The sequence below is a fragment of the Microcoleus sp. T3_B1 genome, assembly GCF_036700445.1.
GTDB lineage: Bacteria > Cyanobacteriota > Cyanobacteriia > Cyanobacteriales > Microcoleaceae > Microcoleus.
The window spans coordinates 48,774-164,116 of the sequence record NZ_JAUBOX010000004.1 but is presented as its reverse complement, the minus strand read 5'-3'; the positions used below and the strand labels follow the sequence as shown (position 1 = coordinate 164,116).

Sequence of the window (115,343 nt, the reverse complement as noted above, 5' to 3'; positions counted from 1 at the left end):
CATCATAATAAGAGGTTTGTAGTGAGGAATGCAAGTCCTTATCAAAGTTTAAGGACTTGCATTCCTCACTGCAAACGAGATAATTACGCAGAAACCAGCTTGTTTCCCAAAAATCCCGTGGAACCGGAGGGATATGGATTTTAACACCTGGTTTATGAAAGTTTGTCTGCGTAATTCACGATTTAGGAGCGCAAAATTCATGTGTACTCAGTAAAATTTCGCCATAATCAGGAATCCAAGCTAGCCACTGTTCTTCCGAAGATTCACACAACAGCCACGCTTCGTCAAAGCTGAATGCGGTTGGCGGATTGAACAATTTAACCCACATAGAAGGAGCCAATTTTGGTGCAGGTACGGCGCAGCCAAATCTTTCCCAGTCGCTGACACTGGCGAAGCTTCCGGGTGTTGGTTGGGATTGCCAAGTACGAATATCTGTTTGCAGTTTCATCACAACTCCTTTTGGGCTAAGACTCTGAACCAGGGCGCGGTTGAAACAACCTAGAGCGAAGGCGCAGATAAATTTTGATTATGTAGTCTATGTTACGGAATTATCTAGGCGAATGTGTAAGGTTGTAGCAAAAATTTACAATCGAGAGGAAAAAACTGGCTCAAAGCTGAAAAGGTCGATCGGCTATTGTTCAGCTCGGCAACGATCGCCTACCATAACAAACAACACCTGATATCGTTTCCGGCGGCATCGGAATGATAAATTAGAGGGCAATTCATGAAGGATTGTTACAAGTCGCCACCTATCTCGGCGCAATTTTCAGTTGTTCGATTCACAGTCAACAGTCAACAGTCAACAGTCAACATCATTCCGGTGCAACCGGAATTGATATGATTTATTCCAAAAATTCCGACATGAACCAAACTGCAAAATCCCAGTGGAAAACTCTAGATCGCTTTGTAGAAATCAACTCTCATTGGGTAAAACTAATCGCGGAACATCTCGAAACAACCGAAGGAAAAACAGTAGAATATTGGCGAGTAGAAAGAGCAGATTCAGTTGTAATCTTGACCATTCAAGCTGACAAATTGCTGTTTCCCCCACCGATGTATCGCCCCGGCGTGGCAGAAGCAACCCTCGATTTTCCCGGCGGTCGCGTACCAGCAGAAGCCACGCCAGCAGAAGCCGTTCCAGCTATAATCAAGAAAGAATTAGGCGTGACAGAAAGTGCGATCGCCCGCATCGAACCGATCAACACCGTCGGCTGGGAAATAAACAGTTCCTTCTCCAATCAAAAACTCTACGGTTTTGTTGCAGAATTGCACCCGACAGCAACAGTAAACCCCGAACTTCTCGGTGCTGAATATCCTGTCACCCCAGACGGAATTCGCGACTTGCTCAAAAAATTAACTTGCCTCCAATGTCGAGCCTTACTGCTAGAATGGCAAAATCAAGTCGATTTTAGATTTTAGATTTTAGATTTTAGATTTTAGAATTGGCAATTGTCCCCCGATGCTCGCTGATTTTAATTTTAGGACTTACGCTCATAAACCCGGTTTCTCTGACAAATATTGGGTTAAGCAGCAAATTATCTAAGAAAAAAACCGGGTTTCTAGCCCCTTGTCTGTAAGTTCTAAAATTCCTGAAAACCCAAATCACCGGAAGTAATCATGCCTCTCAATAAAGAAGTTGCTGTCGAATGCCTCGACGTGACATATCGCCTCAACCGCAGGCATTTAGTAGAGAAACTCAATTTCAAAGTGCTGCAAGGAGAAGTTTTAGTATTGCTGGGACGCAGCGGAAGTGGCAAAACTACTACCATGAAATTGATTAACAATTTACTAACGCCCAGCAGCGGCGAAGTTCTTGTCATGGGAAAACCGACAACTCAGTGGAACCCAATTCAACTGCGCCGAAAAATTGGTTATGTGATTCAAGAAATTGGTTTGTTTCCGCATTTTACCGTCGAGCAAAACGTCGGTTTAGTGCCGAAATTAGAAGGTTGGGAGGGCGATCGTATTCAATCTCGCGTCCGGCAACTGTTAGAATTAGTCAACCTCGACCCCCAGCACTTCGCCAAACGCTATCCCCATCAGTTATCCGGGGGACAGCGGCAGCGGGTAGGCGTCGCTAGAGCACTGGCGGCTGACCCTCCGATATTGTTAATGGATGAACCGTTTGGTGCTTTAGACCCGATTACTCGTCTGGAATTACAGCGGGAATTCGGTCAATTGCAGCAGCAACTCGGCAAAACTGTGATTTTTGTGACTCACGGGATTCAAGAAGCTTTTTTGTTAGCTTCTAGAATTGGTTTGATGCAAGACGGACGGTTGGTTGAATTGGGATCGCCCGATGATTTTATGAAATCTCAGCATTCAGAAGCTCAGGCATTTCTTGAATGTTTGCAATTACCCGGGACGGGGTAATAATATGATGTGCGATCGCATCATTGGTTTATGGGTATGGGCGGGGCGGGTTTTTGAAGCTGATGGTTGGGAATTAAAGATATTGGTGAACCCGCCCCTACGAAATTTTTAATTATACCACAATTGCCAATTACCAAATGATAGAATTTTTAAATCGGTATGGTGCGGAGATAATTCGGCGCGCCAGTGAACACTTATATTTAGTAACTGTTGCAATTTTTATCGCTATTATTGTGGGGATTCCCCTGGGGATTTTAGCTACGAGAAAACCAAAATTGAAAAAGCCAATTTTGGGATTTGCTAATATTATGCAAACAATTCCCAGTTTAGCTTTGTTTGGCTTGCTAATCCCGGTGCCGGTATTGGGTGGAATAGGCGATCGCACGGCAATTATCGCCCTCACTCTGTATTCTTTACTGCCAATTATCCGCAATACTTATACTGGTATTGTCGGCGTCGATCCAGCGATTACGGAAGCGGGAAGAGGCATGGGAATGACTGATATGCAACTGTTATGGCAAGTGGAAATTCCCCTGGCGCTGGGCGTGATTCTGGCGGGCGTGCGAGTTGCTGCGGTAATTGCGATCGGACTCGCTACAATCGCCGCTGCAATTGGCGCGGGTGGCTTGGGGGTGTTTATTTTCCGGGGCGTTGCTACCGTTAACAATCAGCTACTTTTGGCTGGGGCAATTCCGGCCGCTTTAATGGCCTTAGCTGCGGATTTTGGGCTGGGTTTCGTAGAAGCGCGCCTCTCGAAAAGTACCTTAAAAACTATTAATGAGGACTAAAATCCTGACTACCTTCCGTCAGCGTTGTCACTCTCTGCGAACCAGAAGCATTCGCAGGATTTGCTATCAGATTGCGGATTTCATTTGAGCGTTCAATGTACTCTCGATCGCTCAAAACAGCTTGGCTTCCCTCCAGCGAAATAGCATCGGCCAAATCGATCCAAGAACGGCAACCGCCGTATTCAGGAATGTAGGGAATTTCGCGGATTTCTGCAAGGCGATAAGCCCGCAGCAATAAAATATAAATTGGCTGATTTTGTTTCCATTTCAGGCGATCGCTGACAAAATTTTCATTCCAAATATGGTACGGAAATAGCGCAGTAATTGCCGGTTCCCAAGCTACCAAAAAAACATCGGTAATCTCCGCCCAACTGCCAATTCTAACAACTTCAGGATGCCAACCAGATTCGACAGTATTGACTTGATGTGCAAACTCCGGCTTTAATAAATCCGGCTGTTGGTGTTCAAAAGTTGGATACAGCAAAACCTGTTTGTCAGTGACATTGAACTGTCCTGCTTGCTCGCGAATTCCCCCCTTCCGCAACAGCACAATCGTTTGACCTTGTTCCAAAGCATTAACTGCTACATTCCATTCTTTCAGCGCCCTAGTAGTTGATTTCATGGGAATTTAGTTGGGTTTTAACAATAGTAACAAAAATCGGTACTTTCAAGCAAGTACAGCCACTTTTTCCTGTTAAAATTGGCGTAGTCCTGACTATGCAGGACTACCCTTTATTGCTAAATTCTCACTGCAAAAGATGCTGCTAATTCGCGTTCTGGTTCCATACCAACTGTAGGCGGCATGGAACGATTTGCTACTTGCTCGATCAGTTGTAGATGTTGCGGCAGCATTTTAGCTAAACTGTAGCGTTCTAGGGCGGTTTGACGGGCTTTGATGCGAATGTCGGCCATGCGGGTAGGATGGTCTAAAACTTCATCAATGCGATCGGCTACTTGTTTTGGTGAGAAGTAATCGACTAGCAAACCGTTTTCTCCGTCGCGGATAACTTCTCTGACTGGCCCTGTGTCGGAACCGATTACTAAACATCCGGTTGATAGAGATTCAATCATCGACCAAGATAGTACAAAAGGTCTGGTCAAATAAACGTGTACGTCAGATGCTTGAATTACTTTTAGATACAGTCCGTAAGGTAGGGGCCCGACAAAGTGAACTCGCGACAAATCTAGGGGTACTTTTTTGAGCATATAGTCTTTGTAAGACTCGCCGTTGGGTAAAGAACGCCCATAACAAACTCTTTCTGAACCAACGATTACGACGTGACAGTTGGGGCGGCGTTCTTGTACATAGGCGATCGACTCAATGAATTCGGGAAAACCCCGGTAAGGTTCCATTCCCCGCGATACGTAGGTGACAATTTCATCAACGCCAGACAAGTCTAAGTTAGGCAAAATTAGTTTAGCACCGGGGTCGGGTTTGAAGTAATCGGTATCTACGCCGTCGTGGAGTGTGGATAATTTTTGTTGTAATTCGGGCGGAAATTGCGATCGCTGCCAATAAGTTGGTGATAAACCCCAATCGCAAGAGTATAAATCGATCAAAATCGGCGCATTTTTGATTCTAATTCTGGCCATATCGTCAACTGTTAAAGGTTCCGCTGGGTCGAAATCTGCGTCGGAACCAATAGCATGATAAAACCACTCGAAATAGCACAAAAGCGGTGTATTTGGAAAAGCTTCTTTGACAAATAATGTCGGCCCCCAACCGGAATGTCCGCAGATAATATCGGGTACGAAACCGTCTGCTTTGAGTTGTTCTGCCATTCTAAATACGGCTTGTCCGTAGATGACGGCACTTTCTAAAGGGCGGACGTATTGGTGAGTCTGCGCGTGGGGTTCCCGGCTGGGGGTAAATGCTGCTTTCCGCACGCCGGGAATGTTCCACTCTGGGCGCTCGTTTTTAGTGCCGAAAACAATTTGATTTTTGGGATCTGCGCCTAAAGCCGTGATAATGTGGCGGTATTGGGCGGGGAAGTTGGGATGGAGAAATAATGCTTTCATTGTCTGTTGACTGTTGACTGTTGACTGTTGACTGTTGACTGTTGACTGTTGTCTGTTGACTGATAACAATCTAAAATCTAAAATCGATTGACTGTTGACTGTTGACTGTTGACTGTTGACTGATAACAATCTAAAATCTAAAATCTAAAATCTAAAATCGATTGACTGTTGTCTGTTGTTAGTTGGAATAAAATATTTTGAGGCGGCTAAAAAGCTTTGGTTTTATTGATTGGGGGTTGGTGCTTTGCAGATCCAGACACAATCTCGCGGTACTGAAGATGTATTTTTCAGGATAATTTCATAGTTTAAATGATGGAGAAATTTTTCCATAATTGTATCAGTCATAACTGAAAATGCAGTGCCGTCTCTGCGTCCCAGCAGGTTTTTGTCCCACTCGCTGGCGAATTTTTGCCACCCTAATTCGCTGAGAATATTCCCGTGGTGAAAGACGCAAATTCGATCGCCCCGCAGCAGTTTGGGAATTCGAGTCAGGTAGTTGAATATATCTACTGGCTCTACGTGTACCATTGTATCGTAACAAAAGCAGACATCGGCTGAACCTGGAGCGATGCCGTCTAATGTTAAACCGTCGAGTTTGACGTAAGAAACGCGATCGTCTCCCAAGCGCGATCGGGCCGCTTGCAGCATTTGACTGGAAATGTCGGCACAAATTAGTCGATCGCAATATTTCAGCAACAGCGAACCTGTTTTTCCGCCACCGATACCAATTTCTAAAACCCTATGTTCTTTTTTGATGTACGGTGCAATAAATTGCTGTTCTATCAAGGATTCATATTCTGCTAGGGAGTTAGCGGCACCGGCCGCTTTCCCTATCCATTCGTCGCCAATATGGGCAAGTTCGGTATTACTTTTTTGCCACTGTTGGGCGTAACTGTCCCACGCCGTTTCATAATCTACTTTAGGCGGTATTATTTCCATTGTTTTTTTTTCTGTCTCAGAATACACAAACAAAAGTCGCTTGATAGTCCTCCCGGCTGATCCATTAAGATTTGTTCAATCTCCAGCAATAACCTGACGATCGTTTCACTCTTTGGTTCTCCGTCTGAAAGTCGAGCGTGATCTAAAAAAGGGTAAAGTTCGTGAAGTAACCCCCCACCGGCTAGATTCAAGACTTCCACATCAAAGTAGAATTCTAAAAACGGAAGTATCAGCTTTGACCGGACTGCTTCTGAAGGGTCTCTCGCCAATACTTTCTCAATACTTGGACTAGAAAATTTTTCAGTTGTTCCCGACCTTAGCGTGTCGGGAAAACATTTGTAAATGCGATTAATCACATCCACTTGAGCTTGATTATATATATTGTAGCAATCTCCTATGTATTCATTGACAATAAAATATCCATCGGGTTTTAAACATTTCTGAACAATTGATAGACATCGTTCTAGTTCTTTGACGTGATGCAGCGAACCAGAGCAAAAAACTACATCGTATTTTTTATTATCATCAACCGCAAACAAATTAAAGTCATCTTGATAAAAATTAATCTCTACTCCCGCTGCGGCGGCATCTTGTCTAGCAATTTCTAAAGAATTTTCGGAAAAGTCAAAGGCATCAATTTGAGTTGCTAATCCTAATTTAGCCATGAGAATCTCGTGATTTCCCACACCGCAACCAATCGACAAAAGACGATCGAACCGTCGATTTTTTAAATATTTTTTGACTAACCAGGTTAGCCAGTAACCTTGAGTATTACCACCTGACAGCCGATGGTTGATAGTTTTTTCGATAATCGGATTAGACAACCAGTAACCCTGCTTCCCAATTGCGGCTGTTGGGTTAGTCTCCCAGTAATTTTTAGCTGTTAATTCATTGGATGTGTTCTCTTCCGTGATGCTGGAAATTTGACGCCATACTTTTTTACCATTGAATCTTGAACGATTACTTTTTAATAGTAAAATAACCTTCTCTAAAAATTTGACCATAAGCTTGAGTCATTTCTGCAAAACTATTCAAAGACTCTAACACATATTTAGCATTTTCTGCTAACCGCTGGCGCAAAGATTTATCTTCCAATAAACTATGCAGTGAGGCCGCTAGTTCTTCTGGGCGATCGGGCGTGTAAAACAAACCATTAATTCCAGGTCGCACTTGTTCTTTAATCCCAAAAACTGGCGTTGTAATAATTGGCAAATCGCAGGCCATCGCCTCCAAAATCACTCTTGGAAAACTTTCGACGCGAGAAGTGCAAACAAAAATATCAGCGGCTTTGTAATATTTTCCCGTCTCCCCTGTTTCCGGGACTACTGTCACCCTTAGCCGCAACTCGGCTGGCAATTCCCCCACCAACTCGGCTAATTTATTGCTGTAAATACTCGGTCTATCGCCCACAATAAAACACCTAATTTTATTGTGCCATTTGTCAGGCAAAAGAGAAAGTGCCTTAACTAAATCCTGCTGTCCTTTGCGTTCGCATACCGTTCCCAGCAGCAGAATTACCACATCTTCCGCTGCAACACCTAAAGTTTTTCTAGCCAATTCAGAGTTCTCCGAATTTTCCAGTTTGCTCAAATCTAAGCCGTTGTGAATCACGGTAAAATTGTGGTGGCTGTTGAGAGGCAAATACCTGTCCCGCGTTGCATCTGCCACAAAAATCACTTTGTAAGGAAAGCGAAAACACTCTAAAGCTCTCGCCGCAATCTCCGAACCAAACCTGTTAAAATAAGTTTGCCAAGGTTCGCTTTCGTGCACGTTCCATACCACAGGAATTCCGATTTGCCACGCGGCATCCACTACAAAAAAGTTTTCTAAAGTATTGGCATAAATTGCATCTACTTTTAAACTTGCAATTTCTTGGCTAAAACTGCGGATGGCTTCATCATAAGCATCGCGCTGGTAGATGTGTTCGAGAGGATTGTCGCGCACAATTACTTCAATTCCCTGCTGTTCGTAAGCTTGACGCAGGGGCCCGTCTGTTACGCAAAGTACGATCGGCTTAATCACACCCTCAGCCGCTAATTTCACTGCAACTTCGTACTGATGCAGCGGCGCCCCCGTAAAATCCAGCGAATTGCTGCACATCAAAACTCTGATAGGATGAATCAAATTCTCTGCTTCTGCTACCAACAAACCAGAATCGGAAACTTCCAATGTATAACCTTCTTCCTTCTTCCCTCTTCCTTCTTCCTTCTTCCTTCTCTCTTCTTCCTTCATAAAAACCCGTCGAGGTTGAATATGAAAATACTCATCTTCTAAAGACAAGTGAGGACTGTAAAAACTGTCATTTTTGCCCGCATACTTGCGCCTAAAAGCTGCCACTTCTTGAGGATTGTCGGTAAAACCCCTAGAAGTTCCCTCTTTGTGCAACAACTCCGCATCGGGACAATATACGCACCGATAACCCCGTTCTAACAGTCGGTATCCGTAATCTGCATCATTGTAAGCAACAGCAAAATTCTCCTCATCAAAACCGCCCAATTCTAAGAACAATTGACGCGGAGTAATGGTGCAAGCGGCTGTTACCGCAGAGTAATTTCGCGTTACCATCGCTTGAGAAAGATAGCCTCGATTTTCACTGTTCATCAGCTTAAAAGCGTGACCCGCCAAACCGTGATGCAGCCCGTGAATTACGCCCGCGTGCTGAATTCTGCCGTCTGGATATAAAAGCCGCGCGCCGACTGCACCCACTGCGGGAATTTGAGCATATCCCACCATTTGACTCAGCCAGCGAGGGTTAATTACTTCAGTATCGTTGTTCAAAAACAACACATATTCGCTATCAACTTGTTCGACAGCGCGGTTGTTAATTGCTGCAAAACTAAACTTGCCCCCAGGATTTTTTATATGCAAAACTTGGCAATTTAATTGCTTTAGATATTCCAGAGTTTTAGGGTCGTCGCTTTCGTTATCGATGACGGCAACTTGATAATTTTTGTAGGTTGTAGTTTCTAGAGAATCCAGACAGGCTTTCAGCAATTTTAGCTGATTTTTAGTAGGAATAATTACCGTTACTGATGGGCCGTTATCCGGGAAATCCTGGGCAAATATGCCCAGATTTTCTTTAATCGCCCATGCGTGCTGAGCGACATTGCCGTTAATTTTTCGGCGGTTTAGTGCGTCTTGAATGGCTTTTTGACCTGCGGCAAAACTGGCGGGTTTTGCTGCCCCAGATATGGCTGTAGAACCGGGTGCGGTTCGCCAGTGATACAGCACTAGCGGCAGGTGCGCGACGTGGCGAGAAATTTCGGTTGCTCTCAAGGCAAAATCGTAATCTTGCGAGCCTTCAAAACCTATCCGTAAACCGCCTATTTGTTCAAAAATGTGTTTTCTTACGGCGCACAAATGACCGAGATACATATAGGAAAGCAGCAGTTCCGGCGACCATTCGGGTTTGAATTGCGGGGCAAATCGGCGACCTTTAGTGTCTATTTTGTCGTCGTCGGAATAGAGAAAATCGGTGGCTGGATGCGTGGCAAAATATAGGGCGACTTCGCCTAATGCGTCGGGGGTTAGTTCGTCGTCGTTGTCTAAAAACAGGATGATGTCGCCTGTTGCGAGGGCGGCGGCGCTGTTGGTTGCTGCGCTGATGTTGCCGTTTTCTGTACGAAATGTGATGCGGATACGATCGTCCTTTTGGGCCCAGCTTTTCAAATTTTCAGCAACAGTAAATTCGGTGCTGCAATCATCGGCAATGCAGAGTTCCCAGTTTGGATAAACTTGATTGATTACGCTGTCGATCGCACTTTCTAAAAAATCTATCTGCGGGTTGTAAACTGGCATTACTACCGAAATTTTTGGCAGGGGTTCCTGGCAGGATTTTAACCGAGAAATCAAGTAATCGCGCGCGCGATCGTTCCACTGATTCACCTCCAGCCAAGCGTCATACCTATCAATAGGTTGAGGCACCACAAAACCCGCAGGTGGCAGTAAATCTCCCGGCGCACTAAACTGTTTTTGCTGCCGATAAATCTTCCCCAACTGGCGGAGCACTTTCACAATTTCCCAGGGCAGAGGCAAAATTCTACCAAGACGCTGCTTTCTTTCCTTCGCCCGCTGCTGAATTGCGGCTGTAAACCTTGATAACTCCTCAAACTTATCTGCACTTCGCTGCCAGATATGGTAGCGCCGCACTGTCAATATTTTAGGCGCTTGAAAAGACAAGATTTCCCCGGTTTCTAACTCAGCTTGCAGAGAAACGTGCCATTCCCCAGGCGGCAAATCGACAAGGGCCTCAAAACCGCTTTCCGAACTGTTAACCCAATCGGGAAACACTTCGCCGACATCTTTTCGCCGTAAACCGTAGGCGCATTCTACAGAAGTATCGCCGCACCACAAGCTTAATTTAGCAATTTTGCGATCGTGGTGGCAGCACCAACCTGCAAACAAAATTTGACCCTGACGCTGTTCCCACACCACCGGTACATCTAACGATGCTTGAATCGTTGAAACTAACAACGGATAAGCGGCCAACAAATGCCATTTACCTCGCTCGTCTTGCGCTTCCAGTAGCACTTCGTGCCGTCCGGCAGGCGCTTCCAATTGAATTGTAAAACCTGATTTCTGCGCCGCCGGAATATTAGAGTGTGCTAGCGCTATATCACTTCTATCTATGCCGTAAACGCCTGGGAAACTCTGGTCTTTAATTCTGGCGCGGACTGCTGTAGTCTCTCTTTTTTGGTTAAAAACCCAGCCGACAATTAGCAGGTTGGAATCACAAACTTGCCAAGTAGTGGGTCGATCTAACGAAAAAATAAATTTCGGGAACCAGTCGCGGATTTTGCGCTGAACTTCCCACAACTTTTCTCTCAGTTGCCACCATATTGAATACTTGATTATAGCAAGTTCTGCCCGAAAATTTTCATTTTCCTGGCGGTACTGTTCTAATTTTTCCTGAGTTTCCTTTAATTTTTCCTGATTTTGACTTTGTGCTGTTTCTAACTGAAGTAACTCAGCTAACTTCTGCTGCAATATAAATTCAGTCTCTTCAAATTGTACCTGAGTTTGCCCTAATTCTGCTTCTAATTCTAATACTTTCGCTAACGCTGTTTGAAATTGCGTTTCTTTGCCTGCAAGCTGTACCTGAGTTTGTCCTAATTCTGTTTCTAATCCGAGGAGTTTCGCTAACGCTTCTTGAAATTGCGATTCTTTGCCTGCAAGCTGTACCTGAGTTTGCCCTAATTCTGCTTCTAATTTTAAGACTTTTGTTAAAGCTTCTTGAAAGTGCGATTCTTTGCCTGCAAGCTGTACCTGAGTTTGTCCTAATTCTGTTTCTAATCCGAGGAGTTTTGCTAAAGCTTCTTGAAAATTTGATTCTTTGCCTGCAAGCTGTACTTGAGTTGCTCCTAATTCTGTCTCTAATCCCAACACTTTCGCCTGGGCCTGGTGAAATTGTTCTTGCCACTGTTTGAGTTCGGAAGAGCTAGTTTTTTGCTGCTTTTCCAGCAAGCGGATTTTTAGCCAATCTTCAAATGGCCAGACTGGAGATGCTGGGAAATTAATAACTCGATCGATCGCACCTTTCGATTCGCTGCTCAGATTGCCAGCTTGAGTTTCCAAAAGTTCATAGAGTTCTAATGCTTCGGGAAAATATTTTTCTATTAAACTAGGTCTGTGACTTTTGACAATATCGTTGACTAATAAAGATTCTTCAAAATTGTCGCCCGGTATCGCACCTAAGTTAACATTAAATTTTTCGTTGACTTGATGGAGGAAAAGTTCAGGAGTGTTGCCGATGGGGTAAACGTTGGCTAGGAGACAGCGATGGGGGAAACGTTCGTAAAGTTCTAAAACTTTTTGATTGTAGTGAATCCACATTTTTACTGCCTTTTCGGGATTTTGCAGCAAGCTGACATCGGTTCCCCGGCGGTAAAGGGAATCGACTACTTCCCAGGGCGATCGATAAACACAGATAAAATTAGCTTCGGGGAGTAAAGTCAGCCAAAAATCCCAAAAAAGGGCTGTTCGCGGGTCTTTCCAACCCCAATGTTTGTGAGGAAGTTGATTTTGGTCGATCGCCCTTTTGGCGATTTCGACGTATTCTGGTGCTACCGGAATCGTTTTTTCCAACGTACATCCGAGTTCATCAATACCGTGCGATCGCAACACACTTTTGTGAAACTCCACAAAATCAACATTCTCGAAATGACCTTTCACATTTCCGTCAGCGGGGCCCACTAACTTTTTGCCAATATCAACCCCGACTTTCTGAAACAAAGAAGCTGTTAAAGACGTACCGGAACGGTGCATTCCGGTAACAATAAAAACCGACGGTTTGCTGTCATTTGTACTCACAATTTCTCTCCCTCGCCCTAATTCCCACACCCAATTTACTCGCTACTCTCCCGCTAAGCCCAGGGATCGCCTGACTTGAAACCACGCGCTTCTCAGCTTCCAAAACTTGCTGGTTTCCATTGCCAAAATCCGACACTTCGCTTGCTCTAGTTCTTGCTTGAGATTAATTAGCTGATTTTCTTTTTTCTCCAACTGTGTTTGCACAGATACTAACTGATTTTGAGTTTGCTCCAATTGCCTTTGAGCAGAAACTAATTTAGTTTGAGTGTCTTGCAACTCCGTTTGAGTAATCATTAACTTACTTTGACTTTGCTCCCCTTCTATCCTAGCCGACTCTAACTGAGTCTCAAGTAATTTGAGTTTAGTCTGACTAGAACCCAATAAAGACTGGGCTTGTTTTTGGTTAATCAGCGAGTTAACAGTGCAAGTTTCCAGAATCCATTCCCCACCGTAGTTATTGATTGCTTTGACGATTAACACATCCTGTGGCGTCACAGTATTTTTGGGTACATAACAGTTCCAACCCGATTGCAAAATCGCATCTTTTTGAAAATATGCAGCCACATCCGGGCGATCGTAAAAAGGCTCGCACCTCTGCACAACCTCACCGTTTACCAGCACTTGCACCTCCTCAATTCGCCCGTCGAGATTCACATCAGCCGCCCATCCTTCCAAATATAAACTACCTTTACTCGTAAAAGCAGCCACATCAATATATCCTCCCGGCTGGTGATTAAATTCCAACTCCGAAAAATCTCTCACTAGCTGATTTGTGACAACATACAAATCCTGAAACCTGCAGATGCCTTTTTTGAGGCGGTGAACAAAAGCTTTGCCTCCGCTAACTTCCTCAACAATTTCTCTCACAAACTTTTCTGTTACATAAGTTGTGCCGTATTCCTCCTTATCTAAAGACTGACTTTCGCTTTGGGGACTAAACAAAATACCGTTGGCAGGCATTTCTATGTGAGACGGCAGCAAACACTGATCGTGAACGCTGAACATTAAAATGCCGCTAGGAGTCAACAAATCATACAAATTTTGGAGCCAATTCGTAAAAGTTCTTTCCGGCATATGGCTGAAAAAAGAATTAGCCAGAATGCAGTCAAACTTTCGGTCAATTAAATAATTTTCTGGTTTTCCCGTCGAGACAATACCGCTGACGCCCAAATATTCACTTTGAAACTTGACCGCGTTAGCATAAATATCAGAAACCCAAATTTTTTCCGGCGGCATTTCCTGAATCAAATACCGCGTAAATCGACCGTAACCGCAGGCAAAATCTAGAAAAGACGGTACATTTTCAAAACTGCCAAAATGCCATTCCACAACTTGTTTAACCGTAGCCAGGACGCTGCGCCCGATCGCATAATAGCGCACCAAAGCCTGATCGAGATCGTCTTTGACGTTGTTCAAGCTGAACAAATACATTTCATCGTCTTCGCAGATATTCAGTTTAAAATTTTCGGGAAACTTAGCTTGATCTTGAATAAATGCTTTGATTACGGGATTTTCTACTAAATCTAAATTGATCTCGCTCATCAGAAATATGGGTTAGAAACCCCGTCCTTTTAGGACGGCTTTACATTGAGTTAAAACTTTTGTGGGGTGGAGGGGTATGGTTGCCCCAAGGCGTGAGGTATGGTTGCCTCAATCTCATGAAGGAGTAAAGTTAGCACGCGCCTTTGTTTAGTGAGCTTGTTAGGCCCAAAGCACTGTAAAGCGTGACCTTAGAACTGTTTAACCTTCAGCGACAGAGCAAGGAACTAGCTACGCATTCTCCCGGTGTCGTGACTCAAAAAACGTAGTCAGTTAAGACTTAGGCCCGTCAGAACGGCTTGTCAGATTTCTCTTTCAAGCCTCATGCCTTCAGGCTGAGGTTCCTGACTGTTTTTACAGAATTTTAGATAACCTCTGTTGACTGCTCTTTCACTAGAGTATCAGCATTAACAACAGTTAAACACGGTTCGATCAGCAAGTCAACGATGCCGTTACCGCAGGACTCAGTACAAGACTGAACCCTAAACATCGCCACATCCACGCAGCGATCCAGATAAGTTAAATCTCCATCTACCGTTCCCACAACCCCAGCATTCAGAAAATAAACACCGGGATTCAGCAAACATTTAAAATGAAACTTCACTACAATTGTCGTTCCCGCTTCCACATACCTAACTGACTGAGTAGAAGCCTTCAAAGAAGCACCCGCCAACTCAAAACCGCTAATTGTTTTAATCAACATTCCAAACCTAACTTTGGAAGTTGACCGCGAGAAAGTGACAGAGTAAGTATAAATATAATCTTGACGGCCGATCAAGTGATTTACCACCTTTCCCTTCAGCGTCTCGATGTGGGGGTTGATAATTTCCGCTCCGCGAGACGGATACCTTACCGTATTCGACGGTATCATCCCCGGATCGTAAAATTCATCGTAATATTCCTTGGGTTTAGAGAGATGTTGCTCCGGTTTAACTTCCCTCTTTGTGCTTTCTAAATTAGCATCCTGAAGCTGGTCTTGACTTTCCTGTTTTGTCAGTTGGTTCAGAGTGCGAATATCTGACTTCAACCCCAGAACCTGATCCGGATCGGCATAAATCAGCTTTTGATACTTAGAAATTACCACCTTCGGCGTGTGAGCGAGCAGCAATTCACCGCTATCCATTAAAATCGCCGACGTACAAAGTTGCACCACCGAAGTAGCAGCGTGAGAAACAAATAAAATTGTTCCGCCACCTTCCTGAATGCTTTGCAAGCGGGCAAAACACTTGCGTTGAAAAGCTTCGTCGCCCACCGAAAGCGCCTCGTCTACCACCAAAATATCTGGCTCGACGCTAGTCGCAACGGCAAAAGCTAGCCTGACAAACATACCGCTAGAATAAGTTTTGACGGGCTGTTCGATGAAATCGCCAATATCAGCAAAAGCAGCGATATCGTCAAACTTTTCTTCAGTTTCTTTTTGATTGAATCCCAGTAACTGAGCGTTAAAAAACACATTTTGTCGCCCGGTAAATTCCGGGTTAAACCCGCTTCCGAGTTCCAACAAAGCGGAGACTCGCCCTTTAACCTCGACGCTTCCTGTGGTAGGAGTCAGCGTACCCACAATTATTTGCAGGAGAGTGCTTTTTCCCGAACCGTTGCGACCGACGATTCCCAGAGTTTGTCCTTGAGGAATTTCCAGATTGATGTCGTGCAGGGCCCAAAATTCGTCAGCAAGTTTTTTGCTGGGGTAAATAATTTCCTTTAAGCGGTCTCCGGGACGATCGTACCGCTTAAAGCATTTGGAAACATTTTTTAGTGAAATTACATTTTCTGTCATCCGATTTTAGATTTTAGATTTTAGATTTTAGATTGATATTATGTCCGCTCGAACTAAAAATAGGTTTGTAGTGAGTACGACCGTCCTCGGATTTTTATGAGGACTTGCATTCCGATGCTGCAAACACCTTTATGGGGATTTTAGATTGAAGAATTGACTTTAGCTCTAAAACAAATTTACAGCACGTCAGCAAAAGCGGGACGCAAACGCCGGTAAACCGCCAAACCTCCACAAAATATAGCAGCAGAAATTAGCGTGGCAACACCCCATTCGCCCCAATGCTTAACTTCTCCAAGCAGTATGAGGTCTCGATAAACCTCCGAGATGGCGGCCATTGGATTGAGCCAAAATATCCACGCTCGCCACTCTTGGGGGATGATGGATGCTGGGTAGACGATCGGCGTCAAATAAAACCAAAAATTTAGAATAACACCTAATGTCTGAGGAATGTCTCGCAAAAATACAGTCAAGCCGGCTGTCAAATATCCCAAACCAGCAGTTATCAGCAACTGAGGTATCCACACCAGCGGCAGCAAGCATAAAGTAGCGTTGAGCTTTTGCGACGACACTGCTACTATCACAATCAAAGCTGCTAAACCCAGAGAACTTTCAAGAAAAGCTGTAAAAATCGGCACTAGGGGCAGCAAACCGAGAGGAAATACCACTTTTTTTACTAAATTCGGCTGCCCCACCACCGATACTGCCGACTTGATCAAACCGCTGGTGAAGGCAGTCCAAGGCAGCAAACCTGCAAACAACCAGACTCCAAATGTAATGTCGCTGTTTTCTGGGAAGCCTGCAAGGCTGAGCTTTACCTTGAGGACGATCGAAAATACGTATGTGTAAATCACCAATTGCGATAGCTGATTCAGCAGCGGCCACAAATTGCCCAGAATCGAGCCTTTGTATTGAGATTCCAAGTCCCGGCGCACCAAGGTTGCCAGCAGATTCAGCTTCGCCCACCGCCGGGGCGTACTTGTCGGCCGCCGGCCACCCAGCCTTCGGGCCTTTTGGGCAACTCCTTTCACAGTTCTCTGCAATTTTTTCGCCCTCGTTCACTAGCTTCACACCTAAATCAACTCAAGCTACAATTGTGCAGCTTTTGCTAAACCGCAATTATTCCACAGCCCCGCCGCTTTGATCAAGCATCTGCCACCCTGGCTTGGGCTTCTTCCTTCTTTCTTCTTTCCCCTTCCTTCGGAGGTTATTTTAGCCGATCGCACCCCGCACTGCCGAACCGATCGCCCGTTTTTGCTCGTCATCGTAGCCCCACCGCCGGAAAAATTTTTCATACTCGCCGTTGGCATTCTGCAAACTTTCTAGCATTTGCGACGCTATAGTTTGACAGGCTGGCATTTGCAGCATTTGAATTAAATTGCGCGATCGCTCCTGCACTCTAGCAGAATCGGCCGCCATTTCCTCCTTTTGCTGGCGCGAATGATGTACAACCATTGCCGCCGACATCGCCAAATTTTTCACCAGCAGTTCTGCTACGATCTCAGGAGCCGATCGCAGCGCCTCGACTACTCCGGGTGACGGGTGATCTGCCTCCGGTCCATCGTCCGTTAGATAGGTGACAAAAAACCCCCTAGCACCGTTCTGTGTTTTCACCAGAGATGTAACAGCTTGCTGGATGTCGGCTTGTAAAAGTCGATCGGCCTCCATGAACGACAGTAAAGATTGAGTCAGCTCGATCGCCCCCTCAAAAGTTATGCTTTCCGATGCTAATAAAGAAGATGGAATACTCATAACGAACTCAATAATTGTAAAGATTCTGCTAACAATTGTAAACACTTCCCGCTGCCCGAACGCAGATAAATATGGCTATTATATCCTCCAAACAACAGCCCCCCGACCCAAATCTACCCGAAGACATAGCCCCGGCCCGTCGCAAAAAAGCCGCCAAACCCCAGGCGGAATCATTGCTAGAATCGCAAGAACTACCCGACGAAATTAACAGCAAACAAGACGACAAAATCCGGCCCCAGCGGCTAGCTGAATACATCGGGCAAAAAGACTTAAGAGAAGTTTTGGCGATCGCAATTGCAGCAGCCAAATCTCGCGGCGAACCTATGGATCACCTGTTACTCTACGGGCCTCCAGGGTTGGGAAAAACCACAATGTCGCTAATTCTAGCAGCAGAAATGGAAGTTGAATGCAAAATCACCACCGCCCCAGCCTTAGAAAAACCGCGAGATATTGTCGGATTGCTGATCAACCTCAAAGCAGGCGACGTGCTGTTTATCGACGAAATTCACCGCTTATCTAAAGTTACAGAAGAAATCCTCTATCCGGCGATGGAAGACTGTCGGTTAGATATTACGATCGGGCAAGGCAAAAGCGCCAAAATCCGCAGCATTCCCCTCAAACCATTTACCTTAGTAGGAGCAACCACAAAAGTCGGGTCGCTGACATCTCCATTGCGCGATCGCTTCGGCTTGATCCAAAGATTGCGCTACTACGAAATAGACGAACTTAGTCTAATTGTCCAAAGAACCGCCCAAGTTCTCGACACTCAAATCACCCCAGAAGGAGCCACAGAAATTGCCCGCCGAGCTCGCGGAACCCCCCGGATCGCTAACCGCTTGCTGCGACGAGTTAGAGACTACAGCGAAGTCAAAAATTTAAAGCCAATTGATGCCGAAGTTGCCTCACTCGCCCTGGAATTATTCAACGTCGATCCGCTAGGTTTAGATTGGACTGATCGGCGGATTTTGACAGCAATGATTGAGAACTTTAACGGCGGCCCAGTGGGCTTAGAAACCCTCGCAGCTTCTACAGGAGAAGATACTCAAACCATTGAGGATGTATACGAACCGTACTTAATGCAAATCGGATTTTTGCAGCGGACAAATCGCGGGAGAATGGTAACTCTTGCTGCTAGAAAACACTTGGGTTTTATTGAATAAAAAATGGGGCATGAGGCATGGGGTATGGGGCATGGGGCATGGGCATTGGTTATTGGTCATTCATTATTGGAGCCACTCCTAAATAACTAATAACTAATGGCTGATAACTCTTCTTATAAATTAAGTAGGGTGGGCACGGCGCACCTTACCGCTATCGGTAGGTGAAACCACTTTTTGCATCCAGGAATGAACTAATAACCAATAACTAATGACTGCTAATATAAATTAGTTTTCCATCTTTTTGACATCCGTAAAATCAGCTTTTAAATCATGGGAAACCAGCGAGGAATTACGCAATACTTTTTCTCGATCGCTCGCAATTTTTAGAGCGGTTTCCCAAGTAAAAGTAAAAGAATGAAAAGAATCCGCATCAATTCTATCTTCATCCAAATCCGCCATAACTTGCTTAAAAATCTCAAATAACTCTTCTTGCAACCGATCTATTTCCTCAAAAGTTCCGGCTTGGCGGCTTCTTTGAATCAAATTTAGAATAATCAAATTAAACTTGTCAGCTCGATTTTTTTGTTTCAGCAAAAAGCGCGCTCGCAACTGCCAAAGCCAAGAAACAAAAAGAGTAACAAACGAAAAAGACAAGCCGATAACATCGGAATTTGCTGCAAAAAAATCCGGCTTTTCGCGATCGTAATAAGCCTGAGCGCCCTCATGTACGGGCAAAGCCAAACCGCCGCTTTCCGACGGCTGACTAATCATGGCCGCCAAAGAATTAGTAGCTACCAAATTGCGGCGGTACTCGAACAAAATCCGCGTAATTTCCTTAACTATTACCGGATCGACATCCTCGCGAACCAACAGAGTAGCCTGCACCTCAACGCTAGGCAAATCCACATCTGGTACTGCGGGAGCCGCCTTGTAAGTACCCTTAGGAATCAAGTGAGCTTCCAGATACGGCCACTTAATTTTCATCGCCGCCGCTTGGTCGATGGGCACCAATTTGCTCCGCGTATTTTGCAGCAAATCGCTCACCAAATCGCTCCCCAGAGGTTGCACCCGAAAGATAGCATCAACCTCGCCGCTAGCAAACAAGTTATTAGTCTCAGCCCAAGAGCCAGTAGTAAACTGAAAATCGCTTTGTTTCAAACCGTAATGTTTGCTGACCAACCAAAAAGAACTGTAAGAAGTGCTGCCTTGCTCCCTCAGCGCAATATGTTTTCCTTTTAAATCAGAAACGCTTTCAATCCCAGACTGTTCCGAAACAATTAAATGAAAAACTTCCTTAAACAAAGAAGCAATTACCCGCGCTTGGGGCACTGCCCCCGTAGTGTTCAGGGCAATAGCTAACTGAGCCTCATTTGCCTGAAGCCGGCGCATATTTTCGTCACCGCCTTGAGTCTCAACAACTTTAATCCGCAGGCGCGGATTTTGTTGCATAACTACCTCAGCAATTGCTTGTCCGAAAGGATAATAATAGCCTGTCTTGCTTCCCGTCAGTAGGGTTAATTCATGGACTCGCTGCTTGTCTTTGTACACCTCCCAGCCAAAAACTCCAATCAGGACAACGCTTAATAGAGCAACGGGAAGCAGAAATTTATTTTGCATAGAGGTTGAGACTCGATCGTTAGAATGGCAAAATCAAAAGTATTCTAGTTAAAACTGAAAATTGGAATCGGGAAATTAGACGCGCCCGATAGTGGAGGAGCCAATACCCAATTCCGTGTTTGGCCGATGCTTTTAGGCCCCATCCGAGGGGAGATTTCCCATAGGGGATTTTAGATTAAGATTACCACTCAATCTAAAATCTACAATCTAAAATCTAAAATTGTCCGATGCTTTTAGGGCCCCATGCCTAATTCCCAATTCCCAATTCCCAATTCCCAATTCCCCATGTTAATATCCCTCAGAATTGAAAACTTTGCTCTAATTGACTGCCTGGATCTAGAATTTGGCCCGAGTTTGAACGTATTTACGGGGGAAACCGGTGCCGGTAAATCGATTATCCTAGATGCGATCGATGCAGTGTTGGGCGGGAAAGTCGATCGCCGATCGATTCGCACCGGAGCAGCGCGGGCAATATTGGAAGCTACCTTTGAATTGGACAAAGCCGCAGCTTTGTGGCTGGGCGAGCAAGAAATCGAACCCATAGACGGAAATTTAGTCGTTTGCAGCCGGGAAATTAACGCATCGAGCGGTGCTCTGCGTAGCCGATCGCGCTTGAACGGAATTTTCGTCAACCGCCAGTTAATGGATCAACTGCGCGATCGGCTCGTCGAAATTACCGCCCAAGGCCAAACCGTCCACCTCGGACAAGAAAATCTCCAGCGAGAATGGCTCGATTTATACGGCGGCAAAAAGCTCACTGAAGCGCGATCGATCATCACCTCCGCGTGGCTGGGAGCCAACAGCGCCAAAACCGCCCTCAAACGCAGGCGTCAGTCGGAACAGCAGCGACTGCAAAGACTTGATTTGTTAGAATACCAAGTCCGAGAACTCGGCGAAGCCCACATCGAAGACGCCGACGAACTCGAACAGCTAGAACACGAATCAATCCGGCTAGGCCACGTCGTCGAATTGCAGCAGCAGAGTTACCAAGTCCACCAAGCCCTTTACCAAAACGAGGGCGACAGCGCATCAGCCGCCGACTTGTTGAGCAAAGCCGAAGTAATTTTAAGCGACATGGCAGTTTACGATGTGCAGTTGCAACCAATCCTAGAAATGGTCAGCGATGCTTTAGCCCAAGCCACAGAAGCCAGCCGGCAAATTAGCAGCTACGGCGAACAATTAGAAGCAGATCCCGAAAGACTCGAAGAAGTAGAAGATCGGATTCGCGAACTCAAACAAATTTGTCGCAAATACGGGCCGCTCAAAGAAGCGATCGCCTACTACCAAAGCATTCAAAACGAACTAAATGAACTTTTAGAAGGAGGCGAGTCAATGGAAGCCTTAGAACTCGCATATCAGACTGCTTTAGAGCAATTAAAAGACGCTTGCAGCCACCTCACCACCCTGCGACGCGAAGCCGCCCTCAAACTAGAAACGCACCTCGTAGGAGAACTTAAGCCCTTAGCAATGGAAAAAGTGCAATTTCAAGTCGAGATATCGCCTTGTACCCCAACCGCTACCGGTGCCGACCAAATCGCCTTTTGTTTCAGCCCCAACCCGGGCGAACCTTTGCAACCTCTGGGGGCGATCGCCTCCGGGGGAGAAATGAGCCGCTTTCTGCTGGCCATCAAAGCCTGTTTTTCCCAAATAGAAAGCGCCGGTACACTGATTTTTGACGAAATCGACGCCGGAGTCTCCGGGAGAGTCGCCGGGGCGATCGCCAAAAAACTCTACCAACTTTCCGACAAACACCAAGTTCTCTGCGTCACCCACCAGCCGCTGATCGCCGCGATGGCTGATTTTCATTTTCGCGTCAACAAACAGACGATCGAAGCAGAACCAAGTATCGGCGAACCTGCTGCCGACTCCGAACCAGTCGAACGCACAGTAGTCAGAGTTGCCGCTCTCAACAGTGACCAGCGGCGGGAAGAACTGGCCCAACTCGCCAGTGGCCGCTCAGCAACAGAAGCTATCGCCTTCGCGGAATCCCTGCTTGTCGAAGCCGCTGGATTGCGCCAAACTGAGTTGGCAAAACCCTGACGACACACTTGAGCCGATCGGGGGGCCAAAAGGCGGAGTTTTTTCCGAGTCGGAGGTTACACTAAAAATGTCAACCGCAAATTTTACAAAAAAAAGCTGAAAACCCCGTGAATTTAGTGGGCTGAAAGCTAAGAACAGCAAAATAGAGAGAAATTCTAGTTAAAAACCACAATTGTGTAGAGAAGGGCACACATCACTAGCAACAGGTAGTGTCACAATTGCGGCTAGTCCCACCAGGCCACCCCTCTTTCATCAGTCCTCCCGCCAGTACGCATTCATGTTACGGTGGGCGATCGGCTCAAAGATAGGTAGAACTTACTTAAACCAGGCACGCACAATGTCAAAATCAGTTAATAAACCATTTAAACAGGATTCGCATTCTTTCAAAAGAGTGCAGCAATGACACAGCAGCCTTACCGTCGCACCAGCAGTTCACCAGCAATCCCAACTGAATTGGCCTTGCCCTGTGGCCGGAGTTCTGTAAACTGGGAAATACTTTCACACATAATTGAGTTTTGTGCGACAGGTGACTCACTAATGAACTTGCCCGCTCTCCTAGCTTAGAGACTAACCCTTACGCTTAAGATTCTGTAAAGGTCTATGAAATCTGCATCTTCCACCAATTACTCTTCTCTAGACAACGTGATTGATGTCGCTGTTGTCGGCGGTGAAAATCATCATCAGGAACGCTACTCTCCCCCTCCCCCTCCCCCTCCCTCTAGCAGCATTGCAATTATCCCCTACGACGGAAACTTTTCCAGCATTCTGGCCCCGTTAAACCAGCAAAGTTTCACAGTAGTAGTTAAGGAAGTAGAAGAAAAACTTAAGGTTGTTAATGACACCCTCGGAATGCTCGATAACATCCTTGGGAGTGAGGGATTTGACGCTATCCTCAACGATATGTTGCAGTCGATTACCCTCAAAACAGGGGAATTGCTCAATGCCGATCGCACCACGATATTTTTATTAGACGACGAAAAGAATGAACTCTGGGCGATCGTCGCTAAAGACGAAAATGGCAAAAATCTAGAAATCAGAGTTCCTGCCCACATGGGTATTGCAGGAGAAGTAGCCACCGAGAAAAAAGTGGTTAACATCCCTTACGATTTTTACAAGGACCCGCGATCGGCTAACGCCAAAAAAATTGAGGAAAAAACGGGATACCGCACTTATACAATGCTGGCAATGCCCCTGGTAAAGGAAGAAACAAACGAGTTAGTAGCAGTTGTTCAACTGATTAATAAACTTAAACCGGATCACCACAATCACACTACTATTCACGAACAAATCGACAAGAGTGGATTCACGGAAGAAGACGAACGAGTTTTTAAAGAATTTGCTCCCTCGATACGCTTAATTCTCGAATCGTCCAAATCTTTCTTGGCAGCAACTCAGAGACAGCGGGCAGCCACGGCGCTAATGAATGCCGTCAACGCTCTTTCTCAGAGCAGTTTAGACTTAGAAGATACCCTCAAAAGGGTGATGGATCAGGCCCAAGAACTCATGAACGCCGATCGCAGCACCCTGTGGCTAATCGATGAAGATAAAGACGAACTCTGGACGAAAATCCTGATCACAACAGGTCAACTTCAAGAAATTCGCATGCCCAGAACAGCCGGTTTTGCAGGCATCGTCGCCCAATCCGGCGAACCGCTGTTGATTCCCTTTGACGTATACGACGACCCCCGCGCAGAAAATGCAAAAAAAATAGACAAACAAACTGGCTACCGCACTTGCAGTATGCTTTGTATGCCAGTGTTTAACTCAGACAAAAAATTGATTGGCGTCACCCAATTAGTTAATAAAAAACGACCACAAGAAGAATACCCCCCCTACAACCCGGAAGATTGGCCTCACGCCCCCGAACAGTGGAAAGCGAGTTTCAATCGCAACGACATGGAATTTATGAAGTCGTTTAACATCCAAGCCGGAGTGGCGCTGCAAAACGCCAAACTGTTTGCAGAAGTCAAACAGCAAGAACAAAGACAAAAAGATATGCTGCACGCCTTGACTAACGGCGTGATTTCTACAGATAAAAAAGGCAATATAGTAGCGACCAATCCCAGTGCCAAAAATTTGCTGGGTGTCAGCGATGCCGAATTAGCCGAAGGTCAATCTTTGCGCGAGTTAATTAAGTTAGAAAAAGGCGATTTTGCCAAATGGTTTGATGCGTCTTTGTCTCCCGAAGACGATAACGACCGCCAGCAGTATTACCCAGATCAAGTTTTACTCTCCTTGGAAGGAGAAGGGCAGAGTATCAATCTCTCGATTAATTCAATGACTGACGCTACCGACCCCAACAAGGTAAACGGCGCGTTAGTCGTCATGGAAGATATTAGCAGCGCCAAGCAAATCAAAAACTTGATGTACCGTTACATGACGCCAGAAGTAGCCGAAGCTTTGTTAGCTTCAGGGGATACTGGATTGGGCGGTAAGCGCAAAAACGTTTCGGTGCTGTTCTCAGACATTCGCAGCTATACCACACTTACGGAAAAATTGCAAGCCGAAGAAGTGGTAGTGATGCTGAATAAATATTTTGAAGTGATGGTAGATGTCGTATTCGAGTACGGAGGGACTCTCGACAAATACATCGGCGACGCTCTGATGGCAGTTTTTGGCTCTCCAGCGCCCCTAGAGGATCATGCTTGGTGCGCCATGCAAACGGCGGTGAAAATGCGGGAAAAACTGGCCCTGTTCAATCAAGAGCGTATGGCGAATGGGGAATTGCCGATCAGCATTGGTATGGGCGTGCATTCCGACGAAGTTGTCAGTGGCAACATCGGTAGTAGCAAACGCATGGAATTGACTTCGATCGGAGACGGTGTAAACCTTGCCTCTCGCTTAGAAGGCGCTAGCAAGCAGTACGGCACCGACTTAATCATCAGCGACAATACTTACAGAGATTATGCCGATCGGCTGTACGTGCGAGAACTCGACTTTATTACTGTCAAAGGCAAAAGCGAACCCGTAATCGTTTACGAACTCGTCGGCATCCGCGAGGGATACTCGCCAGTGGGCAAGTCACTAACCGAAACACAGCAACAAATTATAGAACATTACACGAAGGGGCGCGAACATTACAAAACTCCCGTTAGCCAAAGACTTTCAGAAAGTGAGGTGAAAAACATCTTAAAGGATGTCGCCGAAATGCCGGAGGCAGAGATTAAGAAACTCTCCTACAATTTAGAGCAACAGTTGGAACACGAACTCAGGAACCTGTTATATCAACTGAAAAAGCTGTCAGAGTACGACCCGAAAAACCTGTCCGAAGCAGACAAACTCATCGTACTGTTGCAGCCAGAAATCCAACTGCTGAAATTGGAAGGAATCAAAAACCTCTCGGAAGACGAAGCCAAAGTGCTGCTGCAAGCAAAAATCAAGCCCCTATCAGCAGACGATATTAAATACTTGCAAGAAGGCGAAGTCAAAAAGCTGTTGGAAGCAGACATCTTAGAACCATCAAATCCTCAAATCAAGCGGCTGAAACCAGGAGAGATCAGGCAGCTATTGCAGGCGAAAATTAAAAGTCGGGCCTGCGAGACAGTTGCAGAAATGTTAGATGAGGAATTTGAAAACCTGGGACTCGATCGGGTGAAAAAACTGCTGAGCGAGTTTAAGAAAGCCTTAGAACCAAAAGCCAAGCAAGCTTTTACAGACGCCAAACGCGAATTTAACGCCGTTCTGGAAGTTGACCCGAAAAACAAGGCAGCTAAATTGCACGTCGATCGCTGTATGTTATTTCAGCATAGTTTTTCAGACGTACTCAACTGGGATGGTGTGTGGAATCTCACAGAAAAATAGCAGTAGCCCACAGCAAATGCTGGCGGTGGCGTCAGGGTTCCGGGTGGGGGCGATCGCGATCGGGGGTGCGCCTCCCATCCCACCACCAATTAACCTGAATATCCTATTGAGGTAATTGTAAATAAGCTCCAACAGGTATTATGGTTATCAGGAAGATGGGTTTAAAACCCTGTCGTTTTAGGACGGCTTTGTATTAAAATGCTGAATACTCAAAGGATCTTTAGGCTCAAGACACGTTGAAACAGCTACGATGAGAGCAAACTTAAAGACAGCTAGAAGGGCAATGGTTGACTCTAACCCGTCCGGCAAGAGTAAAAGTCGCCATAGGGCATTGGGAGACTTTAAACGGACAGGGAGGGACTGTAAGACTACTCCGGTAGCAAGACCCGATGAACTGTCAAGAATCACCGCTGAAGAGAACGGGCGTGAGTATGTCAAATAACCGGATTTGAATTTGCAAGCGAGATGCCGGGGGTTTCGCCCTAGGTGTTTCGATCGCACTACCTACCGCAACAAACTTAGCACTTCTATTATTTGAAGCGCTTAAAAATAGTTATGACTGGCGGCAGCGTTACCCGGTTTCTGAGAAAAATCTTGGAGAAAGGTGACGAAACATCCGCTCAAAAACCGGGTTTCTCACCCCGCCTGCGTAAGTCTTAATAGCGTTAGCAGCTCGTAAAAAGAGCTTCGTTCGCAGATAGTCAATGTTCTAGTCTTACATATAGAAAACCACTAGCGTCAGTTATGAATAATTGGAATTCGCAATCGGGAGATGTTGAGTGGGTAGATCAGGTTTACCAACTATTGCTGGAGATTGCTCGGAGCTCCCTGTCAGATATCCCCAGAATCCCGGAAAATATCACTGTTAAGGCTATCCCTCTGATCCAGAAGGTACAAAGCATTCAGCAAAGACCTGACGGGCAAGTGTTCAAATCTGGTTCCTTTTCAGTAAACGATCACGAATGGGTCGATCGAGTCTGTCAACTATTGGTAGAACTAACCAGCGCGTCTTTGTCCGAACAGCCCAAAATGCCGGAAAACCTGGCAGGCCGATCTTTAGCCCTCGCCGATAGAGCACAAAAAATTAAAGAAGATATCGAAGAAAATGCAGCCCAAACCCCAGCAGATGAAGATGACAATTCTTTAGAGTCTCCAGAGGCGCTGCTTTCCCTCTTGCACCACAGTTTGAAAGCTCAGCGCGCCAAAAGCTACAACCCCGATGCCCCCGAATGGCAGCAAGTCTTGAGCCTGCTCGACGTAGTGCAGTCAATTTACAAGCAAATCCAAAATTAAATTCAAGCTTAACTCAGGGGCATCTTCCGCAGTGCGCGATCGCTGGCTTTTAAAGGCAGTTGCTCTTTGACAGAATTTTTTTTGCTGTAGCCCGAACATTTCCGATTATTGCACTTTTGTCAACTACACTAGGTTTAATCGGTTCTAGGGCAAGAGAACATGAGCGGACAAAACATCGGCGATTTGTCAAAAGAAATATTAGCCGATCGCTATCAGTGCGATCGGCGGCTCGGCAAGCAAGCAGGACGGCAAACTTTACTTGCCCGCGACTTAAAAACGCAACAGCAAGTAGTAGTCAAACTCCTCTCATTCAGCAGCGACTTTAACTGGGAAGACTTAAAACTGTTTGAGCGAGAAGTCGAAACCTTAAAATCCCTATCCCATGTCGCAATTCCCCGATATCTAGACTCCTTTGAAATCGACACCCCCAGCCGCAAAGGATTCGCCCTAGTTCAGAGTTACATCGAAGCCAAATCCCTACAAGAATATCTTTCAGACGGCCGCACCTTCAGCGAAAGCGAAGTCAAACAATTAGCCACAGCATTATTAGACATCCTCGCATACCTGCACCAGCGACAGCCCCCGGTGATTCACCGCGACATTAAACCCAGCAATATTTTACTCAAAAATCGATCGGGCAACAGCGTGGGCGAAGTCTACCTAGTCGATTTTGGTGCAGTTCAAACTCTAGCAACCCAACAAGGGAAAACAGTCACCGTTGTCGGAACTTATGGCTATATGCCGCCCGAACAATTTGGCGGGAGGGCGGTTCCCGCTTCCGACTTGTACGGCTTGGGAGCAACATTAATCGCCTTAATTACCAAGCAGCATCCTGCCGACTTGCCACAGCAAGATTTGCAGCTAGAATTCGAGCAATTCACCAAACTCAGTCCCGGTTTTACCAATTGGCTCAAGTGGATGACCCATCCCAGTTTAGATCGCCGTCCCGGCTCAGTGCAAATCGCAAAAAAAGTTCTAGAAAAACCACAGATAATAAATAAATATTCCCTGCCATTGAGACAGGGAAAAACGGTGGATACCTTTAGCTTGTTCAAGAATGCGATCAAGCGCAGCACTAGGACAGCATCTCAAGCTGTAGGAGCTTGTGTAGCAATTTACATCACCTTTCTTTTTTTGAATCCGCAGATGGGGCTCGCGGGAGTAACCTTGGGCTTTTTTCTCGGCTTGCTGGTGGGTTTTGGGAACGGAATAATCGCAGCAATTGTGACGCGCTTGTGGTTTTTCCCCCTAACTAATCCTAAACTTCACCGACAAGTTTTAAATGCAATTAGTAGCGTAGTTTTTACCTCTGCAAGCGTCATCTTGTTGCACCAGACGATGTATAGGAATGTTGGAGAAGTTTCCTTGTCTTATATTTTATTCGTGCTTGGAACGTCGCTAATTCTAGGACTGTCTATGGGGGCAGCTACCAAGTCTATTGCCCGGTGGTATCAAAAAGAAAGTGGACTTTAATCTCAAATTTATATAAAGTAGGTTGGGTTGCACTCAAGTTAAAATAATGGTAAAAAAAACATGAAGGGAAAAATATTAGCAGAACGCTACGAAGTGCAGCGACAACTAGGAAAACAAACTGGCCGCCAAACGCTGCTGGCTCGCGACTTGCAAACTCAAAAATTAGTTGTCATCAAACAGCTATTCCTCGGCAGCGATTTTGAATGGCAAGACCTCAAGCTATTTGAACGGGAAGCGGAAACTTTAAAAGCACTTGATCACCCAGCAATTCCGCGCTACCTCGACTACCTGGAAATTGACGAACCTGATACTAAAGGATTTGCCCTGGTACAAACTTATGTAAAGGGGAAAACTTTGGAAGAGCATTTGCGTTCGGGGCGTACTTTTAGCGAAAGCGAGGTGAAAGAATTAGCTAAATCGCTGTTAGAAATTTTGAGTTATTTGCACCAGCAATATCCGCCTGTTATTCACCGCGATATTAAACCCAGCAATATTTTACTGCACAGCAGATCCGGTCACTCGGTGGGACAAGTTTATTTAGTTGATTTTGGTTCGGTGCAGAACCAAGCTGCAAAATTTGGCGGCACAATTACAGTAGTGGGAACTTACGGATATATGGCACCAGAACAATTTGGGGGGCGCTCGGTTCCGGCTTCTGACCTTTACGGTTTAGGTGCAACTTTAATTTATTTGGTAACGGGTTTGCATCCCACAGAACTTTCGCAGCAGGATTTGAAAATTCTATTTGCCGATCGGGTAACGCATCTCAACCCCGATTTAATAGATTGGCTGGAGTCGATGACAGAACCTAGTTTGGACAAACGCTTATCTTCTGCTGGGGAAGCATTGCGCTCCCTAGACGAAAATCCCTTCGTCATCAACAAAATCAACAAAAATCTTAGTGCAATGCAGCCGCCAAGCAGCGAGCTTAAACTAACCAAAAATTCGGAGTTTATAGAGTTTGTTGTAATTCCGCCACAGGGAGTCGGTTTTGGTTTAATTGCACTGCTATCGGCGGCGGTTCCTACGAGTTTATCCTTATTATTTGGTTCTTACCCGTATGTCGGCAACATCAATAATTCACTGATAAATACCCTAATTATTATGATCTCAGGATTTTTTTTGGCTGCGGTAGGACTAATGTTTATATGTGCGCTATTCCGAGAATTGCGTCTCAAAATAGATCGGCAGCAAATCTCCTATAGGTGGCATCTGCTGGGGTTGAAATGGAATTATTCCCAGCCATCCCCCAGAGAGGAGATTTGCCAGTTGGAAATGGAACAAATTGAATATGTTCTGCCTGACACGCAACAGAATTTGTACAGAGTTTATCAGGTGATAGTTCTAGCTGGCAACCAAAAATATCGACTAGGAGTGAAGCAGGGACTAAATGAATCAGAAATCGAGTGGTTAGCAACAGAACTGAGCAAGTGGTTGGGATTGAAAATTAAAATAACTTGGCCATACCTTCCAATGACGGGATGCGGAGGCTGAAAATATCTCTCGCTCGCCAAAACAAAGCATTCCGCCCTCAACCTGTGGGATGGGCGTCCCGCCCGTCCAGTGTATTTGCCACGCAGGCGGGACACCCCACAAGCATCATCCTCAAATTGTGCAACCCCGATCACACTCGTCCGCTTTCGGTCAATCTCATGCAGCATCGATCCCGATCGCCCGTAAAATGCTATCAAAGGGATTTGGCAAGTAGCACTCATCCCAATCATCTGTTAACTTGGAGATATTGTTGTGGACTTATCGCTAATTCCGGCACAGCCGAAACCAGGACTGCTCAACGTCCTCATCGAAATTACCGCCGGTAGCAAAAACAAGTACGAATTTGATAAAGACTTACAAGCCTTTGCTCTCGATCGGGTGCTTTCTTCCTCAGTCCAATATCCGTGCGACTACGGCTTCATACCCAATACCTTAGCCGATGATGGCGACCCCCTCGACGGCATGGTCATGATGGATGAGCCCACATTTCCAGGGTGCATAATCGCAGCCCGTCCGATCGGAATGCTGGAAATGATCGATGGAGGCGACAGGGACGAAAAACTTTTGTGCGTTCCCGACAAAGACCCCCGCTATGCTCACTATAAGTCCCTCAAAGACGTAGCACCCCACCGCTTAGACGAAATAGCCGAATTTTTTAGAACCTACAAAAATTTGGAGAAAAAAGTCACCGAAATTCTGGGTTGGCAAGATGTCGATCAAGTCATGCCCTTAGTGGAAAAGTGCATCGCAGCCGATCGCAAATAAGCCCCTAGCCCGCACTCCTCGACTGCAACCCGACTAAAAACTCAGGAGACCGAACTTAAGGCGATGCTGCACGTCCGGCGATGCAGTCGAGGCACAGGTGGCTACAATTTCAAATCAGTCGTGAATGCCGACTCACCGGAACGGCATTCCTCAAAACCGCGCCCCGGCCCCAATCTTGAAAAAAATACTACTCATAGAGTAAGATGAAGCGCAAATTATACCCGTGGGGAATGCGTTCTACATTTGAGGAAATTTAACCCTAACAACTCTGGTTCGGCGCTATCTTAATCTCAGAACACAGAACACGCCGGGCAGCCCGCAGGGTGCAAAAAATAATCTCTCAAGCGTGACATCTCCTACACGAATCGGTAAGGTTGAGAATTCTAACAGCCCAAGTATTAGGCACTCGAATGGTTTCCCGATCAAGCGCTTTATTATAGTACAGATTGCTAAAGACTAAAAACTAAAAAGTAAAAACTAAGATTTCAACTCCCAAGTTCCTGCCACCAAAACTAAAAAAAATGCCAGATTCCGCACCCTCTCTAGCCAATCCACAGCCTTCCGAGCACAAAGCCACTATGGAAAATAGTCCTTTGACCGAGTTTGTCGTTCAGTTTTGGGGCGTGCGGGGCAGCATCGCCACCCCCGGCACCAAAACACTTCGCTACGGAGGGAACACCTCCTGTGTAGAAATGCGCTTGGGCAAAAAACGCCTGATTTTTGACGGCGGCACCGGTCTGCGAGTTCTAGGGCTCAACCTGCTGCGGCAAATGCCGGTGGAAGCCCATATGTTTTTCAGCCACACTCACTGGGATCACATTCAAGGGTTTCCGTTCTTTACTCCCGCCTTTATCCCAGGGAACTGCTTTCACATTTACGGTGCGATCGCCCCCAACGGCACTACAATCAAACACCGTCTTGCCGACCAAATGGTACACCCCAATTTTCCCGTCCCCATCCAAGTCATGCAATCAGACCTCAAATTCAACGATTTGACGCCTGGGGATATTCTCGAACTCGACGATGTGAAAATAGAAACGGCACTGCTCAACCATCCCAACACCGCGATCGGATATCGAGTCACCTGGGAGGGACACACAGCCGTCTACTGCACCGATACAGAACACTTTCCCGATCGCCTAGACGACAACGTGTTACACCTAGCTCGCAACGCCGACGTGCTGATTTACGACGCTAACTACACCAACGAAGAGTATTACGACTTCAAAACCCCGAAAGTCGGCTGGGGACACTCGACTTGGCAAGCAGGAGTAGAAATAGCGAAAGCTGCTGGAGTCAAAAAAATCGTGATGTTTCACCACGATCCAGGCCACGACGACAATTTTCTCGATGGCGTAGAAGCAGAGGTGCAGGCAGTTTTCGCCAATAGCTGCTTAGCCCGCGAAGGCATGAGCATACCAGTAATTTAACCAAAAATAAATTCAGAATTATGAAACAGGAAAAACCCCGCAAACGTCGCAGAGTAGGCTTGCGGGGGCTTTACTCAACGTTGCTATTGTTGATAATTATCTGCTGTACCTGCGGCGGATGGGTTGCTGCTCAGACTGCCTACTCTCGCACTCCGGCGCGACTTGCTCAGGTTTCTTCGATCGAGGATACTGGTACGGTCGATCGCATCCCCGAACGCTACCAACTCGGACAGCAACTGTATCTAGAAAACTGCGCCACCTGTCACATCGCTTTACCGCCGCAAGTATTACCTACAGAAACCTGGCGTCGGTTGCTGCAAGATCCCCAACACTACGGACAAACCATCAAACTGCTAGTAGACCCGCCCCGCCTGCTAGTCTGGAACTACCTGCAAACTTTTTCCCGTCCCCAAGCCAAAGACGAAGAACTCGCCTATCGAGTCGCCAGTTCTCGCTATTTCAAAGCACTGCACCCCAAAGTCAAAATGTCACAACCCGCAAATATCAGCAGTTGCGTTACTTGTCACCCCGGTGCATCTAAATACAATTTCCGCAAGCTTACCGCCGAGTGGCAAAACTCTCCGTAGCGAATGCAGGACTTATCCACAAACTCTTGAGTAGGGGGTTATGCGGGCTGATTGGATCGTGGGTTTATGCGTCGAAGGCGGATGAGGAGGTTTTTTGATTAGTTAGCTGACTTAGCCTTCATCTTCCATCACAGTTTCCTTGAAATATGGGTAAGGGTTCAAGTCGAATTCCTGTCCGTGTAATTGAAAAAGCTTTTTCTTGATTTCTTTGTGTTCTTCTTTTGCTTTTCGGCGCCCATATACCTGATTATTTTGTTCAATTTGCTCAATCAAAAACACTATTGCCTCTTTATCAAAGACTTTAAGGTAAGGAGATATGGCTTGCTGAAATCGAGAGTCTGCCTCATGATACCATCTGCTAGCACAGTAATAACTAGATAGTATGCGACAAAATAAATTTTGCCACTCTTCTGTATCAGCTATCTCAAGCAAAAATTTTAATTCTACCTCCTCAAAATTGAATTTAATATCGTTTTCTATTAAAGATAAGATGTCTTTATAGTGTCCCTTTAAATTCTCCTTCACAAACCATCCACAGATTTTGCTTGTCTGAGTAGTTTCAACATTATGCTGTATTTTAAGTTTCGCATCTTCATTAAGAAGATCATAAAATTGAGGATTTTTTGACAAATAAATTACTAAACGCTCCAAAGTGAGCGGACTCGATGAAACATCACTATAATAGTCTTTCTCTCCTTTTATTTGGTTGAGAATACTTTCGCGCTTCCGATTTCCGATTACCTCAAGTGTTCGCAAATTGATATCTCTGTTTTTTATGCAAGCTTCGTTTTCCAGCTTAAATACCAACTTCCACAAACTTCTATAAATAGAAAGTTCAACTTCAGGTTTAAGTCTACTTAAATATCGACTTTCTACATATCTTTTTACTTTTTGTCTAGTATTAAGTTGTGGCGCTGTTTCCGCAATATTCACTAAAAGTTCGTCAATTATTTTTTTAGTGTAGAAAGGTGGCTTTATAAGCAAATCTTCCAGAGTATTTCTAATCAGCGCCCTCACAGTTTCTTTGTTAGGTGTATGTAATTGTCTATCTGAGTCTAATATAGGGTGAGCGGATAGATGGCGTTGCTGTTGAAGATATACCAGATTTGCATATTCTGAGTGATCCAATAGCTTTGTATGTTTATGGGTATGCTCAATCAGTTCAAATTCCCAAGAGGGTGATTTGGGATTATCCTTTTGTGATTTTGTAATGCCATCAAGAATTGTTTGTGCACCTGAATCTTCATATAAATCAACAAGATATTCAAGTTTATACACTATGTCACAAACAGCGACAGACCAAAGCATTACCACTGCGGAACGATAGTTGCCATTGTGGTACGAAGATAGAACTTCTTGAAAATAATCTTTTGTCTTGCCGTAATGTATTTTTTCGGAAAGATTTTCTAAAGAAAATTCTAACATTACAAATATTTTCCTAAATTATAGCTTTCTGGTGAAACAGCTAAGAGCATTTCACATTTTCTTCTTTCGTTTATTCTTGTTCTAATAAGCTCATTAATTTCTGAGCAGCATCACCATAATCATAAGGCGACCAAACACGATAAGCCGCGCCATTATCCAATGGCTTTAACATTTCTTCTTTCGCCAATTCAGCCATTAAAAATTGCATCATTTGAAACTTCTCGGCAGGGGATAACTGCCGAAGTTGGTCTAATAATTCAAGATTTGACATAAAACGCCATTGAATTCATTTTTCTATCTTACCACGACCTTGAGGTTTAAACCACTCCAAAACATCACTGTCTATGCGTAAGGTGAGTTGAGCTTTAGTCTGAGGGTTGGGCAAACCTCGCCGAACTACTGCTAAGCGCCAACATTTTAGGCGTAATTTCAGGGCAATCAGATAAATCAATATCTCGATCGCTTATGGCATCGAGGCGTTGCCAGTCAGTTTGAGATTTGCTCGAAGTAAATTCGTTGTTCATATTTGGTTGCTGTAAAACACCAACTAAACAGGCAAAAATAGTTCGGAAAAACTAATTTCAATCTCAGGAAAAGCTAGCATTCTAATCGCAGCATTATCTGCAACAACTATCTCAGATTGATAGCCTCCCGGTGCAGGATTCCGGTAAATATATGCCTCGCGCGCAGCTACATCTAAAATCCAATATTCAGGGATATTTGCTCTCGCATAAATCGGGGCTTTTTCCCGGCGGTCAATTTGTAAGGTCGAGTAGGAAACTTCAATTAACAGCAAGATTTCGCTAGGATTTGGGTGATGGTCGCGATAATCTCCCGGATCGATACAAACAATAGCTATATCTGGTTCCGGTTCCGAAGTTGCTAAAGTAATTGGCAACTGCACGCGAATTAATGCTAAATCTCTTAGCAGGTGTTGTAGATATCGATCGCTGCGTTGGGTTGTAGCAGCATGGGGTGGAGTTTGTGCGCTCATTTCCACAATTCTCCCATCTAGCAATTCAATCTTATCACCTTCAGTGAGAATGCCAGCTTCAATCATGCGGTGATATTCTTCGACTGTCCAAGTTCTTTCTTTTGTTGCTGTCATAATCTTTGCCTGCAAAAGCTTACTTCATATTATAGTAATTGCCGATTCAATCAAAAAACACTGGTTTGTCCGGTGCTGGTCGAGAACCCTTTTGAAAGCGTTCCCAAGACTGTTTTAATTGAGCAGGATCTGGATAGTCGCGATCGTAAACCACCAGGACATTCGTCAAATTCCGTCCCGGCGGCAATAAAATCTGCCCTTGATGAGCCAAACCCACGGAAGCACCACCGTCCAAATTCATCGCTTCAAAACAGCCGTAGCACGGGCGAGGGCGGGACGCATCGCTTGCATAACCTTAGCTTCTGCTTCCAAAGACAAACTATAAAAAAAAATTATCAAAAATAACTTCTCTCTCGAAGTCGGAAAGCCGATCGCCGTTCTCGAACCCACGCCCAAAACATGAGAATCTTTAAAACCTTCCGATAAAGGAGACAGCCAAACTTTCCCCCCTTTAACCAATCTCGGCCCGCAAGTCAAAGAAAACCAATATTGACTCCAATCCAGCTTACGCTTACTGGGCCTCGCACCTTACAAATAACCTCTCGCTTTACCCTCATCAATAACTCTGACGGCTAACGGTGAAGTTTTGCGACTGCCGATAACGTCTGTTGCCAAACCGACCAAACTCGCTAGTCAGTTCCAACTGAGATGTTGCACCATTGTCAATAAGCCTTTGATGAACGGGCTCTGGGGCCCGTTCCACAAGAGGAAAATCTACTCTTTGTGGAACAGGCCGGAAAGCCTGTTCTTGAGAATGGTACCCGATGTGAGTTCCAACCGAGTGCTTAGCAGCAGCTTGAGTGGCATAGAAGTAAAAAATCTGTGCCTTTAGCTACTTTTTGACAAATTGTTATGATATCTTAACTTTAGCGGAGGCTAGTTCCGACAATTTAAGAAACCTGGTTATCAAGTAACCTGATTTATGATTGACCGTAAAAAAATTCGACAGAAATGGGAAAGTTATTGGTTTAAAACCTTTGGGAGATGGCGATCGTGTCCATTGAGCTGCCCAATAGACCGACCTCATCCTCGGCATATTTTTTGGAGTTGGATTGGCAGTTTTTTGGCAATTACTGCAACGTCCTATCTTGCCGTAAAAACTAATTCTCCTTTACTAATGGCTCCGTTTGGCGCTACAAGCGTTCTGATCTTTGGTGTCCCTGACAGCCCCTTGGCTCAACCCCGGAATGTCATTGGGGGCAATTTCTTAGCTGCTCTCACCAGTTTAATGATTCTGCATTTTCTCGGTTCTTCTCCCTGGGCGATGGGAATGGCTGTTTCTACTGCGATCGGAATTATGCAGATTACCAGAACTCTACATCCGCCTTCGGGAGCAGTTGCCTTAGTCGTCATGATGACCCAACCAGACTGGAAATTTTTGCTAACACCTGCTTTTGAGGGATCAATAATCTTGGTCTTGTGCGCCGTCATCTTTAATAATTTAGCGGCAGAAAGGACGTATCCCAACCACTGGTTATAGCATTGTCTCTAATTCTCTAATCCTTCCCTTGGGAGCACTACCAAAAATTGGGATGCTCCCTCGATTCCTTCTTCCTTTTTCGTTCTTTCTTCCATCCGTTAGATCCCGATTTACTGCGCGTTGCCGAACTTCCTTCTGCTAGATCAATCAAAAAACACTGATTTGTCCGGCCTTGGTCGAAATCCCTGTTGAAAGCGTTCCCAGGACTGCTTTAACTGAGTCGGCGCTGGATATTCGCGATCGTAAACCACAAGGACATTCGTCAAATTCCGTCCCGGCGGCAATATCCCTTCGTCAGAATTTAGCAGCCCGTCGAAAAAATCCCGCTGTGTGTTTAGGCGGGGATAATCCATTTTACTGATTTAAAATCAGTAAAATTACTGATGTTTAAGCTTTGTCATCTATCTTAAGATATAAATCCTGAAGCGATCCGAGGATCATTAGGGAAGTACCACGGGAGCATTACCCATACCAGGTATCGCTGATGGACAAGAACGATGAGAATTGCCCCATCCGCTACAGCTAGTTTCCACCAAAGCACAATTTTTCCTACCCATAAGAAAAGATGAATCAATTGAAGCAGTCGGTAAAGCAGTTTTGGTCGATCGCCAACCCCTACTTCTTTTCCAGAGAAAAATGGGGAGCTAGGGGGTTGTTCGCCCTCGTAATGTTATTAATGCTAGGTTTCAATGGTGTAAGCATAGTCCTGAGCTATATTATGCGGGACTTGATGAATGCAGTCACGGGAAAGAATGTTTCAGACTTCTATAAGATGTGGCTGATGCTATTGGGTGTGTTTGCCATATTCACGCCCATTATGGTTTCCTTCTTCTATTCGCAAAATGTACTGCAACTCTACTGGCGAAAGTGGCTAACGAATCACTTACTGAAGAAATATTTTAGCAATCAAGGTTTCTACAAAATTAAGTTCAATGATAAGGTTGATAATCCCGATCAGCGTTTAGCTGAAGACGTTAATTTGTTTGTTAAGCAAAATATTGATATTTGGGGATTATTATTCAACCAAATTGTCACAATAATTTCTTTTCTCGGCGTTCTCTTTACAATTGACAAGGCACTGACTTTAGTTGTATTGATACTGGCTGCTTTTAGAACTGTTTTCACTATCTTTATAGGTAAGAGGTTAAGTAGATTAAAGTTTAATCAGTTACAACGAGAAGCAAATTTTCGCTATAGTTTGGTTCATCTTCGAGACAATAGTGAATCCATTGCATTTTACCGAGGTGAAGAGCGTGAATTTAGTGCAGTATCACAGCGATTTAATGAAGTTTTGAATAATTTTAATAACCTGATTGTCTTGCAGCGTAACCTTGGTTTCTTTACCCAAGGAAGCCAGATGATATTTACAAATTTACCTATAGTTTTTTTAGCTCCTCGATACTTTGCGGGCCAGATAGATTTTGGGCAGGTAACGCAAGCTTCTGGAGCGTTTGTGTCTATTTTAAGTGCCCTGGGCTTTATTGCCGAGAATTTTGATATGCTAACTAACTTTACCACTCAGATTAATCGTTTAGGAACCTTTGATCGGGTTCTGTCCGAGCAAATGGCAGCACCTCGAGCGGGCATGGCAACGATTGATGTTGTGGAACAGGACTATCTAGCCCTCCAACAGGTTACCTTAGAGACGCCTAACTATGAGCGAATCTTAGTTAGAGATTTATCTTTCAAGGTGGGGCAGGGTGAAAGCGTCTTGATTGTTGGACCTTCTGGCGCTGGCAAGAGTTCGTTAATGCGAGCGATCGCAGGATTGTGGAATGCGGGTACGGGTTGCATTGTCCGTCCTAAACCGGAGGAAACGCTGTTTTTGCCCCAACGGCCTTATATGCTGCTAGGGGACTTACGCAGCCAATTGCTATATCCCAACACCAGCGGTCAAGTTACTGATAAACAACTGCACGAAGTGCTCGAACAAGTCAATCTTTCCCATTTGCCAGAACGGGTAGGTGGATTTGATGTGGAATTGGAATGGGCTGATGTTTTGTCACTAGGAGAACAACAACGGTTAGCATTTGCACGCCTACTGCTGACTAAACCTCGCTACGCTATTTTGGATGAATCAACGAGTGCATTGGATGTGGCTAACGAGAGACGGCTCTATCAGTTGCTCAAAGAAACAGGAACTGCCTTTATCAGTGTCGGTCACCGTCCGACTTTGGTACAGTATCACGAGCAGGTCTTAAGGCTAGTTGGTAATACCAATTGGCATCTGATATCGGCTAAAGATTACAGCCCCGATCTCGCCGAGTTTGGTTGAAAAATGCAATTGCCGAACTGCAAGTAATGGTCTTTACCGTACCCGCCTCAAAATTCCAGGCGTGCGATCAGGTAGAACAGGAGTAACTGGGACGATCGTAAACGGCAAACTCGTCAAAAAACACTGTATCTTATAGCGGGAAGGGAGTAAGACTCGGATGCTCCCCGCAAAACGTCCTGATCATCAAAAACTCTAAGAATGGCTAAAGCCCATAACGTGACGTAGCCTCCGCACTTCCACGTCCTAGGCTGGGAAAATGGTATTTCCCAGCCTAGGGGTTGAAACCGTTGCAGCTTTATCAGGATAAGGGCATATTTTGACCCAGCGCTTGAAATCGCTACAGCTTCATTAGACTTCTTGCAAAAGTCCTTTCGATCAAATTTTCGGACGGGCTCTCCGGCCCATCCCACAAGATAAAAAACTTTTTGTGGGACGGGCCGGAGAGCCCGTCCCAGCTATTTTTGCAAGAGGTCTATTACGTTGCCTGCAATAAATCCATACAGCACTTCCGGATGTTATGAGGTACAGTAGCAGCAATTAGTAAACCAGTTTTTAAGATGTTTCGGATTAATTAAGTCAAGAGCCACAGCAATTATGGTGTAAACCATTTTAGTGGTGGTTGGTGAAAACTGGATCAATAAAGATTTGAGTTGCGACCACCATAATTCAATTGGATGAAAATCAGGAGAGTATGGGGACAAACACAAGATAAAAGCATCCACCGCTTCAATCTACGGGCTTAATTGAATCTACTTTATGCGCTGGTAAGTTATCAATTCACGTCTACTGCTCCCGACCACAATTGTGGCACTAAACATTGCTCTATAAACACCTCAAATGCTTGGCTATCCATCGAGTTGTCTATGGTCATTAATGCCACTACTCTCTGGAAACTAATTGCACCAATTACTGTGACTTTCTTGCCTCGATAAAAAGGTTTGACTGCATAGGCTCTCGTTCCTCGTTGGAAGCATGAGTTCTGGTTAAACAAGCGTAATACTCCAGTCTCATCTAAAAAGACTAGATTTTTGGGGTCGATATGCTTGACTTTTTCCCAATACTCTAACCTTAATTTCATGACTCTTTCAGTGCCGACTTGGCTACTTCTCACTGTTTTTTTTTACGATTTAATCCCAACTTTTGTAAGGCGTTACACATGGCTGTTCTACCCACCCAATTTCCCGTATTCTGGGCAAATAACTCACACAATTCTACCCTGGTTGCATCGGGATGTGCTGCCACTATTTCTCTCAAAGAAGCTGTGGAATTATTCAAATGACTGTATCTCGGTTTCCCACTCTCGTTTCGGCTGTAAATTTCCCTCTATTTTTTGTTGCTTGACCAGTTTCTGAAAAGAGCTTTTACTGACGGAAAATATCGCTGCTGTTTTTCTGATCGACAGCTTCTGATCTTGATGGGCTGCTACTATTTTTGGAAAGCAAATCTACTGAATATGCTTTCATTGGTGTATTTTTTAATCTATTCTTATTGTACCTCATAACACCCGGAACTGCTGTAAAATCTGCCCTTGATGAGCCAAACCCACCGAAGCGCCCCCGTCCAAATTCATCGCTTCAAAACAGCCGTAGCACGGGCGAGGGCGGGACGCCATCGCCCGCATAACTTTAGCTTCTGCTTCCAAAGACAAACTATCAAAAAAAGTTACCAAAAATAACTTATCTCTGGAAGCCGGAAAGCCGATCGCCGTTATCGAGCCCACGCCCAAAACACCAGCATCTTTAAAACCTTCCGATAAAGGAGACAGCCAAACTTTCCCCCCTTTAACCAATCTCGGCCCGCAAGTCAGAGAAAACCAATGTTGACTCCAATCCGGCTTACCTTCAGTTCTAGCCGTCACCATTTCCAATTGATTTCCGGCTTTAATTCCCAAAGTCGTGCCGTAATTTTCCCATCGGCTGTATTTGAGAAACTTGCCTGCCGCCACCATATTTCCCAGCACAGATTTCTGCTCATCTTTACCAAAAAAAGTCCCGTTAGCAACAACAGCAGCCCGGTAACGCGACACCATATTTTCAAAAGGTTCGTCGCCCCGCGTGACTTTAGAAGTATTGGCAAAGTCTGCATTATTAGCTAACCCAATTGTGATATAAATTTCTGGGTCTGCGAGGTCAATAGTTGTGAGATAAAAACTTGCGCCAGCTACATTTTGGCTGCTGACTTGTACCGGTTTTGTTTGCTTAGCAGAACGTTTGATAATTTGAGGTTGAGACGGCTGCACAGCAGGAGAATTTTCGGGCGATTTTACAATAGGATTACTCGGCAGAGGTTGATTGGTTTTTGCCGATTTTACAATGGGATTGCTAGGAAGAGGTTGAGGAGTTTGATTTGATTGTATACTTGATAAAAAAGCGAGTGACTTTTGCCAAAGTTGACCCGCGAGAGTCAAGAAACTATCTCGGTTTTGGGCGATCGCAAAATAGTCAGCCGCAACCCGCGCCAAAGCGATGGCCGTTAAAAATAAAAAAGTGCGTCGCAGCATCGGGCGACAACCTTCAGACTGTTTGCGTTTAGACATAAAAAATCTCAGCTAGGATAGCGAACAGATACATTTAACCCGGTAAATTCAGGACTAAGCCAGAATTTGCCGTGTATGGCAAGATAGAGAAAGCTGCAAGCTTTTCTATCAGGGAGGTATCTCTCAAAGCTTTCAATAAAATATTGCAAGCGCCATTGAAATCTCTGTCCAGAGTGTGTCCGCATTCTGGACATTTAAAGATTTTAGACCCGTTTAATTTAGTGTGGATATGTCCACACTTTGAGCAAGTTTTCGATGTGTACTCTTCTGTTACGTCTACTACAAAGCCCCCATGTTTAGCGGCTTGATGCTTCAACATTTGTTTAAAACGATAATGACTCAAAGTTACCATCGCTCTAGCTGTTTTAGTTGCCAGTCTGCGCTTGCCTTTCTTGACCATTTGTTGCGTTTCAAAGGTCGGCAACAAAATTAATTTGTATTTGACTGTCAAATGTTTAGCAGCTTTTTTGTGCAATTCATTGACTAAGTTTTTAATCTTAATCCGAATTTTTGCTGCTGACTTTCTCAAGGAATACCTCAACCGCTTGAGTTGCCTTCCTTTGCTCAACCCTATACGTGACATTAATTTGTCTAGATGTCTTGCCAGTCGATAGATACGACCGATATCATTCTTTCCTATTTCGATAAATTCACTGCCGTCAAAGCCAGTAATAAAAGTTCTCACGCCTGGGTCTAAAGCAATAGCTAAATCGCTTTTAATCGCTTCTATTTTAGGTGCATCAACAGCATAGCCAATAAACCATTGCCCGTCGCTCAAGCTTAGTGTTGGTTCGTGTTGCATTTCTTCAATAATAGGCTCCGATGCTTTAAAGCTTAACCCCTTAGTAGACAGCGGATAAAAAGTCCCGGATTTCCAATTACACTTTTGGAACCTGATAGTCTGAGATGCGTCGAAACGGCTTCTAAACTTTGCTATTCCTTTTGACTTCTTAGCTGCTTTATGTGCTTCAAAAGCTTGAAATACTGCCATTTGTCGCTGGTTGTAAGGTTGCTCTGATACCCAAGCAGGAGCCAAGTCCATTACTTTTTTTCTTAAGTCGTACTTGCCAATTCTTTCGTTTTTAACAATAGCAATTGCTTGGTTGTAACACCATCTACTTGCTGCAATCCAAGTCCTCCATTTCGCTGCTAGCCCGATTTCCGGGTAAACTCGGATCTTCTTTGATAGCAGATTTGTATTTTCGGAGTCCGTAGAGTCGGCAACTGAAGACGTGGATGATGGCAAGGATATCTTCAACCATTTCTCGCTCTGGAGACAATTCACTTCTACTGAGAACCATGAGTTCGCAATCGTTCTGCTCGCAGATCCATTTGATGAGGTCGCCACCAAACCTTGCGAGTCTGTCTTGGTGTCCGACCACAACTGTTGAGATAGATCCTGACATGATTTGTCCCAAAAGGGCAAGCAGTGATTTTCTTTTGAAGTTGAGTCCGCCTCCGATATCTTTGAAGACTTTAGCTTGCGGGTAGAGACTTTGGAGGTAGCCAACTTGTCTTTCGAGGTCTTCTCGCTGTTTGTAGCTGCTGACTCTGGCATAGATAGCTGTGACTCGGTTGTGTTTTGTTCCGAGAACGCTGTCAATGTCGTAGCGGCGCTGGTTGGAGGGAGTTCTGATTGCTGATATTTTGTCGGCAAGCTCCCAGTTTCTAAGCGTTTTTTCTGAGACTTGCAGGATTTTGCAAGCTTCTCGCGGTGTGACATATTTGGTCATCGGTGGCGGTAGAATGTTCTTAATCTAAGTTACCACGATCTACCAGCATTTACCGGAAAATTCCGGAAAATTATTTATTTCACATTAACAGTTTTCTATGGCTGTGACTATAGCGGTTCTCGGAAAGATGAGGTATTCACCAATTAATTAAAAATTCCCCAATCCCCCAATCTAAAATCTAAAATCTAAAATCTAAAATCTAAACTTGTACCTCATCTATCTGAGAAAGGCTATATAATGGGTGATCGCCTGAATTCTGCAACTACCAGTAGCAAGGTGCTCCATCGCGCACCTCACCACGAATTCAAAACTCAAAACTATTTCCCTAGCCGGTATTCCGCATCCCCGCAGCAATTCCATTAATCGTCAGCAGAGCTCCCCGCAACAATTCACCCTTGCTATAACGCGAGTGAATCACCCCCGGAACCCCGCCACTACCGTGCTGCCGCAAGCGTTTCAGCAGCGAAACCTGCAACAAACCCAAAGGTACAATCGTCGCATTTCGCAACTGCACCGAACGCTGCAGCGAGGGATCTTCGTCCAACAAACGTTGGTGTCCGGTAATCGTTAAAACCAAATCGCGAATCAAGTGAAATTCTGCCGCAATTTGATCGAATAAAGCGTTAAAACGCTCCTTATCAGCAGGCAAAGCTAACTCCTGCACATAGTGTTCTGCAATCTGCAAATCCACTTTAGATAAAGTCATTTCCACCTTAGAAATTACCATTCTAAAAAAGGGCCATTTCAAGTAGAAATACTGCAAAAGTTTCATGTGTTCTTCCGGTTCCTCCAGCAAAAACTCTTGCAAAGCCGTGCCGACACCGTACCAAGAAGGCAGCAAAAAGCGGCTTTGAGTCCAGCTAAACACCCACGGAATTGCTCGCAAACCGCTGATGTCTTTTTTGCCCCCGCGCCGGGCCGGACGAGAACTAATTTGCAACTGGCTGATTTCTTGAATCGGGGTAACTTGGTGGAAGAAATCGACTAAATCCGGCTGTTCGTAGATTAAATGGCGGTAGTGCGATCGCGATCGCGCAGATAACTCCTCCATAATCTCATTCCAAGGGTCAATGCCATCAAAACCAGTGTGCAGCAAACTAGCTTGAATTACCGCCGCCGCCACAGTTTCCAAATTGTAAAGCGCCAACTCCGGCAAAGAATATTTAGAAGCCAAAACCTCGCCTTGTTCAGTAATCTTAATTCGCCCGCTAATACTCTTTCCAGGCTGAGCCAGAATTGCCTTATAAGCAGGCCCGCCGCCTCGCCCTACAGAACCGCCTCGGCCGTGAAAAATTCGCAACTCCACACCGTGTTTTTCCGCTACCATTTGCAAAGCCTTTTGAGCCTTGTGTATTTCCCAATTGCTGCTGAGGAAACCAGAATCTTTATTGCTGTCCGAATAGCCCAGCATCACCTCTTGCAATTTGAGAGTTTCGATTGGGCCTTGGATATTCTCTTCACTCTTTTGCGCTATTTCCTGCGCGTATCCTCCTGTTAGCAAAGCTCGATAAAGCGGCAAATCAAATATTTTTTGCATTACTTCCGGCGCTTTTTTCAAATCTTCCACCGTTTCAAACAGGGGAACTACTTGAATGTTGCTAATTCCTGTTGCCGGATCGTAAAGTCCTGCTTCTTTTGCTAACAGCAAAACCGCCAGTAAATCGCTGACATCGTGGCTCATGCTGATGACGTAAGTTTCGCAAATTTCCGGGCCAAACTCCTGCTGCATTTGCCGCAATATTCGGAAGGTATTGATCGTCTCGCAAGTTTTAGGAGAAAAGGGCAATTCTGCTGGAATTAAAGGGCGACGAGTTTGCAGTTCCGTTGCCAGCCAAATAATTCGATCGCATTCCGACATTTGATTGTAAGGCTTGGGCAAAATTTGCAAGTATTCAGCAATTTCGCTCAAAGCCTCGGAGTGTACTGTTGACTCTTGGCGGATATCTAGGTAAGCCAAATTAAATCCGTAAATTTCTACTTGGCACAGCAGATTTTCCAAGTCCCGACAGCTCAAACCTGTTTCCACTAAATTGTGCTCGATGAGCTTGAGCTCGGTCAAAAACTCAGCGCCCGATCGATAAAGGCCGGTCATTCCGGGATGTTCTGACAAAGCTTCGCGTTCCCGCTGCAATTCGTCTCCTTTGTAGAGCCGCCAATTGCGATCTCGCGTATTTTCCAGTCGCTGCTGCACGTAGGCCAGCTTCAACCGATAAGGTTCTTGCCGATAGCGAATCGCCCACTGCTCGTAAACCTCCGGGAATTCCGATTTGTCGCGATCGAGAGATTCGAGCAATTCCGGCAGCACGTCGCTCCAGTGCAGCGACAAACTCAAAAGTTCGTTCAGTCGCTTCACCGCCGCGATGTACTTCTCTAGCACCAAGTGGCGCTGATAGCAAGCCGTTTGCCAAGTAACTTTTGGAGTAACAGAAGGGTTGCCGTCCCTGTCCGAGCCCACCCAAGAACCGAACTTGCAAAAATTGTAACTAGGCGGTTTCAGATAAGGATAAGAAGCGTGCAGAGCTTGCTTTAAGCGGTGGTAGAGTTCGGGAATAGCATCAAACAGAACTTCCTCGAAGTAGTGGAGAGTGTACTCCACCTCGTCAAGTACAGTCGGCTTGAATTGGTGCAGTTCGTCAGTGCGCCACCAGAGGCGAATTTCTTCCATCAGTTGCTCTTGGAGAGCCGCTGCTTCCCAGCAAGACACCGGATAGGGGCTTTGAGAGTCGGTTCCGATCGCCTGAAATTTCTCGTCAACTTGGTCTAGCTGTTGGAGAATCTTCGCCATTCGCCGCTGCTTGGTGCGGATCGTGTGGCGGACAATTTCCGTCGGGTGAGCAGTGAATACCAAGCGGATGTCTAACTGATCGATCAACCGCTGGATTTGCTGGCTGGGTACGTTCAAGCGCAGCAGCATCGGGAACAGTTGGTGAAAAGTTCCGGCATCTCGGGCGATCGTCTCGCTGCTGTCTGCATTGCTCAAAGCCGTTTGGGTGGGGCTTGGGCCTTCCCTGTGCCGGGGGCGATCGGGGGCATCCGTTGCTTGTCCTGGCAGCTTAGAAAACATCCGCCCACCAGCATCGTTGCTGCTAGCGTAAGCTAGCTGTTGGTCTCGCTGTTCGTAGTGCTGTTCGACAATGTTGATCAACTGAAAATACAGTGCAAAAGCCCTAGCGGCGCGGATGGCGGCGTTGAGGTCGAGCTTTTCGATTAGCTGTACGACATTCGACTCGCGAAAGTGAGTGGCTTGTCCTTCGGCGGAATTGACCGATCGCATTTGTTGGAGCAAATCCACCAATTCCTGCCCGCACTCCTGTCGCAGCACCGATTCCCACAAGTCCTCTACAACTTTGAGGCGATTTCGCAGAAACAGGTCTGATTTGGAGTAAGCGGGAAAATGGGAAATAGATGTTGCATCAATAGCCTGTTCTGAAGACTGGAGGACTGAACTCATCGGGCTGTTCCTCAATAGCTGCGGGTGTCTGTGAAAATTGTATGGTTTAGTTTCGCCTAAAACACTTTTGTTTGCAGTCAAATTTGAGACTTATTGCAACCTTGAAAGTAGAAGGCACTTATGTACAAAGTATAAGGAAAGATTAATTCTTACAGCACGGATTGTACCTCTTGTCAAGCTTTCAGGTCAGTTAACTTGCTAGTTTGAGATTGTAGACGATCGGCGTGAGACGTTCGGCCAGAAGTCAGTTGAGTCGCGCTAAGTCGAACACTTTTAGATTTACTCCAAAGATCAATCTGGGATGTTGAACTAGGGTCGAAAATTTTTATCTCTCCCCGACAGGAGTACGTGGCACCGTATCCGTTTTTGGGCGGGGTCACAAAAATTAACTTCTAGCTGCAGCATCCTTCCTTGGGCTTTCTAATCCTGTGATTGAGGAAAGTTGAGTACGGGAAGGCGCGAACCCCGAAAGACTTCTTCGCTTTCAACGCCGATCGACGCAACAAACTCAGCAGCAGCTTTAGCCACCACCAACCCGCCCAGCATGGGTAAGGCGACCAAGCTCAACAAAATATCTGAGGGAACCGGCAATTTTGGACTGTTAGGTGTTTGAGTTTTGAGCAAGTCTTGGTTTTCCGACGGCATAAATCTTTCCTGCGTATTCTGTTATCCCTAGTTTACAAGCTAGGGCGGGTTTTCTTGCCTCGTTGTATCCTAGATTGGGGCGAGATCCGTGTTCATCCAAGAATTAGTGCCGTGTCGATCGCGCGTACAACAGCTTTTTCAAGCCGATCGCCCCTCGGGGCATATTACACAAAAATTAGAGCATAAGAGCGATCGTCCCAGCTAAGCTGTGTATGAAAGTGCGATCGACTGTTGGAAAACAGACTAACTTGTCTACTTCGATTCAGGATGCCAACACATCCCATCAACTAAGATCGATTAAACTCTTCCCGTTATTATGAGAGGAAGTACGCAGCCATTCCAGAAAATCCTTATCTAAGGTTTCTGTTTCTTTCAATCTTTGCAAATCTTCGGTTTCTTTAGCCATTTCTCTAACCGCAAATGGATGACAGGCAATCGCTGCTATAAACTTTTCCCTTCCATCTTGTTCCCGACTAACATTGAAAAATTCATCTTCGCAAGCTACATAAAACTCAATGGTATTTCTAGCGTATTCTACTATCCTAACAATCTCTCTTGTAGCTGCCTCGCTACAGGCTCTCAAAGTCGTGCATATAGCGTCAATAAGTTGTAGTGATTTATAACTATCACCACCAAAATCAAGCGAATCAGGAGCTATATTGTCGCTGCCACAATTATTGATTAATCGCTCTATTCTGAGTTCATCTATTGGTTTTCCTTGGAGAATCTGCCAAACTTCATCGAGTGCATTTCTCAGTACGCTGGGATCGCCAAAATCATACATTCGGCAAAAAGCGTTGTAGTTGGGAAGCATTCGTTCGCAACAAGCAGCAGCAAACGCAAGTCTGTGAAATACGGGAAGTTTTTCCAGTTCTTGTTCGAGGGTATCAAATTCAAAAAAGTGCATATTCATTTCGTGATTTTATCGTCTCGGTGGTTCATTTTGTCTGCTCGGACCGGGTTTGTAGGTAGGATTCCATCGACTGCCAGGTCTTATACCTCTTTCTTGCATCAATGACTTACAGAAATATTCGCAAATTCCGTTTTTATGGCTAACCCCAATTGATTCAATTCCAACTATTGTTCCTTTAGCTTTTTCAGCATCAGCCCAATAAATCATTCGCTCCTCCGCATGAATATTTTTTAAAGGTCTATTATCGGGAATAACAATATATCCCTGTGATTCCAGCAATTTTCTCTGTTTATCTGTAAAGTATCCCGCACTGGAAGATACAACTTTTCTGGGTTCACCTCCTTTTACAGGTATGACTCGCCCAACAGCGATTACCGTCAGATCGGCTGTCTTAGTATCTTTGCCGAACAACTCGTCAGAAATTCGTTTAGCGTCTGCTTCTAACTCCGCTGCATCTGGGTGAATCTCATTTTCACCGCGCCTCGGGCCTGCACTTTCTGAGCCGTCCGTTGTACTGTGAAAAACTACTCCCAGGAGCTTGGCTATATTCTTTAACCCAGTCGAAGCTGTAGTTGCTCCGTGTAGCCCTAGAGCTGTCCCTGCTACTATAGCAGGAGCACCTGCAATGCAACCAACTCCTGTTACACATAAACCTGCACCCCCAGCACCAGTACCGCCACCTCCAATTATCTCTAAAATCCCCGTAACAATTGACGCCGCATCTCCGAAGGTTCGCCCTGATTGGAAAGCCCAGCTTTTAGGCAGATTTCGCTCTACATCTTGCTCGAGTCCATTCCATTGGGGAGACAATACCTGCAACAACCATCTAGCAAGTTCTCCATTATTACGCAACCATTGATATATTGCCCCAGCAACAAACTCTCCAAGAGCTCTAAAGAAACTCAACAATTCTCGGATAACTTTTGCCAGTGCAGAAATTTTGTTAGGAGGTAATTTTCCCGAACCTGGATTACCCCCACCACCAGAGCCAGCAAACCAATTATCTGGGACATTCTCTACTACTCGCGGACGAGTACGAGGCGGTGTTTGCCAAATATTATCAGTAGGCTTAGGAGGCTTATTCAAATCTATAGGCCGATTCTTCGGCACCTTATTCAACCGCGGCGCCTCCCCAGCTTCTGGCAAATTATTCGGGAGCGTCCCCGTACCCTTCGGATCGTAAGACCCCCTCGCCGTCTCCGATTCACCCGGTACAGACCTCCCATTCTCCCAATTAGACTTCGACCAACTCTCACTCCAATTATTGCGCCCATCATCCCACACCGTCCCGCTGCGAGTCCAACTCCAATTGCTTTGCTTGCTAGTAGTCGTCCCCCCTTTCGTTACCGATTCGGAATTAGTACCGCTGATGGTTTCACTCCAACTGTAACCGCCTTTAAACTCGGACCTGCTGTAACTCGAACTCCAACTTTCATAACCGTTTGTCGTCGCAGTCACGCCTCGATCCGTTGCTGTTTCATTCCACCATCTTTGGTAACTCGAACCCTCATTCTTATTTTTCCGACCATCTTTATGAACTGTAACTGTTTGGTCATTGCGGGTGCGAACCGTATCGCTGCTGCTGGATGAAGTATTGTTAGTTCCGTCATTGTTGCTGGTGGAACGAGTAGATGTAATTGTCTCTTCATCTCCCGTGGTGGTCGTAGTATAAGCATCTATCTTATACTCGCTTTCATGCTTAATTCGGTTCTCGGAATAAGTTTCTTGATTGTTTTTAGAGGTGATTTTTCCAGAACTATTGGCGCTATAACCATCCGACTTCGTTACGGAATAGTTATCTGTAATCCTGCTGCTGGTTTGCGGGCCGTGTTTGTAAGTTTGCGTGTCATTCCCTTGAGTGACCGAGTAATTGTTGTGCCGATTGTTCTGCCGATATGAGGAACCCTGACTGCTGTTGGTTTGTTCGGATTTATTGACAGTGTAGGTGTCTCGATTGCTGTGATTTTTTGACTTGCCATCATCGTAGCTGCTTTGATTGTTGGTACTGCCTTCTGAGTAAACGTCGCGGGTGTTGCTGTTGATAGCTACACCGTTAATTGTCGTGTTGTCCCAAGTAGAGTTGGTTACAGAATAGTTGTCATTTCCGCTGCTGTTTTTGGAGAAACCGCTGCTGTTGCTGTTAGTAGAATTCGACGTGCTGACTGTGGTTTCTTCACCAGTGTGAGTGTTGTTGTAACTGCTACCGTTACTGCTATTCGTCCAATCAGCATTGCCTGCCGTTTGAGTCGCACTCTTGCTAGTTGATATGTTGTTGCCGCTAGTAGTGCGGCTGTTGGAAGTTGATTTAGAACCCCAATCATCTTGACGATCGCCCTTAGCTATGCTGAGGTTCGTAGCGTATTGGCTGTTAGATTTGGACTTGCTGTTGCGGTAACTGTCTGAAGCATCTTTCCTGGTGTGTGTAGGAGTGGTATAGTCGTAAGAACTGCGGGATTTTTGAGCCGATTCGCTAGTGTCGGCGCGAGTGCCTTCGTGTTTCACTCGGCTGCGGTTTTCCTGCCATTGATTTTTCCTTTCTGTTGAATTTTGAGAAAAGCTTTTGCTGGTGTGAGTGCTGGCATTGGTAGCTGAATCGCTGGTGGAAGAGTCAAAAGATTCGCCCTTGTGGTTGGTTTTGGTAGTGCTTCTATCCCAGCTTGATTCGGTGTTTGAAAGGCTGCTCAGGGTGCGAGAGTTGGTACTCGTTGTGCCGTTGGCACTACTGCTAGAAGTTGTTTGGTACGGTGCTAAATCTGCGGTATAGGAACTGGTACCGTTGTTAGAGTCTCCGGTTGAGGTACTCGTAACCTTTGGTGTGCCTGGGGCGGTGGTTGCAGTTGCTCTTTCTGAAGTTTTAGTTGCGGTAGAATTGGGAGAGTTACTGATATTTACATCAGCATCAATTAGGGATTTTGTCAAGTATTTTGCGGCCACCAATACTGGAATTGTCGGGATAGTTTCCGCTGCTGTAGCAATGGCAGATCCTGCGTCGAGAATGCCGTATCCTGTCCTTTCATCCCATGAGGGTACGTCGATGTCTTTGGCTGTGTTGAGGAGGATGTTTTTGATTTGTTGGTAGTTGAGGGATGGGTTGGCGGCCCACATTTGGGAGATGGTGTTTGTGACTTTTGCGGCTGCTATTGATGTGCCTTGTTTGGTTTCGGTTGTTGCAGTTTCTGCTGTTGGTGGAGTGCTTGTTGGTGCTAGGATATCTAAGCCGTTTCCGTAGCTGGAATAGGCGGCGCGATAGTTGTTTTGGGATGCGCCGACGGTGATGATGTTGTCGAATTCTGTTGAGGCTTGTCCGAGGGCGGAGATGAGATTCCCTTCATTCCCAGCGGCTGCTACAATCAGTATGTTGTTGTCTTTTGCGTATTGCAATGCTGCTGTTTCTGCTGCTGTCAGTTTGTGCCGTGTTGTTTGCCCTCCGTCGGGATTGATTTGGGTTAAGTCGAAGCTGAGGTTGACAACTGCATTGGGTTGTTTTGCTGCAATGGCTGCATTGACAAATTCTATCAAGGATTGATGCCAGTTGCCGCTACCCGTTGCTCTTCCCAACCAAATTTCACTTGATTTTTGGGTGTCGCTTCGGTTGTGGGAGTCGCTGATTATTTCTAAAATTGCATCCCCGTGTTGGTTTCCTGTGTTTGGTTGAATTAGGGGATTGCTGTCACCGTCGATGACATCTTTGCCGAGGATGATTTGGCTGTAGTTGATGTTGGGATTGTTGGCTGTAAATCCAGTGTCAATGATGCCGATTAGCGGTTTGGTTGGTTGGGGAGAATCGGCAGTTGTTTCTGTGAAGCTGTCTGTTTGTGCAACAGTGTATTCGTTGTTGTTTGTTTCCGAGTTGCTGGCGCTGGCTGGGATGGTAGTTTGAGAGGTTTCTGGCTGATTGTTTGCGGGCGTAGGGGTTGCTGTTTCGGAAATGATGGCTGTTTGTGCGGATTCTGAGGTTTCAGCTTCCCCGTCGCCGCCATTTATCAACTCGAAATCTGCTGTGTTTTCGATATCGGTTGGCAGATAATTTTGACTGATGGGAGTGAAGGGAAGACGAGTTGGGTTGTTTGAGTCGGTATCTTCGTTAGCGTTGATGTATTCTAACTCTGAGGTTTCGGAGTTTTCGTTTAATTCTGTCGCCGCCCAGATGCGGTTGAGATTTTCCCACAGCAGGGCAATTTCTTCGTCGGAAAGTGGCGGAAAAGTTTCATTACTTTCGCTGGGTGTTGCGAGGCTGTCGGTAGGGGTTGGGGAGATGTTTTCAATTTCGCCGGTGAGTATGTCTGCGGCGGCTGCGGGTGTTGTTGGTGTTTCTGATTTTTCTGGCTGGAAAAAGACGGGTGTTTCGATTTTGTCTCCTGTAATCGCGTCGATTTCTGAGTCAGCAGGATTTGTCGCCCAATTGGGATTTTCCGCAACAATTGGGTTTTGAGTTTCACCTGCTGGGGAAGTTTCTGTTTTTGTTTCAACAGAATTTGTCACAGCATTGGAAATTTCTGAAACAGTCGGATTGTCGGCTTCAACTGCGGGAGATTTTTCTGTTTTTGTTTCAACCGAATTTGTTGCAGAATTGGAAATTTCCGAAACAGTCGAGTTTTTCGTTTCTGCGGTTAAGGAAGTTTCCGTCTTTGTTTCAGTCAAATCCGTTAGAGAGTTGGAATTTTCGGAAACAGTCGGATTTTTGGTTTCTGGGGTTAAGGAAGTTTCCGTCTTTGTTTCAGTCAAATCCGTTAGAGAGTTGGAATTTTCGGAAACAGTCGGATTTTTGCTTTCAACTGCTGGAGAAGTTTCCGTCTTTGTTTCAGTCAAATCCGTCGCAGAATTGGGAATTTCGGAAACAGTCGGATTTTTGCTTTCAACTGCTGCAGGAGTTTCCGATTTTGCTTCCGCAGCATCTGTCGCGGAATTGGCACTTTCGGAAACAGTCGGATTTTTGGTTTCGACTGGGGGAGAATCTGTTTTTATCTCAGCAGGATTTGGCTCGGAATTGGGAATTTCCGAAACAGTCGGATTTTCAGTTTCTGTCGCTGAGGAATTTTCCGTTTTTATCTCAGCAGAATTTGGATCGGAATTGGGATTTTCGGAAACAGTCGGATTTTTGGTTTCTACTGCGGGAGAATCTGTTTTTGGATCAGCAGAATTCGGATCGGAATTGGGAATTTCCGAAACAGTCGGATTTTCAGTTTCTGTCGCAGAGGAATTTTCCGTTTTTATCTCAGCAGAATTTGTATCGGAATTGGGATTTTCAGAAACAGTCGGATTTTCAGTTTCTGTCGCTGAGGAATTTTCCGTTTTTATCTCAGCAGAATTTGTATCGGAATTGGGAATTTCAGAAACAGTCGGATTTTTGGTTTCTACTGCGGGAGAATCTGTTTTTGGATCAACAGGATTTGGATCTGAATTGGGAATTTCAGAAACAGTCGGATTTTCAGTTTCTGTCGCAGAGGAGTTTTCCGTTTTTATCTCAGTAGAATTCGGATCGGAATTGGGATTTTCGGAAATTGTCAGATTTTCAGTTTCTGTCGCTGGAGAATTTTCGGGTTTTGTTTCAGCAGAATTTGTTGCAGAAGTAGTATCTGCTTTTTTGTCTTCTAATTTAGTCTCAGTTTTTGGCGCAGCGTCAGCTATCAATTCTTTGCCTTTCTCTGATGTACGCCAATCGGAGTTTTTGGCAATTACATCATCCATTGAAATGACTTTAGGGGTTGCACCTTTGAGCGAAAATATGATATCATTGTAATCAGCCTCGCTCCCTTCTCCTATCCCCATATCTTCCATGACAAATATACTGCCGCCATTCGCAACACTGGCTATTTGTCCCCGTTGAAAAACATCGCTGGAATTAGCTGTCGCCATTGAGAATAAGGGCTTTTTGTCACCGCCAATCGCTGGATTATTGTACGCTTCTTGTATTGTGCCGTTGGGAATTACGATGATACCAATTTCATCTCCTGGTGTCATTGCAAAGGTTTTGATTCCTCGGTATTCCCCGATATTGAAGTTATTTTCTCCCTCGAAACTAGAGAATTTCGCTGCTTCTGTCCTGTCAGAAATGGCGATATAACCGAGTGAGGAGTTGCTTAAAGCGCGTCTGGCTGCTTCTTTGATAAATGCTTGGGAATCGGGAACAAATTCTTGCATTCCTTTGAGGCTGATAATTGCTAGTTCTCCTTGATACGAGCCTCCGTCTGATAGGTAATCGAACACAATTTTACCTGTTTCGTCTGCTTGGAAAATGCCGGAGTCGAAAGAGATGTTATTGCGAGTGGCTGGCTTGGTTGTATCGCCTGTGATGGCGTCGGTTTGAGTTGTAGATGTTTGCGTTTTTTCAGGAATGCTGTTGGTTGTTGGTGTTGAATCTTGGTTGAGGATGAAGGCATTTATCTCTGCTTGTTGGGGAGATATTTCAGGGCTTTTATCGAGGATTTGGTTGTTTTATGGTAATAGTTCAACGCTGGGGTTTGTGGAGGATGTTTCGTTAATAGTTAAAAGATTTTTCGGGGGAGAAGAGTAATTATTGGTAGAAATTGCTAGTGGCAAGTCTTCTGCAATGTCGGAAATGAGAGAAATATTGGCAGTTGTTTTGGGGGTTGATGCTTCGATTAATGACATGATTTAAAGTTCTTTTTTTTGATGATGAAAGTGACTAAAATTATGCAGAAGCTGAGGATATTAATCTTGAAATTTTCGCAAGCAAAGCGAGTCCAGACGATGCTGGAATTTTGTTTTTTTTATTGAGGACGCAAGCTGCGATATCGACAGGTGAAAAATTGCCGATGCGGCTAAAAAAAATTGATGTGATGGAATAATTGGGTTGTTTTATTGCTACCGATACATTTGAGAATATCAATAACTTTTATCGATCGCAAGCGGTGTTCGCCATCAGGAAGTAAACTTTATGGAAGCTTTAATCCACTTCCGTGTACTGAAGTGTCACGCTACGAATTTTGGGATGAGTGAGAATTTGGGACTGGCGATCGCCCAACTAATTTCATGTTTTTTGTATAAAAAGTAACTTATATTTTTGCAAAAATACGCAAAACCCGATCGCAGCAGTAAGGCTTTGGAAACTAGGTTGTACAGTCCAGGACGCAGACACACTATATGTAGTGTGGTGCGATTGCTAATAATTCCTAACGACCAATGACTGATGACTTCGCCTAAGTGAAGCCTAATATATGCCAAAATACGGACGAAATGTGCTATCTGTAGAAGACGAAAGCAGCCTTGACGAAATTTAAAGTCCCATGTTGAATGCGAACGGGAGCATATTGGCAGACAATCGATCGGCCGCGTCGCAGTGGGCGCAAGAAGCTTTAGGGCTTCCCGAAGTTCAAGTACAAGCGCGTTTGCGGGGAAATCACCTGCACATTTTGTGCGAAGCAGCGCAGTGTCCGTCTCAAGAATTGGTGACGGCGAGATTTACCAACGCCCTCGAACACACTGATTTAACGCAACTGCTGCCCGATCGACCTAAAATTTACCAGTTGTTTCTGTGCGGCCGCAAAATCGGTTCCCGACAAAATGACTGGACAGTCCGGCTCGATTGCAGCAGTCCCAAGCGACAGCAACAGCCACAGCAACCGGAACCAAAAGTGGCCGAAGTGCCGCCGCCAGCGAGTTCCCCCGACGAACCGCCCGCAAGCCCTAAAAGAGGCGGATTTTTCGGCAAATTTAAGAATGACAACCAGAAACTCAAACAGACACCAAAACCGGTAGAAACAGCAGCCCACCCGCCACAAGTACGGGAAGAACTGGATTTTGACGCCGAAAGTCTGCCGATTGCCTCCCGGATTCAATACCCAGAAGCTTTTGAAACTTCCCCCGTGACGATCGACACTTCGGCTGCTGCGACGCGGGAAGCTTTTAGTTCCGCCGTTCCCCCGCAGCAGAAAGGGAACCGTGGCGCGGTAGCTTTGATTCAATCCCCGGAAGCCGACTCAGGCGAGGGCGATCGCGATGGAACATTGACGGTTTCGCCGGAAACTTTGGCGCGCCGGGGCTATCCAGACGCGATCGCCAGCTATCTCAGCGAAATCCTCGGGCCGATGGGAGTTTCGGTGAAAGTAAGCATTCGCGAAAAAGAACTCAAAAGCAGCCGGGAAACCCTGCCGGATCAGGCGCCGGAAAATATCAAGCCCAAGGAACGCCGGCTGCTGGTGCTGTGCGAGTCAGCTTACAGCCCCGACCCCTCCTTGCTCGCAGAACCCATCGCCGGCAGGCTGCGGAAACTGCAACTAGAGGATTTCCGGGAAGCCTTGATCGGCAGCCAAGTCAGCGGCGAAGCGAAGCCGGACTGGGTGCTGCGGGTGGATTTGACTTCGCCGGACAAAATTCTCAAAGAATGGGCCAGGTGGGGAGACGTGCCTGCGATCGCCAAACTGCTAAATCAACACTTGGCTGCATCGAGAGTCGAAGTGCGGGCCACCCTCAAAGAAGCAACCCTCCACCTGTTTTGCAGCAAAACTGCCAAAAAAGGACAAAAGACTAAACGGCAAGAATACCCCGACAAGCAGCAAACCACCGACACGATCGCCCCTTTGTTAGCCTCCTTCGCGCCCCAAGGCCTCCGCGCAGCTACTATCTACGGCGTAGAACCAGCCAAGGACTCTCAGGCAGCGCCCGAGTCCCCGGTGTGGATAGACTGGGTGGACTTGCCGGCAGCCCACCATCCCGACTTGGCTGCGAGCACCAGAACGCTGGCGGCCGAGGGCGACCAATTGGCTTTGACTTTTTTATTGAACAGGTTGCTCAACCCCAGTCTCAGGCGCAAGCTGGAAACAGGAGGGATTCGGGCTGTCGTGCTGCAAAAAGCCGACGTGCTGCACGTCATGACTGAAGCTCTGACTTGCCCTTCTCAGTCGAAGGTAGGGCCGCCGGTAGCTAAATTCTTGGGGCAGTTACAAATTCCGGGAGTATCAGGGGTGCGAGTCTACGGGCGTCGCGCCGGCCAGAAAGTGCCGCTGTGGCGCTACGCAATTGACCTCAGAACGGCGGTTGACGAGGAATCAGCAACGGCACCCGCACCGGCTCCTTCGCAAGTCGCTGTGTTGGAAAAGGAACCGATGCCGGAGTTTGCGCCAGCGGAGGATGGGAGTTTTTCGGGTTTGGGCGAGAATTTGGTGTTCGATGCTCCGGCGCCCAACCCCTGGCGGCCCCGCTTCAAAATCAGACTCCCCGGATACAATCTGGGCGAGCAGTTAGTTCAAGCTGCGGTGCAACCGCTTGTCGCTTCGGGTTTTTTTGTTCCCAACGATGGTTTGTCAACAAATGCTGCTGCGCCGGGGGGCGTGAGAGCCGATCGCGCGGCGGGAATGGCTTTGATTTGGGCGATCGCCGGCTGTCTGCTGACTTTCAATACCGATTGGCTCCTCGGTCTATTTCTGCAATCTGCGACTGTCAGTCAAGCTCCTAGCGCCTCCGAAGTTTGCAGTGGCCCAAATTGTCAAAATTCAGATCCCAAGGCTTTAGGCGACGTTACAGCCAGACTTCCGAACGAAACCGCGAACCCCGTTCCCCCTTCTGGGGAGGTGAATTTGCCTCGAATTCCCTTGCAGCCGTCGCCGGAAGCCAACCAGCAAGAGGCTTTTAATGGCTCTGGGTTTACGAAACCGGGAAATACTAGCGTTCCTGTAGCTGATGTTTCTGCTCCTCCGGTGTTCCCGACTTTGAGGAGCGAGCAGCTTGACGATCAGATAGCGCGCTATCAAGAGTACATCCACCTGCACAAAAAACCGCCGGATATTTTAATTGTCGGTAGTTCTAGGGCGCTGCGGGGCATCGACCCGGCGGTTTTGGAAACAGCTTTGGCAGAGTCGGGGTATCCGGGGCTGAGGGCTTACAATTTTGGGGTTAATGGAGCTACTCTCCAGGTTGTAGATTCGCTCATCCGCCGGATTTTGCCGCCGCAACAACTGCCCAAATTGCTGGTGTTGGCGGATGGGGCGAGGGCTCTCAACAGTGGGCGGCCGGATTTGACTTTTAACGCGATCGCTTCTTCGGAAGGTTACAGACAATTGAGCCGGGGTAGTTTTCTGATCCCCACCAATCAATTAGAATCCGAAACATCGAAGGAAAGCGCCAACAATCCGGTGGCGACTGCGACTGAATTGGTGAACAATTTGGGACAAGCTCAAGCTAATGTTCAGCAATTGGTGAATCAAAAGTTGGTGGAGGGTTCTGCAACTTACAAAAATCGCGATCGACTTAAAGGGTTTTTGCGATCGATCGTTAATCCATCAGCCCCTGTTGCAACCGACAGCCCCCAAACCGCCGCCCTGGGTGAACAAACAACTGAAAACGTTCAGCCCACTGCTGCGAGTAAACCCGTCAGCGAGTTTCAACCAAATGGCTTTTTGCCGATCGATATACGCTTCAATCCCGAAACTTACTTTCAGAAGCACCCGAAAGTATCTGGTTATTACGACTCCGACTATCAAAATTTTAAATTGGTAGGCGAACAAGCTCTAGCACTCAAAAATCTGATCGAATTTACCAAGGTTCGCAACATCAATCTCGTGTTTGTGAATATGCCTCTGACTGAAGATTATTTAGACCCGGTGCGGACAGGTTACGAACAAGAATTCCGGCAATATATGCAAGAATTAGCAGCTCAAAGCGGACTAATTTTCCTAGATAAGAGTTTATTGTGGCCCCAGGCGCGAGAATCTTTTTCCGACCCCAGCCACCTCAACCGTTACGGTGCTGTTGCAGTGTCTAAGCGGTTGGCTCAAGATCCCATGATTCCCTGGCCGGCGAAACAATAGTTATAATTTTTGAGTGGTGAGTTATTTTAGAAGTTAAATGCTCCCAACCTTGCGAGTGCGGCGCGACAATCTCAAAACTATTCTTTCCGGTGGCTAAATACTGACAATGAAAAGATTGATATTTCCTGAAAATAGCAAAAATACACAGATAAAAAATCCTAGAAAAAATCTGCCTGTGATATTTTTTATATTATCTTTAGCATTTTTCTGTTTCAGTTTGTATAAAGGTTTCTTTTTACCTTTAGCTTTATCATCTGGGCCCCCCAGCAACGAACAAAGTAGCGAACAGCCAACTCTGACACCCTTTGAAGAGGTTGTCAAAGACGCGCAAAAGTTAGAGGGACTATTTACTCTTTACCGCAATCAAGCAACTGATAAAGTATATCTGGAAATTAAACCGCAACAACTCGACAAAAAGTTCCTGTGCTTTGTGACATTGGCATCGGGTTTGGGGGAAGCGGGCATTTTGAGCGGAATGCCGATCGGCGATTTCTTGTTTCAACTGCGGCGCGTCCAAAATAACGTGCAGTTTGTGATACCAAATGTAAATTTTCGCACAAGTCCGGGCGACCCGCAAGCAGGTTCGGTAGCACGGGGATTTAGCGAGTCGATTCTCTATTCTTTGCCTCTCAAAAGCATTGATCCGCAAAGACAAACTCTGCTGATCGATTTAGGCGATTTGCTGATGAGCGAAAAACGCGATTTACCAGGGGTAAAAGCGATTTTGCCGATGCTTTTGGGCGCTTCTTACTCGATCGATGCAGACAAGTCTTCTTTTAAAGATGTTAAAGCGTTTCCGCTGAATGTGGAGATTGCTTCGGTCTATGGTTTTTCTAGCGATAATGACAGTGAACTTAACTATTTACCTTCGATTCCTGACAGTCGGGCTTTTAACCTCCGCATTCACTACAGTTTCTCGGAAGTGCCGCTAAATAACGGCTATCGGCCCAGACTTGCGGACGAGCGAGTGGGCTATTTTCTAACAGCATATAAGGACTTTTCTGACAAGAGTAGCCGGGAGCCTTTTGTGCGCTATATCAATCGCTGGCATTTGCAAAAGCAAATCCCGACAGCGCCGATGTCGCCTCCGGTGCAGCCGATCGTCTTTTGGATTGAAAATAATGTGCCTTCCGAATACCGAAACGCAATTCGCGAGGGCGTTTTGGAGTGGAACAAAGCTTTTGAAAAAGCAGGTTTTACTGAGGCAATTCAGGTCAAACAAATGCCGGACAATGCTAAATGGGACCCGGCTGACGTTCGCTACAATACTATCCGCTGGTCGAGTTCTTTTGAGCCTCAGTTTGCCGGCATCGGGCCGTCTCGCACTAACCCGCTGACGGGGGAAATTTTGGATGCTGACATTCTTTTGGATGCTAATGTTGTCCGGGAAATCAAACAGGGTTATCGGTCTTTGGTGGAACAAAATAGATCGCTATCTAAGAGTTTTCAAGGGCGAAACGGTTCTAATACCAATCCCTGTCAGTTCGGGATGTATTCTCGCTATTTGAATGTGCTAGAAAATGGGGATTTAGGAAAAAGCAGCGGGGAAAATGCTCAAGGTGGAATGGCTGATGATTTGCCGACTTTGGTAGAAAGATACCAAGAGCAAAAGCGCTCGCCTTTATCGCGGTTGATGTCGAGTTCGGATATGTGTTTTGGGTTGGAATCGAGCCGCCAGTTTGCGATGGGGGCAATGTCGATGGATCTGTTGGAAAATGCAGCGCCTAGCAGTGGGGCGATTGACAATTATGTTAATCAATATATCAGATATTTGGCGGCGCACGAAGTCGGTCACACTCTTGGTTTGAGGCACAATTTTCACGGGAGTACGATGCTGCAACCGGAGGATTTGAACAATACTCAGGTAACTCGCACGCAAGGTATGATTGCGTCGGTGATGGATTATGTACCGATTAATTTGGCACCTGCCGGAACTGTGCAGGGCGACTATTATCCAACGATTGTAGGGCCTTATGACGATTGGGCGATCGAGTACGGTTACAAGGTGATTGGCGGCGTAAACCCGAACAGCGACTTACCAGCGCTGCAACAAATTGCCAGCCGCGCTGCCCAAGCCCAATTAGCTTACGCGCCGGATGAGGATTCTGTCGATCTCGATCCCGCTGCAAATACCTTTGATCTCAGCGCCAATATGCTGAGGTATTCGCAATGGCAATTGGATAATGCTAGGGCGATGTGGAAGCGTTTGGAAAAGCGAATTCCGGTTGGGGAAGACGGTTATAACGAACTGCGGGTGATGTTTGATTCGGTGTTCGGGTATTATGTCAACCAAGTGATGAATGCTACTTTGTATGTGGGGGGACAGTCGTTTAGTCGGATTCGCCCTGGAGATACTAATGCGAAGTTGCCGTTTGTGCCGATCGAACTTTCTCAGCAGCGAGAAGCTTTAGCAACATTAGAGAAGTACGTTTTTGCACCGGATGCGTTTAGTTTTGCGCCGGAATTGCTGAATAAATTGGCACCGTCGCGCTGGGATCACTGGGGAAGTCCGGCTTTGGTGTTTCCTCTAGATTACCCGATCGGCGATCGAATTACTTTTTTGCAGCGGTTTGTGTTGCGGGTTTTGCTATCGCCGGTGCGCTTGGCGCGACTGCGGGATGCCGAGTTAAAATCAGCGCCGGAAACTACTTTGAGGTTGCCGGAAGTGTTGGATACTGTGCAAAAGGATATCTGGCAAGAGGTTTTGCAGCCGGAAAAGAAGATGCAAATTTCAACTTTTAGGCGTTCTTTGCAGCGGGAACATTTGGCAATTTTGATCGGAATGGTACTGCGAAAAACGAATGTTCCAGAGGATGCGCGGAGTTTGGCGTGGTACGAGTTGCGGCAGTTGCGGGAGGGTTTGAGCAAGAGTATTCGGAATCTGGATCGGAATGCGGATGCTTATACGCGGGCTCATTTGGAGGAAACGCGAGATCGAATTTCTAAGGTTTTGAATTCGCAAATTCAGTCGAATTAATTTGGGAGTCCAGAAACCGGGTTTTTGAGGAAGATATTTCGTTGCCGCCCGCAGATTTGGTCAAAAACCCGGTTTCTTAGAATCTCCGTCAAGTTAAAATAATTCTGAACTTGCGTCGTATACGATAGATAGACAGGGAAGCTAAAAAGAATAGCCCTTATGCCTGCCAAAGACCTTTATCACGATATTGTCTGCACTGCCCTCATCAAAGATGGCTGGACAATCACTCATGACCCACTGATTCTAAAAATTGGGGGCCGCTCGGTCTTTGTCGATTTGGGTGCCCAGAAACTAATTGCGGCTGAACGAGGGTCTGAAAAAATTGCGATCGAGATCAAAAGCTTTCTGGGCCCTTCGCCCATTAATGACCTCGAAAATGCTTGGGGGCAGTTCTTTATGTACGCCAGAACGCTGCAAAGACGAGAGCCAGAGCGTCGTCTATACCTAGCTGTTAATCGCAACACCTTTGAAACGTTGTTTAAAGAAGAAGCTGGGCAATTGCTGCTAGAAGAACCAGGTTTTCGCCTGATAGTTTTTGACCCAAACACGGAGGAGATTATCCAATGGAAACCGCAAATCAACCCGTAGACGAATGGCGTGAGACGTTGGAGAAAATTCTCCAATACTATGCGGATATTCCTTATACTTATGGGGATGTGATTACCTATGTGGTGGTCAGCCGCGATCGCAACCATTTTATGCTGATACATGAAGGTTGGGAAAATCATCTGCGAGTTCATGGCTATGTGGTTCATGCCGAAATTCGCAATGACAAAATCTGGATTCATTATGATGGTATTGAAGACGGCATCACTGATGAACTCGTCGCCTCTGGCGTACCCAAAGACCAGATTGTTCTTGCTTTCCATCCACCCGAAGTCCGACAGCATACTGGATATGCGATCGCATAGTTTCTCCTCTTGACGAAGATTTTAGATAATATCAGCTTGATAGGGTATATCGTACCTTAATAATTTTTTGGCAATACTGAGTACCTTACAGATAAGTTAGAAACACTAAACTTCTGTCATGGCAAGAATTTGAGCGATGGTTAATACCAACTGAGGAAAAGTTGGAGAAACAATAATGGCTTCTCCTTGATATCGCAGTGCCTGATATTCACCCTCGATTAAGCGGTTGATAGTCACCGTAGACTGTTTTGGAGAACCAATATACTGAACGCCTCCCAACCCTGCATAATCAACGATCCAATACTCCAGGATTCCTAAAGTTTCATACTCATTCAATTTGATGCGGTAATCATCCCGCCAATTCGTACTGACAACTTCGATCGCCAAGGGAGGTGGAATATAGGCAGCAGCAGAGGCAGAACTTTGACGCATTCTGACCCATTCTTCCTTGGCAAACACCACAATGTCGGCTTTACGACTCGATTCACTTTCACCGGGGGCAGCGTTCAATCTGACTTGTTTACTTTGTCGAGGAACGTAGGGAAGGTTCAAGGATTGGCAATGATCCACCAAGAGACGACATAAACCATCGACGACATCCTCATGTTTGGTTGTGGGTTCACTCAGGGGCATGGCAACTCCATTGACTAGCTCGAATGACCTGCCGGACTCGTCATCCCAGTTGAGAAATTCCTCGAAGGAAAGGGTTTTTTGGGCGATCGCAACCATTGATATTAACCTTTTGCGTAGGTTGGCTCTCTGTTGTCTGTTTCTAGCTTAACGTGAGGTAGAGAGATAAATCGCTGCTCTTGTAGGGTGCGTTAACGAAGTATATCGTAAACTTTGACACCTCTTCTCGGTTTTACTGCCCGCGCCCTGGTTTGCAATCTACGAAACCTAATGCTTCTGTGTCGATAAAATTGGCGATCGAAATGGCGATCGCAACTGCGATCGGATATTCAATTTCCGCAGCACGCGCGATCGGATGCGCTTGAATTCGTTCTGGCAAGCGTCTCAAAATGACTTCGGCATCAGCAAGAGAAAGTCGTTCTTGAAGTTTGGCTTGCATGGCATTCACCTGTCAGTTGGAATTTGATAGATATATTCAAGCCACTACCCAACTCAGATTTAGCAGTCTAACGTTTAGTTCAGCCGCAGTTCGTAAGACGAAATTGTGTGGAAAACTTTTGCGAAGCAAAACCATAAAATGGCGGTTTACAAACTGTCGAGCGTAGGCGCGAAGCGCCGGAGCGGTGCTGCAATGCTTTGTTAGTCATTTAATGAATCAATTCCTTGTTCTTTAAGCTTAGCTAATCCGTCTTTCATTATTTTGACTTGCTCTGATGAATGTCCTTGCCAAACTGTAACCTCACCTACAACCTTAAATGGATGTAATGAACGATAAGATTTTGTTGGGTTACCTGGGAATTTTCTGTCAGTCAAATCAGGATCGTCTTCAATGGGTCCTGTTGGTTCTACTAAATAAATTCTTTCACTCCCTTCGCCAAAGGAAAGTTCAGCACCCCAAACAGCGGCATCCAAGGTTGCTGTCAAGAAAATATATTTAGACTTTTTTCTTTGTCCAAAATTTGAATTAAAACCAACTTCGATTAAGTCCCCAATCTTTAGATCAGCCTTTGTTCCATGGAAGAACGTCTGAGAAAAAGGAGTTGCATTAGGTTCATTTGATTTGTTCATGCTTTCTTTCCTCATCGTGCAAGTTATCTATGATTGTTTTCTTTGTTTACTGGGTTGCCCATTACAATGACCACTAACGTTATGCGGCTGTTTGCACCCTGCGCTCAGGAGTGTTCGTAGGGCTTTGACACGTGCTGGTGCTGGACAACCCATGAACCATTCACCTTCATCAGACAGAACGTCGCGCGGACTAAGTCTTGGAAGGCTCTACCGTCGAGCAACGTCCCGCCTCCGCGAATGAACCCATGAGCGAATGCAATATCGCTGCCCGCAGTAATCGTCAGATTCTCAAGATTGAATATCGCCTCTCCCTGCGTTTCTGGCTGCCACTCTTCCCAACTGCGTCTATAGGACTCTGCACTTTCGTAATTCATAGACGGCAATACATCGAAAATCACCAAGTTCGCGACGTAGTTTTTCAGGATGTCATCCTTTCGGTTCTGCCTCGTAGCAGCAGCCCACTCTTCAAGTACGGCGAGGACTTCAGAGTCGGGCGTGTACCAGAGGTTATCATCGTTCGATCTCCAAGGGGCGTAGTTGAAAGAAGCATAACTTATAATTGGATCGCAGTTGCGGTATCATACCCAATACAATAGAAAAATACCGCCGATCGCTAGTCTATTTCACCAAAAGTAGCAGTAATCCACACAGCAAGGGCTGACGATAGACGAGAATTCAACCAAATTTTCATGCAGCTAAAACGGGATGGTCGAGTTTGCGGACTGCATACAGAAGCGCAGCTTTGAGATCCTCAAGTTCCAAGTCTGGCAATTCTTCGAGAATTTGCTAAAAACTCAAACCAGCAGCTAGCAACTCTAGGATATCGATGACTCGAATCCGCATTCCCCGGATGCAGGGACGATCGCCACATTGTCTTGGGTTCACTGTGATTCTGTCAAACAGATAAGCAACGGATGCTGGCATTGTTTGAAACCTTTGTCTATAGCTTACTTCATTTATCGCCCCAAACTCACACCGCGATATAATTCTGCGATGCCATCTCGCTAAAGCGCATCAACTAAGTTGCGATGGTTAGTATGAGCTCTTGAGCATTAAACAGTTTACGTTTGGAGGCATTGAGAAATTCGATGCTAACTGGTTCGTCACTTTCGTCATAACTGACAATCACGCCTCCAAGTTCAGAAATAGCATTGGCTGGAAACGCATCACGTAAGATAAAAATCTGAATGTCTGCTTCTGCATCGTATTTAACTTTCATTGGGATTCTCCGCCGCGAAAGCAAACACAGCTTGTAGAGATTCAGCATTAAGCGTTGGGTAGTTTTCTAGAACTTGTTGCTGCGTCCAACCTTCTGAAAATAACCCTAGAACGAACTCCACTGATATTCGTGTCCCCTTAATTACAGGCTTGCCAAGCAGAATTTTAGGATTTGAGTGAATGTGTGCTTTCCAGTTCATAGCCAGTGCGCCTCTATAGGGTTTTCATCTATTATCAGCATAGTTAAAATTATAAAATTTATGACCACAGCAGTATCTATTGACATTGGTACGCTCATTACACGCCCTCCCCGACTGCATGATGGATGTCCCCACATCGTCGGTAAAGGCGTTACCGTCCGCATCGTAACCTGGTACAAGCGAGGATAGAATGCTCAAGAGATTTGCGATCGCATTTCTCATCTCACCCTTGCCCAAGTCTACGTGGCACTCACCTACTATCATGCCAACACCCAAGAAATTGAAACTGATTTGCTCCATCAAGCAGCAGAAGCCAAGCGTCTTGAAGCTTTGCACAGCAACTTTGGTAAATATGAAATGCTAAGATAATAAATAATACATCGCCCACCGAAAAATCTACTAGATAAGCACTACCCTCAAACTGGGAAAGAGAAACTGATTTTTACCGGATAAATTTAGGGGGTGTAGGAGGAATATCGGCAATGAAGTAAAGTTGGGTAACAAGACTCAACACTTGTGATCCTTAACTAAACTGTAAAGTTCGAGCTCTTCAAACTGCCCTCGGTGAAAAACACGCTGTTTTTGGCTACCTTCCTGCGTCATTCCCAGCTTTTTTAGCACCTTAGCCGAGGCTATATTCGGTCTGAGACAAGTTGCATAAATGCGATCGAGCTTTAATGTTTCAAATATTCAAGACTGATTTAGTGTAATTGATTCGTTTTTTTCTCAAAAATTATGTCTGCTAACACTGCAAAAAATCATTACTTCCGATTGGCATTGTTCTGGGCGTTTCTGGGTAGTTTGGGAAGCTTGGCGGTGTTTCCTTATGCGCTGTCTCTCAATCCGGCAGTAAGTCAATTGCCTGCACCGCTACCTGTTTTGGCGATCGCCTCCGCCCTGCAAACCGGAATTTTTCTAATTCTCTTTTGTTGGATTGGGCTTCGCCTCGGTAACTCGATCGGACTTGATACGCCCATAGCTCGTGCTTTGGTATATCGACAGCCTTTCGCGCCAATATCTAAATCTGCCCTTAACACGGCGCTAATTGTAGGCTGCATCGGTGGAATCGTCCTGATAGGATTGAGTTTAGGGTTTGAACCTTGGATGCCGCCAATGGCTTCAACAACTGCGTTAAAGATTGACCTCTGGAAACGCATATTAGCTTCCTTCTACGGAGGCATCACCGAAGAACTCTTGCTGCGACTGTTCGGTATGACATTGATTGCGTGGCTACTTTGGAAGATTTTTGAGCGAGACAAACTGCAACCCTCTACATTGATTTTTTGGCTGGCAATTGTGGCGGCTGCAATATTGTTTGGTGTGGGTCATTTGCCTGCGGCTGCGAATGTCTGGGCATTAACCCCGATCGTCATTCTCCGCACCATTACACTCAATGCCCTCTTAGGAATTCCCTTTGGTTTTCTTTACTGGCGTTGGGGATTAGAATACGCAATGTTATCTCATTTTTTGGCTGATTTGGTACTGCACGGAATTGGAGGAAGTTAGCAGGAGATGCAAACAATGCAATGGTACAACGAACCTTTACCAAGAAAAGGGGTCTAAAGCCCCGTCCTTTTAGGACGGCTTTAATTTCCCCAGAACTGTGATAGAGTGTTTTATATCCAGTTCCAAGACGTAAATGTTAGTATTTGAAGCCAAGCTAGAAGGAAAGAGCGAGCAGTACCAGAGGCTAGACGAAGCCATTCGTACTGCTCGCTTTATTCGTAATAGCTGCATCAGGTACTGGATAGATACGAAGGGTGTGAATCGATACGACTTGAGTGCCTACTGTGCGGTGCTTGCCAAAGAATTCCCTTGGGCTGCCAAGCTCAACTCAATGGCAAGGCAAGCTTCCGCAGAGAGAGCTTGGTCATCAATTGCTCGTTTCTACGACAACTGCAAAAAGGCAAAACCGGGAAAGAAAGGATTTCCACGTTTCAAAAAGCATGAAACCCGCGATTCTGTTGAATACAAAACCTGTGGATGGAAGCTTTCAGAAGATCTCAGAAGCATAAACTTTAGCGACGGCTTCAAAGCAGGAAGATTTAAGTTGTGGGGAACTCGCGACTTGCATTTCTACCAGCGAAGTCAAATCAAACGAGTGCGCGTAGTGCGTCGAGCCGACGGGTACTACGTGCAATTCTGTATTGATGCTGAACGGAATGAACAGCGAGAGCCTACGGGACGAACCATTGGTTTAGACGTAGGATTGACCCATTTCTACACTGACTCGGATGGTAATACCGTCGAGAACCCGCGTCATTTAAGAAAGTCTGAGCGGTCACTCAAAAAGCTTAATCGCCGACTTTCGAGAACCCAGAAAGGTTCTAAGAACAGAGCTAAGGCGCGGAATCGATTAAGCAGAAAACACCTCAAGGTAAGTAGGCGGCGTAAAGACTTTGCTGTGAAATTAGCAAGGTGCGTAGTCCAGTCCAACGACTTGGTAGCCTACGAAGACTTGTCGGTGCGTAACATGGTCAAAAACAAAAAGCTGTCCAAGTCTATATCTGATGCCGCTTGGACAGCTTTTAGGAATTGGATTGAATATTTTGGCAAAGTGTTGGGAGTAGCTACTGTTGCCGTCGCACCGCACTACACTAGCCAAAATTGTTCTAATTGCGAAAAGGTTGTGAAGAAATCGCTAAGTCAAAGAACACATATTTGTCCGCATTGTGGATTTGTTTTAGACCGCGATTGGAATGCTGCGCGAAATATATTAGAACTGGGATTGCGTACCGTGGGGCACACGGGAACCTATAATGCCTCTGGAGACATCGACCTCTGTTTGAGTGAGGAAACTCCTTCAAGTAAGTCGGGTCGCAGAAAGAGGAAGCCCAAACAGTGATGTTTGGAATCACCGTCGCTTTAGCGGGCGTGAGGATGTCAAAATGGCATGAGGATAACGATGTTATCCACATTACCGCCGGCCCAAAGACTGACTTTTGGCGGCAAACTCATTACGGATTTATTCGCGATAACGGCAACTTTTACTACCGTCAAGTATCAGGCGACTTTACAGCCGAAGTCAAAATTACTGGTTGCTATCGATCGCTCTACGATCAAGCAGGATTGATGATTCGAGAGAGCGAAAATATCTGGCTCAAGTGCGGCATTGAGTTTGTTGAGGGAGTCCAAAACGTGAGTGCGGTTGTGACACGAGACTATTCCGATTGGTCTGTTATGCCGCTTGAAGTGCCGCCTGTTTCCCTGTGGCTGCGGGTAAAGCGCCGAGCTGAAACGGTGGAAGTGCAATACTCGTTGAATGGGTCAGACTATTCAATGATGCGACTGGCCTATTTAACTGAGTCACCAATCGTTCAAGTTGGGTTAATGTGTGCGGCTCCCCAAGGTGAAGGCTTTGCAGTGGAATTTGAAGGGTTTAAGCATAGTAAGCTGATCTAATGTGGATGGTAAAAAAAACGATTTCGGCGCCACTCCATATATAAAATTAAAATTAGGGGTGAGTGCTTTTCACTTACCCCAGCCATTTTTTGTCCGCCTTTTAACAAACCAATTGCAGCAAGAAATCGCCACAAAAGGATCTCAATTGCTACTAGATAGCCTTGCCGGTACTCAGCGACAAAATCGTGAATACTCCCAGCAAATGACCTGCGCTCATGCAAGCCAAAAATGCCGGTACGCTAACATTGTTGAACAAAGACGGGAATGGCAAAGGCATTTTCGGCCCGACGTGGGGATACCAAATTCGGCGGCTGAGAACTAGCAATGCTAAGATATTGCAAACAAACATCACCACAGGCTTTTGCCAATCTCCTGATGCTGTGTCAGTTACAGTCGATGCTACTACTGCCAGTAAATTTGAGTTAATCATCGTTGATGCTCCTATTTTTCATAAATTATCAGAAATGCTCGATGAGATTTCTTGCCAAAAATACAGCAGGGGCGATCGCCTTTACGCAATAAATATCTGTTGCTATTAATATTCACCGCGCCAGCGACAGCGCCCCCACCCATAATCATCGAATCACGGCAAGAAGTCTTTTAATGCCATTCAAAAGTAACGAAAGATACAAAGGGACAAAACCATACTCGCTGCCATTTGTAACTTTTAGCCTGTCTGGCAGTGGTGGCATTTTCTCACGCTGCCAGACAGGATAGACTGCTCGTCATTACTGAGCAATGTAGGTAGGCAGAAAGTGGAGAATGTCGCGCAGAACGCTATATCCAGCAGCATCCCAGAGCAAATAAGCTAAGAAACCGATCATCGCTAAGCGACCGTTCCAAAGTTCTGCTTGCGGGTTGAAGCCAAACAAAAAGGCATTCCGATCTTTGCCGTTGTAAGCATTAGCCGTAGGAGGCAGGTTAGTAGGACGAGTTTCCATGTTTTTACATTCCTTAACAATGTTCGCTTCTCATGGTAGCGACCTAATTTCTGCTTTGCTATCTGTCTCTAGGCTCAAGATACACACAAGTCTAAAGGAGGATTTTGAAACAAGAAATAAAGTGTTAAGTTTTGTTACGCGAGATTTTTCAGCGATCGCCTGTATCTGTAGATACTAAATACAACTGCAAGTTGAGATGGCTGCTGTGAAAAGCCCGATCGCCCCGTAGCGGCAAACAACGGCGCTGGTGACTCGACTATACTGAATCCGTGATCTGCTAGAGGCAAGAAAATTTAGTAAATTTCAGCTTAAAACCCGAACACATCGTCCTTGAGTTAATTAAAATAGGAGATAAATAGATCGATCGGGAGAAACAGTTATCGAAACCATCTACGGCAATCTTCAAGGTTTAAAGTCCAGCCAGCTCAAGCAACTCGAAAAGCTGTACCACCAGCGACTACCGGGCGATCGCATCACCACTGCAGAATTCGCCCAGCGCGTCGCCGCCATCAGCACGGAAATAGACAAACCAATCTGCACCTACATCAACCGCCGCGGACAAGTAATTCGCGTCGGCGTGGGTACACCCCGCCAAACGCAGATTGCGCCCTTAGAATTGCCCCGCTACGGGGGAGGTCGCCTCAGCGGCATTCGCTGCATCGCCACCCACCTAAAGCCAGAAACCCCAAGCGAAGCAGCCCTCACAGCAATGGCAATTCAGCGCCTGGATGCCCTGGTTTGGCTGACACTGACGGGGGGAGGATTTCAGCGCCGCGGCGGCGGTGCCACTGGTTACATCCAAGAAGCTTATCTCGCTCACCTAATACCCCAGGGAGATCAGCCAAATTTTGAGTTCTCTGTTTTGAGCGCTCAGTTAGAACCAGATGCAACTGATGAAATAGAAGAGCCTTCAATTCAAAAGTCACTAATCAAAAGTCCACACTTTCCCTGGAAAATATCAGAACCGTTGAATTTGGACGAACTCGCCGACCAAGACTTTCTGGATTTGGTGGAAGGACTCGAAGCAGAGTTTGAAGCAGAGTTTGTCGCGGGGGAGGTCGATGCCGACCAAGACAAAGTGCTGTTGGTAGGTGTAATGACTCAGCACATGACTCAGTTGGAGTTTGAAGACGGGCTGGCAGAAATCACGCGGCTGGTTGAAAGCGCCGGGGGTCAGGTACTGCAAACAGTGCGCCAAAAACGATCGCGCCCCAATCCGCAGACAGTCGTCGGCGAAGGCAAAGTTCAGGAAATTTCCCTCACAGCTCAGACGGTTAGCGCTAACCTCGTTGTATTCGATCGCGACCTGTCCCCCGCACAAATACGGAACTTGGAAACTCAGATAGGTATCCGCGTAGTCGATCGAACAGAGGTAATTCTCGACATCTTTGCCCAAAGAGCTCGATCGAGCGAGGGTAAATTGCAAGTCGAACTCGCTCAGCTAGAGTATGCCCTGCCCCGGCTCAGAGGTCGCGGTCAGGCAATGTCGAGACAGGGTGGCGGCATCGGTACCAGAGGCCCTGGGGAAACCAAGCTAGAAACCGAACGGCGGACGATCGCCAAACGCATTTCTCGATTGCAGCAAGAAGTAAATCAACTGCTGGCGCACCGCTTTCGGCTGCGGCAGAATCGGCATCATCACGAGGTACCCTCAGTGGCGATCGTTGGCTACACCAACGCCGGTAAATCTACTCTGCTCAACCTGCTCACAAATTCCGAAGTCTATGCCGCCGACCAGTTATTTGCCACCCTCGACCCCACAACTCGACGGTTAACCATTCCCGGCGTCACCGGGGAACCCCTGTCGATCGTCCTCACAGATACAGTGGGCTTTATTCGCGAACTGCCTCCCGCCTTGATCGACGCTTTCCGGGCTACCCTCGAAGAAGTCACTGACGCCGATGCTTTGCTGCACCTCGTCGATCTCTCCCATCCCGCGTGGCAGAGCCAAATTCGATCGGTGATGAATATTTTGACAGATATGCCCGTAACTCCCGGGCCAGCCCTTGTAGTTTTTAACAAAATTGATGCCGTGGATGGAGAGACTCTCGCCCTCGCGCGAGAAGAATTTCCTCAAGCAGTATTTATTTCGGCGGCCAAAGGTTTGGGGATGGAAACTCTCCGCGACCGATTAGCTCAGCTCATTCAATACGCCCTCTACCCTCGGTAAATACTTAAATACTCCTTTTGAATAGTTGACATGGGGGAATATACGTACATATACTGAGGACAGATCTAGTCGGACTATGAGATGATAAAAGAGTAGTCAGATTGTGCATGGCAAAGTACAATACAGCAGCTCTATTTTGCGATCGGTTAAATAAATATTTTCCGGGGGCCGCGGTCAAGGTAAAAAGACTCTTTGTTAATGGCTGTAAGGGCTGTTGGTTCAGATGTTGCCAAAAGAGGTTGCTTCACTCTGTGCCACCTACCTGTGCAAACCAGGGTACGCGATGTCAAAGTAAAAGAGAATAATATTATTATTAAAGTGTTTTGGCACTCACCTCAAGCGCTATACTATCTTTTACAGACGTCGGCCAGAGAATACATCCATTTATTGTAAGAACTCTAAAATCCTTGCCCGTCGTACAGCGCTCATCTCTAGGACTATTTCTATTTTTCGATTTTACCACTGTTTAACTAAATAGTTATGTGTACGCCACTGGCAAAACTAGCAATTGGACTCTCTGCCACAATGGCAACAGCGTTTTACTATCTAGCTGCTGCCCCTCCGGCTTCAGCACAAGCAAATGTGTGTGGGCCTGGAAATTATTCTAGTGCCTGTCTCCCCAGCCGGGCATCAACACCCCCCAGCCGGGCATCAACACCCTCCGGGCAGACATCAACACCAACGGCACCCACCCCGCAGGCGACCCAGCCGAGTTTGTCCCAAATATACAGCACACCTTTGAGAAACGCATCATCAACTGCTATTCCTGAACCGGGTACTGCGATCGCAGTCCTACTGACAGGTGCAGGAATGATCTGTTCGTGCAGAAAGCGAAACAAGCAGGTTGGTCCGCAGCGCTAGGCAGGCTGATGGCCAACCTGTTTGCCTTCAAAAAGTCTCCGTTTTTTTTAGCGTGAGTATTTGTTTACTTAAATTTATATAAAAAATAACTTGACACCTAGCTTGTGCGCTGCAAATAGAGCCGGATGTTGAAGGAAGAAAGCTATAGCGACTTCAGTCAGGGTAAAAATAAGGAAGAAGGCAAATGCACTTCCCGGCAAGGATTTCAGCAATGAATAACCTCCGGTGCAACAGATAAGGTTGCTATATATAATAAAAATTAAAATATAAAAATTAAAATAAGATTGGTTAAGATTAATCCTTCGCAGAGTTTTTGATAGCCTACCGTAGAATAAGGGTTTCAAGGGTCCTAGGCAAGTTTGCTACCAACGAAAAATCGAGGGTTTCAGCCTAGGAACTAAAAACATTCCGCACTATGGTTAAGATTACAATTAAAAAATATTGTTATTGCTTGAGCGTCCCATGACCCCTAAAGTAGAAATTTACACTTGGAGAACCTGCCCGTTTTGCATTCGTGCCAAAGCACTGCTGAAACGAAAAGGGGTTGATTTTACAGAGTACGCGATCGACGGAGATGAAGCGGCACGAGCTCAAATGAGCGATCGAGCCAACGGAGGCCGCACCCTGCCACAAATATTCATTAACGACCAACACATAGGTGGCTGCGACGAAATGCACAAACTAGATGCTCTAGGCCAGCTAGACCCCCTGCTAGCAGCAAAATGAGGCGTTCACTGTCGAATTTTCCGTTAGCCCAAATTTTCCTGCGACCAATTCTTAATTTTAAGTGACAATGAAATTTGCATTCATCATCGATCCCCTCGCGCGACTAATTCCAGGACACGATACCAGCGTAGCGCTGATGGAGGCAGCTCAAGAGTTGGGTCACGAAGTGTGGGCGACTCAAGCCAACGAACTAAGCGTCATCGGCGGCAAAACCTGGGCAATGCTCAGTCGGGTAGCCCTCACCCCAGTAAAAGTGGTAGAGGGACGCTGGGAGGCGGCTGAGGCTTGGTACCAGGTAGAACATCCTACTTTGCAGCCTCTGGAAGCAATGGACGCAGTATTTATGCGGACAGACCCCCCAGTCAACATTCCTTACCTCTACGCTACTTACCTTCTAGATGGCATCGATCCGGCTAAAACTTTGGTAGTTAACAGTCCCAAAGGATTGCGGGCGGCGAATGAAAAGATGTATGCTTTGCAATTTGAGGGAGCGATACCCGAAACAATTGTTTCTCAAAACAAGCAGGTAATTCGGCAATTTGTTGAGAAAAAAGGAGCGGCAGTTCTTAAACCCTTGGGCGGCAAAGCTGGCGAGGGGATTTTGTTTTTGGAAGCCGACGATCGCAATCTCAACTCCCTGGTCGAAATTAGCACTCAACAAGGTCAAATTCCAGTGATGGTTCAGACTTATCTGCCGGAAGCAAAAGAGGGAGACAAGCGAATTATACTGTTGGATGGCAAGCCCATCGGTGCTATCAACCGTATTCCCACCGGCAATGAATTTCGAGGCAACATGGCCGTCGGCGGCCGAGTCGCAAAAACCGAAATTACCGATCGCGAACTGCAAATTTGCGCTCAGTTAGAACCCGTGCTGCAACGGGACGGACTGTACTTTGTCGGCATTGATATCATTGGCGGTTATCTCACAGAAGTTAATGTCACCAGCCCTACAGGGATCAGAGAAATTGACTTGTTTGAGGGGGTTAGTTTGGGCAAACAAGTAATTGAATGGGTGGAGAAGGAAGAAGGAAGAAGGAAGAAGGAAGAAGGATGAGGGAAGAAGGAAAGCACGACACAGATTAGGACACGGATACACGGATTAATTATCGAGCGTCAGGCGGATGTTGAAGTCATTAGTTATTTGTTATAGCCTTTCTCATTAACATGAGGTGCTCTCGCGGGCATAGGGCATAGGGCATAGGGCATAGGCATAGGACTCGCCCCCATACCTCACTTTTTTGAGAACCGCTATAGTTGCTACTAATGCCCAATGCCCAATGCCCGATGCCCAATGCCCAATGCCCCATTCCCTATTCCCCAATATTAAATTATGTCAAAAATTGGCGTTGCAGTAGTCGGTACCGGTTTCGGTCAAAAAGTACACCTTCCCGGATTCCAGGCCCATCACCGGACAGAGGTTGTGGCTGTTTACCACCGGAATTTAGACAAAGCAAAGGATCTCGCCTCTACCCACAATATCCCCTACGCTTGCGACTCGATCGCCGATATAGTAGCCATCCCAGAAGTGGCGGGCGTCAGCATTTCCACACCGCCGTTTTTGCATTTTGAAATGGCAAAAACCGTCTTGGAAGCAGGCAAGCATTTATTATTAGAAAAACCCACAGCCCTGACAGCAAATGAAGCCAGGGAACTTTACCGATTGGCAAACAACGAATCTCAAACCGAGCTTAAAAATGGTGGTTCGAGAGCAATTGCCACAATGGACTTTGAGTTTCGCTTCATCCCCGCATGGCAAATGCTAGCAGAATTATTGGCAGCAGAATATGTGGGAGAAAAGCGTTTAATTAAGATTGATTGGCTGGTGTCGAGCCGCGCTGATGCCAGTCGCCCCTGGAATTGGTACGCGCAGAAAGAGCGAGGCGGCGGAGTTCTGGGCGCGACAGGTTCTCACGTTTTTGATTATATTAGCTGGCTGTTCGGCCCGCCCCAAAGGCTTTCTGGGCAATTAATTACAGGAATTTCGCGGCGGCCAGATCCGAATGATTCGGGAAATTTAAAATTAGTTGATGCAGATGATTCTTGCACGTTGATGTTGGAATTAGCCGGGGGAACGCCTTGTCAAGTTTGTTTGAGTTCTGTTACTTATCAAGGGCGGGGACACTGGGTGGAAATATACGGGAGTAAGGGTACGTTGGTGTTAGGAAGCGACAACCAGCAAGATTACGTCCACGGATTTCGCTTGTGGGGTTCCCAAGGTGGAGAACCTTTAGCTGAAATCAAAATTCCTCAAAGATTGGAGTTTCCTCAAGTTTATCCAGACGGGAGAATTGCACCGTTTATTCGAGTAGTAGATAGGTGGGTTGAAGCAATAGATGCCGGTAAATCCTTGATACCCTCCCTCAGAGAAGGGGTTTACTCGCAGTTGTTGATGGATTTGACCCAGGAGTCGAATGCTACGGGAACTTGGGTAGATTTACCGAGTATAGATAAATTTTTGGGCACTAAGTAAAAGTAAAAACTGCCAAAGCAATCTCACGCACTCGATCGCACCCCAAACCCGATAAACTACAAATAGAGAAACTCAATCCCACCCTATATCCAGAGTCGGTAGTTGTCAGTAACTCAGGGCTAAAGCCACTGAGCTTGTAAGAGCGATCGAGCAAGCTGTACTGACCAGCCTAAGCCTTAACTGGCTACGTTATTTAGGTCACGACACCCTGGGATGCGAAGCTAGTCCCTTGCTCTGTCGCTAGTAGTTAAACAGCCTTAAAGTCACTGAGGCAGTGCTGCCAGCCTAACAAGCCTCTATAACATTGGCGAAGCTAACATTACCCCGCAAGGGAGATCGAGGCAACCATACCTCACCAGAGGGGCAACCATACCCCTCTACCCCGCAAGGGGATTCAAAGCGATTGAAATCGCCGGGTCGTTTTCCTCTCAGGACTAAAGTCTCTGAGCTTCCCACTTACCGAGCTTTTTTGTGAATGGCGCGCCCTGAAAGTCCTTGCCTCAGTATAGCGATCGCTCGCCTGAGAACCGCTGGGGCAAACCATTTTGCCACTTGGGTTCTACAAGCTCCCTATCCTAGCGGGTACGTTCACCACGACTGTATGTGGCCCGATACCCTCTCCCAATCATGGAAAGCTTGGCAGGAAATGTTTTCGCCCTCCGGGACAATTCACGAATTGCCCCTAAATCCTGATGGCAGTTTCGTCTCGCCAGAAAACAACCAGAATATACTGGCAGAAACTGAACAACGAACACCGACGCCCTCTGTGCCGCTCCACCTCGGTCAACAGGGGTGGGGCGACAAGGGGGATCAGCATCCGCCTCGGCCACCGGCAAGCTACAGCAGTCGCCTGATGCAGCATTTGGGGATTAATCTTTGGCAGTGGCTGTTTGAAGGGCCGATTCAGGGTAGTCTCCAGGAAAGTAAAGGTATTGCGATCGGGCAAAATCTACCCCTGCGAGTGCGCGTAGACTTGCGCGAACCGTATTTAATTGCTTTGCCTTGGGAAATTATGCAGCCTCAAGCCGGTCAACCGGCAATTTCTTTGTCGCAGCAACTGCTTTTCAGTCGCACTACCAGCAATGTTGAACCTTTGCCACCCCTGCATCCTGCAGAGTCGCTCAACATTTTGCTAGTTTTGGGACAAGCAGAACCCGGCCGCGGTGCTAATTCTCAATTTTCCAGCAGCAATAACCGTCATTTGCAGTTGGAAGCAGAAGCACTCGCCCTAGCTGGGGTTCTCGAAAGCGCTTTTCAAACCGACGACAACGGCAAATATTCTGACATCAGCGTTCCGAGTCGCGTCGATACTCTGATCGAACCTACTGCGGCGGAACTAATTTCTCGGCTGGAAACGCAAGCTTACAACATTCTGTTCTACGCCGGCCACGGGATACCGGGCCCCGACGGCGGTTTGCTGTTTTTGGGGCCGGAAACCGCGATTAATGGCACTGAACTGGCTCAGGTTTTAGTTCGGTGCCGCGTGACGCTGGCGGTGTTTAATGCCTGCTGGGGAGCTCAGCCGGCGGTGGAGAGGCTGCACTCAACTAACGGCCAGCAACAGGCGATCGCCCGCAGCAGTTTGGCTGAGGTACTGATCCATCACGGGGTGCCGGCGGTGTTGGGGATGCGGGACTCGATCGCCGATCGCGAGGCCCTGAGTTTTATCCAAACTTTTGCCCAAGCTTTGGCCGGTCGGATGTCGATCGATCGGGCAGTCGCCGTCGCCAGACAGCAGTTACTGACGCTCTACAAGTTCAATCAACCGGCTTGGACGCTGCCTGTGCTGTATATGCACCCTGAGTTTGACGGTCAGCTAACTGAGCCGGTAGATGACCTAAAAACTGAGTTGCCTTTAAATTCTTCTACTTGGCTGGGACGGTTGCCGTCTTGTGCTTATTTGCGGGGGCGCGATCGACCAAATGCCAAATCCACCGAATCGAGCAATCAGGTTTGGCCGATTCGCGCAGGTATGGTTCGAGTCGGACGCTGGGAAGAAAACGACGTAGTGATTCGAGAACAGTGGGTTTCTCAAAAACACGCCGAGATTTTCTGCCGAAACACTATCGGAGATAGCCGGGAAGAACCTAGCTACTTCCTGCGCGATTTTTCTCGCTACGGGACTCTAGTTTTGGGATCTGAGGGATGGCAGAGAGTTCACCACCAAGAATTGCTGCTACGCAGCGGGACTCAGCTAAAATTTGGCAGTTCTCAAGGTCAGATTTTTGAGTTCACTATTGAGGTTCCTAAAACTTCGGGGTACAGTGAGACGGATTGCGGAACGAATTAAGGTGCGGGTGTAGCTAATGAAGACAAGCGGCTACTGGCACAGCAAAGTTCTGGGCGTTGAGTGTCCAGTCTCAATTTAAAAGAGTTACTCACCACTGATAGCTCGCAACGAGCTCTTGGCACAGTCCCCCCTTCTGTCTTTTCCTTCTCCCACTTAGGTATTACATCATGGCTACCCAATCTGCTGATTCTGAATATTTTCGCGATTCTCAAACTCAGGCCCAGATGGAACTTCTCGCCACAATTGTTCAGACTGATGTTGCTTACCCCTGGAATCCTGCACAGCTTGAATCCGAATCTTATTTAACTGCCCTAGAGCAGGAATTTGCGCTATCTGATTCATTCAGCGACAGCGATATTGCCCTGAAGTCGCAAGTTTTATTCTCGCAATTAGAACAAGTTTGGCTGACGACTGCTCTGCAAAAGTCTTTGCGCGAGAAATTTGCTCGCGTGCCTCAAGATTTTCTGGCCAGCATCGCTCAAAGCGTACAAAACGCAACTGTTAAGTGTCAATCTTTAGCTGACCAAATGGTAGAGTGCGTCTTAGAGATTTTGCCTCAGTGGGCTGAGGAAGATTTGCAGGTGTTGGCACGTCCTTTGGCTTATGCGATGCGAGATGTTGATTCGGAGGGGGGGGAATTGGTCATGGCAACTAAAAGACCTTGGGCCCAATTGTCGGAAATAGAACAAGCCAGAGTTAGTTTGGCTGTCGCCCGCTATGCAATCTCGCAATTAGAAATTGCTGATTAGTTTTTTGATGGCTTTGTTTTTGTGCTGCGAGCGCGGTAATTTTTTTAAATTAATATAAAATTTATCTACCTTTAGTTAGATGTCAAATTCATCTAATTGCTAAATCCTAGGGATTGCTATAGTTTGATATAGCAATCCTATTTGATTTGTAGAGTAGCACCAATCCGTAGTATTTCGGCGTAATCCGAGGTATTGCAGCTACTCCAGACCACTCAAAGCGAGTAATCGTTATCTCTAAGCGTTTAAGTTCACACCTTGGGATTCGCTAGTTCCAAGCTCTGTAAGTAGATTGTTAAACATCCGAGATTGGTTAGAGGAAGTGCAATCTGCATAGTACCGAGAAGATAACAGGGTTGAAGCAAACTTTACTTTTAGGAAACAACGCCAAAATGTTGAAACCCAATTTCGTTTTTGTAATTGATGCTAAAAAGAAACCGCTTACACCGTGTAAGCCTTCTATGGCGAGACGTTTATTATCGATGGGTAGAGCATCTGTTTTTAGAAAATATCCGTTCAGCATCATTCTCAAAAAAGAGGTTGCAGATATTCCTAAACCCGTCACAATTAAACTAGACCCCGGTTCTAAAACCACAGGGATTGCTCTTGTTCAAAACGACAAAGTAATCTTTGGTGCTGAGTTGACTCATCGCGGTCAAGCCATCAAAGCATCTTTAGAATCCCGTCGTTCTCTACGTCGGGGGAGGCGTTATCGTCACACTCGCTATCGGCAAGCACGGTTTCTCAATCGCACCCGCCCTTCAGGTTGGTTGCCTCCAAGTTGGCAGCATCGCGTAGAAACTACTTTGACATGGGTGAATAAATTAATCAAATTTGCACCCATCAGTGAGATCGTTCAGGAGCTTGTCAGATTTGATTTACAACAACTTGAAAACCCAGAAATCTCAGGCATTCAGTATCAGCAAGGCATTTTATGTGGGTACGAAATCCGCGAGTATTTATTGAATAAATGGAACAGGAAATGCGCTTACTGCGACGTGACTGACACACCATTGCAAGTCGAACACATCCAGCCCAAAGCAAAAGGTGGCACAAATCGGCTCTCCAATCTGTGCCTGGCTTGCGAGAAATGCAATCTCAAAAAAGGGACTCAGGAGACCCGCGTTTTCTTAGCCAAAAAGCCAGATGTTCTGCGATCGGTTCTAGCTCAAGCAAAGCGCCCCTTAAAAGACGCGGCTGCGGTCAACTCAACCCGATGGGCATTGTTCAACCGACTCAAAGAAACGGGTATTCCTGTCTCGGAGGGTTCGGGTGGTCTGACCAAGTACAACCGCACTCGACTTAGCCTGCCTAAAACTCACTGGTTAGATGCGGCTTGTGTGGGTCAGATTGATTCCTTGGAGATGCTCGCCTTACAGCCCTTGCTGATTAAATCAACAGGACAAGGGAATCGACAGTCCACTAGAAACGATAAATACGGTTTTCCTTGTGCCAAGCCTAGACAGTCTTTTACTCATTGTAGGACTGGTGATATTGTTGCCATTCAGCTTCTAGAAGACCGCAAGCGATTCCAATCAGGACTTTACGTTGGACGGGTCAAGACTCCAACAGATAAAGGTGTTGAGATCAAGATCGGTAATTTTCGACTAAGTACAAAAGATCTGAGCAACGTCAAATTCTTGCACAAACAAGATGGCTATCAATATGCGTCAATCAACTCCGCTTTACTCCAATAAAGGCGTTTCTAGTAATTAGACAAGATATAGCCTTTCTCTGTAACATGAGGTGCACGCTTGATAAGCGGGCATAGGCCTCCGTGGGCATAGGCCTCCGTGGGCATACCTCACCAAGATTGAGAACTGGTGTAATTTTTTTTGAACTATAGCAAGCGCGCCCGACGTTTATGACTGAGATGTGGCAGAATTTTTAGTAAGATTTTTATGGGCGGCGTCGCAGAAACGGCCCCCAAGAAATATTTTTTATTATGGAACAGGCCGGAAAGCCTGTTACGGACATTGCTGAAATCCTTGCCGAATATTGCTTCTGACCGAAAGCATCCAGGATACAAGCCCCCCAATTTATCCGGGGGGTCAATGCTTCAATTCTTTAATCTAAAATCTAAAATCTAAAATCGATTGACTTCTCTCCTCGGTAACTAAAGCCTTCTTCCTTCTTCCTTCTGCTATATTTGGCCAGGTTTGGACTCGCTAAGCAGTTTGGCAACAGCAAGCAAGATGAATTATCATACAAGGGTCAGAATGTTAAAAAATGTAAAAATAGTAATTGGGGTGTGTCGGAATTTTCAACTGAATTAAAAAGTGGACAGCAGGAAACCCTTACTGTTGCAGGCACGATCGGGACTTTAAAATTATTTTATGACAACTTCAAGATTTGATTTTCAAGACTTGAAACGCCGCTTTGGGCGGATTTCGCGGGTGCCGGCGGCAACGCTAGTCGTGTTGGGTGCGGTTGCTTTCGCAGGTGCGATCGCCGGGGCCTGGTTTGCCGGTGAAGGTACAGTCAGCGGTATTTTTGCCACAATCAACATTTGGCAGCAAAACCCGCCTGTGTGGCTGCAAGTGCCTGCTACGAGCAAGATGTATTTGTTAGTGCCGACTTTTGTGCTGGTTTCGGCGGCTTTAGCTGCAATTAAAATTTCGCCTCAACCGCAGAAATGGTCGCGCGCTGTGGTAGTTGCAATAATTCTAGCTTTAACCATTCGCTACGTTTTATGGCGATCGCTCGCTACTCTAAATTTAACCGATCCCCTCAACGGTATCTTTAGTTTAGGGCTGTTTTTCCTAGAAATGCTACTGGTTTTCAACACCAGTATTCAAATGTATTTAATGCTGAGAATGAAAGATCGGCGTCGAGAAGCCGATCGCATGGCAGTTGCAGTTGAAGCTGGAAACTTCACCCCACCCGTAGATATTTTTATCCCAACTTACAACGAACCGGCTTTTATTTTACGGCGCACTGTAATCGGCTGTCAAGCTTTAGATTATCCCAACAAAAAAGTATATTTGCTCGACGATACCAAGCGGCATGAAATCAAGTTGCTGGCCAAAGAACTGGGATGCGAGTATATAACCAGACCCGATAATATTCACGCCAAAGCTGGAAACATTAATCATGCCACACCCCTAACTAATGGAGAACTAATTGTAGTTTTCGATGCAGATTTTATTCCCACTAAAAACTTTTTAACTCGAACAGTTGGATTTTTTCAAAATCCCGAAATCGCCCTCGTTCAAACACCGCAAAGCTTTTACAACCACGACCCCATCTCCCGTAATTTAGGTTTAGAAAATGTGATCGCGCCGGAAGAAGAAATTTTTTACAGGCAAATTGAAATCATCAAAGACAGCGCCGACAGCGTGGTTTGTTGCGGTACATCTTTTGTAGTTAGGCGGAGTGCTTTAGAAACAGCGGGAGGCTTGGTCACAGATTCAATCTGCGAAGATTATTTTACCGGAATTCGGCTGTCAGCAACCGGATATCGCTTAGTTTATTTAGATGAAAAATTGAGTGCGGGTTTGGCGGCTGAAAATATAGAGGCTCATCTAAATCAAAGGCTACGCTGGGCGCGAGGCACGCTTCAGGCATTTTTTATTGATTCCAATCCTTTAACAATTCGCGGTCTTACATTCGTACAGAGGCTATCTCATTTGGAAGGATTGGTGCACTGGTTTACCAGTTTAACCAAGGTTTTATATCTGTTGATACCTTTAGCTTATTCATTTCTCGGCATAATTCCTTTGCGGGCAAGTGCGCGGGAATTGCTGTACTTTTTCCTGCCTTACTATTTGGTGCAACTGACTGTGTTTTCTTGGCTGAACCGCAGATCGGGCTCGGCTTTGCTTTCGGATATTTATTCGTTCGTGCAGTGTATTCCTTTAGCGGTGACGGTGGTGAGTTCCATGCTGAAACCCTTTGGGAAAGGGTTTCAGGTGACGCCAAAAGGAATGGCGAGCGATCGCTTTAATTTTAACTGGAATTTGGGATGGCCTTTGATTGTCTTGTTCGCAGCTACAGCATTCAGTTTATGGCACAATTTAAACATTAATTTAGTGAAAAATGTAGGCACCGTACAGTCAATATCAGAAAGTGCACATTTGTTGTTGTCAAAAGGAATGAGTTTGGGATGGGTTTGGAGCGCGTACAACCTGCTGATGATCGGGATTGCCTTACTAATTTTGGTGGATATTCCTAAGCCGGACATTTACGAATGGTTCAATTTACGCAGGGTGGTACAATTAAATATTGGCGGTAAAAGTTTTTGGGGTATAACTACTGTAATTTCGGAAAGTGGCGCTGAAGTTGCTCTGACGCAGTGGCCAAGTTTTGCGGTGAAAGGTAAAGGTAGTAAAGAGAGTTTGACCCCAGCAGAGATTTTGCCAAAATATGCCGTTCAGACAAGTTTATTGCAGGGTAAAATAAAAGCGCTCTCTCGCAGTGCGGCAGTCAAAGCAAGGAGATCCGTAGCGCCCTCTGTTGTTGAGTTGGGCACTGAGCGTCCTTTGGCCCAAGGTTTGATTGATTGCGATTCGGCGACTATGAAAATTATGGAAGAAAACTGTTTTATTCCTGTGGCTAAGATTGAGTTGGTGAGCGATAAATCTCAGTTGGAGTCAAGTTTTCGGGATGGAAAAGACGGCAGTTTTGCGGAATTTCCCACTGTGCGAATTGCGTTCGATCGCCTGAACATTAGCCAGCACCGCTGTTTGATCGAAATGCTGTACTGTCGGCCCGGCCAGTGGCAGCGGCAGGAAACTCCCGGAGAATGGCGATCGCTGTGGCTGTTGTTGAGAATTGCTTTGAAACCGAGGGCTGTTTTTGAGAGGAATAGGGCAGTTAGGCCGATCGGAGTTTCGCAACTGTAGATCGAGTTTCCCTCCCGGGCGGGTTTCACCAAACATTTATCACGACAACAAACAATCCCATCAAGCCGCCCCCGCCCAGGAACAATGGTAGATTTTATAGCAACCGCCAAGACGGTTAGGACGTTTTTAATGGCTGACACGATTGATTTTATTGCTTCTTCCTTCTTCCTTCTTCCTTCTTCCTTTTTCCTTCTTCCTTCGGCTATACATAGACAAATGACCAGAACTTGTTTTTTAATTAATCGGCACAAACTCGTAACCGTAACTGGTGCGATTTCCGGGTTTAACAGTTACTAATTGAACTGCTCGATTGCGATCGCCCGAAGGTAAAAACCGAATCGGGCCCGATGCTCCATTTGCGGAAAAATCTGACGCCGATAAAGTTTGTTGAATGCCTGTACGAGTCGGATTGCGCCCTAAACCAACAATTAACGCGATCGCCGCGTCGTAGGCTAAAGCTGTGCGCCAACTTACTTCAGCATTCCACAGTTGTTTGGATGTTTGGGGAAAGTTTGACTGCGGATCTGCGAGAATATGCCAAGGAATCGCCAGCACCATATCTGTTGCTCCCGCGCCACCGATTTGCAGGATTTTAGCAGTATAAACGTCGTCTCCTGCGAGTAACGGCAGGCGTTTGGCGTTTACTTGCACTACTTGCAAAGCTTGGTCGAGCGTGGCGGTATTGGCTGCTAACACAATCACTTCTGCTCCCTGGGCGATCGCGCTTTTAAAGCTCTCGGCCGCATTAAAATTGCCCTTAGCCAAGTCAAATTCCGATACTACTTGTCCGCCATCTCCGTAAAGAGCAGTAGTGAATTCACTTTTTAAAGATTTGCTATAATTGCTAGCAGAATTGAAAAATACAGCAGCTTTTTTCTTTTGCAATTTTGTCAGCATATAGCGGGAAATAGCATTAGCCGCAAACCGATCGCTCGGCACTGTCCGAAATATATTGTTGCCAACTCCTGAAAGCTGCACCGACGTACTTGTGGGAGAAATTGCTACTAATTGTTTTTGCTGGTAAATCTGGCTGGCTGCTAGCGTTGCGTCAGAACTAAAATGCCCGATCACTCCTAAAACTTCAGAGTTATTTGCGATCGCGCTGGCAATTTGCGAGGCAATTTCTGGGTTGTTGTCGTCGTTAGCAATTAGCACTTTTAATGGAGTACCGCTAATGCCGCCGCTTTGGTTGATTTCATTTTGAGCTTGAGCGACGCCCCGCAGAATTTCTTGAGCACCATTGATATCGGCGCCAATGGGAACTGCGGCGGCAATTGTGTAGGATTTTTGAGATCCGATGCGGGCGTTGTTGAGGTAAATTAGTGCTTCGGGATCGTTGCGATTGGTTTTCAGCGAAGCTTGTAAGTCGGAAAGAGCTGCGTTATAGTTGCCAGATGCGATCGCCTGTACTGCTGCTTGTTTGGTTGTTGTGGCTTGCTCTGGAATTAACACTTTTTGTCCGGCACTCAGACGCTGCCCAATTGCCTGCTCTGATTGCGGGGAATTCCCCGTCGGAGACTTGGGAAATGTCTGATTTTGGGGTGATAAACCTCCGAGATTGATGCCGCCTCGGCTTGTCAGCCACCAAATACCTGCACCGGCTAGCCCGATCGTAATTAGGAGCGATAATACCAGAACAACGGTTTCATTTTTTTGGGACATGGCGGCAGAATTTTAGATTTTAGGTTTTAGATTCAACGACTTAGGAAGTTCGGTCACGAGCAATGTACGGGATGTAACGCATTTAATAACAAGTTTTCCTTCTTTTAATAATTTATGTAGCAATTATTCTAATTGTGCTACTGGAGATAGATGATTTTTGGCTGACATATACATATATTTTAGCGCTTGGTAATTTATTTCAACTTGATCTTCTACAAATCTAACTGCGTAGCAGCTTTGAGCCAGTGACGTTGACTGTGATACCTGCGGATTGTCCCGTCTCTGAGGGTTTCGCTTCTTCGCCGTATTTGGCGCTGCTGGGGGTGGGAGGCATTTCTGGTGTGATTTCTGGTGCTGTTTCAGCTACCGTGTCTCCTGAGTCTGCCATCGGGGGCAGGGCGGTTTCATTCTCACGAAAATCGCGTTTTTGACTCTTGTAGTGCCAAGAATGCCTACCCCCCCACAGACAACTTCACAGGCGTTTGAGACATGGGGGCAGCCACGGGCGGCAGCCACGGGGGGCAGCCCCTACAAGAGAATGAAACAGCCCTGCGATCGGCGGGGGTGCGATCGCGGTGTTGTACAATTTGAGGATGATTCTTGTGGGGAGTTAAGGGTTAGCGTCCCGCCTGGTGTGAAAATACACGCCTTCGGGCGAAGAGATCCCATCCCACAAAACAATCAAAATCATCCCGCTATTATGCAACGCCATAAATAGGGCTGTGGCGATTGCGATCATTACGTTAAAAAAGCCTCTACCATCGGTGCTTATTCTGAGGCTTGCTGTGGCATCAGGTGGTTGTTTTGACCGTACCACAAGCTGATTGCTGCGAGCTATGCAGCCAACTAGGGCCACCAGCGAACCCGGTATTTTCCCTGTTTCTTTTTCCATCCTTGAGCTGCTTGCTCGCGGTTATGACGCCTGGAGTAAAGAGTGGCTGGCTTATAGCTTGCTTAACTTGTTGACTGCCCTTTTATTTGCGGTCATACTTCCTACTAAGGTAGAACAATCAGCTACATTTAGTTTGTTGCGAATCCTACTTTATAGGTTTTTTTATGTTGTTTAGCTTTTTGTAAACATTTTTGAGCGGTTCATATCACAATTTTTTAATAAATTCTTTTTCTTAATTATATCTTTATTTTTTCGCCCAACCTAGACAGTGGGGGAGTTTTTAATTATCCAGGAGCGGGGAAAGATTAAAGTTTTTTTAAGTTTGACAAAATAAAGGACATCTTTTGTAATATAAAGAAGAAAGTTGAAAAAAATATAAAGACAAACTAATTGGATAAAAGTGTCGCTAAGGTAGTAAAAATGACGGTTGGTCAGAGAAAAAGAGTGTTAAGCTAGGCTAAGCTCAGCCAAAGCAAAACCTCGATATTTAATTAAGTTCGATCGATACCAAAGGCTAAGGTAAAGTTCATGGCAAACTCAGTTTTAAATCAGCCAAACGCAGCAGCAGGAGTGCAGTGGCAGCCAAAAGATATTATCCGCAGCCTAGTGTGGAAAATTGCGATCGCAACCTGGCTGTTAATGGCTGTAGGCAGCGCCACGCGAGTGATGAATGCGGGGCTCGCTTGCCCCGACTGGCCGCTGTGCTACGGTCAATTAATACCTGCAGCGCAAATGAATTTGCAGGTATTTCTGGAATGGTTTCACCGGTTGGACGCTGCGGCAATTGGCTTAAGCGCGATCGCACTTTTAGGACTATCTTTGTTTTACCGCAGCCGCCTGCCAAAATGGCTGCCTTGGGCGAGCGCCGGAGCAGTATTTTTAATCGTTTTTCAGGGCGTATTGGGCGGCTTGACAGTAACACAACTGCTGAGATTTGACATCGTTACCGCTCACTTGGGAACAGCTTTACTATTTTTTGGCGCCCTGCTAGTCATCGGTTTCATGCTGACTCCCTACGAAGCTACAGGAAATGTCGGCAAATTAGCTTGGGTAAGTTCGATCGCAGCATTGTTAGTTTACCTGCAAAGTTTGTTAGGAGCATTAGTAGGCTCTAGATGGGCTCTGCACCAATGTTTGGACTCCTCAGAATTGTGCTCGGTAATGAACAGCCACATCGCCGGTATCGTACCAGCTACAGCAGCGACTTTAGCCGTAGCAGTGATGGCTTGGCGGCAGCCTGCACTGAGTCCAAATTTGCGAAAACTGGCTAATTGGGCGAGTGTTTGTCTAATTGCTCAATTAGTTCTGGGATTAGCAACTTTCCGGCTGCACCTTCAGGTAGAACCGCTGACAGTGGCCCACCAAGCAGTCGGTGCTGCTTTGCTGGGAACCCTGATAGCTTTTAGTGTTTTAGCTTGGCGCGATCGAGTTTTATCAGCTTGAGAGTAATATCATGTCCGGTAGCATCGTTATTATATAGTGCAAGGTCTTGTAGGGGCGGGTTCACCATGATTCTCGATCTAAAAGCCAACAGTTTCATAAACCCGCCCCGCCCATACAAGCACGAATCAACCGGACACTCTCTAAAAGGCAGATTTATCTATTCCTTGAGTAAGAGGGGCCTGATTTATCCCTCGGTGGGGGCGGGTTTATTAATCCTTGTAGCTACAGTAAATATTTGTCGTAAAACCCGCCCCTACAAACCAATGACTGACAACTAACAACTAACAACTAATAACCGATGCAAGAAGTTCTTACCAACGACAGCCCCCGCCTCCACGAAAACTTTTCGCAAGTCGTGAAAAGTTACTATCAACTAACAAAACCCAGAATTATTTTACTGCTGCTAATCACCACATCAGCAGGAATGTGGATGGCAGCCAAAGGAGAAGTAGACCCGCTATTGCTGGTGTCAACTATTACCGGAGGCGCTTTAGCTTCTGCGTCGGCGAATACGATTAATTGTGTCTACGACAGCGACATCGATTATATTATGGAGCGCACCCGGTGGCGGCCAATTCCTTCCGGGCGTGTCAAGAAGCGGGATGCTTTGATATTTGCGATCGCCCTAGCTACAATATCCTTTACATTGCTGACAGTTGTTGCCAACTTATTAGCGGCATTGCTAGCGATGTCAGGCATCCTTTTCTATGTCCTAATTTACACCCACTGGCTGAAGCGCCACAGCGTGCAAAACATCGTTATTGGCGGTGCAGCAGGGGCGATTCCGCCGCTAGTTGGGTGGGCTGCGGTTACGGGAGATTTGAGTTGGGGTGCGTGGCTGCTGTTTGGGATTATATTCCTGTGGACACCGCCGCATTTTTGGGCATTAGCAATGATGATTCGCGATGAATACAAGGAAGTAGGCGTCCCGATGTTACCTGTAATTGAGGGCGACGAAGAGACAGCCCGCCAAATTTGGATTTACACGCTATTGATGATTCCTGCAACTTTCCTGCTAGTTTATCCCCTGCATTTAGCGGGCGCGGTGTATGCGGGAACAGCTATTTTCCTGGGTGCTATTTTTGCCCAAAAAGCTTGGTTGCTGTTGCAGACTCCAGAGGATAAGATTGTTGCGCGATCGCTCTTTAAATACTCTATTCTGTACCTGATGCTATTGTGCGCCGGAATAGTGGTTGACAGTTTGCCTGTGACTCATAATTTGACTACTGCTGTTGTACAAAATGTGCAAACTTTGATTAGTGCAGTTGTGATGTAGTCTGCTTTTAGAGCCCAGACTTCTTGAAGAAGTCGGGGCTCTGAGTATTTAGCTATTTTTTAAGTATTTACTCAAAAACTCTAACTGGTTAACCATTTCCTCTGCTGTCTTATTAGCAGTTAGTTCCATAATAACTCTAACTTGCTCGCCCACGGAATAGTCTTGTGAGATCAGCGCAATGCCAGCATGAGATTCCTCTCTGCCAAGGAACTCAGTATGTAACTGACAGAAATCTCCAATATTGTGACTGTACAAAACTCTGTTTTGAGTGGCAGCTAGCCGAAGTTGTTCTTCGTCGATTAATCCTTCTGTTTGAGTTTCGTTAACGGTGGTTACATCGACTTGACGTGCCCGTAATGCCCGTAGTAGGGACTGATCCTGGGAGTCTTCATCTAGGTAAAGCCTAATCTCACTCATGCTTCTTTACCAAAGTTGCTGTACAAAGCTTCAAGACGCTTGGCTTCTGCTGCTTGATGGAGCAAATCAGTTTCAATTTCTGCGGTGTTGGCATGATAGTAAGTTAATGCAGCGTAGACTTCGGCGAGGGTGAGATGAGAAATGCGATCGCAAATCTCTTCAGCATTCAATCCTCGCTTGTACCAGGTTACAATCCGGCGAACGGTAACGCCTTTACCGAGGATGTGGGGACATCCACCATGCAGTCCGGGAGTGCGTGTAATGAGCGTACCAATGTCAATAGATACTGCTGTGGTCATAAACTATGGAAGTTTGAAGGGACTGATTTCTATTACAGCATAGCGATCGCAGAATTATATCGCGGTGTGAGTTTGGGGCGATAAATGAAGTAAGCTAGAGACAAAGGTTTTAAATAATTTTAACCCATGCCAGCATCCGTTGCTTATCTGTTTGACCGAATTACAGTGAACCCAAGACAATGTGGCGATCGTCCCTGCATCCGGGGAATGCGGATTCGAGTCATCGATATCCTAGAGTTGCTAGCTGCGGGTGAGCAAATTTTTAAGTTTCTCGAAGAATTGCCAGACTTGGAACTTGAGGATATTAAAGCTGCGCTGTTGTATGCAGTCGGCAAACTCGACCATCCCGTTTTAGCCGCATGACAATTTGGTTGAATTCTCATCGCTCGCCAGCAATTGATGTGTGGATTACTGGCTACCTTTGGTGAAATACATCAGCGATCTGCGGTATTTTTCTCTTCTATTGGGTATTGTACCGCAACTGCGATACAATTATAAGTTCGACTGCTAGATTTTCGTAAACTCGTAATCAGTTGATATATTTCGGGAATGTCTGAAAAAACTCTGCTAAGTGAAATTGTTCATTGTCCCCATGCACGAGAGTGTCAAGAAGATATTTCTGTTGAAAATCCATGTCGTAAAATTGTTGACTCTCAAAATGCAATTGGGTTAGAAAAATTTCAAGTGCCTGAACCTTGGAGTGGACAGATAGAGCAAGCACCCATTCTCTTCCTGAGTTCAAATCCATCAATTGGCTCTGATGAAGATTACCCAACTTGGGATTGGTCATGTAGCGAAGTACACGATTATTTCAATTACCGTTTTGGAGGAGGACGTAAGCACTGGATCGTTGATGGTACAAAATCCTTGCTAAAAGACGGGAAATATAGTCGCTCTACTCGATTTTGGGCAGCGGTTAGACAACGTGCGATTGAGCTACTTCAACGGAACGTTAGTCCAGGCATTGATTATGCGCTTACCGAGATAGTGCATTGTAAGTCTCGTGCCGAAACTGGTGTAGAAGAATCACAGGAGCAATGTGTGGAAGCCTACTTGTTGAGAGTTTTAGAACTAGCAAGAGCAAAAGTGATAGTGGTACTGGGGGCACGCGCAAAGCAAGTGATTCAAAGCCAATTCAATATCTCTACAGCAAATTCAATATCCGAGTTCGTTGAGATAGGGAATCGTGAAAGATTTTTTGCTTTTCTCCCCCATCCAAATGCTCGGACCCACCGTTCTTTTGCTAAGTGTTTACAGGGTGATGAACTTGAAAAGTTACGCGCTTTTTTGCGGTAGCATCAAAATACGGCAAGAGATGCGCGCACTCGAACAACGCCAATGCACCCGACCGTCGAAATCCTGTCGGTGGCAGTCTGAGGTAATTTGCGGCGGGTGATTGGCAACGTTAGACCGCTAAATCTGAGTTGGGTAGTGGCTTGAATGTATCTATCAAATTCCAACCCAAAGGTGAATGTCATGCAAGCTAAACTTCAAGAACAACTTTCTCCTGATGCCGAAGTTATTTTGGGACGTTTGCCAGAACGAATTAAAGCTGCTCTAATTGCGCGTGCTGCGAAAATTGAATATCCGATCGCCATTTCGATCGCCAATTTTCAAGGGCACAGAAGCATTAGGTTTCGTAGATTGCAAACCAGGACGCGGACAATAAAATCGAGAAGTCCCATGCGATGAAGTTTTTGATAAGGTGAAAGCCCGATCGCTAAAATGATGAATAGATGTTGCTGCCAAGATAACCATGACCACCATCACCCTCAACCTCTCTCCCGAACTCGAACACCAGATCCGCACTGAAGCATCTCGACAGGGCGTTGAACCCGATCGCTACATCCTCAACGCCCTGCAAGAACGCCTCCAGCCTAGACTTCCAATTACCCAACCTACTGAAGCCGACTTGCTGCAACAAATTAACATTGGCTTTAGTGCACAAACCTGGGAAGAATACCATGCCCTCATCGCCAAGCGTCATGCCGAAACCCTGACTCCCGATGAACACAAGCAACTGATCCAAATGAGCTCGCGCCTTGAACAACTCAACGTTACCCGCATTCAAGCCTTAATTCAACTCGCAACCTTCCGCAACCAACCTCTGACAGATCTGATGCAAACCCTGGGCTGCCTGCGGGTTCTTCCGTCTATGATAATAAGTAGTTAGAATCAAAAAAATGTATGCCAGTTGTAGCAGTTAAAACTTACATAGAGTATCGGAATGATGCCTATTGGGTTGAAGGAACTCGGATTTCTCTTGACTCGATCGCCTATGCTTTCTGTCAAGGATTATCGCCCGAAACTATTGTTCAGTCTTTCCCACTACTGACACTGGAACAGGTTTATGGGGCAATCGCCTTTTATCTAGCCAACCGCGCTGAAATCGACGCTTACTTAGCCGCCGAAGAAGCTGCATTTGATGCCATGCCTCAACCTCTACAAACCAGCGATCCAGCTTTGTACAACAAACTGATTGCAGCTAAAGCAGCAACACAGCAGGTGCAATCGTGAATGTGCGCTATCAAGCTGATGCTGACTTAAATCAGGCGATCGTCACAGGATTACTGCGACGAGAATCTACAATCGACTTTCAAACTGCTTTTGCTGCTGGGTTAGAAGGCGTTAAAGATTTAGAAGTGCTGGCAATTGCAGCACAGCAAAGACGTGTTCTTGTCAGCCACGATCGCAAAACAATGCCATCGGAATTTTCTGAGTTCATTACTACTAATCAGAGTGCTGGAGTCATTATTGTTTCCCGAAAAATACCGATGGAAGTTGTCATCGAAGAACTACTCTTGATTTGGGCAGCATCTAGTGCAGAGGAATGGGTCGATCGTATTGCTAAGCTACCCCTTTGATGCACACTAAAATGGATATTGAAAGCGTTAAGCTAGAAACAGACAACAGAGAGCCAACCTACGCAAAAGGTTAATATCAATGGTTGCGATCGCCCAAAAAACCCTTTCCTTCGAGGAATTTCTCAACTGGGATGACGACTCCGGCAGGTCATTTGAGCTAGTCAATAAAGTACATCTTGAACACTACCAAATTTTTCAATGTTTCAACTTCTGGCTGTTAGCGGGAAACTGCCGATTTCGGTTGCAGATTCTGGCAGAGGGGGGCGCAGACAAAGATAAACTAGCGGCCCTAACAGCGGAACTAGAGACACTGCCCAAAAAATGCGATCGTCCGAGAGTCCGCGGCGTGCCATGTCGTCTCCCAAAAGTGACGGAAATATTACAGCCATCAAGCAACAATCCCAAGTTATTAAATGCACAAAAGGAATTGACTGCCACTGCTTGACATAATCTCCCCAATCTCCATTTAACCAAGCCCAAGCTAACAGCCAGATAGTAGTTAGTAAAAGTACAATGCCTGTCCAGCGGGAGTCTGATATTTTGATCAACATATCTTTGCGGCCGGAAAATTGTGGCTGGGGCTGGCGGAGGAGTAAGTAGGGAATTAAGCCGATGATACCTGCCCCGTTGGAAGCGAGGAAAGCAGGCCCAGCGGATATATTTTGGGTTCTCTCATCAATGAATAGGAGGCAAGCGTAGACCATCGGCCAGACTCCCATGAGAGCGAATATAGTGACAAGGTAGGGGTTGATTCCTTCTAGCTGCAACTTGAGCATTTTTTCGATAACTGTTAACGTTCCGGGCTGATCGAGAGGAGCTAGCAGCAAGGTGTAGGCAATAAATGTTGCCCACAGCAACCCCAGAAACATTTTTGTTTTCATCAGATATAACGAGTAGTGGAAGCCGACTAAAGTAAATTATGGTAAAGTAGCCGCCGAGTTAGCGCCGTCTATCTTAGGTAATAAGCAGTTCGATTGGAACAGCGGCGGGAAACCCCGTTTTAGTTCGGGGATGAAATGCTCTACAGCAGCCGATCATTACTTTAGGCAGACGCAGGGGTCATGTCAGGAGAGATACATTTTAAAGAATCGGTTGTTTTTATTACAAAACCCCCCTTAGAAAAGGAGTTTCAGCAATGAACTTAATATCTGTAGAGGAACTCAAAGCACTGGTACAACAATCTCCTGGATTGTGCGTCTCAATTTATATGCCAGTGACTCAAGGAACAGAAATTCAACAAAACCCGATTCGGTTCAAAAATTTAATCAGAGAGGCTGAAGACAAAATTGTAGAGTACGGATTTGACAAAAAAGAAGCTGCCCAATTGCTAGAGCCAGTCCGAGCAGAAATTGACCAGGAAAACTTTTGGGAAAATCAAAGCAACCTGCTGGCGATTTTTGTCGGTTCGGGATTTTTCCGCTACTATACCTGTCCGGTGAATTTTGAGGAATTAGTGGTTGTGAGCGACAATTTTCACGTCAAACCGCTGATGCCTATGCTGACAGGAGATAATTTATTTTATGTTTTAGCTCTCAGTCAGAAGGAAGTGAGGCTGATTGAGTGTACGCCTTACAGTGCTAGGGAAGTTGAAGTTGAAAACTTGCCGAAAAGCCTTGAGGAGGCTCTGCAATATGACCCGACTGCTAAAGATGGTCAGTTTCGGATTGCTACTTCAAAAGGAGGCACTAATAATTCTTTTCAGCAGCCGGGAAGTTTTCACGGTCAAGGAAGTCCAGATCGAGATGAGCCCCAGCAGGAAATTTTGCAGTATTTCCACATAATTGATGGGGCGCTGCACAAATATTTGCACAATAAAAAAGCTCCTTTAGTGTTAGCTGGAGTTGAGTATTTGCTCCCGCTTTACCGAGAAGCCAATACCTACCCGCATTTATTTGAAGAAGGAATTACAGGCAATCAGAAACTTCTCAAGCCGGAAGAGTTGCGGGCCGAAGCTTTGCCGTTGGTAGAACCTTTGTTTTTGCAGGCTCAGTCAGAGGCGATCGCACAATACCACGATCTGACAGGAAGCGATAAAATTTCTGCTGATTTGAAAGAAGCTGTTTCGGCTGCTTATTTTGGACGAGTCGATCGACTATTTGTTGCTCTTGGCGTTCAGCAGTGGGGTACTTTTAATCCCGATACGAACGCGGTGCAAATCCACCCAGATGCAGAATTGGGCGACGAAGATTTGTTGAATGCGGCAGCAATTCAAACTATTCTCAATGGCGGAACTGTTTACGCGGTGCCACCGGAAAAAGTGCCGGACGAGGCGCCTTTAGCTGCTATTTTCCGCTATTAATTTACCAGGTTTAAAGCAATGGAATCGAGTTCAATGACAAATTCCGACAAACAAAACCAAAGTAGCAGCGGCGATACCGAACGCTGGGCATCTTTAATTGGTGGCGGGGCGCTGGTGCTTTTTGGTTTGTCGCAGCGTTCTTTGAGAGGTGCTTTGCTGGCGGTTGCGGGCGGCGGTTTAGCGGCTCGCGGGCTGGGGGTTGTGGAGGGTTTGCAGTCGGCCGCTGATCCGAATCAAAGCATTAAAGTTGAAAAGACGGTGACGATCGACAAACCGGCTGATGAATTGTACCGTTTGTGGCGCAATTTTGAAAATTTACCTCGGTTTATGAAGCATCTCAAACACGTTACGGTAATAGATGAAAAACGTTCTCACTGGATTGCCAGCGCGCCGATGGGCAATAGTGTGGAATGGGATGCAGAGATTGTCCGCGAAGAAGAAAATCGCTTAATTGCTTGGGCGTCTGTTGAAGGATCTGATGTTGACAATTCTGGTTTTGTGCGCTTTCAACCGGCATCTGCAGGACGCGGTACTGAGGTAAAAGTTGTCATCGAATACAACCCTCCGGGCGGTGCAATTGGTGCTGGTGCTGCTAAACTATTTGGCGAAGCTCCCGAACAGCAAATTGCCAATGATTTACGTCGCTTTAAGCAGTTGATGGAAGCTGGGGAAATAGCGACTACGGAAGGTCAACCTTCGGGCCGGAAGTAAGTATAGCACTTTTGGTGGTAAGCCCTTGTAGGGACAGGGCGAGTGTAGGGACTTAGGCCAAGCCCATAGGTGTTCAACTTAAGCTTTTTGTCCACCAGTCCTCCCGCCCACCCGTTAGTCCGCCAGGGAATGAATTCCCTGTCTCATAGCTAAAGTCCTCTCAAAGAGGACTGAAAAACTCATTAGTCGTCTTCAGACGACTTTAGCTTTGAGGCAGCCAGGGAATGAATTCCCTGTCTCATAGCTAAAGTCCTCTCAAAGAGGACTGAAAAACTCATTAGTCGTCTTCAGACGACTTTAGCTTTGAGGCAGGGGTTTCAACCCCTGTCGGACTGTCGGACTATCGGTTGTACGTTAAGTTGACACCTCTGGACTCTTGGAGTGTCCCTACGACACGAGCGATCGAGCGGGATGTCCTTGAGTACAAAACGTAGAGTTTGTGCTCTCAAGCTATTTGTTGTTTACCTGATTAATTGATGTCATCTCAAGTGGTTTTCGGAAATGCGGGCGCTGAAGGTGCAAGTCGGGGCGGTTGGTTTGCGGGTCACTTTATGACTCCTGAAGATGACCCGCGATCGACTTCTGTTTTAGAGGTAAAATGGGGCACTCACCCCGCCGGAGATTGTAGGACTCAGTGGGCGGTAAATGCGGAAGCCACAACGCTTTCTATCCTGGTAAAAGGGCGGTTTCGCCTGCAATTTCCAGAGCAAGAAATCTTGCTGTCTCGCGAAGGAGATTATGCTCTCTGGCTACCGGGAGTGCCTCATTATTGGTCGGCGGAGGAGGATTCGACGATCGTCACTGTGCGCTGGCCTTCTCTACCGGGAGATAGTTCTGGAGTTAAGAATTAACTGTAATTTCGGGAACCAAAACGCGGCCGCTAAAACCCGCGCGCTGGTAGCGATCGATCGCCTCGGATGCGATAACACCCGCTTTCCCACTCTCCACCAAGGCTACGCAAGCACCGCCAAAACCTCCGCCCGTCAGCCTTGCGCCGAACACTCCCGGAATTGACTGCAAGATTGCCGCCAGCGTGTCTACTGCCGGCACCGAAACTTCGTAGTCGTCGCGCTGACTGGCATGGGAAGCATTCATTAACTCGCCAAAACGTTTTGCTGGCAAAGATTTTACCGCTTCGAGTACGCGGTTGTTTTCCGTAACCACGTGGCGCGCTCGCCTTCTGAGGGGTTCCGGCAATACTTCGACAGCTTGGGGGTCGGCGATATCCCTGAGAGCCTTAACTCCCAATATCCGCGCGGATTCCTCACACTCGGCGCGCCGCTGGTTGTAGCCACTTCCTGCTGCTAGTTCGTGGCTTTCGCCACTGTCAATTATTAAAATTTCTGTGTTTGTGGGAAAAGGTATCGGGCGGCATTCGAGGCTGCGGGTGTCGATCAATAGCATGGTGTTGGTGTCTGCTAAACTCGATGCCATTTGATCCATGATGCCACAGTTCAAGCCGGCATATCGGATTTCGACTTGCTGTCCGATTTGAGCTAGGCGCACGTCGTCTAGGGGGAGGTTCAGTAGGGCGCGCACTCCTCTGAGGGTGGCTATTTCTAAAGCGGCGCTGCTGGACAAACCGGCTCCGATCGGCACAGTCGAGGTAATGTAGAGATTTATGGGCGGTATTTTGTATCCTTCTTTTTCTAAAAGTCTCAGGCAGCCACAGATATAACTGACGAATTTTTGCGGTATGGTATCGTCGTCTGAATAATTTATGAGTTCGTCATATTCTGCTGAATAAAAATGGTGTCGATCGTCACTGCTGAAGCCGATTTGTACTGTGGTGCGCTGGGGAATCGCAGTTGGAAGTACAAATCCATCGTTGTAGTCTGTGTGTTCGCCCAGCAGGTTTACTCTGCCGGGGGCGCTGGCTGTGGTTTTGGGTAATGTACCAAATACTCGTTGGAATTTCATTTTTGGGGAAGTGGTAATTGGTTCTTGGTTATTTGTTATTGGTTATTTGTTATTGGTTATTTGAAAAAACCGCTATCCGTGCCTCCGTGACTTACGTGTTGTCCTGTTGGTAATTGGGAAGAAATAAATTTATTTTTTATCGTTTGTCCTTATTATAGTGCCCAAGTTTTTTGGTTAATTCAACCCCTGTTAACAAAAATAAACATCACCGTAGGTTGGGAAGAGATATTGAGCTGTGATAGAATGACAGGCTAAGATTTCTCCAAAAATTCAAAAAATGCGATCGACCAGACCCCGAAAACAGTTTGCTCAACATTGGCTCAAAAGCGAGAAAGCCTTAGATAAGATTGTGAAAGCGGCTTCTTTGGATCAGGATCGCGTCCTGGAAATTGGGCCGGGCACGGGGATTTTGACTCGACGCTTGCTGCCTGCGGCTGAGTCTGTTGTTGCTGTGGAGATCGATCGAGATTTGTGTCTCAAGCTAGCCAAACAACTCGGCAAAACCGACAATTTTTTACTGCTACAAGGCGACATCCTGGAAATGGACTTAGAGGCTGAACTAACGGCCTTTCCCAAATTCCAAAATCCCAATAAAGTTGTTGCCAATATTCCTTATAATATTACCGGCCCGATCCTGCAAAAACTGCTGGGAACGATATCTGTTCCTGCGGCTAAACCCTTCGATGCGATCGTGCTGTTAGTGCAGAAAGAAGTGGCCCAAAGGCTTTACGCTAAACCGGGTTCGACAGCTTTTGGCGCGCTGTCAGTGCGAGTGCAGTATTTAGCAGAATGCGAGTTAATTTGCGATGTGCCGTCTAAAGACTTTTTTCCGCCGCCAAAAGTCGATTCCGCCGTGGTGCGGCTGCTTCCCAGACAGATAGAAACTGTGGCGGTTAATCCGCGCTATTTGGAGAATTTAGTTAAGTTGGGATTTGGTAGCAAGCGCAAGATGCTGCGAAATAATTTGAAAGGGGCTGTGGATTTAGATAAACTCGTTCAATTGCTAGAAGAGTTACAGATAAATCCTCAATCTCGCGCTGAAGATTTAAGCGTGGATCAATGGGTAAGTTTGAGTAATAATATTATGTGCGATGTGTGAAATTCAGGATTGTGTTAGATACCAGAATTATTAAATAATTCGGATATCGGGGTGTTTTTTTATCCGGGCTTTTCGCTGTGACTCCTAACAGTTTAATTTAGGTTTTATGGGGATTTTTAAAGGTTTATTGCAGCCTCATGGGAATTTTTATAATAAATTCTACACCTTGCCCCGGTGCAGAAATACAGTGCAATTCGCCTTTATGTCTTACTGTGATAATTTGATAGCCAATCGATAAACCCAATCCCGTGCCTTTACCTACTGGTTTAGTGGTAAAAAATGGATTAAATAACTGGTTCCTCACCGATTCTGTTATTTCTGGCCCGTTGTTGCTAATTCGGATTTCTACCACTTGACTCTCTAAAACTTTGGTAGAAATTTTGATGAGGCGACGATCAGCTTCATTGGCTGCAATCCCCTCGCTGTGACTGTCTTCTTCTAAAGCATCAATAGCATTAGCCAGGATATTCATAAACACTTGATTTAGCTGTCCCGGATAGCACTCTATTTGGGGTAAATTGCCATATTCTTTGATAACTTGAATTTTCGCCAAACCGGGCTTAGCATTCAATCTGCTTTGCAAAATCATCAGTGTGCTGTCAATTCCTTCGTGAACGTCGGCTAATTTCATTTCTGCTTCGTCATGGCGCGAAAAAATTCGCAGCGACTTGACAATACCGAGAATGCGCTCTGCCCCGTTTTTCATAGAAATTAATATTTTTGGTAGGTCATAGATAATAAAATCTAAATCTACAGACTGGAGTTTTTCTCTAAGTGTGGGTAAGGGATTCGGATACTGCTCTTGATAGATATTCACCAATTCTAGCAAACTATCGGCATACTCGCGAGCGTGAGTAACATTCGCGTAAATAAAGTTAATCGGATTGTTGATTTCATGAGCAACCCCAGCGACTAATTGCCCCAAAGATGACATTTTTTCGCTTTGAATTAGCTTTGATTGAGCCTGCTGCAATTCAGACAAGGCTTGTTCGAGCTGTTGAGTTTGAGACTTTAACTCTGCGGTGCGTTCCTCAACTCTAATTTCTAATTCTTCTTTAGATTTTTTTAGTGCAGCTTCTGCTAATTGCCGCTCGACAATTTCCGATGCTAGGAGTCGGTTGGTCAATTCTAACTGTTGAGTTTGAGACTTTAACTCTGCGGTGCGTTCCTCAACTCTAATTTCTAATTCTTCTTTGGCTTTTTTTAGTGCAGCTTCTGCTAATTGGCGATCGACAATTTCAGCTTCTAGGAGTCGGTTGGCGGATTCTAACTGTGCGGGACTGGGAAGTGCTAGGGCTTGAGGCATTAAGTCTACCAAAAGTATGGCTGTAGCAAAGGAAATAAGGGCAGTAATTGCTTTCATTGTTCCTGAAAGCCAATAGGTAGGATGCCAAAGTGTCCAGAGTTCAAATATGTGAGTGATGCCACAGGCGACGATAAAGGTTCCAAACAGGGCAAAGATCCAATTAAATGGCAAATCTTCGCGTTTGGAAATAAAATAAACCAATGTAATCGGGATGGAAAAATACGCGAGTGCAATTATAGAATCTGAGGCAAGGTGAAGCCAGACTAACGGGGTATGCCAGAGATAGCAGTGGCCGTGAGGAATAAATGGCCCGGAACTAAAAAAAGTTTTCCACATTTCCTGCATAATATTTCCTTTGAGTTGTGAGAAAATGGACTCGGACTGGTGCCAATTAATTGCAACCAGGGGTTTCTTTCACCTGCGGCTTAATCACCTATGCGTTCATATTCTCTGCTAGCTTCCGCAAAAATCAATCTGTATCTGGAAATCATAGGCGATCGCCCCGACGGATATCACGAACTGGCGATGGTACTTCAAAGTATAGATTTAGCCGATCGAATTGACTTACGCGCGATCGGTACGGACACGATTCGCGTGCGCTGCGATCACCCGCAAGTCCCTCCTGACAAGAATAACCTGGCCTACCGGGCGGCGGATTTGTTGGCGAAGCAATTCCCCGATGCTTTGGCGAAATACGGCGGAGTCGAGATTGCCATTCACAAGCAGATTCCAGTGGCGGCGGGGCTTGCCGGCGGTTCGGCCAATGCGGCCGCGGTTTTAGTCGGGATGGATTTGCTGTGGCAATTGGGACTTACTCAGTCGGAGTTGCAAGAGTTGGGGGGAACTTTGGGTTCGGATGTGCCTTTTTGCATTGCTGGAGGTACGGCTTTGGCAACTGGTCGCGGAGATAAACTGTCGCCGCTGCCTGATTTGGGGGGCTTTTCTGTGGTGTTGGCCAAGTACCGCAATCTCAGTATTTCTACTGCATGGTCGTATCAAACTTATCGCCAGCAGTTCAGTAGTTCCTATTGTGCAGCGGAAGATTTGGTGTGTCGCCGGCAACGGCTGCATTCGGGCCCGATGGTGGGGGCGATCGCCCAAAAAGATCGATCGAAAATTGGTCAATTGCTGCACAACGATTTAGAAAAAGTTGCTTTGCCTGTGTACCCGCAGGTGTTGCAGTTGCGGCAGGCTTTTGAGTCGGCGGGGGCTTTGGGAACGATGATGTCGGGTTCCGGGCCAACGGTGTTTGCGCTGGCCGAGTCTTCAGAGCAGGCTCAGCAAGTTATGGAACGGGTTAAAAGTGCGATCGCTTCTCCAGATTTGGATTTTTGGGTAGCACAGTTTAGCAATACTGGAATTCAGATTTTTTCGGAGGGAAACGAGACGAAACCGCCGATTTCGAGGGTGTAACTCGAAGAGGGTGCGATCGCGATCGCCCGTTAAACCTGTCTAACAGGCGAGGGTCAAGATTAATCTAACTTTTCGCAGAGTCTATTGAGATCGAAGAACTGATAATATGTCATGCAACAGGGATTTTAGTTTTGGTGAATTAACCAGAAATCTAAAATCTAAAATCTAAAATCTAAAATCGCCATGACTGATTTAACTAATCCAAATTCTACTTCTAAACCTCTGAGTTCGGCTGGAGATGCAACCTCTGCATCTTCCACGCCGCCGACGATTTTGCGGTGCGTGATGGGTTCGCTGATCGCGGGTGGCTTTGCGGCGGCTTTGTACGCGCTAACTTTGTCTATAGTCCAAACTTTTGCAAATTCCCCCATTCATTCTGACAATGTGACTGCGATTAACATTGGCGCGGCTGTGCGAACTTTAGTCATGGGGATTGTGGCTTTGGGTGCGGGTGTTTTTGCTTTTGCATCTTTGGGTTTGATGCTGCTGGCTGTGCAACTTTTGATTCAAAAGTTGGTGAAAAAACCCACAGGTTGAAGTCTACAGGTTGAAACCATCGGGATACACAAATTCTCCTCCGCAAGGCAAAGACTGAATAGTAAGATCGAAGCAATGGAATTATTTACGATCGGACACTCCAATCTGAGTATTGAAGCGTTTGTTTTGCTGCTGCAACAACACGGAATTACGGCGGTTGCGGACGTGCGGTCGCATCCTTTTAGCCGCTATTTACCTCATTTTAATAAATCCGAAATTAAAGCTTCTCTGTCAAGTGTCGGCATTCAATATGTTTTTTTAGGCAAAGAGTTGGGCGCGAGACCAGAGGATTTAAGCTGTTACGATACTAGCGGTAAAGCTTTATACGATCGCATAGCAGCAACTCCTCTATTTTCCGAAGGAATTCAGCGCTTGATCCAAGGCGCAGCAAATTATAAAATCTGTTTAATGTGTGCGGAAAAAGACCCGATTACTTGTCATCGGACTATTTTAGTTTGCCAGAAACTCAGAGAATTTAATTTACAAATTCATCACATTCTTTCCGATGGCAATTTAGAATCGCACCAGCATTTAGAAGAAAGACTTTTGAGCAAGTTTAACAAAGGCAAAAAAAATAATGAGCCAATTCAGCTAAGCTTGTTTGAATTAGAGCCTCAAGTTAAACAGGAAATAGTAGATTTAGAAACAGCTTATTATCGTCACGGATTGGAAATCGCTTATGTCACAAAAGAAAGCCATTAATTTATTTACAATTGGTTTTACTCAAAAAAGCGCCGAGCAGTTTTTTGATACTTTGATGAAAGCGGGAGTCCGCAGGGTGATAGATACGCGGCTGAATAATGTATCGCAGTTGGCTGGTTTTGCTAAGCGAAAAGATTTAGAATATTTTCTGCGAACCATTGGTAATATTGAGTATGTTCACATTCTGGATTTAGCGCCGACTCAAGATATTTTGGATGATTATAAAAAGAAAAAGGGAGATTGGGAGGTTTATGAACAGAAGTTTTTGGGCTTAATGGGCGATAGACAAATTGAACACAAGGTTTCATCGGATATTTTAGACTGCGGGTGTCTGCTTTGTAGCGAACCAAAACCTCATAATTGTCACCGCCGCTTAGTTGCTGAATATCTCAGCGAGAAGTGGAAAAATGTCACAATTAATCATCTTTGATATTTAGTAAGGTGCGTCAGATCGGAGATTTTCAATCATCGCCCTAGAACTTCGTCTGACGCACCCTACCACTAATCTAAAATCTAAAATCTAAAATCTAAAATCGAATGACTCGGATAATTTGTCTCGCTAATTCCTGGAAACGCGGCGACAGGTGCATCGCCGGAATTAATGAACTTCAAGGTAAGTGGGTGCGTCCGGTTTCCGACTTACCAGATGGCCAAATTCCTAAAGAAATGCGGCAGATAAATAGACTTGAACCCGCGTTGTTAGATGTTCTAGAAATTCCTCTGGCAAAGACGGGGCCGGACTTTGGCTTTGAGTGTGAAAATCTTTCTGTTTTACCGGGAAAATGGCGGCAAGTAGGGAAAGTTCCGCCAGCATATTTGCTGAAATATTGCCAGAGTCAAGAATATATTTTGCACAACGATTTGCGATATGTTACGGTGGCATATATGCAGTCTTTGCCAATGTGCGATCGCTTAACTTTGCAATTAGTCAAAGCAGTAAGATTTACGGTAAAAAAGCTAAGTCAAAGATTTGAAGGTGGTAATAAATGGGAAGGATCTCTTGTCACGCAGCAGGGTCAAAGATTGACTGCAACAATTACCGATCCAGTGTTTATTAGAAAGTTAGAATTGGGGTATCGACCGCAAAAAGCTTGTTTGGTAACAGTGAGTTTGAGTATGCCTTGGCGGCCCGATGATTGGGAGGGAGATGACCCTTGTTGGAAGTTGATTGCGGGTGTGGTAGAGTTGCCGGAAGATGTTGTTGAGGATGAAATTTAGTTTTGATCAAAATGGGCGATCGATTATTTATTTCTTTTTATTTACCGCAAAAACTCTGTTCGTGCTATAATTCTGCGGGACTGTAGCAGGAAGGGGTGCTTTTTAATGAAAGCAGAATTTTATTTTGACTGTCACAAATATATTTGCAGTTTAGTTCAAGTAGATTTTGTCAAAGAATTAAAAATAAAAAATCATCAAGGTTTTGTTTTGGCTGTTAAGCAAGGACAAAAGATTGGACTTTTGGGAAAAAGTCGCCATAATGCTAAACAAGTTGATGTATCTAAGCCGCATTTTTATAATGTAATTAAAGCGGCTATGAGCGCTTTGGAATTAGAAACTAAAAATGAGGTGATATTAGAGAGAAATCGAACTCTTGCTGATGCCGAAGAAATGATTCAGCAGCAAAACCGAGAAATTCGGGTTCTCAACGAACAGCTAAGAATACTTGCAGAGCGAGTTGAAGAGTTGTTAGCCTCACAGCAGCCGCTACCAATGGAGATCGTAGATAATCAAATCATAGAAAGTGAAGTTAGTCAAGAAGTAGATGACTGTTCAGCGTCAGAGGCAGATTTATCGACCCCGGAAACAGAGAATGAAAGCCGAGAAACTGAAATTAGTCAGAACATAAAACAATTAGCAGTCCAGCTAATAGAACATCAACCGCAGTCGTCGGAATTTGAGGAAGTTGAAGAGGCTGAAATCAGTGGCATTAATGATGAAGAGGAAATTGTCGATTCCCAAGTCGGAGAACCGGAAGAAGACTGCATAGAAGTCAAACTTCCAGTAGGCGATCGTCAAATTAAGCAATTGCCTAAAAGAGCTTCTAACAGAAAGATGAGAAAGAAATATTGATGCTTTAGTTACTGAATCATCTTGTCACTATTCAACGTAAAATGCTCTTCTTTTAGATCCCCGACTTCTTTAAAAAGTCGGGGCTCTGTGTATGCTGTTTTTTCTGTGGGCTTACTTATCAATCTTTTCATGAAAACAACTGAGAGCAATAATTCCCTGGATTCGAGATCAAATTGTTTAATATTCCTAACTGTTGAAACACGGGAGAAGACAAGCTGATAGGTAATGCAACTGGCCCGCAGGTAATGCTGTTGTCTTTGATATACACAATTCCGAAATAAGATTGAACGCCTAATTGTTTAGACAAAGCTACTTGAACAGCCAGCGGATTGTTATTATAAATGGCAAGTTTTATCCCGTATAAATAATTGTTTGTTTCTGCCACGGAAAAGCCAACAGATTTCAAAATACCAGCCGCCGAACTCGGTGTTTCCGGCTGTGGAAATGAGATCGTCCCGAAAGAGTTCGTAAATCCCGATCCTTCTAAATATTGTGCAGTTTGATGTTTGTTCAGATAACTAATATATTGTGTAGCTTCACTTTCTTTAGCTTTGCTGATTAATCTGAAGAAAGTAGGTAAAGCAATAGCTGATAATATCCCAATGATAAATATCACAACCAACAATTCAATCAAAGTAAAGCCGTGGGAGGCATTATGACTTTTTTGTACTCGTAAATAGCGTTTATGGTGACAGACATATAGCAACAATTTTTGAGTAAATACAGACATTAATACCTCCTAAAAATCAACTAGCAGTAAAATAATTACTCGCCCTTAAGTATTCCCTTGCAATCCTCGCCAAGTCTTGGGAAACTCAGCTTGATTCTGATAGATAACAGGCAACCAGCTAGCACCGGGAATTTCCCGATCCCAACGCTGTTTGAGTTTTTCTCGTGCTTCCCGCACGGAAACATAAAAAGAATTGCCGCCAGCAAAAGCTTTGAGAAAAACTTTCAGAAACTCCTGGGCGATTAAATCCGGCACCGGTTCACGCATCACGATAATTTGAGGGATATCTAAATCAGCTAATTGCTTACCCAAGCCTAAGCCATCGCAAGAGTTAAAAATTGCTATTTCCAAACCGTGTTTAATAGCTATTTTCAAGGAATCTTTTAGCTGTTCTACAGTTAACTTATCTGTTTTATTGATACAAATCACCCCCGTACTGCCATCTACTTCGCTCTGACTGTGACCCGAAAAACACAAAATATCCCAGCCTATTTCATCGGTGAGATATTCCTTAAGTTTCTGGTAATTTGGTTCTACCAAAAATATGGTTTCTGCTTCTGACAAATTCTCCAATATCTGCCTGTCTTTATCGACATTGATTTCTGTACTGTCGCCCAAAATTGCCAAAATTCTTACTTTTTTTCTGGGTCGTACTGATTTTTTTACTCTGTTAGATTCCTTGCGACTTAAAGCTACTTCTGGTTGACAGTAAGCATTAAAAAATTTCCATTGATGCCAGGGGAGTTTTCGCAGTAAGTTATCTTCTGTTTGGATGATGACCCGCACTTCGTCAGTGCTGTTTAACTTGTCCTGTAATCCCTGCTTGATTGAGAAAAATTGTTCGGATTCTAGCCACTTATTTACATCTATTTCTACTTCTTCAGCTAAGGTTTTTAGCTCCTGTATGGAACAGTGAGTGATACCGGGTTTTATTTTTATGGCACGGTTTTTTCGCCGATGGTTTTGAATGTTATACATTTCTTGCCACTGTTGATAATGTTGGAAAATTATTGGTTGGGGTGGTAATTTGCCTTCTAATTTTATTGCTAAGCGCTGGCGATCGCACCAAATCTCAACTGTTACGTCAAACCCTTGTTTCAAGTCGCCGCTAGCCAAGTTTAAGATGACTACTTGTTCAGACAACGGTCTGACTATATCCTCCATTACTGACAGCAAGTATTGGCGTTGTTCTGCTGAGTTTTGCAGGGCGGGCGCTTCTGTTCCTAGCACTTGTAGCGCTTCTTGATAGAAACTATTGAAATCATTGTTAATTTGTGCTTTGTCGGTTTCAGGAGGTACGGCGAGTTTAATGACAATTCCATTGCCTTTATTTTCAATACTTTGAATATTGAGTTTTATGCCAGGATTTTTTCGTTGCACCTGTTGGAAAGATTCCATGAAAGCTTTCCAGTCAACACCGTACTTAAAAATCAAGTCAACTGTATTTACAACTTCTGCAAAAAAAGTGGTAAATTCTCCTGGTTGATAGTTGTCGTTACCGCTGGGACGGCGTTCGCGATCGTCCGTTCCCGGCTTCGGTTCTTCTAGCAAATAAACATACTTACAATCTACCCATTCGAGTTGGGTAGTGCTGTCAATATTCCAGGTTCCTAAACCGCAAACACCAGTCATTTTGGCATTGCTAAAATCAGTGCCGATCGCCTGAACTTGACTAAATATTGCATATTCTAAATTAGCTGCTTCCAAAGTCGCTTGACTGAGGTCTGCTGTTTGAAGTTGGGCATAGCTGAGGTCTGCACCTATCAGGTTTGCTCCTCTCAAATCCATGCCTTGATAAGATTTGTGATAGCCGTTGCTGGTGACAAGCAACTCTCGCACTGCAGGATTAATTAATATTGTCTCGTCCACTATTGCCCAGTCGAGAAAACGAGCGTGATGCCACATAGTTCGGTGGATAGTAGCAAATCTAAAATCGGTGTTTTTGAGGGTGGCGTAGCTGAAGTTAGTATTGGCTAATTGAGCGCCGCAAAAGCTGGTGCCGCCAGCCGCACCAATGACGATCGCTAACTGGCGAATTACGGCGTATTTATCATCTTCGGCTAAAACTCTCTGAGCAATGTGAGTTCCTAATAATACCAAAGCTACAGCTAAAATGACAGCTCCAGCGATCGCCGCAATAACTACAGGCGCATCGGGAAATTCTTGCACACATTTTTTTAGGAAATCATAGCATTTATTGTTTGTGTTGTCAACTACTCCAGCTTGGATTAACACGGATGCTTTTAAATATCTCAACGAATTTCTGGCAATAATTCCGGTGGCGATCGCACTTATAGCCAGAGCTTCAAATAAAGCCAAAGCTGCAATCGCCCTCCCCAGAACAACTTCAGCCAATGTTAGGGCTAAAGGAAGAGCGACAATGGCGATCGTAGTTGCAACGACAGCCGCAGTTAAAGTCACAATTAAAAACGGAATATCGTTAGCCTTCGTTTCGCCAGACAAGGCACTCATTAAGGCACCAGTTCTAAAAGACCTTAACCAGGAAAGTATTGGATGTTTATCATTCGAGAACGCAGATAAAAAACCAATTAAAGGTACAAAAACAGCAGCCGCAATACCTAAATAATCCAAAGCTTTTTGTATCCCTTGGCGAATCATGGTAGTCAACAGAATAGCATTGACGAATAAGATGATTGCAGTTGGCAGAAAACCGATATGCTGGGTTGTTTTGGGAATGAGAGATTTGAAGGTATTATCAACAGCAATTACAGCAGCTATTCCTGATATAGCCGAGAGCAGTGCTACAATTATGAAGATTTTGATTTGCGATTTTCTAGCTAGTCCGCACTGAGCGTGATTGAAATTAGCCTCATCGAGAATTGCATTGGTAAAATCTGCACCTCTGATATCTGCATTGGAGAAATCTGTATTAGTCAGATCAAGGCCTTTGAAAGAACAACCTTGGAGATTTTGACCGCGAAAGTTTTGAAATGTTAATGATGACATAGGGGAGTTCGGCAACGGATTTTGTAACGGATGTAACGGATGTTTCTGGTTTATCGTTTTCTCGTTTCCAGGCTATGTCCATTGGTGACAACTTAAGACTGGAATTCATAATAAATGTCGCTTTGATGCGAAGTCTAGATCCCCCTAAATCCCCCTTAAGAAGGGGGACTTTGAGCGATTTCCGGTTCCCCCCTTATTAAGGGGGGTTAGGGGGGATCAGATTTCGATACAAACAAGAGAGACTATCAGTTTAACGTTAACTTGTCACCAATAGACAGAGCCTAGTAACGAGGAATCAGGAACCAATAAAAATGGCTTAGACGCTCTACATAACGCCGACCGGATACAATTACAAACGAAAAGATTGCTTCACATTTACATCTCCCAGTCCTACAGTAATGCTGAACAATTCTCTTAAGTCTGAACAAAATTCAAAATTAAGAAAGTTGTCAGCCTCTCTCGATTCAGCCTTGAAAATCACTTCTTCTGACTCATCCATCAGCATCAATTTCAACCCAGGAGGCAAATAAGTTTGATTTCCCATGGGATACACTCGCACCTGAATATCCACTTCTGAATCCGGTTCTGGGGGCAGCGTGACTACCAGTGCCACGGACTGTTCTCCTAATTGCATTCCCAAATCAATTTTCTGGCCGCGATCGATGGGTAATGCGTTGTTGCTTCTAAAAGAGCGAAGTTGCAATTGTTTGGGATTTAATAGATCGTCAATTAGTTGCCATCCCGCATCAAAAATTTCATCGAACCAGTTCATCAAATTAACTGGTTTCAGTTGTTTGATTCGATTCATGTAGACGAGCAAATCTTCGAGGGAATTCATTTCATCCAGAGGGACTTCTTTAGCTACTGTTCTGGTAAATCCTAACAGCGTTGCTTGTTTCAAAGATTGGTCTAACTGTACGGCTACATAACCAATTCTGTCTCCCCAAGCATCGTAGGGAATCTGACAAGCGTCGGCATCTGGCAAGACGGGACGGCATTCTATTTTTCCTATTTGTTTAACATCTAAATCTGCTACATCCATAAGTTTCAGCATTAACGGATTGCGACTATCGCTAACCGGCCAATCTGTCTCAAATCCCATGCAGCGAAGGTAAAAATCTACTGCATACACTGCGAGGGTATTGAGATAAACTTGTTTGAATTTTTTCGGACTGGATTGTTTGCCGCACTGTTGGGCGATTTCGTGGGCTTCAAAAGATAATGGCACTGTGAAAGTTATTGGTTCAATCATTTTACTCATCATTAATTTCTCCGCTTCCGCTCAATTCCTACTGTAATTTATTACGAATGTAATCTGAAAATTTCCGCAGATTTCGGTCGTAAAAACTTTGGAGTGTTGAAATTATATTTTTTTTTCCAAATCTTTGAGATATAGTCTCCCATTTTTCATCATCTAACCTAGCTAAAGCTATGACTTGCCAAGTGATATCGGGACGACCTCTGATAGTTTTATTTCGGAAAAGATGATCTGGATCTTCTTCTATTAATTTCCGTAGTCTTTCGGTATCTTCCATAATTTCCAGTCGTGGATAATTTTGTTGATAAATCTCCCATTCTTTCTGTTCAAATTTGTCTAATTCATCTACCGATAAACCTTGAGTTATTCTTTCTCTTCTTCTATATCGATCGCACACATCTTGAAATCTAAAATTAAAGAAATGATTCACCCAAGCCATTACCGGTTTTTGTGAATCATAGGTGTCAATTTTTTGACAGATATGCTCAACTATTTTCAACCGGGCTTCGCTGTAAATGTCTTCATAAAGATGACGGAGGTTGTCGTCATTTATGGGGGGACGAGTAAGTCTGTTATGACGGTAAATTTGGTCTATCAATTTGGTTAATGCTATCTGTCGCTCTTGGCTTCCGGCTGGGTGCTGTTGAGCTTCTAGGGCTAGCTGTCGAAGTATTTCGTCCATCGGGCTCTCCTCACTCCTCTGGGCATTTTTGTGCAGTCTGGTGGAACTTCTATTTATATTTCGGATATCGTCGGAAGTTTTTACGCATTTCTGGGGCAATTGTTACAAAAATTTACGTTTTAGGGGTTTTGGACAAAAGTTTTGAGGTTTGCGGAAAAAGTTTGGCTGGATTTCGTAAGTAAGAATAAGGGGGCGATTTCCTGGGGTATGGCTTTGCTGGCGCGGGCTTTTGGGGGAAAGGGCGATCGTCCTCCGCAACTATTGTTCTTTTGATTCAAGGGCGATCGGGTTCTATGTATTTTATTCAAACTGGGGTAAAACTAATGCCATCAATTTCAAATTGGGTTGTCCGAGGAATTTTCTGGAGCTTAGGAGTAGGATTGAGTTTGGGAATAGCTGCACCGGGATTAGCTGCAAAAACGGTGACTATTCTGGATGGAACAAATCCTGTAGAAGTTGCTGACTTAGAAAAATTGGCAAACACAGGCAATATATCCCTTAGTTTACAGGATTGGGCAGAGGTTTTATCAAAAGCCACTAACAAAAATGGCGAATCGATATCACTGGTACTGCGAAAACAACTAAACCAAATCATCAGCCTCGATCCAAACGATCCACAATCAGCGGCTAAGTTACCAGACAAACTAAAAAAGTTTTTGCAATTGTTGCAACCTGGTATCACAGATGTAGAAATACAAGAAGTTGTGACATTGATCGCTCAGAAGGCTAATAACCTGACTGTCATGGATTTGTTAACAAAATTGCCAGTAGATAACTTGACAGCAGGCAATTTTATTGATGCGCTCAAAAAAATGCCTCCTCCTCCGAAGACAGCATCGACAACAAATATTCTTTACATGAATTCAACTCGCGGCCTTGGTACCGGAAATTTAGGAGATTTTCGCGGGGCGATCGCTAATACCTTAGAAAATTATCAAAACGGAACAGTATTCGATGTTGATTTCGTTCAGACTCAGGTTCCTGGCCGCCTCGGATTATCGCTCAACTCTAAGCCTGTTGGGTTTTACAACCAGATTTGGTTCGACACGAGTATCTATCAAACATCGATTCTCAACACAGTAGATTTTGGCGCGATTAATGCTTGGGCGGCCAACAAGCAGCCAGAATTCATTCTAGACAGCTCTTTCGCTTTCCGCAACAAAGAAACTACGACCCTCACTCCTTCAGCGACAGCAGCAACAATCAACCAAGCTTTAGCTCTTAAAAATGCAGGAGGCGGTATTCTAATTGGTACTGATCATAATGATTTCGCTTACACGGCAAACCAAATTTTGACCAACTTCGGCTTCGATGGTTTGTTTACCGGTGCTGAGAATATCAGCGCTAACGGTTCTTTTGTTGGAGATTTAATGCTGAATCCTCAGCCTGTAGGGTCTGACTTTTTTGCCAATAATTTGCAGGGACTTTCGACATCGAATGTTCCTGTTGGGACGCATATTCTCAATGCGAATGGTGGCGATCGAACTATCAAAATTATCGAAAACCTATTTTCATATAGTCCTAATAAAGTTACCCATGTCGGTGCTAGTTTCGATACAGGAAACAACACTACTCCGATTGATAACCCGGAGTCAGTTCCCGAACCAACTACTGTGTTGGGTACTTTAGCTTTTGGTGCTGTCGTTACCCGCTGGCGGATGAAGCACAAACAGCAACAAAAAGTTTGGAATTCAACCGTTGCTTAATCTGAGATATTGCACTTCGTTGTAGTCCGTCGGGAGTTTAAAGTTTCGCCTCATAGCGAAAGTCCGGCGGGGGTTTAAACCCCCGCCTCATAGCGAAAGTCCTCTAAAGAGGACTGAAGAATTAATTAGATATTTCCTATAAAAATATCTATTATTCTGATCGCGTTCAGGTGAAAACAGAAATTATACCCTTGTCTATTAGTCCTATGCAAGAGGACTTTAGCTATGAGCCAGGGAATTAATTCCCTGGCGGTCTTTCGGGTGAAGTCGAGACTAATAAATATCTGGCAATCGCCCGTTTCCAAAAAAAGTTTCCAGATTTGCGTAAAAAGTTGGGCTGGATTCCGTAAGTAATAACAAGAGGCCGATCGCACTTTTAGACAAACGGGCGATCGATTTCAGTTAATTGTATCACTTTTAATTCAATCCTAGACTAGGAGTGCAATCTCAATGGCTACCACAAATGAAGTTTCCAGCAACCTTCTGCTAACCGATGTTTTGACAACTGACACTTTACCGGGAAGTGCGGCCAAAACTCCCATCCTCAACCCTTTAAGCAACAGCAACAGTCAAAATATCGGCGGCAGTGCTTTGATAGCTGACAGCAAAACTCAGCCAGTTATTGAACCCGAAAAGCTATCCAGTCCGACTGACACGCTTAACTCAAAAAATGCGATCGCCGATACAAATAGCAAAAAATCAGATGATTCATTAATTGTTACCGACACTCTCAAAAGCGGTTTAAGCGAGTCAGCAAGCAGCAGCAGTAGTGTTCGCGACACCTTATCCGGTTCCCCGTCAGGTACAGATGTCAAAGATACGCTGACTGGAATCAGCAACGATGCACCGTTAAGTGCAATTAAAGATGACACTATTACAGCAGCCGATTCTTTGACTAATCCTCAGAGTGCGGAACAAGTAGCATCAGATAAAACTCCCGATACGTTAGCTGAAAAAGAAAGCAAGCCAGAAATAGCGAGCGCCCAAAATACTTCTGTCTCAGAACCAAAAGCAACAACAAGTTCAGAAGCGATTAAACCAGATAACTCGCCAGCAGAAAAACCTGCCGCTACAGCCGCCGATACCAGCCAAGACAGCAACAAAACACCCGAAAAACCTGCCACTACAGCCGCCGATACCAGCCAAGACAGCAACCAAGAACAATCTCCAACTAACAGCACAGACAACAACAAACAATCTACAGACAATACAGAAGTCGTCGCAGTTGGAACACCAAAAGAATTAAGTCCAACCGTTCCTACATCAGATCCAGTAGCCGATAATTCCTTTACATCCGGGAAATTTGTTGTTGACTCTACAGGTCAAGTCGGCATTGATTTCTTATTGGACGGCGGTTTGTATAAGGGTCAATTAGCTATTATCAGTCTCAAAGGAATGGAGAAGTTTCCTCCCGGTTCGGAAGAGTTTCTCAAAGAAGCGGCTTCGAGAGCACTTAGCAATTCTGCAAATGGTCATGTAGTTATTAATGACTTGAGTGAAGGTGCAAAATTTACGGGGAATTTACTCGAAGGCAATTATAACGATGGAGTTTACTTAGGACTTAAGACTTTTGCGATGACTCCGGGGGAGGAATTCGGGGTGATGTTAGTGCCTAATGGGACTGTACAAGAGGTACTTAACAATCCGGCGATAGGAGGAGACAAACGTCCTTTATTCTCGATGGTGACAGCGAATCCTGCTGAGGGATTTCATGTGGGTCAAATTGCCGATGTAACGGGTAGCGGCAAGACTTTTACAATGGAGGATATGCGAGTCGATTTAGGGAGCGATCGCGATTACAATGACTTCGTATTTCAGGTGCGGGGTGCAACGGGTCAAGCTGTGAATTTAGATAGCGTGATTAATGCCGATAAAGATTGGCGAAAAACGGATATGGGTCAGGCTTTGATTGCTTATGCTAAGCCCTACGTTGAACTGAAGGTAGAACCAAAAGAAGAGGATGTAAAAGCTGTAAATAATACTGGATCTGGTTCAGTTTTAGATGTGCCGATTTCCGATACTGCAAGTGCTTCAAATGAGAAGGTGACTCCTGCAACTAATACTGAGTCTGTATCGAAAACCGAGGTTGCTACTTCAGATAAGGCTGTTATTTCTGAGGTGAAGGTTGAGGAGGACAAAAAGGCGATCGTAACTCCTGTTTCTACTTTTACTAACGATGCGGTGACTTCCGATAAGGATGTTATTTCTGAG

General features: G+C 45.6%; 100 protein-coding genes and 1 pseudogene. 50 read left to right on the top strand and 51 right to left on the bottom strand.

Features of this window, described 5'->3' with window-relative positions; translation table 11 throughout:
* Positions 1–175: 175 nt before the first annotated feature.
* Positions 176–448, bottom strand: a complete 273-nt coding sequence (locus QT990_RS04180) for a hypothetical protein (RefSeq protein WP_333464967.1) — start codon at positions 446–448, stop codon at positions 176–178.
* A 284-nt stretch (positions 449–732) separates the two neighbouring features.
* Between QT990_RS04180 and QT990_RS04175 the strand changes: the two genes are divergently transcribed.
* The 3 genes from QT990_RS04175 to QT990_RS04165 all read left to right on the top strand — a co-directional run bounded on the left by QT990_RS04175 (position 733) and on the right by QT990_RS04165 (position 3,161).
* Complete coding sequence (locus QT990_RS04175) at positions 733–1,419, top strand: NUDIX hydrolase (protein ID WP_333145308.1); 687 nt, start codon at positions 733–735, stop codon at positions 1,417–1,419.
* A 198-nt stretch (positions 1,420–1,617) separates the two neighbouring features.
* On the top strand, positions 1,618–2,373 hold the full coding sequence (locus QT990_RS04170; RefSeq protein WP_333145309.1) for an ATP-binding cassette domain-containing protein: 756 nt from the start codon (positions 1,618–1,620) through the stop codon (positions 2,371–2,373).
* A 137-nt stretch (positions 2,374–2,510) separates the two neighbouring features.
* Positions 2,511–3,161, top strand: coding sequence for an ABC transporter permease (locus tag QT990_RS04165; protein WP_333408299.1), 651 nt, complete (start codon positions 2,511–2,513; stop codon positions 3,159–3,161).
* On the opposite strand, the gene QT990_RS04160 is transcribed toward QT990_RS04165, so the two are convergent.
* From QT990_RS04160 to QT990_RS04120, 9 genes are all read right to left on the bottom strand, one after another.
* Complete coding sequence (locus QT990_RS04160) at positions 3,148–3,783, bottom strand: DUF1802 family protein (protein ID WP_333464966.1); 636 nt, start codon at positions 3,781–3,783, stop codon at positions 3,148–3,150. The two genes, QT990_RS04165 and QT990_RS04160, sit on opposite strands and share 14 nt — an antisense overlap.
* Positions 3,784–3,899: 116 nt before the next feature.
* A complete protein-coding gene (locus QT990_RS04155) occupies positions 3,900–5,180 on the bottom strand; it encodes a glycosyltransferase family 4 protein (protein ID WP_333101594.1) in 1,281 nt (426 codons plus the stop codon).
* 222 nt (positions 5,181–5,402) lie between these two features.
* Positions 5,403–6,119, bottom strand: coding sequence for a class I SAM-dependent methyltransferase (locus tag QT990_RS04150; RefSeq protein ID WP_333141155.1), 717 nt, complete (start codon positions 6,117–6,119; stop codon positions 5,403–5,405).
* On the bottom strand, positions 6,110–7,123 hold the full coding sequence (locus tag QT990_RS04145) for a class I SAM-dependent methyltransferase (protein ID WP_333141157.1): 1,014 nt from the start codon (positions 7,121–7,123) through the stop codon (positions 6,110–6,112). Before QT990_RS04145 ends, QT990_RS04150 begins: the two co-directional genes overlap by 10 nt.
* The gene (locus tag QT990_RS04140; RefSeq protein WP_333310441.1) at positions 7,080–12,428 is read right to left on the bottom strand and encodes a glycosyltransferase; all 5,349 of its coding nucleotides are present in this window, start codon (positions 12,426–12,428) and stop codon (positions 7,080–7,082) included. Before QT990_RS04140 ends, QT990_RS04145 begins: the two co-directional genes overlap by 44 nt.
* Before the next feature lie 42 nt (positions 12,429–12,470).
* Positions 12,471–13,970 carry a methyltransferase gene (locus QT990_RS04135; protein ID WP_333141161.1) on the bottom strand — a complete coding sequence of 500 codons (1,500 nt, stop codon included), beginning with the start codon at positions 13,968–13,970 and terminating at the stop codon, positions 12,471–12,473.
* A 361-nt stretch (positions 13,971–14,331) separates the two neighbouring features.
* Positions 14,332–15,744, bottom strand: coding sequence for an ABC transporter ATP-binding protein (locus QT990_RS04130; RefSeq protein WP_333408303.1), 1,413 nt, complete (start codon positions 15,742–15,744; stop codon positions 14,332–14,334).
* A 176-nt stretch (positions 15,745–15,920) separates the two neighbouring features.
* Positions 15,921–16,772 (bottom strand): ABC transporter permease, encoded by an 852-nt coding sequence (locus tag QT990_RS04125; RefSeq protein ID WP_445305433.1) that lies wholly within the window; start codon positions 16,770–16,772, stop codon positions 15,921–15,923.
* A 181-nt stretch (positions 16,773–16,953) separates the two neighbouring features.
* Positions 16,954–17,493: a hypothetical protein gene (locus QT990_RS04120; protein WP_333464965.1), complete on the bottom strand. Its 540-nt coding sequence runs from the start codon at positions 17,491–17,493 to the stop codon at positions 16,954–16,956.
* A gap of 71 nt (positions 17,494–17,564) precedes the next feature.
* Here QT990_RS04120 and ruvB point away from each other — a divergent pair, with 71 nt between their 5' ends.
* Positions 17,565–18,653: a Holliday junction branch migration DNA helicase RuvB gene (gene ruvB, locus QT990_RS04115; RefSeq protein WP_333309509.1), complete on the top strand. Its 1,089-nt coding sequence runs from the start codon at positions 17,565–17,567 to the stop codon at positions 18,651–18,653.
* Between the two features lie 225 nt (positions 18,654–18,878).
* Here ruvB and QT990_RS04110 read toward each other — a convergent pair whose 3' ends face one another.
* A complete protein-coding gene (locus QT990_RS04110; RefSeq protein ID WP_333309511.1) occupies positions 18,879–20,210 on the bottom strand; it encodes a TAXI family TRAP transporter solute-binding subunit in 1,332 nt (443 codons plus the stop codon).
* Between the two features lie 285 nt (positions 20,211–20,495).
* Between QT990_RS04110 and recN the strand changes: the two genes are divergently transcribed.
* From recN to QT990_RS04070, 8 genes are all read left to right on the top strand, one after another.
* The gene (gene recN / locus QT990_RS04105) at positions 20,496–22,250 is read left to right on the top strand and encodes a DNA repair protein RecN (RefSeq protein WP_333141328.1); all 1,755 of its coding nucleotides are present in this window, start codon (positions 20,496–20,498) and stop codon (positions 22,248–22,250) included.
* Positions 22,251–22,850: 600 nt separating this feature from the next.
* The gene (locus tag QT990_RS04100) at positions 22,851–26,051 is read left to right on the top strand and encodes a GAF domain-containing protein (protein ID WP_333309513.1); all 3,201 of its coding nucleotides are present in this window, start codon (positions 22,851–22,853) and stop codon (positions 26,049–26,051) included.
* Between the two features lie 744 nt (positions 26,052–26,795).
* On the top strand, positions 26,796–27,344 hold the full coding sequence (locus QT990_RS04095; protein ID WP_333101576.1) for an inorganic pyrophosphatase: 549 nt from the start codon (positions 26,796–26,798) through the stop codon (positions 27,342–27,344).
* 159 nt (positions 27,345–27,503) lie between these two features.
* Positions 27,504–28,817, top strand: a complete 1,314-nt coding sequence (locus tag QT990_RS04090; RefSeq protein WP_333464964.1) for a serine/threonine-protein kinase — start codon at positions 27,504–27,506, stop codon at positions 28,815–28,817.
* Positions 28,818–28,877: 60 nt separating this feature from the next.
* Complete coding sequence (locus QT990_RS04085; protein ID WP_333464963.1) at positions 28,878–30,311, top strand: serine/threonine-protein kinase; 1,434 nt, start codon at positions 28,878–28,880, stop codon at positions 30,309–30,311.
* Between the two features lie 252 nt (positions 30,312–30,563).
* On the top strand, positions 30,564–31,076 hold the full coding sequence (locus tag QT990_RS04080; protein WP_006634582.1) for an inorganic diphosphatase: 513 nt from the start codon (positions 30,564–30,566) through the stop codon (positions 31,074–31,076).
* 521 nt (positions 31,077–31,597) lie between these two features.
* Positions 31,598–32,506, top strand: a complete 909-nt coding sequence (locus QT990_RS04075; RefSeq protein WP_333464962.1) for an MBL fold metallo-hydrolase — start codon at positions 31,598–31,600, stop codon at positions 32,504–32,506.
* Between the two features lie 20 nt (positions 32,507–32,526).
* Positions 32,527–33,093 (top strand): diheme cytochrome C, encoded by a 567-nt coding sequence (locus tag QT990_RS04070; protein ID WP_333309515.1) that lies wholly within the window; start codon positions 32,527–32,529, stop codon positions 33,091–33,093.
* A 111-nt stretch (positions 33,094–33,204) separates the two neighbouring features.
* Here the strand turns inward: QT990_RS04070 and QT990_RS04065 are convergent, their stop codons facing one another.
* The 7 genes from QT990_RS04065 to QT990_RS04035 form a co-directional block, all read right to left on the bottom strand.
* Positions 33,205–34,518: a hypothetical protein gene (locus tag QT990_RS04065; RefSeq protein WP_333309518.1), complete on the bottom strand. Its 1,314-nt coding sequence runs from the start codon at positions 34,516–34,518 to the stop codon at positions 33,205–33,207.
* Between the two features lie 70 nt (positions 34,519–34,588).
* Positions 34,589–34,789 carry a hypothetical protein gene (locus QT990_RS04060; protein WP_333309521.1) on the bottom strand — a complete coding sequence of 67 codons (201 nt, stop codon included), beginning with the start codon at positions 34,787–34,789 and terminating at the stop codon, positions 34,589–34,591.
* Positions 34,790–34,804: 15 nt separating this feature from the next.
* The gene (locus QT990_RS04055) at positions 34,805–34,903 is read right to left on the bottom strand and encodes a BrnA antitoxin family protein (RefSeq protein WP_333101671.1); all 99 of its coding nucleotides are present in this window, start codon (positions 34,901–34,903) and stop codon (positions 34,805–34,807) included.
* A complete protein-coding gene (locus QT990_RS04050) occupies positions 34,884–35,042 on the bottom strand; it encodes a hypothetical protein (protein ID WP_333309524.1) in 159 nt (52 codons plus the stop codon). The genes QT990_RS04055 and QT990_RS04050 overlap by 20 nt, the downstream gene beginning before the upstream one ends.
* 23 nt (positions 35,043–35,065) lie before the next feature.
* Positions 35,066–35,626, bottom strand: a complete 561-nt coding sequence (locus QT990_RS04045; protein ID WP_333309526.1) for a Uma2 family endonuclease — start codon at positions 35,624–35,626, stop codon at positions 35,066–35,068.
* A 46-nt stretch (positions 35,627–35,672) separates the two neighbouring features.
* Positions 35,673–35,867: a hypothetical protein gene (locus QT990_RS04040; protein WP_333309529.1), complete on the bottom strand. Its 195-nt coding sequence runs from the start codon at positions 35,865–35,867 to the stop codon at positions 35,673–35,675.
* Positions 35,864–36,085 (bottom strand): hypothetical protein, encoded by a 222-nt coding sequence (locus QT990_RS04035; RefSeq protein WP_333309532.1) that lies wholly within the window; start codon positions 36,083–36,085, stop codon positions 35,864–35,866. Before QT990_RS04035 ends, QT990_RS04040 begins: the two co-directional genes overlap by 4 nt.
* A 463-nt stretch (positions 36,086–36,548) precedes the next feature.
* Between QT990_RS04035 and QT990_RS04030 the strand changes: the two genes are divergently transcribed.
* Positions 36,549–37,106, top strand: a complete 558-nt coding sequence (locus tag QT990_RS04030; RefSeq protein ID WP_333309534.1) for an HPP family protein — start codon at positions 36,549–36,551, stop codon at positions 37,104–37,106.
* A 143-nt stretch (positions 37,107–37,249) separates the two neighbouring features.
* Here the strand turns inward: QT990_RS04030 and QT990_RS04025 are convergent, their stop codons facing one another.
* Positions 37,250–37,459, bottom strand: a complete 210-nt coding sequence (locus tag QT990_RS04025; RefSeq protein ID WP_333309536.1) for a hypothetical protein — start codon at positions 37,457–37,459, stop codon at positions 37,250–37,252.
* A 212-nt stretch (positions 37,460–37,671) separates the two neighbouring features.
* Between QT990_RS04025 and QT990_RS04020 the strand changes: the two genes are divergently transcribed.
* Complete coding sequence (locus QT990_RS04020; protein ID WP_333141199.1) at positions 37,672–39,381, top strand: ABC transporter ATP-binding protein/permease; 1,710 nt, start codon at positions 37,672–37,674, stop codon at positions 39,379–39,381.
* 772 nt (positions 39,382–40,153) lie between these two features.
* Here the strand turns inward: QT990_RS04020 and QT990_RS04015 are convergent.
* The 9 genes from QT990_RS04015 to QT990_RS03975 form a co-directional block, all read right to left on the bottom strand.
* Positions 40,154–40,459 (bottom strand): transposase, encoded by a 306-nt coding sequence (locus QT990_RS04015; RefSeq protein ID WP_333300597.1) that lies wholly within the window; start codon positions 40,457–40,459, stop codon positions 40,154–40,156.
* A gap of 417 nt (positions 40,460–40,876) precedes the next feature.
* Positions 40,877–41,917 (bottom strand): phosphodiester glycosidase family protein, encoded by a 1,041-nt coding sequence (locus QT990_RS04010; protein WP_333141204.1) that lies wholly within the window; start codon positions 41,915–41,917, stop codon positions 40,877–40,879.
* A 34-nt stretch (positions 41,918–41,951) separates the two neighbouring features.
* Entirely contained in the window at positions 41,952–43,046 is a 1,095-nt protein-coding gene (locus QT990_RS04005; RefSeq protein ID WP_445305434.1) for an RNA-guided endonuclease InsQ/TnpB family protein, read from the bottom strand.
* Entirely contained in the window at positions 43,033–43,650 is a 618-nt protein-coding gene (locus QT990_RS04000; RefSeq protein WP_333135348.1) for an IS607 family transposase, read from the bottom strand. The genes QT990_RS04005 and QT990_RS04000 overlap by 14 nt, the downstream gene beginning before the upstream one ends.
* Before the next feature lie 325 nt (positions 43,651–43,975).
* On the bottom strand, positions 43,976–47,101 hold the full coding sequence (ppc, locus tag QT990_RS03995) for a phosphoenolpyruvate carboxylase (protein WP_333141206.1): 3,126 nt from the start codon (positions 47,099–47,101) through the stop codon (positions 43,976–43,978).
* Between the two features lie 420 nt (positions 47,102–47,521).
* Complete coding sequence (locus QT990_RS03990) at positions 47,522–47,746, bottom strand: hypothetical protein (RefSeq protein WP_333053485.1); 225 nt, start codon at positions 47,744–47,746, stop codon at positions 47,522–47,524.
* Between the two features lie 283 nt (positions 47,747–48,029).
* Entirely contained in the window at positions 48,030–48,653 is a 624-nt protein-coding gene (locus QT990_RS03985) for a DUF416 family protein (protein ID WP_333310382.1), read from the bottom strand.
* Positions 48,654–48,668: 15 nt separating this feature from the next.
* On the bottom strand, positions 48,669–54,866 hold the full coding sequence (locus QT990_RS03980; RefSeq protein WP_333464961.1) for a DUF4114 domain-containing protein: 6,198 nt from the start codon (positions 54,864–54,866) through the stop codon (positions 48,669–48,671).
* Between the two features lie 228 nt (positions 54,867–55,094).
* Positions 55,095–55,271, bottom strand: a complete 177-nt coding sequence (locus QT990_RS03975; protein WP_333464960.1) for a hypothetical protein — start codon at positions 55,269–55,271, stop codon at positions 55,095–55,097.
* A gap of 635 nt (positions 55,272–55,906) precedes the next feature.
* Between QT990_RS03975 and QT990_RS03970 the strand changes: the two genes are divergently transcribed.
* The 4 genes from QT990_RS03970 (at position 55,907) to QT990_RS03955 (ending at position 63,313) form a co-directional block, all read left to right on the top strand.
* The gene (locus tag QT990_RS03970; RefSeq protein WP_333464959.1) at positions 55,907–59,425 is read left to right on the top strand and encodes a hypothetical protein; all 3,519 of its coding nucleotides are present in this window, start codon (positions 55,907–55,909) and stop codon (positions 59,423–59,425) included.
* Positions 59,426–59,531: 106 nt separating this feature from the next.
* Positions 59,532–62,402, top strand: coding sequence for a zinc-dependent metalloprotease (locus tag QT990_RS03965; protein WP_333300602.1), 2,871 nt, complete (start codon positions 59,532–59,534; stop codon positions 62,400–62,402).
* A gap of 159 nt (positions 62,403–62,561) precedes the next feature.
* The gene (locus QT990_RS03960) at positions 62,562–62,990 is read left to right on the top strand and encodes an element excision factor XisH family protein (RefSeq protein ID WP_333141219.1); all 429 of its coding nucleotides are present in this window, start codon (positions 62,562–62,564) and stop codon (positions 62,988–62,990) included.
* A complete protein-coding gene (locus QT990_RS03955) occupies positions 62,966–63,313 on the top strand; it encodes a XisI protein (protein ID WP_333408332.1) in 348 nt (115 codons plus the stop codon). The genes QT990_RS03960 and QT990_RS03955 overlap by 25 nt, the downstream gene beginning before the upstream one ends.
* 105 nt (positions 63,314–63,418) lie before the next feature.
* On the opposite strand, the gene QT990_RS03950 is transcribed toward QT990_RS03955, so the two are convergent.
* The 7 genes and pseudogenes from QT990_RS03950 to QT990_RS03920 form a co-directional block, all read right to left on the bottom strand.
* Positions 63,419–64,042, bottom strand: coding sequence for a Uma2 family endonuclease (locus QT990_RS03950; RefSeq protein WP_333310388.1), 624 nt, complete (start codon positions 64,040–64,042; stop codon positions 63,419–63,421).
* Between the two features lie 133 nt (positions 64,043–64,175).
* A complete protein-coding gene (locus QT990_RS03945) occupies positions 64,176–64,382 on the bottom strand; it encodes a hypothetical protein (RefSeq protein ID WP_333310390.1) in 207 nt (68 codons plus the stop codon).
* 200 nt (positions 64,383–64,582) lie between these two features.
* Positions 64,583–65,011 carry an NAD(+)--rifampin ADP-ribosyltransferase gene (gene arr, locus QT990_RS03940; RefSeq protein ID WP_333141227.1) on the bottom strand — a complete coding sequence of 143 codons (429 nt, stop codon included), beginning with the start codon at positions 65,009–65,011 and terminating at the stop codon, positions 64,583–64,585.
* A gap of 104 nt (positions 65,012–65,115) precedes the next feature.
* A complete protein-coding gene (locus tag QT990_RS03935; RefSeq protein ID WP_333464976.1) occupies positions 65,116–65,568 on the bottom strand; it encodes a nuclear transport factor 2 family protein in 453 nt (150 codons plus the stop codon).
* Between the two features lie 130 nt (positions 65,569–65,698).
* A pseudogene (locus QT990_RS03930) lies at positions 65,699–65,935 on the bottom strand (DUF433 domain-containing protein).
* Positions 65,936–66,029: 94 nt separating this feature from the next.
* On the bottom strand, positions 66,030–66,230 hold the full coding sequence (locus QT990_RS03925; RefSeq protein WP_333141229.1) for a DUF2283 domain-containing protein: 201 nt from the start codon (positions 66,228–66,230) through the stop codon (positions 66,030–66,032).
* Entirely contained in the window at positions 66,220–66,429 is a 210-nt protein-coding gene (locus QT990_RS03920) for a DUF433 domain-containing protein (RefSeq protein ID WP_333141231.1), read from the bottom strand. The genes QT990_RS03925 and QT990_RS03920 overlap by 11 nt, the downstream gene beginning before the upstream one ends.
* A gap of 243 nt (positions 66,430–66,672) precedes the next feature.
* Between QT990_RS03920 and QT990_RS03915 the strand changes: the two genes are divergently transcribed.
* The 4 genes from QT990_RS03915 to QT990_RS03900 all read left to right on the top strand — a co-directional run bounded on the left by QT990_RS03915 (position 66,673) and on the right by QT990_RS03900 (position 69,831).
* Entirely contained in the window at positions 66,673–66,798 is a 126-nt protein-coding gene (locus tag QT990_RS03915; protein WP_333141235.1) for a hypothetical protein, read from the top strand.
* 366 nt (positions 66,799–67,164) lie between these two features.
* Positions 67,165–67,935, top strand: a complete 771-nt coding sequence (locus QT990_RS03910; RefSeq protein ID WP_333141237.1) for a CPBP family intramembrane glutamic endopeptidase — start codon at positions 67,165–67,167, stop codon at positions 67,933–67,935.
* Between the two features lie 133 nt (positions 67,936–68,068).
* Positions 68,069–69,274 carry a transposase gene (locus tag QT990_RS03905; protein WP_333141239.1) on the top strand — a complete coding sequence of 402 codons (1,206 nt, stop codon included), beginning with the start codon at positions 68,069–68,071 and terminating at the stop codon, positions 69,272–69,274.
* The gene (locus QT990_RS03900) at positions 69,274–69,831 is read left to right on the top strand and encodes a DUF1349 domain-containing protein (protein WP_333141241.1); all 558 of its coding nucleotides are present in this window, start codon (positions 69,274–69,276) and stop codon (positions 69,829–69,831) included. Before QT990_RS03905 ends, QT990_RS03900 begins: the two co-directional genes overlap by 1 nt.
* Before the next feature lie 151 nt (positions 69,832–69,982).
* Here the strand turns inward: QT990_RS03900 and QT990_RS03895 are convergent, their stop codons facing one another.
* The 3 genes from QT990_RS03895 to QT990_RS03885 form a co-directional block, all read right to left on the bottom strand.
* Positions 69,983–70,261 (bottom strand): Photosystem I reaction center subunit PsaK, encoded by a 279-nt coding sequence (locus QT990_RS03895; RefSeq protein WP_333408334.1) that lies wholly within the window; start codon positions 70,259–70,261, stop codon positions 69,983–69,985.
* A 298-nt stretch (positions 70,262–70,559) separates the two neighbouring features.
* Positions 70,560–70,772, bottom strand: coding sequence for a chlorophyll a/b-binding protein (locus tag QT990_RS03890; RefSeq protein WP_333041855.1), 213 nt, complete (start codon positions 70,770–70,772; stop codon positions 70,560–70,562).
* Between the two features lie 402 nt (positions 70,773–71,174).
* Positions 71,175–71,300, bottom strand: a complete 126-nt coding sequence (locus tag QT990_RS03885; RefSeq protein ID WP_263053573.1) for a hypothetical protein — start codon at positions 71,298–71,300, stop codon at positions 71,175–71,177.
* A 49-nt stretch (positions 71,301–71,349) separates the two neighbouring features.
* Here QT990_RS03885 and hflX point away from each other — a divergent pair, with 49 nt between their 5' ends.
* On the top strand, positions 71,350–72,942 hold the full coding sequence (gene hflX / locus QT990_RS03880) for a GTPase HflX (protein ID WP_333141246.1): 1,593 nt from the start codon (positions 71,350–71,352) through the stop codon (positions 72,940–72,942).
* A 599-nt stretch (positions 72,943–73,541) separates the two neighbouring features.
* Here the strand turns inward: hflX and QT990_RS03875 are convergent.
* Positions 73,542–73,781, bottom strand: coding sequence for a hypothetical protein (locus tag QT990_RS03875; RefSeq protein WP_333141248.1), 240 nt, complete (start codon positions 73,779–73,781; stop codon positions 73,542–73,544).
* Between the two features lie 484 nt (positions 73,782–74,265).
* Between QT990_RS03875 and grxC the strand changes: the two genes are divergently transcribed.
* The 7 genes from grxC to QT990_RS03840 all read left to right on the top strand — a co-directional run bounded on the left by grxC (position 74,266) and on the right by QT990_RS03840 (position 84,879).
* Entirely contained in the window at positions 74,266–74,529 is a 264-nt protein-coding gene (grxC, locus tag QT990_RS03870; protein ID WP_333106127.1) for a glutaredoxin 3, read from the top strand.
* Positions 74,530–74,596: 67 nt separating this feature from the next.
* A complete protein-coding gene (gene gshB, locus QT990_RS03865) occupies positions 74,597–75,583 on the top strand; it encodes a glutathione synthase (protein WP_333408336.1) in 987 nt (328 codons plus the stop codon).
* Positions 75,584–75,859: 276 nt separating this feature from the next.
* Entirely contained in the window at positions 75,860–76,999 is a 1,140-nt protein-coding gene (locus tag QT990_RS03860; protein WP_333408337.1) for a Gfo/Idh/MocA family oxidoreductase, read from the top strand.
* 475 nt (positions 77,000–77,474) lie between these two features.
* Positions 77,475–79,289 (top strand): CHAT domain-containing protein, encoded by a 1,815-nt coding sequence (locus QT990_RS03855; protein ID WP_333464958.1) that lies wholly within the window; start codon positions 77,475–77,477, stop codon positions 79,287–79,289.
* A 167-nt stretch (positions 79,290–79,456) separates the two neighbouring features.
* Positions 79,457–80,038 (top strand): hypothetical protein, encoded by a 582-nt coding sequence (locus QT990_RS03850; RefSeq protein ID WP_333464957.1) that lies wholly within the window; start codon positions 79,457–79,459, stop codon positions 80,036–80,038.
* Positions 80,039–80,427: 389 nt separating this feature from the next.
* Positions 80,428–81,732, top strand: coding sequence for an RNA-guided endonuclease IscB (iscB, locus tag QT990_RS03845; protein WP_333309231.1), 1,305 nt, complete (start codon positions 80,428–80,430; stop codon positions 81,730–81,732).
* Between the two features lie 639 nt (positions 81,733–82,371).
* Positions 82,372–84,879 (top strand): glycosyltransferase, encoded by a 2,508-nt coding sequence (locus tag QT990_RS03840; protein WP_333464956.1) that lies wholly within the window; start codon positions 82,372–82,374, stop codon positions 84,877–84,879.
* Positions 84,880–85,113: 234 nt separating this feature from the next.
* On the opposite strand, the gene QT990_RS03835 is transcribed toward QT990_RS03840, so the two are convergent.
* The 3 genes from QT990_RS03835 to QT990_RS03825 form a co-directional block, all read right to left on the bottom strand.
* Positions 85,114–86,541: an ABC transporter substrate-binding protein gene (locus tag QT990_RS03835; RefSeq protein WP_333141264.1), complete on the bottom strand. Its 1,428-nt coding sequence runs from the start codon at positions 86,539–86,541 to the stop codon at positions 85,114–85,116.
* 220 nt (positions 86,542–86,761) lie between these two features.
* Positions 86,762–86,929: a hypothetical protein gene (locus tag QT990_RS03830; protein ID WP_333141266.1), complete on the bottom strand. Its 168-nt coding sequence runs from the start codon at positions 86,927–86,929 to the stop codon at positions 86,762–86,764.
* Between the two features lie 222 nt (positions 86,930–87,151).
* Positions 87,152–87,433 carry a hypothetical protein gene (locus QT990_RS03825; protein ID WP_333141268.1) on the bottom strand — a complete coding sequence of 94 codons (282 nt, stop codon included), beginning with the start codon at positions 87,431–87,433 and terminating at the stop codon, positions 87,152–87,154.
* A gap of 528 nt (positions 87,434–87,961) precedes the next feature.
* On the opposite strand from QT990_RS03825, the gene QT990_RS03820 reads away from it, so the two are divergent.
* Both QT990_RS03820 and QT990_RS03815 read left to right on the top strand, forming a co-directional pair.
* Positions 87,962–88,876: a heme A synthase gene (locus QT990_RS03820; protein WP_333141270.1), complete on the top strand. Its 915-nt coding sequence runs from the start codon at positions 87,962–87,964 to the stop codon at positions 88,874–88,876.
* Positions 88,877–89,174: 298 nt separating this feature from the next.
* The gene (locus QT990_RS03815; RefSeq protein WP_333309235.1) at positions 89,175–90,152 is read left to right on the top strand and encodes a heme o synthase; all 978 of its coding nucleotides are present in this window, start codon (positions 89,175–89,177) and stop codon (positions 90,150–90,152) included.
* 48 nt (positions 90,153–90,200) lie between these two features.
* Here QT990_RS03815 and QT990_RS03810 read toward each other — a convergent pair whose 3' ends face one another.
* Together QT990_RS03810 and QT990_RS03805 are read right to left on the bottom strand one after the other, a co-directional pair.
* Positions 90,201–90,569, bottom strand: coding sequence for a DUF5615 family PIN-like protein (locus QT990_RS03810; RefSeq protein ID WP_333309237.1), 369 nt, complete (start codon positions 90,567–90,569; stop codon positions 90,201–90,203).
* A complete protein-coding gene (locus QT990_RS03805) occupies positions 90,566–90,868 on the bottom strand; it encodes a DUF433 domain-containing protein (protein WP_333309239.1) in 303 nt (100 codons plus the stop codon). Before QT990_RS03805 ends, QT990_RS03810 begins: the two co-directional genes overlap by 4 nt.
* Before the next feature lie 126 nt (positions 90,869–90,994).
* Between QT990_RS03805 and QT990_RS03800 the strand changes: the two genes are divergently transcribed.
* The 6 genes from QT990_RS03800 to QT990_RS03775 all read left to right on the top strand — a co-directional run bounded on the left by QT990_RS03800 (position 90,995) and on the right by QT990_RS03775 (position 93,732).
* The gene (locus QT990_RS03800; RefSeq protein ID WP_333309241.1) at positions 90,995–91,231 is read left to right on the top strand and encodes a DUF433 domain-containing protein; all 237 of its coding nucleotides are present in this window, start codon (positions 90,995–90,997) and stop codon (positions 91,229–91,231) included.
* Between the two features lie 186 nt (positions 91,232–91,417).
* On the top strand, positions 91,418–92,164 hold the full coding sequence (locus QT990_RS03795; RefSeq protein ID WP_333281832.1) for a uracil-DNA glycosylase family protein: 747 nt from the start codon (positions 91,418–91,420) through the stop codon (positions 92,162–92,164).
* Between the two features lie 144 nt (positions 92,165–92,308).
* Entirely contained in the window at positions 92,309–92,560 is a 252-nt protein-coding gene (locus QT990_RS03790; RefSeq protein WP_333464955.1) for a hypothetical protein, read from the top strand.
* Positions 92,561–92,624: 64 nt separating this feature from the next.
* On the top strand, positions 92,625–93,041 hold the full coding sequence (locus QT990_RS03785) for a hypothetical protein (protein ID WP_333309246.1): 417 nt from the start codon (positions 92,625–92,627) through the stop codon (positions 93,039–93,041).
* Positions 93,042–93,055: 14 nt separating this feature from the next.
* Positions 93,056–93,385 carry a DUF433 domain-containing protein gene (locus QT990_RS03780; RefSeq protein WP_333141286.1) on the top strand — a complete coding sequence of 110 codons (330 nt, stop codon included), beginning with the start codon at positions 93,056–93,058 and terminating at the stop codon, positions 93,383–93,385.
* The gene (locus QT990_RS03775; RefSeq protein WP_333141288.1) at positions 93,382–93,732 is read left to right on the top strand and encodes a DUF5615 family PIN-like protein; all 351 of its coding nucleotides are present in this window, start codon (positions 93,382–93,384) and stop codon (positions 93,730–93,732) included. The genes QT990_RS03780 and QT990_RS03775 overlap by 4 nt, the downstream gene beginning before the upstream one ends.
* 203 nt (positions 93,733–93,935) lie before the next feature.
* Here the strand turns inward: QT990_RS03775 and QT990_RS03770 are convergent, their stop codons facing one another.
* Positions 93,936–94,613: a DUF2834 domain-containing protein gene (locus QT990_RS03770; RefSeq protein WP_333141290.1), complete on the bottom strand. Its 678-nt coding sequence runs from the start codon at positions 94,611–94,613 to the stop codon at positions 93,936–93,938.
* A gap of 254 nt (positions 94,614–94,867) precedes the next feature.
* Between QT990_RS03770 and QT990_RS03765 the strand changes: the two genes are divergently transcribed.
* From QT990_RS03765 to QT990_RS03755, 3 genes are all read left to right on the top strand, one after another.
* On the top strand, positions 94,868–96,031 hold the full coding sequence (locus tag QT990_RS03765; RefSeq protein WP_333141292.1) for a baeRF3 domain-containing protein: 1,164 nt from the start codon (positions 94,868–94,870) through the stop codon (positions 96,029–96,031).
* 33 nt (positions 96,032–96,064) lie between these two features.
* A complete protein-coding gene (locus tag QT990_RS03760) occupies positions 96,065–96,742 on the top strand; it encodes an SRPBCC family protein (protein ID WP_333309253.1) in 678 nt (225 codons plus the stop codon).
* A gap of 476 nt (positions 96,743–97,218) precedes the next feature.
* Positions 97,219–97,593, top strand: a complete 375-nt coding sequence (locus QT990_RS03755) for a signal peptidase I (RefSeq protein ID WP_333141296.1) — start codon at positions 97,219–97,221, stop codon at positions 97,591–97,593.
* Here QT990_RS03755 and galK read toward each other — a convergent pair.
* Positions 97,583–98,662 carry a galactokinase gene (gene galK, locus QT990_RS03750; protein ID WP_333464954.1) on the bottom strand — a complete coding sequence of 360 codons (1,080 nt, stop codon included), beginning with the start codon at positions 98,660–98,662 and terminating at the stop codon, positions 97,583–97,585. The genes QT990_RS03755 and galK overlap by 11 nt on opposite strands.
* A 277-nt stretch (positions 98,663–98,939) precedes the next feature.
* Between galK and rsmA the strand changes: the two genes are divergently transcribed.
* Positions 98,940–99,761, top strand: coding sequence for a 16S rRNA (adenine(1518)-N(6)/adenine(1519)-N(6))-dimethyltransferase RsmA (rsmA, locus tag QT990_RS03745; RefSeq protein ID WP_333464953.1), 822 nt, complete (start codon positions 98,940–98,942; stop codon positions 99,759–99,761).
* Between the two features lie 124 nt (positions 99,762–99,885).
* Here the strand turns inward: rsmA and QT990_RS03740 are convergent, their stop codons facing one another.
* The gene (locus QT990_RS03740; protein WP_333141302.1) at positions 99,886–101,412 is read right to left on the bottom strand and encodes an ATP-binding protein; all 1,527 of its coding nucleotides are present in this window, start codon (positions 101,410–101,412) and stop codon (positions 99,886–99,888) included.
* 90 nt (positions 101,413–101,502) lie between these two features.
* Between QT990_RS03740 and ispE the strand changes: the two genes are divergently transcribed.
* From ispE to QT990_RS03710, 6 genes are all read left to right on the top strand, one after another.
* The gene (ispE, locus tag QT990_RS03735) at positions 101,503–102,480 is read left to right on the top strand and encodes a 4-(cytidine 5'-diphospho)-2-C-methyl-D-erythritol kinase (RefSeq protein ID WP_333141304.1); all 978 of its coding nucleotides are present in this window, start codon (positions 101,503–101,505) and stop codon (positions 102,478–102,480) included.
* 183 nt (positions 102,481–102,663) lie between these two features.
* Complete coding sequence (locus QT990_RS03730) at positions 102,664–103,017, top strand: DUF3082 domain-containing protein (protein WP_333141306.1); 354 nt, start codon at positions 102,664–102,666, stop codon at positions 103,015–103,017.
* Positions 103,018–103,092: 75 nt separating this feature from the next.
* Positions 103,093–103,719, top strand: a complete 627-nt coding sequence (locus tag QT990_RS03725) for a DUF488 domain-containing protein (RefSeq protein ID WP_333108399.1) — start codon at positions 103,093–103,095, stop codon at positions 103,717–103,719.
* Positions 103,697–104,149: a DUF488 domain-containing protein gene (locus tag QT990_RS03720; RefSeq protein ID WP_333464952.1), complete on the top strand. Its 453-nt coding sequence runs from the start codon at positions 103,697–103,699 to the stop codon at positions 104,147–104,149. Before QT990_RS03725 ends, QT990_RS03720 begins: the two co-directional genes overlap by 23 nt.
* 107 nt (positions 104,150–104,256) lie before the next feature.
* On the top strand, positions 104,257–104,937 hold the full coding sequence (locus tag QT990_RS03715) for a dual OB domain-containing protein (RefSeq protein ID WP_333141310.1): 681 nt from the start codon (positions 104,257–104,259) through the stop codon (positions 104,935–104,937).
* Between the two features lie 105 nt (positions 104,938–105,042).
* Positions 105,043–105,789, top strand: a complete 747-nt coding sequence (locus QT990_RS03710; protein WP_333141312.1) for a hypothetical protein — start codon at positions 105,043–105,045, stop codon at positions 105,787–105,789.
* Between the two features lie 127 nt (positions 105,790–105,916).
* Here QT990_RS03710 and QT990_RS03705 read toward each other — a convergent pair whose 3' ends face one another.
* The 4 genes from QT990_RS03705 to QT990_RS03690 form a co-directional block, all read right to left on the bottom strand.
* Positions 105,917–106,519: a prepilin-type N-terminal cleavage/methylation domain-containing protein gene (locus tag QT990_RS03705; protein ID WP_333141314.1), complete on the bottom strand. Its 603-nt coding sequence runs from the start codon at positions 106,517–106,519 to the stop codon at positions 105,917–105,919.
* A 45-nt stretch (positions 106,520–106,564) separates the two neighbouring features.
* Entirely contained in the window at positions 106,565–109,486 is a 2,922-nt protein-coding gene (locus QT990_RS03700; protein ID WP_333141316.1) for a pentapeptide repeat-containing protein, read from the bottom strand.
* A gap of 349 nt (positions 109,487–109,835) precedes the next feature.
* Positions 109,836–110,738: a DUF1822 family protein gene (locus QT990_RS03695; protein ID WP_333464951.1), complete on the bottom strand. Its 903-nt coding sequence runs from the start codon at positions 110,736–110,738 to the stop codon at positions 109,836–109,838.
* Between the two features lie 37 nt (positions 110,739–110,775).
* A complete protein-coding gene (locus QT990_RS03690) occupies positions 110,776–111,426 on the bottom strand; it encodes a hypothetical protein (RefSeq protein ID WP_333309260.1) in 651 nt (216 codons plus the stop codon).
* 323 nt (positions 111,427–111,749) lie between these two features.
* Between QT990_RS03690 and QT990_RS03685 the strand changes: the two genes are divergently transcribed.
* Positions 111,750–113,132, top strand: coding sequence for an alpha/beta hydrolase (locus QT990_RS03685; RefSeq protein WP_333464950.1), 1,383 nt, complete (start codon positions 111,750–111,752; stop codon positions 113,130–113,132).
* A 450-nt stretch (positions 113,133–113,582) separates the two neighbouring features.
* The coding region (locus QT990_RS03680) for a DUF4114 domain-containing protein (protein WP_333464949.1) at positions 113,583–115,343 on the top strand (1,761 nt) is incomplete at its 3' end.

Bases quoted from the DNA above. Each gene is read 5' to 3' on its own strand.
- QT990_RS04180 (WP_333464967.1), bottom strand. From the start codon at position 448: ATGAAACTGCAAACAGATATTCGTACTTGGCAATCCCAACCAACACCC.
- QT990_RS04170 (WP_333145309.1), top strand. From the start codon at position 1,618: ATGCCTCTCAATAAAGAAGTTGCTGTCGAATGCCTCGACGTGACATAT.
- QT990_RS04165 (WP_333408299.1), top strand. From the start codon at position 2,511: ATGATAGAATTTTTAAATCGGTATGGTGCGGAGATAATTCGGCGCGCC.
- QT990_RS04160 (WP_333464966.1), bottom strand. From the start codon at position 3,783: ATGAAATCAACTACTAGGGCGCTGAAAGAATGGAATGTAGCAGTTAAT.
- QT990_RS04155 (WP_333101594.1), bottom strand. From the start codon at position 5,180: ATGAAAGCATTATTTCTCCATCCCAACTTCCCCGCCCAATACCGCCAC.
- QT990_RS04150 (WP_333141155.1), bottom strand. From the start codon at position 6,119: ATGGAAATAATACCGCCTAAAGTAGATTATGAAACGGCGTGGGACAGT.
- QT990_RS04145 (WP_333141157.1), bottom strand. From the start codon at position 7,123: ATGGTCAAATTTTTAGAGAAGGTTATTTTACTATTAAAAAGTAATCGT.
- QT990_RS04135 (WP_333141161.1), bottom strand. From the start codon at position 13,970: ATGAGCGAGATCAATTTAGATTTAGTAGAAAATCCCGTAATCAAAGCA.
- QT990_RS04130 (WP_333408303.1), bottom strand. From the start codon at position 15,744: ATGACAGAAAATGTAATTTCACTAAAAAATGTTTCCAAATGCTTTAAG.
- QT990_RS04120 (WP_333464965.1), bottom strand. From the start codon at position 17,493: ATGAGTATTCCATCTTCTTTATTAGCATCGGAAAGCATAACTTTTGAG.
- ruvB (WP_333309509.1), top strand. From the start codon at position 17,565: ATGGCTATTATATCCTCCAAACAACAGCCCCCCGACCCAAATCTACCC.
- QT990_RS04110 (WP_333309511.1), bottom strand. From the start codon at position 20,210: ATGCAAAATAAATTTCTGCTTCCCGTTGCTCTATTAAGCGTTGTCCTG.
- recN (WP_333141328.1), top strand. From the start codon at position 20,496: ATGTTAATATCCCTCAGAATTGAAAACTTTGCTCTAATTGACTGCCTG.
- QT990_RS04100 (WP_333309513.1), top strand. From the start codon at position 22,851: ATGAAATCTGCATCTTCCACCAATTACTCTTCTCTAGACAACGTGATT.
- QT990_RS04095 (WP_333101576.1), top strand. From the start codon at position 26,796: ATGAATAATTGGAATTCGCAATCGGGAGATGTTGAGTGGGTAGATCAG.
- QT990_RS04090 (WP_333464964.1), top strand. From the start codon at position 27,504: ATGAGCGGACAAAACATCGGCGATTTGTCAAAAGAAATATTAGCCGAT.
- QT990_RS04085 (WP_333464963.1), top strand. From the start codon at position 28,878: ATGAAGGGAAAAATATTAGCAGAACGCTACGAAGTGCAGCGACAACTA.
- QT990_RS04075 (WP_333464962.1), top strand. From the start codon at position 31,598: ATGCCAGATTCCGCACCCTCTCTAGCCAATCCACAGCCTTCCGAGCAC.
- QT990_RS04070 (WP_333309515.1), top strand. From the start codon at position 32,527: ATGAAACAGGAAAAACCCCGCAAACGTCGCAGAGTAGGCTTGCGGGGG.
- QT990_RS04065 (WP_333309518.1), bottom strand. From the start codon at position 34,518: ATGTTAGAATTTTCTTTAGAAAATCTTTCCGAAAAAATACATTACGGC.
- QT990_RS04060 (WP_333309521.1), bottom strand. From the start codon at position 34,789: ATGTCAAATCTTGAATTATTAGACCAACTTCGGCAGTTATCCCCTGCC.
- QT990_RS04050 (WP_333309524.1), bottom strand. From the start codon at position 35,042: ATGAACAACGAATTTACTTCGAGCAAATCTCAAACTGACTGGCAACGC.
- QT990_RS04045 (WP_333309526.1), bottom strand. From the start codon at position 35,626: ATGACAGCAACAAAAGAAAGAACTTGGACAGTCGAAGAATATCACCGC.
- QT990_RS04040 (WP_333309529.1), bottom strand. From the start codon at position 35,867: ATGAATTTGGACGGTGGTGCTTCCGTGGGTTTGGCTCATCAAGGGCAG.
- QT990_RS04030 (WP_333309534.1), top strand. From the start codon at position 36,549: ATGATTGACCGTAAAAAAATTCGACAGAAATGGGAAAGTTATTGGTTT.
- QT990_RS04025 (WP_333309536.1), bottom strand. From the start codon at position 37,459: ATGGATTATCCCCGCCTAAACACACAGCGGGATTTTTTCGACGGGCTG.
- QT990_RS04020 (WP_333141199.1), top strand. From the start codon at position 37,672: ATGAATCAATTGAAGCAGTCGGTAAAGCAGTTTTGGTCGATCGCCAAC.
- QT990_RS04015 (WP_333300597.1), bottom strand. From the start codon at position 40,459: ATGAAATTAAGGTTAGAGTATTGGGAAAAAGTCAAGCATATCGACCCC.
- QT990_RS04010 (WP_333141204.1), bottom strand. From the start codon at position 41,917: ATGTCTAAACGCAAACAGTCTGAAGGTTGTCGCCCGATGCTGCGACGC.
- QT990_RS04000 (WP_333135348.1), bottom strand. From the start codon at position 43,650: ATGACCAAATATGTCACACCGCGAGAAGCTTGCAAAATCCTGCAAGTC.
- ppc (WP_333141206.1), bottom strand. From the start codon at position 47,101: ATGAGTTCAGTCCTCCAGTCTTCAGAACAGGCTATTGATGCAACATCT.
- QT990_RS03990 (WP_333053485.1), bottom strand. From the start codon at position 47,746: ATGCCGTCGGAAAACCAAGACTTGCTCAAAACTCAAACACCTAACAGT.
- QT990_RS03985 (WP_333310382.1), bottom strand. From the start codon at position 48,653: ATGCACTTTTTTGAATTTGATACCCTCGAACAAGAACTGGAAAAACTT.
- QT990_RS03975 (WP_333464960.1), bottom strand. From the start codon at position 55,271: ATGTCATTAATCGAAGCATCAACCCCCAAAACAACTGCCAATATTTCT.
- QT990_RS03970 (WP_333464959.1), top strand. From the start codon at position 55,907: ATGTTGAATGCGAACGGGAGCATATTGGCAGACAATCGATCGGCCGCG.
- QT990_RS03965 (WP_333300602.1), top strand. From the start codon at position 59,532: ATGAAAAGATTGATATTTCCTGAAAATAGCAAAAATACACAGATAAAA.
- QT990_RS03960 (WP_333141219.1), top strand. From the start codon at position 62,562: ATGCCTGCCAAAGACCTTTATCACGATATTGTCTGCACTGCCCTCATC.
- QT990_RS03955 (WP_333408332.1), top strand. From the start codon at position 62,966: ATGGAAACCGCAAATCAACCCGTAGACGAATGGCGTGAGACGTTGGAG.
- QT990_RS03950 (WP_333310388.1), bottom strand. From the start codon at position 64,042: ATGGTTGCGATCGCCCAAAAAACCCTTTCCTTCGAGGAATTTCTCAAC.
- QT990_RS03945 (WP_333310390.1), bottom strand. From the start codon at position 64,382: ATGCAAGCCAAACTTCAAGAACGACTTTCTCTTGCTGATGCCGAAGTC.
- arr (WP_333141227.1), bottom strand. From the start codon at position 65,011: ATGAACAAATCAAATGAACCTAATGCAACTCCTTTTTCTCAGACGTTC.
- QT990_RS03925 (WP_333141229.1), bottom strand. From the start codon at position 66,230: ATGAAAGTTAAATACGATGCAGAAGCAGACATTCAGATTTTTATCTTA.
- QT990_RS03920 (WP_333141231.1), bottom strand. From the start codon at position 66,429: ATGAACTGGAAAGCACACATTCACTCAAATCCTAAAATTCTGCTTGGC.
- QT990_RS03910 (WP_333141237.1), top strand. From the start codon at position 67,165: ATGTCTGCTAACACTGCAAAAAATCATTACTTCCGATTGGCATTGTTC.
- QT990_RS03905 (WP_333141239.1), top strand. From the start codon at position 68,069: ATGTTAGTATTTGAAGCCAAGCTAGAAGGAAAGAGCGAGCAGTACCAG.
- QT990_RS03900 (WP_333141241.1), top strand. From the start codon at position 69,274: ATGTTTGGAATCACCGTCGCTTTAGCGGGCGTGAGGATGTCAAAATGG.
- QT990_RS03895 (WP_333408334.1), bottom strand. From the start codon at position 70,261: ATGATTAACTCAAATTTACTGGCAGTAGTAGCATCGACTGTAACTGAC.
- QT990_RS03890 (WP_333041855.1), bottom strand. From the start codon at position 70,772: ATGGAAACTCGTCCTACTAACCTGCCTCCTACGGCTAATGCTTACAAC.
- grxC (WP_333106127.1), top strand. From the start codon at position 74,266: ATGACCCCTAAAGTAGAAATTTACACTTGGAGAACCTGCCCGTTTTGC.
- gshB (WP_333408336.1), top strand. From the start codon at position 74,597: ATGAAATTTGCATTCATCATCGATCCCCTCGCGCGACTAATTCCAGGA.
- QT990_RS03860 (WP_333408337.1), top strand. From the start codon at position 75,860: ATGTCAAAAATTGGCGTTGCAGTAGTCGGTACCGGTTTCGGTCAAAAA.
- QT990_RS03855 (WP_333464958.1), top strand. From the start codon at position 77,475: ATGGCGCGCCCTGAAAGTCCTTGCCTCAGTATAGCGATCGCTCGCCTG.
- QT990_RS03850 (WP_333464957.1), top strand. From the start codon at position 79,457: ATGGCTACCCAATCTGCTGATTCTGAATATTTTCGCGATTCTCAAACT.
- iscB (WP_333309231.1), top strand. From the start codon at position 80,428: ATGTTGAAACCCAATTTCGTTTTTGTAATTGATGCTAAAAAGAAACCG.
- QT990_RS03840 (WP_333464956.1), top strand. From the start codon at position 82,372: ATGACAACTTCAAGATTTGATTTTCAAGACTTGAAACGCCGCTTTGGG.
- QT990_RS03835 (WP_333141264.1), bottom strand. From the start codon at position 86,541: ATGTCCCAAAAAAATGAAACCGTTGTTCTGGTATTATCGCTCCTAATT.
- QT990_RS03830 (WP_333141266.1), bottom strand. From the start codon at position 86,929: ATGGCAGACTCAGGAGACACGGTAGCTGAAACAGCACCAGAAATCACA.
- QT990_RS03825 (WP_333141268.1), bottom strand. From the start codon at position 87,433: ATGGAAAAAGAAACAGGGAAAATACCGGGTTCGCTGGTGGCCCTAGTT.
- QT990_RS03820 (WP_333141270.1), top strand. From the start codon at position 87,962: ATGGCAAACTCAGTTTTAAATCAGCCAAACGCAGCAGCAGGAGTGCAG.
- QT990_RS03815 (WP_333309235.1), top strand. From the start codon at position 89,175: ATGCAAGAAGTTCTTACCAACGACAGCCCCCGCCTCCACGAAAACTTT.
- QT990_RS03810 (WP_333309237.1), bottom strand. From the start codon at position 90,569: ATGAGTGAGATTAGGCTTTACCTAGATGAAGACTCCCAGGATCAGTCC.
- QT990_RS03805 (WP_333309239.1), bottom strand. From the start codon at position 90,868: ATGACCACAGCAGTATCTATTGACATTGGTACGCTCATTACACGCACT.
- QT990_RS03800 (WP_333309241.1), top strand. From the start codon at position 90,995: ATGCCAGCATCCGTTGCTTATCTGTTTGACCGAATTACAGTGAACCCA.
- QT990_RS03795 (WP_333281832.1), top strand. From the start codon at position 91,418: ATGTCTGAAAAAACTCTGCTAAGTGAAATTGTTCATTGTCCCCATGCA.
- QT990_RS03790 (WP_333464955.1), top strand. From the start codon at position 92,309: ATGTATCTATCAAATTCCAACCCAAAGGTGAATGTCATGCAAGCTAAA.
- QT990_RS03785 (WP_333309246.1), top strand. From the start codon at position 92,625: ATGACCACCATCACCCTCAACCTCTCTCCCGAACTCGAACACCAGATC.
- QT990_RS03780 (WP_333141286.1), top strand. From the start codon at position 93,056: ATGCCAGTTGTAGCAGTTAAAACTTACATAGAGTATCGGAATGATGCC.
- QT990_RS03770 (WP_333141290.1), bottom strand. From the start codon at position 94,613: ATGAAAACAAAAATGTTTCTGGGGTTGCTGTGGGCAACATTTATTGCC.
- QT990_RS03765 (WP_333141292.1), top strand. From the start codon at position 94,868: ATGAACTTAATATCTGTAGAGGAACTCAAAGCACTGGTACAACAATCT.
- QT990_RS03760 (WP_333309253.1), top strand. From the start codon at position 96,065: ATGACAAATTCCGACAAACAAAACCAAAGTAGCAGCGGCGATACCGAA.
- QT990_RS03755 (WP_333141296.1), top strand. From the start codon at position 97,219: ATGTCATCTCAAGTGGTTTTCGGAAATGCGGGCGCTGAAGGTGCAAGT.
- galK (WP_333464954.1), bottom strand. From the start codon at position 98,662: ATGAAATTCCAACGAGTATTTGGTACATTACCCAAAACCACAGCCAGC.
- rsmA (WP_333464953.1), top strand. From the start codon at position 98,940: ATGCGATCGACCAGACCCCGAAAACAGTTTGCTCAACATTGGCTCAAA.
- QT990_RS03740 (WP_333141302.1), bottom strand. From the start codon at position 101,412: ATGCAGGAAATGTGGAAAACTTTTTTTAGTTCCGGGCCATTTATTCCT.
- ispE (WP_333141304.1), top strand. From the start codon at position 101,503: ATGCGTTCATATTCTCTGCTAGCTTCCGCAAAAATCAATCTGTATCTG.
- QT990_RS03730 (WP_333141306.1), top strand. From the start codon at position 102,664: ATGACTGATTTAACTAATCCAAATTCTACTTCTAAACCTCTGAGTTCG.
- QT990_RS03725 (WP_333108399.1), top strand. From the start codon at position 103,093: ATGGAATTATTTACGATCGGACACTCCAATCTGAGTATTGAAGCGTTT.
- QT990_RS03720 (WP_333464952.1), top strand. From the start codon at position 103,697: ATGTCACAAAAGAAAGCCATTAATTTATTTACAATTGGTTTTACTCAA.
- QT990_RS03715 (WP_333141310.1), top strand. From the start codon at position 104,257: ATGACTCGGATAATTTGTCTCGCTAATTCCTGGAAACGCGGCGACAGG.
- QT990_RS03710 (WP_333141312.1), top strand. From the start codon at position 105,043: ATGAAAGCAGAATTTTATTTTGACTGTCACAAATATATTTGCAGTTTA.
- QT990_RS03705 (WP_333141314.1), bottom strand. From the start codon at position 106,519: ATGTCTGTATTTACTCAAAAATTGTTGCTATATGTCTGTCACCATAAA.
- QT990_RS03700 (WP_333141316.1), bottom strand. From the start codon at position 109,486: ATGTCATCATTAACATTTCAAAACTTTCGCGGTCAAAATCTCCAAGGT.
- QT990_RS03695 (WP_333464951.1), bottom strand. From the start codon at position 110,738: ATGATTGAACCAATAACTTTCACAGTGCCATTATCTTTTGAAGCCCAC.
- QT990_RS03690 (WP_333309260.1), bottom strand. From the start codon at position 111,426: ATGGACGAAATACTTCGACAGCTAGCCCTAGAAGCTCAACAGCACCCA.
- QT990_RS03685 (WP_333464950.1), top strand. From the start codon at position 111,750: ATGCCATCAATTTCAAATTGGGTTGTCCGAGGAATTTTCTGGAGCTTA.